The following is a 115,343-nucleotide window of genomic DNA, read 5'->3' on the forward strand; positions in this document are numbered from 1 at the left end:
CGTAAGCAACGGCACGAACCTTAGCAGGATCGGTATCCAACAGAGGAATATCGTCGGGATTAGGCATTGTGAATGGGTGGTGAGTAGCCATCAGGCGCTGTTCCTCATCGCTCCACTCAAAGAGTGGGAAGTCGACAATCCACAAGCACACGAACTTATCCTTATCGCGCAGTCCGAGACGGTCACCCATCTCCAGACGGAGTGTGCAGAGCTGTACACGAGTCTTATTGGCATTATCGCCGCTAAGAATCAGTACCAGGTCGCCATCCTTGGCACCACATGCCTCCTTAACCTGAGCCCAAACCTCAGGAGTATAGAACTTATCAATAGACGACTTAACAGTACCATCCTCGTTGAACTTAACATATACCAAGCCCTTAGCACCTACCTGAGGACGCTTTACAAACTCGGTGAGCTCATCGAGCTGCTTACGAGAATAGTTTGCGCAGCCTGGAACGCAGATACCACCGATATAAGTTGCCTCATTGAACACAGGGAAAGTACCTGTCCCCTTAAGCTGATCCATGAGCTCAACAAACTCCATGCCGAAACGCAAATCGGGCTTATCGCTACCGAAGCGACGCATAGCCTCGTGCCATGTCATACGCTGGAGTGCAGGCAGCTCGATACCACGAACCTCCTTGAACAGATGACGAGCAAGATCCTCGAAAATCTGGAGCACATCCTCCTGATCAACAAACGACATTTCACAGTCGATCTGAGTAAACTCAGGCTGACGATCAGCACGCAGGTCCTCATCACGGAAACACTTGGCAATCTGGAAGTAACGGTCGAAACCTGATACCATCAGCAACTGCTTCAGGGTCTGTGGTGACTGTGGCAGGGCATAGAACTGACCTGGATTCATACGTGAAGGAACCACGAAGTCGCGAGCACCCTCAGGTGTAGAACCAATCAGGATCGGTGTCTCAACCTCGATAAAGTTCTGAGCATCGAGGAAGTTACGAATCAGGATGGTCATGCGGTGACGCAGTTCGAGATTCTTACGAACAGCAGCACGGCGCAGATCAAGATAGCGATACTTCATACGGATATCATCACCACCGTCGGTGTTATCCTCGATGGTAAATGGAGGTGTGAGACTCTCGCTCAGCACGTTCAGTTCCTTTACCAGAATCTCAATATCACCAGTTGGCATCTTGGGATTCTTACTCTGGCGCTCGCTTACCTCGCCCTTAATCTGAATACAAAATTCACGACCAAGTTTGTTGGCACGCTCGCACAGTTCAGCATCGTCAGCCTCGTTGAAAACAAGCTGAGTCAAGCCATAACGATCGCGAAGATCAACGAAGGTCATACCACCCATCTTACGACTTCGCTGTACCCATCCGGCCAGTGTTACAACACTACCGGCATCCTGGAGCCTAAGCTCTCCACAAGTCTTACTTCTGTACATATTTAATTGCTATTTATTCATTTAAGGTGCAAAATTACATAAAAAATTGATAATAGACAAACATATTTCTTAATTCTTCGTGATTAATTCATATTTTTATAGTAACTTTGCACTGATTTAATCATTTAAACGACAAAAAGATGAAAAAGATTGCATTTATAGCATTGATGCTGGTTTGCGGATTAACAGCCGCATTGGCACAGAAACCTGCTGAAATCAAGTTCGATAAACTGACACATGATTTCGGAAGTTTCTCTGAGAAAAGTCCTGTTGTTACTTACACCTTCACCTATACCAACGTAGGCGAGCAGCCATTGGTTATCAATCAGGCTGTGGCCAGCTGTGGCTGCACCGTACCCGAGTACACCAAGGCTCCTATCAAGCCAGGCGAGAAAGGCGAAATTAAGGTAACCTATAACGGCGCAGGCAAGTTCCCCGGCCATTTCAAGAAGTCGATCACTATCCGCACCAATGGTGTAGTTGAGATGACCCGCCTCTATATTGAGGGAGAAATGACGGAAAACTAAAAGCCGTAAGAGAATCCGATAGAGCTATACTCTTTGAACTGGAGGTAACCCAGGTCGTCGTCCTTCGTACCTGTATCGTCGAAACGAGGGAAGAAGAACAGGTTAGCTGAGATATACTTTGATACACGCAGAGCGAAAGTGTTTTCCCACTCAATCTCTGTACGCTTATACGATGTGAATGCATAGAGGCGCGACTTCCATGTGATCACATCGTTTATTTTCCATGTCACATCAGCAGTGAGCTGCGAACCGAAATCAACCAGCGAATGACGACCTTCCTTCAAGCCATAGCTGGTGGCAAGGTCTAAACGATCAACATAACGGTAGTTGATAGCCAATGGCGACAGGTTGACGGTACCCGACCATTTCTTATCCTTGGTAGCCAGTTTATAATCCATACCAAGACCGAAGTTGAGGTTGAATGGCGACATAAAATCGGAATAGACATTACGATCGTTTGACTTCAAACCCTGTGTAAACTGGCTATAAGCCAGAACCTGCAAGGTATAATACCAATTTTTGGCAGCCTGCAAGCCGACCTTACTGGTGAGACGAATCAGGTCCTCATTCGACTTGAACTTATGAATCGAGTCAGTACGTGAACGCAGGAAACCTAGTTTCATCTCCAACTTATTATCCCACTTCCATTTGTTGCGGTTATCGTAGTTGGCCTCTAAGGTCAACGAACCCACCATCGAGTAGTTACTTTCACCACCCTTATACCAGTTACCACTTACATAGTTCTGCATAAACTGCAGATAGCCATCACCTTTCTTTGTCCAGAAATCGGGCTTCTGAACCAGAATGGTAGTAGGCACATCGTCGGGGGTATCGATAACTGGGCTTTCAACCTTTTCAACCAGTTTTACCTGGTTCTTAATGGGCTGATCCACATCCTTACGAATATTACCGGTTTGCTGAAGTTCCGACTCGGTGGTATTCACCAGATCAGGACGGTTCAGATAAATATGCAACAAGGCTTCGTCGATAGCATCAGCCACAGGGTCCTGACCAGCCGAATCGGGCTGGATTGAAAGTGATTTGTTAGCCACATTATGGTAGAAAGTGACTGGTGCAAACAAACGAAAATAGCGTCCGTCTAATGTATCTTTTGGTTGAGCAGCAGAGGCGCTAAGCGCCCAAAATGCTGCGAATAATAATGCAACTTTTCTCATATCTGGTGCAAAGATACAATTTTTTGCCTATAGTATGCATTCTTTTCGCATTTTTTTCGTAATTTTGCACCTTGATTTACGCGTACATTAATAAAAAAGCAAAATAGAAATGAATAAAGACACTATTATCGGCTTCGTCCTCATTGCGCTGGTGCTTATCGGCTTCAGCTGGTACAACCAGCCTTCGCAGGAGGAAATGGAAGCTGCGAGAAAACAAGACAGCATTGCTACAGTGATGCAACAGGATGCCGCCAAGAAGCAGAAAGCTGAAGAGGCTGCACGTAAAGCACAGGCTGCAGCAGCTGCTCAGGGTGACACAACAGCACAGTTCTATGCCGCACAGAACGGCAAGAACCAGCCCGTTGTTCTGAAGAACGACAAGGTTGAGCTGACCTTCAACACAAAAGGTGGTACACTTGCTAAAGCAGTGATTAAGAATTTTGAGAATCTGAACGACCAGATGGGTGTAACCCTGTTCGACGAGAACACCCAGCAGATGAACTTTATGTTGGCTGGTAAGTCGGAGAACATCATCACCAAGGACCTGTTCTTCACTCCATCAAACGTTACCGATTCTACCCTCACCATGACAGCTCTGGCTGGCAATGGTGGTAGCATCGAATTCAACTACGTTCTGGGTAAGGACTACATGCTGCACTTCAACATGAAGGCCAATGGCCTGCAGGGCATGTTTGCTCCTAACTATCAGGAGATGAGCATTGAGTGGACCGACCTGGCACGTCAGCAGGAGAAGGGTTTTACTTTTGAGAACCGTTACACTTCGGTTACCTATAAGGAGAAGAATGGTGGTACCGACTATCTGAGCGAAACTTCTGAAAAGATTGACGAGAATATTGATGAGGCTTTGGACTGGGTGGCTTTCAAGAACCAGTTTTTCTCAGCCGCACTGATTGCTAAGGATGAGTTTGCAGCCAATTCACTGCTTACCAGCATTCCTCAGCAGAAGGGTTCGGGCTATCTGAAGCAGTTTAATGCTAAACTGAAGACTGCCTTCGACCCCACAGGTGCTAAAGCTACTGAGTTCGAGATGTATATCGGTCCTAACGACTTCCGTCTGATTAAGGACGTGGAGCAGCAGAGTGCATTCGGTAAGGACCTCGACCTGGAGCAGTTAGTAAACCTGGGTTGGTGGCTGGTACGCTGGATTAACCGCTGGTTTACCATTTACGTATTCGACTGGCTCACCTCATGGGGCTTCTCAATGGGCATCGTGCTCATTCTGATTACCCTGTTGCTGAAGGTCATCACCTTCCCAATGGTGAAGAAGAGCTACATGTCATCTGCCAAGATGCGTGTGCTGAAGCCAAAACTCGACGAGGCTACCAAGCAGTACGATAAGCCTGAGGATCAGATGAAGAAACAGCAGGCTATGATGCAGTTGTACTCACAGTATGGCGTATCACCTCTGGGTGGATGTCTGCCTATGCTCATCCAGTTCCCAATCTGGATGGCTATGTTCTTCTTCGTACCTAACGCTATCCAGTTGCGTCGCGAGTCGTTCCTGTGGATCAGCGACCTTTCTACTTACGATCCAATCATCGAATGGGGCACTCAGATCTGGGGAATCGGCGATCACTTGTCGCTTACCTGTATCCTGTTCTGTGTAGCCAACGTGCTTTATAGCTATATGACTATGCGCCAGCAGCGCGACCAGATGGTTGGTCAGCAGGCTGAGCAGATGAAGATGATGCAGTGGATGATGTACTTGATGCCAGTAATGTTCTTCTTCATGTTCAACGATTACTCATCAGGTTTGAACTTCTACTACTTTATCTCACTGTTCTTCTCGGCTGCCATCATGTGGACACTCCGCAAGACTACCAACGACGAGAAACTGCTCGCCATCCTGGAGGCTAAGTACAAGGAGAACAAGAACAATCCTCAGAAGAAGACTTCTGGTTTGGCAGCCCGTCTGGAGGCTATGCAGAAGCAGGCAGAGGAACTGCAGAAACAGAGAATGAACCAACAAAAAAGATAAACTTTATGAAGAAATTTAGAATTCCAGTTTTACTATTGGGAATGATGCTTTTAGCTAATCCCGTTAAAGCAGCAGAAAACGTGAAGATAGGGAAACAGAATATCAAGCTTGCCAGCAACCTGATGACGCCCGAGGCACTTTGGGCCATGGGTCGTGTAGGTGCTGCCGAGGCTTCGGCCGATGGTAAGCAGATTGTTTACCAGATTGGCTACTACAGCGTAAAGGCTAATAAGAGTCAGCAGAAGATTGCCATCATCAACGCTGATGGTACAGGCAACACCACTCTAACCACAGGTAGCAAGAGCGAGACCGATCCTACCTGGTATAACGGAAAGATTGCTTTCCTTACCGGTGGACAGCTGTGGACTATGAACCCCGACGGTTCTGACCGCAAGCAGATTTCGAACACCTCGAAACCTATCGAGGGTTTCAAGTTCTCGCCTGATGGTAAGAAGGTGATTCTGCTCCACTCACTCGAGTTCAACGAGATTATCAAGAAGAATCCCGACGATCTGCCAAAGGCTACTGGCCGCTTGGTAACCGATCTGATGTATCGCCACTGGGATCACTATGTAGAGAGCATCCAGCACCCCTTTGTTGCTGATGTAACAGAGGATGGCATCAAGGATGGTATCGACATTCTGGAGGGCGAGCCCTACGAGTGCCCCATGGAGCCATTCGGTGGTATCGAGCAGTTAGACTGGGCACCCGACTCTAAGTCGATTGCCTATACCTGTCGTAAGAAGACCGGTCTGGAGTATTCTATCTCTACCGACTCAGATATCTATTTATATATAATAGGTACGCGCGAGACCAAGAACCTTTGCAAACCTGCAGATTACAAGGCACCAAAGGTTAATCCTACCAAGACCCTGAAGTATCAGAGTGTGAATGCCAAGGAGAACCTGAAGAATAACGTAGGTTACGATCAGAATCCTAAGTTCTCGCCTGATGGCAAGTATATTGCCTGGACTTCGATGGAGCGCGATGGTTATGAGGCTGATCGCCTGCGCCTGTGTGTTTACAACCTGGCTACTGGTGAGAAGAAATATGTAACCGAGAGCTTTGATTCAAGTGTTGAGGACTTTGTTTGGAGCGATTCTAAGGACGCGATGATTTACTTTATCGGTGTTTGGCACGCTACCATCAACCTCTACGCCGTAAACTGGAAGGGTGAACTGAAGCAGTTGACCAACACTTGGGACGACTTCGGACAGATTCACCTGATGAACAATGGAAAGCAGCTGCTGATGGAGCGTCATAACTACACATCACCTGCCGATCTGTATATTGTTACTCCAAACTTCAAGAAGCCTGAGAAGACACAGACCAAGCAGCTTACTTTCGAGAACAAGCACATCCTTGATCAGCTGGCTAAGCCAACCGTACAGCAGCGTTGGGTAAAGACCAGCGATGGCAAGCAGATGCTGGTTTGGGTAATTCTGCCACCAAACTTCGACGAGAATAAGAAGTACCCCACCCTGCTGTTCTGCGAGGGCGGTCCTCAGAGTCCTGTATCACAGTTCTGGAGCTACCGTTGGAACTTCATGATCATGGCATCACAGGGTTATGTAGTGGTAGCACCTAACCGTCGCGGTCTGCCCGGATTCGGTCAGGAGTGGCTCGAGGAGATCTCTGGCGACTGGACTGGTCAGTGCATGAAGGACTATCTGGCAGCTATCGACGACGCAGCCAACAATCTGCCATACGTAGATAAGGATAAACTGGGTGCCGTAGGAGCATCGTTCGGTGGATTCTCGGTTTACTATCTGGCAGGTCATCACGATAAGCGTTTCAAGGCCTTCATCTCTCACGATGGTGCCTTTAACCTGGAGGCCATGTACACTGAGACCGAGGAGAACTGGTTCTCTAACTTCGAGTACGACGATGCCTACTGGAACAAGGATCGTACCGCTAATGCCGACAAGACATACAAGAACTCACCTCATCAGTTTGTTGACAAGTGGGATACACCTATCCTTGTGATTCACGGCGAGATGGACTACCGTATCAACGCCACTCAGGGTATGTCGGCCTTTAATGCAGCACGCATGAAGGGTATTCCAGCCGAGCTACTCATCTTCCCCGATGAGAACCACTGGGTACTGAAACCACAGAACGGTGTACTGTGGCAGCGCACCTTCTTTAACTGGTTGGACCGCTGGTTGAAATAAGCAAGCAATATATTCCCACCTTGGGAACAATTCATTCCCAGTGTGGGAATAATATGTTCCCAGCGTGGGAATAAATACGAAAAGTAATTAAATAGAAACAAAATAATGACTCAAGCAATTCAAAAGACCCTTCGCGACAGCGCTGGAATGCGCTGGACTGCGCTTTTACTGCTGGCACTGGCCATGTTCTGTGCCTACATCTTTATGGACATCCTCTCACCTATCAAGGACCTGATGCAGGAGACCCGTGGTTGGGACTCAACCGCATTCGGAACCATGCAGGGTTCAGAGGTATTCCTTAACGTGTTCGTGTTCTTCCTCATCTTCGCAGGTATCATCCTCGACAAGATGGGCGTTCGTTTCACTGCTGTGCTTTCGGCTGCTGTAATGGTGGTTGGTGCCTGCGTAAAATGGTATGCCGTAAGCGAGAGCTTCATGGGAACCGGACTCGAGACTTGGTTTAACAACCATCTTAATTATATCCCCGTATTCGACGAACTGGGTGTATCACCATTCTATACTGGCATGCCTGCTTCAGCTAAGTTTGCTGCCTGCGGCTTCATGATCTTTGGTTGTGGCTGTGAGATGGCTGGTATCACCGTAAGTCGTGGTATTGTAAAATGGTTCAAGGGTCGTGAGATGGCTCTGGCTATGGGTTCAGAGATGGCACTTGCCCGTCTGGGTGTTGCCACCTGTATGATCTTCTCGCCTTTCTTTGCCCGTTTGGGTGGTGAGGTTTCAGTAAGCCGTTCAGTAGCCTTCGGTGTGGTACTGATGTGTATCGCTCTCATCATGACCATCGTATATTTCTTCATGGACCAGAAGCTGGATGCACAGACTGGCGAAGCTGAGGAGAAAGACGATCCATTTAAGATCAGCGACCTGGGTAAGATTCTTACCGATGCTGGTTTCTGGATTGTAGCTCTGCTTTGCGTGCTTTACTACTCAGCCATCTTCCCCTTCCAGAAGTATGCTGTAAACATGCTGCAGTGTAACCTGACTCTTACAGCCCCCGATGCTAACTCATTCTGGGCTCAGCCCGATGTTACCATCGTTCAGTACATCATCATGCTGATTGTGGCTGCTGCAGGTTTCGCCTCAAACTTCCAGAAGAAGGCCAACCTGAAGTACGGTCTGCTGGCTCTCTCAATCTTAGCACTCATTACCTACTGTTATATGGGCTTCATGCGTCAGTCAGCCGAGAGTATCTTTGCTGTATTCCCACTGCTGGCTGTACTCATCACACCTATCCTTGGTAGCTATCTCGATCACCACGGTAAGGCAGCCACCATGCTGGTACTGGGTTCAATCCTGCTGATTGCCTGTCACCTCACCTTCGCTTTCGTGTTGCCTATGTTCAAGGGCAATGCTGTTGGTGGTATCATCATCGCTTACACCACTATTCTGGTGCTGGGTGCTTCGTTCTCACTGGTACCTGCAAGCCTCTGGCCTTCAGTGCCCAAGCTGGTTGATGCTAAGGTAATCGGTTCGGCCTACGCTCTGATTTTCTGGATTCAGAACATCGGTTTGTGGTTGTTCCCACTGCTAATTGGTAAGGTACTCGACCAGACAAACCCTGGCGTAACCGATCCAACACAGTTCGATTACACAGCACCTCTGGTAATGCTGGCTTCGCTTGGTGTAGCAGCCCTCATCTTAGGCTTCGTGCTCAAAGTGGTAGATAAGAAGAAAGGTATTGGTCTTGAACTTCCAAACATCACAGAATAATTATGAAAATAGGTTTCGATAACGACAAGTATCTCAAGATTCAGTCTGAGCATATCAAGGAGCGCATCGCTCAGTTCGACGGCAAGCTCTACATGGAGTTAGGTGGCAAACTGTTCGACGACCACCATGCATCGCGTGTTCTGCCCGGTTTCAAACCCGACAGTAAGCTGCGCATGCTGGGCCAGCTGCGCGACAGCATCGAGATTGTCATCGTGGTTAGCGCCGAGGACATCGAGAAGAACAAGGTACGTGCCGACCTCGGCATTACCTACGACGAGGATGTACTGCGTTTGCGCGATGAGTTCATGGGCCGCAACTTCATGGTGGGCAGTGTGGTTATTACCCACTACAACGGTCAGCATGCTGCCGATCAGTTCCGTCATCGTCTGGAGCGCGAGGGCATCAAATCGTACATCCACTACCCCATCGACGGCTACCCACACAACGTGGAGCTGATTGCCAGCGACGAGGGCTTTGGAAAGAACGATTACGTAGAGACCTCACGTCCACTCGTTATCGTAACAGCTCCTGGTCCTGGTAGCGGTAAGATGGCTACCTGTCTGAGTCAGCTCTACAACGAGAACAAGCGTGGCATCCGTGCCGGATATGCTAAGTTCGAGACCTTCCCCGTATGGAACCTGCCTTTGAAGCATCCTGTAAACATCGCCTACGAAGCTGCAACTGCCGACCTGAACGATGTGAACATGATCGACCCCTTCCACCTGGAGGCATACAACAAGACTGCCGTGAACTACAATCGCGACATCGAAATCTTCCCCGTGCTTAATGCTCTCTTCGAGGGCATCTATGGCGAGAATCCTTACAAGTCGCCCACCGATATGGGTGTGAACATGATTGGTTTCTGCATCAGCGACGATGAGATTTGCTGCAAGGCTTCGAAGGATGAGATTATCCGCCGTTTCTACGATGCTACCAACAAGATGGCCGACGGTGCTGATAACGAGAGCGAGGTAAACAAGATACGTATGCTCTTTAATCAGGCCAAGATTACTACCGCCTTCCGTCCGGTTACCACAGCTGCCTACGAGAAGAAGATCGAGACAGGTCTGCAGGCTGCTGCTATCGAGCTTGAGGATGGTACCATAATCACCGCCAAGTCATCGCCATTGTTAGGTTGCAGTGCCGCTCTGCTAATCAATGCCATGAAACATCTGGCAGAAATAAATCACGAGGAGAAGCTGATTCCACAGAGTCTGATCGAGCCCGTACAGAAGACCAAGATTGAATACTTAGGTGGTAAGAACCCCCGCCTGCATACCGACGAGGTACTGGTAGCCCTAAGCGTACTCTCTAACGACGACGAGAAATGTCGCAAAGCCTTGGAGCAGCTGCCCAAGCTGCGTGGCTGTCAGGTACACACCACCGTTATGCTGAGCGAGGTTGACCGCAAGATCTTCAAGAAATTAGGTTGTGGATTGACATGCGACCCAGTAAAGAAAAAATAAATAACTCGCCTTTTGCGAGATGGACAGTGCTCATCATCGTGGCAACCGCCATGATGATGGGCTATTTCGTTAACGACGTTATGTCGCCACTCGAAACGCTCCTTGAACTGCCCAAGGAGCTGGGAGGCTTAGGTTGGACACCATCCGACTATGGTTTCTTCTCAGGCGCAGGCAGTTTTATCAATGTATTTCTGTTGATGCTCTTCTTCTCGGGATTGATTCTCGACAAGATGGGTATCCGTTTTACAGGCACGTTAGCCTGTTCGCTGATGGCCTTAGGCACACTGATAAAGTATTATGCCGTAACGGCCGAATTCGGTAACGAGCCCATAGCATTTCTCGATTATCAGCTGCCCGCCTCAGCCGTTTGGGCATCCTTGGGATTTGCTATATTCGGTGTAGGTTACGAGATGACAGGCATCAGCGTATCAAAAGCCATGGTACGATGGTTCACTGGTCACGAGTTAGCCTTGGCCATGGGCATCCAGTTAGCCATGGCCCGTTTGGGCACCGCTGCAGCCCTGAGCATCTCAGCCCCCATCGCCCGCCACTACACACTCTCCATGCCACTATTAATATCGCTGGCATTCTTAATCATCGGTCTGTTGGCATTCCTGGTATTCTGCGTAATGGACCGCAAGTTAGATGATAGTGGACAAACAACAGAGGATAGTGCTGATAACACGCAGTATGAGGAGCAATTCCATTTTTCTGATATCCTCGTCACCCTTCGTAATCCCGGTTTCTGGCTCATTACACTGTTCTGCGTATTGTTCTATTCGGCCGTATCGCCATTCCTCAAATTCTCAACAAAACTGATGGTGATGAAATATGGTGTTGATCCCGATATTGCAGGATTTTTCTCATCGATTGCACCCTTCGGTACCATCCTGATGACACCATTATTCGGACTGATTTACGACCGCTATGGCAAAGGCGTAACCTTGGTGATTACAGGTGCACTTATGCTTACAGCCGTTCATTTCGGTTTCTCACTGCCTATTCACAGCAGCACCATTGCCATCGCTTTGATGGTCACACTCAGCATTGGCTACTCGTTGGCACCTGCCGCCTTATGGCCTTGCGTACCAAAGATTATCCCACTGAAATGTTTAGGCACCGCTTACTCCATGGTTTTCTTTATCCAGAACTTCGGACGTGCTGTGATTCCCATGTGTGTAGGACGAGCTAATGAAACTGATCCTACCTACACTACCTCGATGCTGATTTTTGGATTTACGGCATTAGGCGCAGCTGTAACAGCGATTGCCATACTGGTAATCGACAAGAAAAAGAACTACGGGTTGCAACTGCCGAATATTAAAAAATAAGTCGTACAACTAATGGCAGGTGGTCGCTGAAACCACCCTGATAACGAGGACCGATATACGTTCTTCGTGGTCGATACCCGCCATATCTGGCATCCTCTTCTAATAAGAACTTCGGTGCGTGAATAAAAGCGGTATCCACCTTATTATTAATAGAGGAACTGCCTAATATATGATCGATACTCTCCCACTCGCCTTTGTAACGATAGGTGCCACGAACACCATTGGCACCCTTAGCATGTTTGGTCAGGTTCACCAAACCATGTTGCTCGTATTGTAACAGACTTGGACTAAGCGCACCATCATTAAAGTCGCCCGCAACCATCAATTTGGCATCAGGAGAGATGGCACGGATAGAATCTATCGATTGGCAAAGTCGATCTGCCACAGCCAGTCTGAATGGGCGACTATGTTTCTCGCCACCAAACTTACTGGGCTGATGCACCACAAACACATGGAGTGTATCACCAGAAACAGTTTCGCCACAGGCATACAGTATATCTCGTGTAACACGCATGCCCTCGACAGGATTCACACGAATAGCATAACTACGGATGGGTGCAAACGAAGCTGGCGCATAAAGTAGCGCCACATCAATGCCGCGCTCATCGGGCGAAGAAGTCATCAGATACTGATAGCCGGCATTACGCAACAGCGAGCGACGCGTGAAATCACGCATCACCGAATCGTTCTCAACCTCACATAATGCCACTAAATCAGGGATACCATTGCCTTCATCCGAACACGAAAGCAATTCCTGAGCCACCATATTCAGTTTATGCCAATAACGTTTCGACGTCCAATGTCTGTCCGATTCTGGAAGAAATTCAGTATCCTGCTTACCAGCATCGTGAGTATAGTCGAACAAGTTTTCGCAGTTCAACTCTACAAATGTCAAGAAGCCCGATAACAGCAGACTGAGTATCATTTACGCTTGATTTTCCAGCCAAGCCCTGCCACAAGGATACTCGTGATAGGCGACAGGATATTGAAGAAACAATAAGGCAGATAAGTGAGCGTAGCCACACCAAGCACAGTGCTCTGGGTAAGTCCGCAAGTGTTCCAAGGCACCAGTACCGAGGTTACCGTTGCACCATCCTCGCAACTGCGACTCAGCAAACGGGCCTCGTAGCCACCTTTCCTATATACATCCTTAAACATCGAACTGGCCAGCATAATCGACAGGTACTGATCGGCCATCGCGATATTGCAGAACAGCGAGGTGCCAACCGTCGAAGCTACCAACGAAGCTGTACCACGCACCCAGCGCAGCACCACCTTCATCAGGTCGGCCAGCTGTCCGGTTGCTGTCAGCGCACCACCGAAAGTCTGTGCGCAAATAATCAGCCAGATAGTCGGCATCATACCACCCATACCACTGGTCTGCACCAGATCGTTCAGCATCGGCACGCCCGTCTCAATATTCGTACTACCATAACATACCTGCATCATACCTTTGTAAGATGACAGGAAACCATCGTGACCCGAAATCTGTCGGATCAGGTCGGGCTGTACCAACAATCCTACCACAGCTGCCAACAGAATAGCCAGGAACAGTACCACCATCGATGGCCAACGGCGCGCAATCATCACACCCGTCAGTACAGGTACTATCAACAACCAAGGCGAAATCACAAACGTATGCTGCAAGCCGTCCATAAACTCCTGCACATTGCCATGACCCGATACGTTCATCATTAGTCCTGCAATCAGGAAGATAGAAAGCGATACCAAGAACGAAGGCACCGTGGTATAAAGCATATAACGGATATGCGTAAACAATGGCGTACCCGATACACTCGAAGCCAACACAGTAGTATCGCTCAATGGCGACAACTTATCACCAAAATAAGCACCTGTGATGATAGAACCGGCAATCCAGCCATCATCAAAACCATGTGCCTTACCGATACCCATCAGCGCTACACCGATGGTAGCAACGGTAGTCCACGACGAACCGATCATCAAGCTCACCAATGCACACAGCACACTACTGCTCACCAAGAACACCTCGGGGCGGATAATCTGCATGCCATAGTAGATCATCGTAGGCACAATGCCCGATACCATCCAGGTTCCACCGATGGCACCGATCAACAAAAGGATAATGATAGCCGGTGTACAACTGGCTATCTTATCCGTTATCTCTTTTTCCAGATTCTCCCATTCCAGTCGTTTGGAGAAATGGCCTATTAACACACTTACTGCCGATGCCGCCAACAACGACACCTGACTGGCACCATCTAAAGTTGCGTTGCCAAAAACGGCAACGCAACATGTAATGAGTACTATCAGTACTATGAATGGGATAAATGAAATCATTTAGCAAACTTTTTCGAGACGCTTCATCATAGCGAACATGAATACTGCTGCTACCAAGCAAACGCCCAGGAACACACTCCAGCAGATCCAGAGGGGTACTGCACCCCACAGCAATCCACCTACTACAACAAGCTGATTACCGATGGCAGTAGCAACAAACCAGCCCCCCATCATCATACCCTTGTACTTTGGAGGTGCAACCTTTGATACAAATGAGATACCCATAGGACTGAGCAGCAGCTCACCGAATGTCAACACCAGATAAACCATAATCAGCAGGTTTGGTGTAACATCAGCTACATGAACAGCAACAGGGTTACCATCAGCACCTACCTCGGTCTGAGGCATTGGCAGGCCGAATGATGAGAAGGCCATCAGTGCATAAGCGATAGCGGCCACAATCATACCATAAGCAATCTTACGGGGAGCAGATGGCTCCTTGCCCTTAGCTGCCAACGAACCGAAGATAGCCATCGATACTGGTGTGAGGGCTACTACATAGAAGGGGTTGAACTGCTGGAAGATAGGAGCTGATACAGTTACTGTACCCTCAGCATCATACTGAATAAACAGGAAAGCCAGTGCCAACACAATCACACCCAGTGAGATAGCCTTTGCTTTTGGAGTCTTCGACTGGAACAGTGAGAACGAAGCATACACAATGAATACGATGGCTACCAGGTTCCATACGTCGAAGCACATGGCCTGCAGGCCCTGAGCACTCTGAGCAGTAAACTCATCGGCAAAGTATGTGAGCGACAAACCGTTCTGGTGGAAGGCCATCCAGAAGAAAATTACCACAGCAAATACCAGGCACAGAGCCACAATACGCTGCTTGGTTTCCTCCTTGGTGAGCTCAGGCTCGGTGCTTGCAGCATCAGCCTTAGCAGCCTTCTTGGTTCCACCCTCAGTATGACGGAAGGTTGAACGGAACATGTAATAGATGGCTATCGAGAGTACCAGCGATGCGCATGCCACTGCAAACGAGAAGTGGTAAGCATCGTTAGATGAATAACCAAGCGCGGTCTCGGCATACTCCTTGATACGGATAGCAGCAGTAGGTGCAAACAGGGCACCGATGTTGATAGCCATGTAGAAGATAGAGAAACCGGCATCGCGCTTATCCTTATACTGCGGATCGTTATACAAGTCACCCACCATTACCTGCAGGTTACCCTTGAACAAACCGGTACCAAAACCAATCAGCAACAGGGCAGCCAGCATCACCACCAGCGCTACGGTATCGCCACCAAGGGGCACCGACAGCAACAGATAGCCGGCAAACATAATGATGATACCTGTGGTAACCATCTTTCCGAAACCGAACTTATCAGCCAGGATACCACCAATCAGGGGCAGGAAGTAAACCAGCATAAGGAACGAACTGTAGATTGTGCCTGCCATAGCTGGCGACAATCCGTAATTAGCTCTCAAGAAAAGAGCAAACACGGCAAGCATGGTATAATAACCGAAGCGCTCGCCTGTGTTGGCCAGGGCCAACGCAAATAAACCTTTGGGTTGATTTTCGAACATAATTAATTATTTATTTGATTTTAGAATTCTTTGTTCTGATGATGTCAAACAGATAAGTACACTTAATCACGATGTTACCGAAGTTAGATCGCGAAAAATAGTCGCGTTTTGTGTTGCCATATATGTTACCTAATCCGTAGTAGTAGCGGCCTTCTATCATGAAATGTCCAAAGTGGCGATTGCTGAATTCAAGTCCTGCACCAACAGCAATACCATAATCAAACTTATTCTCGATGGCCATGGTATCCTGTGCCACTACATGCGATGCACGCAGGTCACCATACATGTAGTCGGGACCGAATTTTCCATCTTTGATTGCTGGGTTAAAGGCAGGATCGTGCACATCAAAGTTGCTCTCCACCTTATCGTTCAGATAGAATCCAATCTGAGGACCCAAATGGATAAAGGCCTGCACGCCATTGCGCTCACGCCCCCAGCCCAGTCGGGCCAGCAGTGGTATCTGCACGTAGGTCATCTTACGTTTATACTCCAGATTCTGAGAAGGATCAGTATGCAGGGGCACGGGCTGATCGTTCATATCCCATATCTTTTCCTGCCAACCTATCTGTGCAAAGTTCAACTCAGCCGTTACAGCACAGATACTACTAAAATATTTCTCACAAGTGTAACGGGCCGTGATACCACCGGTAATGCCACCTAACATCGACTGTGGTACCTTCGACACAAACGATACATTACTCATTACATAACCGCCGTTCACACCAACAGCCAAGTCGTTACGATAGTCGCCTACCTGAGCAACTGCCGTTGCAATGAAAAAATGGAAAAATGAAAAAATTACAAATATACGCTTTATCATCCTTACATCCCTCATTCTTTAGAACTTAATCGTTTCCACGCGGCTATCGCGGGTGTAGTGAACAAACAACTGTGTATGGTTACGCAATCCGCCATTGCCATAACGCTCAAACTGTAATGGTGTCTGCACATAGTCGGGATTACTCTCTGCACCCAAGAACTTACGTCCCTCGCGGTGCAAGCCCATCAGGAAGAAGTAAGCATGGTCGAAACCGGTAAGTGCAAAGCGAGGCAGATTGTTCTGCATATCGGTATGGAAATTCCAACGGAACTTCTGCTGCAGACGCTTGGTTGATGCCGACAGCGGATTATAGTAGAACACCGACGGTATGTAGGTATTAAACTTATAGAAGTTCTCTAAGTGCGTACGTGTGTACATCAACCACTCGGTATAACCAAACATGGTAATAGCCAGATCCGGATCGGTTACCTTCAAACCATTCAGCTTTGAGAAAGCAACACCCAGTTCAGGCGAACGACCGGTATTCAGTATCACCACATTAGGCTTGGTACGACTGAATGCCTTTGAGAAATCGCTCTCGCCTGATTTCAGATTGGTAATGTTACATGTCATCTTCTGCTGCTCCAACTGGCGACGCAGGGCTGTGGTAAACTCACCCTTATTACTGGTAGAGTCGTTACAGTCAATAATCACCGTATGGTAGTTCTTGAATCCCTTCACAAAATGCTCGATAGTGGCCGAGTTCTGGGTGATATGACTCTGGTACACCTGATAGATGTACTTATTATCGGCCAACTGGGGCGCATTGATAGAGAATGGGATCAGCAGTTTAATCTTATGTTTCTCGACGAAAGCCGACAAGGCAGCCATCTGCTTAGAGTAGAGCGGACCGATAATCAGGTCGCACTTGGCAGCTGCCTCGTCATTCAGAATCTCGTTGATATTGCCGTCCTCAGCTGCATTCCAGGCATGGATGTCAACCGAAATGCCACGCTGCTTCAAGCTGTCGCAAGCCATCAGCACACCACGGTAGTACTCTACCATGCGCTTGCCGTCGCCATTCACATTGTGCAGCGGCAGCATCACACCCAGTCGGATGGCACGCTTACGTACATCATCGATAGCATCCATATCGGGCTCTTTGGCTACGGGGGCTGCTACCTGCAGGGTAGCAAACGGAATCTTCAGCACGGCGCCTTTCTTCAGTTCGTAGCCAGGCTCGTTCATCTCGGGGTTAGCCTTCATCAGCTGCTCGATGGTGAGATCATACATACGCGAAATGCCGAAGATGGTTTCCTTCTTCTTCACTTTATGCAATCCGCGTATCTGTTCACCCTCTTGAGCCGAGGCCACACCAACTGTCAGACAGAGGGCAGCTAAGAACAAAAAATATCTTAAAACTCGCGTCATATTTTCAAAATTTAGTCATTTCGCGTACAAAAGTACTAAATAATTATCAAATATCCGCTCGGTTTTACCGCTTTTTTTAAAAAAGAATTGCCAATTATCAATTTTTTAGTATCTTTGCACTTTAAATGAGTAAAAAATGATATTTCGACAGATAATTCCTACCGTTTTAGCCTTGTTTGCATCGCTTTCGGTCAGCGCACAGACCGATTCGGCTGCCATCGACTCGACTACCAATACAGGCGTCGAAAGCAAGCTCATTATGCCCAATACCTTTACCCCCAACGGCGATGGGCATAACGATATTTACAAGCCCAAGGAGTACCGGAACTTGTCCGAGTTTCGCGCGTACATATTTAATAGGTGGGGACAGAAACTCTACGAGTGGACCGATCCTGCCGAGGGATGGGATGGCAAATATCATGGAAACGATGTAAAACCCGGTGTTTACTTTGTGCTGGTAAAAGCCCGTGGCACCGATGATGTGATATACAACATACGCAAAGACGTAAACTTACTAAGAGGAGATGAACAGAGAAGATGAAAAGATAAATGTGTACGGTGCTCGCGTACACAACTTAAAGAATATTGATGTAGAGATTCCCCGTAACTCGCTCACGGTGATTACGGGATTGAGTGGCAGCGGCAAATCGTCGTTAGCCTTCGACACCATCTTTGCCGAAGGCCAGCGCCGCTATATCGAAACATTCTCGGCCTACGCCCGCAACTTTCTGGGTGGTATGGAGCGCCCCGATGTAGATAAGATTACCGGCCTGTCGCCAGTTATCAGCATCGAGCAGAAAACCACCAACAAGAACCCACGTTCAACAGTTGGCACCACTACCGAGATTTACGACTATCTGCGCCTGCTCTTTGCCCGAGCCGGTCGTGCCTATAGCTTTGCTACAGGCGAGGAGATGGTACGCTACACCGAAGAGCGTGTGCTGGATATGATTACGCACGACTATGCCGGTCATAAAATCTACATCCTGGCACCACTCGTTCGCAGTCGTAAAGGTCATTACCGCGAACTGTTCGAGAGTATGCGCCGCAAAGGCTATCTGCATATCCGTGTAGATGGTCAGATGCTCGATATCGTACAAGGCATGAAAGTGGATCGCTACAAGAATCACGATATCGAGGTAGTAATTGACAAACTCAAAGTACCCGAAACGCCCGATGTGGAGCGCTTGCAGAAGACAGTCACCCTCGCCATGAAACAGGGCGACGGACTGATTATGATTCTTGATCAGGACACGGGCTCTGTCAAGCATTTCTCAAAGCGCCTGATGTGCCCCACCACAGGCATCAGTTATAGCGACCCTGCCCCAAACAACTTCTCATTCAACTCGCCCCAAGGCGCCTGTCCGCATTGTAAGGGTTTGGGCGTTATCAACGAGATCGATCTCGACAAGGTAATTCCCAACAAGCAGGCCACCATCCGTGAGGGCGGTATCGTGCCTCTTGGCAAATATAAAAACCAGATGATATTCTGGCAGGTAGAGGCTATCCTGAAGAAATTTGATTGTGATCTAAATACCCCTATCGCCGACATCCCCGACGATGCGATGACCGAACTACTCTATGGTTCGCTAGAGGATGTACGTATCGATAAGGATCTGGTACGCACATCGAGCGACTATTTTGTATCGTTCGATGGTATCATTAAATACCTGCGTGGTGTGATGGAGAACGACGACTCGTCGGCTGGACAGAAATGGGCCGACCAATTCCTGGCCGAAATTACATGTCCTGAATGTCATGGTCAGCGACTCAATCGCGAGGCCCTCTCCTACACATTCGGTGGTCGCAATATCGCCGATTTGGCCAATATGGATCTGATTGATTTGCGTAAGTGGATCGACGAACTGGAAATCGGAAACAACCTATCAAAGCAAGAATATACCATCGCCAAGGAGATTCTGAAGGAGATCAAAACCCGTTTGGATTTCCTGCTCGATGTAGGTCTCGACTATCTGTCGCTCAACCGCCAGTCGGCAACCCTGTCGGGTGGTGAGAGTCAGCGCATCCGACTGGCCACACAGATTGGTTCGCAACTCGTTAATGTGCTCTACATTCTCGACGAGCCATCAATCGGATTGCACCAGCGCGACAACGAGCGACTCATCAACTCGCTCAAGGAACTACGCGATATCGGTAACACCGTGATTGTAGTAGAACACGACGAGGATATGATGCACAGTGCCGATTACATCGTGGATATCGGTCCCCGTGCCGGTCGTAAAGGTGGCGAGGTAGTGTTCCAAGGCACTCCAAGCGAGCTGTTAAAAACCAATACCCTCACAGCGCAATACCTCAACAAATCGCTCACCACTCACGTTGCACCGCTCACCCCGAGAAAGGGTTCTGGTCAGAGTCTGGTACTGTGCGGTTGTACAGGTAACAACCTCAAGCATATCGATGCCGAATTCCCATTGGGTAAGCTCATCGTAGTTACCGGTGTGAGCGGCTCAGGTAAGAGTACCCTCATCAACGAGACGTTGCAACCCATCCTGTCGCACCATTTCTATCGCTCGCTCAAACGCCCTATGCCCTACGAGAGCATCGAGGGTCTCGACCTGATAGATAAGGTGGTGAGTGTGGATCAGAGTCCTATCGGTCGCACACCGCGCTCTAACCCAGCCACTTATACAGGTGTATTCTCCGATATCCGCTCGCTGTTTGTAAACCTGCCTGAGGCTAAGATTCGTGGTTACAAACCTGGTCGTTTCTCGTTCAACGTCAAGGGTGGTCGTTGCGAAACCTGCGGCGGTAATGGATATAAGACCATCGAGATGAATTTCCTGCCCGATATCCAGGTGCCTTGCGAGGATTGTCATGGCAAACGTTATAACCGCGAAACCCTCGAGGTGCGCTACAAAGGTAAGTCGATTGCCGATGTGCTCGATATGACCATCAACCAGGCTGTGGAGTTCTTCGAGAACGTGCCCGACATCCTGCGAAAAATCAAGAGCATTCAGGATGTAGGTTTGGGTTATATCAAGTTAGGTCAGCCCTCTACCACCCTCTCTGGTGGTGAGAGTCAGCGCATCAAACTGGCCACCGAACTCTCCAAACGCGATACAGGCAAAACCATGTATATTCTCGACGAGCCCACCACGGGTCTGCACTTCGAGGATATCCGCATCCTGATGCAGGTACTTCAGCAACTGGTTGATCGTGACAACACAGTGATTATCATTGAGCACAACCTTGATGTAATCCGCCAGGCCGACTGGATTATCGATATCGGTCCCGAAGGCGGTCGCGGCGGTGGCGAAATCCTCTGCACCGGTACTCCCCAGCAAGTAGCAAAAAGTAAGCGAGGCTACACACCTCGCTTTATCAAGGAGGTATTAGACAAATAAGAATTGAAAAGCGGAAGGCAACTTCACCTCTACCCTAACACTAACCTTGTTCTACTATCAGGGTAAAGCATGGTTAGTATTAGGGTAAATTTGTAAGCAAATAGCAACTTTTGCTTACTTTTTTATTAAAAAGTTGGCAAAATGTTTGGCGGTTTGAAATTAAATATATACTTTTGCAGCCGAAATGTTATAAAGACAACATAGAATATGAACAGAATTCAGAACAACTATTGGTGGTGGCAGAGCTCGAGATTAACAAGTCGCGAGGTTTAATGCCGTATACCTATAGATATAGTATAAAAAGGCTCGTCGCGACAGCGACGGGCCTTTTTTAATTAAACATTGAAAATTGAAAATATAAATAGATATGGAGAATTATTTTGCTGACGAGAAAGGTTTTTACGGAGAGTTTGGCGGGGCGTATGTTCCCGAGATACTCTACAAGTGTGTGCACGACCTGCAGGAGGCTTACCTGCCCATCATTGAGAGTGAAGAGTTTAAGGCAGAATACCATGCCCTGCTGAAAGACTACGTTGGTCGCCCCAGTCCACTGTATTACGCTAAGCGTATGAGCGAGAAGTACGGCTGTCAGTTGTACCTGAAGCGCGAGGACCTGAACCATACTGGTGCCCACAAGATTAACAACACTATCGGTCAGATTCTGCTGGCCAAGAAGATGGGTAAAACCCGTATTACTTGCGAGACAGGTGCCGGACAACACGGTGTAGCCACCGCTACAGTATGTGCACTGATGAATATGAAGTGCGAAGTGTTTATGGGTGCAACAGATGTGGAGCGCCAGCACACCAACGTTGAACGCATGAAGATGCTGGGAGCCACTGTAAATCCTGTACGTACAGGTAACATGACCCTGAGTGATGCCTGCAGCGCTGCCATCCGCGACTGGTGCTGTCACCCACGCGACACCTACTATCTGGTAGGTAGCACCATGGGCCCACACCCCTACCCCGACCTGGTAGCCAAGATGCAGGCTGTGATCAGCGAAGAAATAAAATGGCAGCTAGAGGCCCAGATTGGTCGCGACTATCCCGACTATCTCATCGCCTGTATCGGTGGCGGTAGCAACGCAGCCGGCACCATCTACCACTACGTAAACGAGGAGCGCACCAAGATAGTACTGGCTGAGGCTGGCGGACACGGTTGGCAGACCGACCATACTGCGGCTACCATTCACAAAGGTACAACCGGTATTCTGCATGGCTCAAAAATGCTGGTGATGCAGGATGAGAACGGACAGATACAGGAGGCATTCACCATCTCGGCAGGTCTGGATTACCCAGGCGTAGGACCTATGCACTGCAACATGGCGAAGAAAGGGCGCACACAGGTACTGAGTATCAACGACGATGAGGCTATCCGTGGCGGTTACGAGCTGACCCGCATGGAGGGTATCATCCCCGCCATCGAAAGTGCCCACGCCATTGCAGCACTCTCGAAACTCACGTTCAAGAAGGACGATGTAGTAGTGCTGACGGTAAGCGGTCGCGGCGATAAGGACGTAGAGACCTATCTGAAGAATAAGGCTATGGCTGGTGAATACGGAAATTTTTGATTGAACATTGAACATTATGAGTACTTTCAATTATACAACTACAAGCAAAACCATTCTGGCGGATTTGTATACGCCAGTGGGGGTATATATGCGACTGAGAGATTTGTACCCACAGAGCGCCTTGATGGAGAGTTCTGACTATCACGAGAAGGACAACTCACGCTCGTTTATCGGTATCGAGCCCATGGCCAGCGTAGCTATCGGTCACGGCATGGCCACTATCACCTACCCTGATGGCACCACACTGCAGCACGAGGTAAACAAGGATTACCGCAGCGATAAGGCTATCCACGAACTGATAGACCGCATACACGTAGAGGGCGACGATGCCAAGCTTTGCGGACTGTTTGGCTATACCAGCTTCAATGCCGTACGCTACTTTGAAGATATCAACGTAAAGGACGAGACTCAGGCTAAGAACGATGCCCCTGACTTGCTTTATATATTATATAAGGTGGTGATCGTGTTCGACCACTTTAATAATACCATCAAGCTTGTTTCGCTGGAAGGCGAAACCAAGCTCGATGATGTAGTAAAGGCTATGAACAAGGCCAATGTAAAGGCATACGATTTCCACCCTGTAGGCGATGTGCGCTCTACCTTGACTGATGATGAACATCGTGAGAACATCCGTCGAGGCATTAAGCACTGTCTGCGTGGCGATGTGTTCCAGATTGTGCTGAGCCGCCGATTCATCCAGCAATACGAGGGCGACGATTTCAAACTGTATCGTGCCCTGCGTTCAATCAACCCAAGCCCCTATCTGTTCTACTTCGACTTTGGCGGTTTCCGTATCTTCGGTTCAAGTCCCGAAACCCACTGTCGTATCGAAGGCCATAAAGCCTATATCGATCCGATTGCCGGTACTACTAAACGTACAGGCGATGCCGAGGCCGACCGCAAGGGTGCAGAGTACCTGCGCAACGATCCTAAGGAGAATGCCGAGCACGTGATGCTGGTTGACCTGGCACGTAACGACCTGAGCCGCAACTGTCATGGTGTAAAGGTAGATTTCTATAAGGATTTGCAGTATTACAGTCATGTCATCCACTTGGTATCGCGTGTATCAGGCGAGCTCGACAACAACGCTGATCCTATCAAGGCTTTCATCGACACCTTCCCTGCAGGTACCCTTTCAGGTGCACCCAAGGTACGCGCCATGCAGCTTATCAGCGAGTACGAGCCACATAACCGCGGTGCATACGGCGGTTGCATTGGCTACATCGGACTGGATGGCAGTCTGAATCAGGCCATCACCATCCGCACCTTTGTATCGCGTAATGGTGAGTTGTGGTTCCAGGCAGGTGGTGGCATCGTTGCTAAGAGCGATGTAGAGTACGAACTGCAGGAGGTGAACAACAAGCTTGGCGCCCTGCGCAAGGCCATACTGATGGCGGAGAAAATGTAAGGCACGGATTACACGGATTAACACGGATTTATTATGAAAATAGTCATTATTGATAACTACGACTCGTTTACATACAACTTGAGTCATTTGGTAAAGGAACTGGGCGCAGAGGTAACGGTGCTGCGTAACGACCAGTTTAAGCTTGAGGATTTGGAACCATATAGCAAGATTATCCTGAGTCCGGGTCCTGGTATCCCCAGCGAGGCAGGTCTGCTGCTCGACGTGATTAAGACCTATGCCGATAAGAAGCCTATCCTGGGTGTGTGTCTGGGACATCAGGCCATCGGCGAGGCATTCGGTGGTAAGCTGGAAAACCTGAGCGACGTGTTCCACGGCGTAGCAACACCCTGTCATATTACCGTAGAAGACCCCATCTTCAGTGGCATCGAGCGAAATATCACCATCGGTCGCTACCACTCGTGGGTGGTATCAAAAGAGAACCTGCCCGACTGCTTAGAGGTAACCGCCGAGAGCGACGAAGGACAGATTATGGCCCTGCGCCACAAAACGATGAACATCCGCGGCATACAGTTCCACCCAGAGAGCGTACTGACACCCGACGGCAAGAAAATGCTGCAAAACTGGATGTTTCTTTAACATTGAACATTAAAGATTAAACATTAAAAGAGATATGGCACAGACAATGAAGGACATCCTGAACAGGATGCTGAACCACGAGGAACTGTCTCGTGAAGAAATGAAAGAAATTCTGATTGGTATCACCCAGAGCGAGTATCCCAACGAGCAGATTACTGCTCTGCTCACCGCGCTGCAGATGCGTGGCGTAACAGTCGACGAGTTGTTGGGTTTCCGCGATGGTATCTTGGAAACAGGCGTGCCAGCCATTCTGAATGCCGATCGCTACATCGACGTGGTAGGTACAGGTGGCGACCGCAAGAACACCTTTAATATCTCGACCACCAGCTGCTTTGTGATTGCTGGTGCTGGCTACAAGGTAGCTAAACATGGTAACTACGCAGCCACATCGGTATCGGGTGCATCGAACGTGATTCAGCACCACGGCATTAAGTTTACCGATGATATCGACAAACTGAACCGCAGCTTGAACGAGGCAGGCATCGTGTATCTGCACGCCCAGCTGTTTGCCAAGGCCATGAAGTTTGTAGGTCCCATCCGCAAGGCCCTACAGTTCCCTACCATCTTCAATCTATTAGGTCCGCTGGTTAACCCCTCACAGCCACAGTGCCAGTTATTGGGTGTAGCCAACCTCGACCAGATGCGCCTGTACAACCAGGTATATCAAAAGATTGGTATCGACTACGGTATCGTGAACTCTATCGATGGTTACGACGAGATCTCGCTGACAGGCGACTTCAAGGTAACCACCAAGCATTACGAGCGTATCTTTAAGCCCAGCGACCTTGGCTTTGAGATTGCCAAGCCCGAAGAATTGGTTGGCGGTGCTACCGAAGAGGAGGCAGCAGCCATCTTCGACAGCGTACTGGAGAACCGTGCCCTGCCCGCTCAGAAGAATATCGTACTGGCCAATGCCGCCTTCGGTATCCAGGTTCTGGAAAAGGGCGAGAAGAGCATCGAGGAGTGTGTAGAGATTGCCCGCGAGAGTATCGACAGCGGTGCCGCCCTCCGCACCTTCAAGAAGTTCGTTGAGTTGAACAGTTAATTTTGGGCAACGGACTACAGAACCTAAAGATTATGCACTACCTATTGTAAATATAAATAACAATGGATATATTAGAAGAGATAGTAGCGAACAAGCGCGTGGAAGTTGAAGCAGCCAAGTTGGCTGTAGAACCAGCAGTGCTGCACAAACAGGTGGAGGCGATTCTCGACTTTAGCGTGGCTTCGATGAAAAATGCCCTCACCGCATCCGACTCAGGCATCATCGCTGAGTTTAAGCGCAAGTCGCCATCAAAGGGTTGGATTAAGGAGGAGGGGCAGCCCGACATCATCCCATTGAGCTACCAAAAGAATGGCGCTGCTGCACTGAGCATACTTACCGACCAGAAGTATTTTGGCGGTTGCGACGACTTTATTCGCACGGCCCGTCACAGCGGTGTAAACATCCCCATCCTTTACAAGAACTTTGTGATAGATGAGTACCAGCTGTTCCAGGCACGCTTGTGCGGGGCTTCGGCTGTACTGCTGATTGCCGCCGACTTGTCGATAGCCGAGTGTAAAAGTCTGCTGAACACCGCCCACCAGTTAGGTCTGGAAGTTCTTTTAGAGATGCACTCCAACAAAGAATTGGAATACGCTGGGTTAGAACCAGATATGTATGGCATCAATAACCGTAATTTAGGTTCGTTTGTGACCGACGTAGAGAACTCATTCCGCTTGGCAGAGCTATTACCAAAGGATGCCGTAAAGGTGAGCGAGAGTGGTATTTCGAACCCTGATACGGTGAAGGCTTTACGTAAGGTTGGTTTCCGTGGTTTCCTGATTGGTGAGAACTTTATGAAGACAGCCGATCCAGGATCAGCATTACGTGAATTTATTGAGAAGCTATGATAATCAAGGTTTGTGGTATGAGAGAGGCGGAGAACATCCGCGAGGTTGAACAATGTTCCATGTTAAATGATCAATGTTCAATTGATTGGATGGGATTCATCTTCTGGCCTAAGTCGAGTAGGTTTGTGAGCCAAGTGCCAGCTTACTTGCCAGAGCACTGCAAGCGCGTAGGTGTGTTTGTTGATGCCAGCATCGGCGACATCATGTCGGCCGTAGATAGCTTTGCACTCAACTATATCCAATTGCATGGTCAGGAGTCGCCCAGCTACATCATTCAGTCGAAGCCACATCTACCCGCCGATGTAAAAATAATTAAAGCCTTCAACATCGCCACTACCGACGACCTGGCGCAGACCAAACCCTACGAAGGATTGGCAGATATCTTTCTCTTCGATACGAAAGGAAAGTGCGTGGGTGGCAACGGTGAGAAGTTCGACTGGACGGTACTCGACGCCTACACAGGCAACACACCTTTCTTGCTGAGTGGTGGTATCGGTCCCGATGATGCTGAGCGTGTTCGCAACTTCCAGCACGATAAGTGCATAGGTATCGACTTGAACTCACGCTTCGAATCAGCCCCTGCTCTCAAGGATGCCGAAAAACTCAAGGCATTCCTTCAGAATGTAAAAATGTAAAAATGAGATAATGTAAAAATGTAATAAAATGAATAAGATCAATCAACTTTTCGCAAACAGTCAGGACCAGAAACTCCTGTCGCTGTACTTTTGCGCAGGCTGCCCCACACTCGAGGGCACAGGCGATGTGATTCTCGCCATGCAGCGTCGTGGTATTGCCATGATTGAAGTTGGCATTCCGTTCAGCGATCCATTGGCCGACGGTCCTGTTATTCAGACTGCCGCCACCCAGGCCCTGAAAAACGGTATGAACCTGCATATCCTTTTCGATCAGCTGAAAGCCATCAAGGATCAGGTGCAGATTCCACTGGTACTGATGGGCTATCTGAACCCTATTCTGCACTACGGTATCGAGGCTTTCTGTCAGAGTTGTGTAGAGGCTGGCGTGAGTGGTGCCATCATCCCCGACCTGCCATTCAAGGATTATCAGGAAGTAATAAAACCCATTGCCGATAAGTACGACCTGCGCATCATCATGTTGATTACCCCCGAGACCAGCGAGGAGCGTATTCGCTTTATCGATGATAATACCGACGGCTTTGTATATATGGTATCGAGTGCTGCCATCACTGGTGCCCAGCAGAGTTTCGACGATGCCAAGCAGGAGTACTTCCGTCGTATCAACGCCATGAATCTGCGCAACCCACGCATGATTGGTTTCGGTATCAGCAACAAGCAGACGCTCGAAGCCGCCCAGCAGAATGCTGCAGGTGCCATTATCGGTTCAAAGTTCGTAACCTTGCTAAGCGAAAGCAAGAACGCCGACGAGGCCCTCGACAAACTGTTTGACGCCCTTGAAAGATAACGTTTACGTAGAATTTTACGTATTGATTAGTTTGTAGTTTTGCACTTTTGTTGTATATTTGCAGCAAAATTGCGAGACTGCAAACTAATAAACGTTACTAAATACAGATGATTAAAAGAATTTTTCAGATTGCGATGCTCTGTGTGCTGACACCCCTGTTAGCAGCAGCTCAGCAGTGGGACGAGGCTCAGTACCGACAGATTGAGCAGAGTATCCGCACACCGCATTTTGCCGACAAGGCTTATGTGATTACCCAGTATGGCGCAAAGACTACCAACACAGCCGCCAAGAACCAGAAGGCTATCCAGAAAGCCATCGACCTCTGCTCGAAGAAGGGCGGCGGCCGCGTAGTGATTCCTGCCAACCAGAAGTTTCTGACAGGTGCCATCCAACTGAAGAGTGGTGTGAACCTGGAAGTGCAGGAAGGTGCCGTACTCGAGTTTGCCTTCCAGCCCGAGCTCTACCCCATCGTAGAAACCTCATGGGAGGGTTTGGAGTGCTTCAACCTCTCGCCTTGTGTATATGCTTTCAAGGCTAAGGATATTGCCATTACCGGTAAGGGTACGATTGATGGTGGCGGCAGCAACGACACCTGGTGGCCTTGGAATGGCAATCCCCGTTTTGGTTGGAAAGAGGGCACCATCAGTCAGCGTGGCGGCTCACGTGCGCGCCTGCTTAAGAATGGTGAGGACGGTGTACCTATGTATAATGAGAAAGGTGAGCGTACCCCCGAGCGCGTGTTTACAGCTCAGGATGGTCTGCGCCCACAGCTGGTAAGCTTTAACAAGTGCGAAGGCATTCTGTTGGAGGATGTAACGCTGTTGCGTTCGCCTTTCTGGGTGATTCACCCCCTGCACTCTACTGATATCACTGTTCGTCGTGTAAAAATGATTAACGACGGACCTAACGGCGACGGCTGCGACCCAGAGTGCTGCGACCGCGTGCTGATTGAGGACTGTTTCTTTAACACCGGCGACGACTGTATCGCTATCAAGAGCGGACGTAATCGCGACGGCCGTGAGCGTAACATGCCATCAAAGAACATCATCATCCGCAACTGCGAGATGAAGAACGGACACGGTGGTGTGGTAGTAGGCTCAGAGATTTCAGGCGGTTGCCAGAATGTGTTTGCCCACGATTGTGTGATGGATTCGCCAGAGCTGGAGCGCGTGCTGCGTATCAAAACCAACAGCTGCCGTGGTGGTATCATCGAGAATATCAACATGCGTAACATTACCGTTGGCAAGTGTAAGGAGAGCGTCCTGAAGATTAATCTGGACTACGAGCACAACGAGATTTGCTGCCGTGGCTACTACCCCATTGTTCGCAACGTTTATATGGAGAATGTTACCAGTCAGCAGTCGCAGTATGGTGTGCAGATTATCGGACTGGACGAGGATACATTTGTTTACGACATCAACGTTAAGAACTGTCACTTCAACGGCGTAAAGAGTGGCAACTTTATGAGCGGCAAGACCCGCAACGTCAACTTCGACCGCTTGTTTATCAATGGTTCGCTGGCACTGCTCAAGACGCCTTACCAGAACTACTCGGAGTGGATGACCTACAGCGAGATGCAGCGCAACCCCAAGAGCTACCTGCTCGACTTCTCACAGAAACCCAAGTGGAGTTACGTGATGGGTATTGAACTGGAAGGTATGCTCGACACCTATCTTAAATATGGTGGTGAGGATATCCGCAAGTACTGTCAGGAATATACCGACACGATGATTAACGCCAAGGGCGGCATTCGCAACTATGACATCCTGGAGTACAACCTCGATAACGTGCGTACCGGTCATTTCGTAACCCGCATGTATCAGCAGTGGCCCGAGGCAAAGAACCTGGCTGCCATGAAGACCATGATGAAGCAGTTGCAGAACCAGCCCCGCACCATCGCCGACAAAGTATTCTGGCACAAGGCCATCTATGCTTACCAGGTATGGTTGGATGGCATTTTCATGGGTCTGCCCTTCCGCACCCTTACCGCACCTATCACCACCACCGCCAAGGAGGCTAAGAAAGGTGCCATCAACAAGATTTACGACGATGCTGTAAACCAGCTGAAGATAACCTACGAGCGCACACTCGACCCCAAGACAGGTTTGAACCGTCATGCCTACGACGAAACCCGCAACACCTTCTGGGCCGATAAGACTACAGGTCTCTCACAGCACTGCTGGGGCCGCGCGCAGGGTTGGTTCTCGATGGCACTCATCGAGGTGCTCGATGCCCTGCCAGAAAACTACGCCCGTCGCCAGGAGGTGATCGACCTGCTGAAAAAGGATCTGGACGCTGTTATCAAATGGCAAGACAAGAAGACTGGCGTTTGGTATCAGGTGATGGACCAGCCTGGTCGCGAAGGCAACTACTTAGAGTCAACCTGCTCGTCGATGTTTGCCTACGTGCTGCTCAAGGCTTACAACAAAGGTTACCTGGGCACCAAATATCGCGATGCCGGTATCAAAGCCTATAAAGGTATCATCAACAACTTTATCCGCGTAAACAAGGATAAGACCATCTCGCTTACTCAGTGTTGTTCGGTAGCAGGACTCGGTCCGGCAGCCACACCCGAGGTACAGGCGGCCTTGAAGAAGATAAACCCCAAGGCAACGGTAAATGAGAATACCCGACGTGATGGCGGTTTCAACTACTATCTTTCGGAACCTATTCGCGACAACGATGCCAAAGGTGTTGGCCCATTTATCTGGGCCTCGCTCGAAATGGAACAGTTAGGATACAATATCAACAACGTGACGGCCTCTATAGACCGTCACGCTGTTGTTAATCGCAATAACCCAATCATCACCCAAGCCGATGCCCTGTCGTCGTTATCAGTGGGCAACGGCCACTTTGTAACTACCGTGGATGTAACCGGTTTGCAGTCATATCCCGACGCGTATAAGACCGGTGTACCACTGTGCGCCATGAGTGATTGGGGGTGGCACCAGTTTCCGAACACCAAGGGATTGAAACCTTCGGAATCGGAAAAAGCCTACGACTTTGGGCATGGGCATCCTGAGGTATATGCCGTAGAATACAAAAAAGCAGAGGACGGTCGCCACAAAGAGGCAACCGATTTTTTTCGTATTAACCCCCACCGCTTAAACTTAGGCGCTCTGGGCCTGCACCTTACCGATGCCAACGGCACACCTATCGCCTTGAATCAGCTTACCAACATCCGTCAGGAACAGAAACTGCTGGATGGCGAGATTGAATCGGTGTTTACAGCCGATGGTCAAAAGGTTGAGGTGACAACAGGTGTTCATCCTACCAAGGATGCGGTGTATGCCCGTATCGTAAGCCAGTTGCTCAAAAAACAGCAAGCCACCATCCGCCTGCGCTTTCCCTACCCCACAGGTAAGCATGCCGATGATGCCAGCGACTGGAACCAGCCCGAAAAGCACCAGTCGGAGATTGTAGAGCAGAGCGCACAGAAAGCCCTGATTAAGCGCACCCTTGATGCCACCACCTATTACGTGCTGCTACAGTGGGAAGGTCAGGCTACACTCAGTCAGTGCGATAGTCATGAGTTTGAGCTGGCAGCCAACGAGGATGTGCTCACCGTATCAGCCGAATATCTGAACAGTCTGCCCACCAGTCAGGCTTTAGCTTTTGAGTACGACCAGTACCATAAAGCCACGTTGCGCCATTGGAATGCCTGGTGGAAGGCAGGTGCCATTGTGGATTTCTCGCAGTGTACCGATCAGCGCGCCAAGGAGTTGGAGCGCCGCGTGGTACTCTCGCAATACCTCACTCAGATTAACTGTGCCAACAACATGCCACCACAGGAAACCGGGCTTACTTACAACAGCTGGTTCGGTCGCCCACACTTAGAGATGACCTGGTGGCATGCCGTAGATTTTACTCTTTGGAACCGTCCGGAGGTGGTTGCACAGATGCTACAGTGGTACAATACGGTAGCCTATCCCGTGGCCCGACAGATTGCCGAGCGACAAGGCTTTAAGGGTGTGCGCTGGATGAAGATGACCGACCTATGGGCTAGCGAGGCTCCATCTAACACCGGCTCGTTCCTCATCTGGCAGCAGCCCCACTACATCTATCTGGCCGAGGAGATGTATCGCGCCAATCCTACTGCCGAGACACTGAAAACCTACGGTGAACAGGTAGAAGCCACCGCCGAGTTTATGGCCGATTACGTTACCTACGATGCCCAGCAGAAGCGTTACATCCTGAAAGGTGCCACCGCTATGCAGGAGTGCATGACCAAGGACATCTCGTACAATCAGCCCTTTGAGTTGGCCTACTGGCAGTACGGTTTGAAGGTGGCCCAGCAGTGGCGCGAACGCCAAGGCAAGGCACGTATCGCCAAATGGGATGATATCATTGTCAAGCTGTCGCCCCTGCCTGAGACCGATGGCATCTATACCGCCGGCATACAGATAGGTAGCGACAAGAACCACGAGGCATTCGACCCCTTTGATGCTACCAGCAAGAAAGTTGAGACCTTTGCCGATAAGTGCCGTAACGACCACCCTGCCGTGCTGGGTGCCTGCGGCATGCTGCCATACACCTCTTTATATAATAAGGAGCAGATGCAGCGCACACTCAACTGGGTGATGCAGAACTGGAACTGGCAAACCACCTGGGGATGGGATTATGGTATGATTGCCATGACCGCCGCCCGCTTAGGCGAACCCGAGACAGCCCTCAAGGCCCTGCTCATCGATACCCAGAAGAATACCTATCTGCCTAGCGGTCATAATTTCCAGACCGCCGACCGTCTGCGCATCTATCTGCCAGGTAATGGCGCCTTGCTTACAGCCGTGGCCATGATGTGCGCCGGATGGGATGGTTGCAGCCAGCCGCTGAACCCAGGATTCCCCCAAGATGGCCGTTGGAACGTACGTTGGGAAGGACTACAAAAAATGCAATAATTGCGTAATTTAACAGCGCCATTTTGCTGTGTGCGATAACACCCCTGCATAACGTAAACGTTTGCAGGGGATTTCTTATAAAAAAGTATACATTGTTTCACAATTAATAATACTTTTGCACCCGTATAGTTCTGCAAGGAGCTTAAAACGCTAAATATTTAACTCTATAAAAATAATATTAAGTACAACTAAAACTAACGTTCGTATGAATCATCAAATCAAAAGAGCCTCTATGGCTTTGCTTTTGTCTGTGTTCTGCTTCGTGGCCTATGCCCAGAAGACTATCACAGGTACAGTGAAGGATGCATCAGGTGAACCTATGATTGGTGTAAGCGTTGTTGTCGATGGTACCACTATCGGTGGTGTAACCGACTTCGACGGTAATTTCACCATTCAGAACGTATCTGAAAAGGCCGTCCTGAAGATTTCTTACATCGGTTTCAAGGAGCAGAAGATTTCTGTAGCCGGTAAGAACAGTTTTAACGTTACCATGCAGGAAGATGCTGCTGCACTCGACGAGGTGGTAGTAGTAGGTTATGGTACGATGAAGAAGAAGGACCTGACCGGTTCGGTTGCTTCGGTTAAGACCGAGGATCTGGCTAAGGTGGCAGGTGCCAACGCCCTTTCGGCTATGCAGGCCAAGGTGCCTGGAGTTGACCTCCAGCAGAGTGGCGGTGGTGAGGCCGGTGCCGGTGTGAGCATGACCCTGCGCGGTAACCGCTCACTGTTGGCAGGTAACGGACCACTGGTTATCGTGGATGGTGTAGAGTATGGTTCTACCCTCGACATTCCAGCTACCGATATCGAGTCGATGGATATCCTGAAGGATGCTGCCTCTACCGCTATCTATGGTACCAAGGGTGCTAACGGTGTTATCCTGATTACCACCAAGCGTGGTTCGGCCGGTAAGACCAAGGTTAGCTTCAATGGCTACCTCTCATTCAATGGTGCTACAGGTATTGTTAAGCCTATGTATGGCGACAAGGAAGTACAGCGCCTGATTGACAAGAAGAACTACGAGACAGCCGCTGCCAATGGCTGGGCCTTCAGCAACGCAGCTACTGCTGCCGACGTGCTGACCTTCAAACTGGATGATGGTACAGAGACCCTGTCTATCTACAATGACAAGTCATATACCGACTGGCTCGATATGATTCTCGACAACAGTGTATCTCAGAACTATGAAGTATCTGTTCAGGGTGGTAACGAGAAGACCAACTTCAATGTGTCGATGGCCGCTATGGATGATAAAGGTTTGATGAAGGGTGATGAGTTCAACCGCTACACCGGCCGCATCAACCTGGATCACAATATCAACCGCATCGTGAAGATTGGTGCCAGCCTCTCTTACGCTTACAAGAGCAACGACAAGCGTAACGGCGGTGTTTATAACCAGGCTCAGAAGATGACCACCATCACTCACGCCTATCTGAATGACGGTTCTATCAACGCTACTCCTAACCCATGGTATGCAGCTCACTGCTCACCTCTGCTCGACGAGGATGGCGCTTACCAGCGCAATATCGAGAGCAGCCGTTTCTTCGGCAGTGGTTATCTGCAGCTCAATCCTATCAAGGGTCTGATCATGAAGTCGCAGTTCACACTCGACCGCAGCACCTCGCGCACAGGTACCTATCAGGACTACCACAGCCAGGCACGCTATCAGTCGCCTACCACTACTTATATTGCCAACGACCGCAGCACTGGTACCAAGTATGTATGGCAGAACACTGCTAACTACAACAAGACCATTGCTAAGCACGATATGACCTTCCTGCTGGGTCATGAGATGTCGCAGTACGTATCTGAGAGCAGCAGCATCTCTGGTGTTGCCGGTTCTGAGAGCTACAAGAAGAGCGGCTTCTACGATGTCAGCAAGATTCAGTCACCTCTTGTAAGCACAGGCTACACCAAGAGCTCTATGCTTTCATTCTTTGCCCGTGCCAACTACTCATACGATGGCAAGTACCTGTTGCAGGCATCGGTTCGTGCCGATGGTTCTTCAGTACTCGCCGAAGGTCACAAGTGGGGTTACTTCCCATCAGTAAGTGCCGGTTGGCGTATCTCCGAGGAGAAGTTCATGCAGGGCACCAAGTCATGGCTCGACAACCTGAAGTTCCGCGTATCTTGGGGTCTCTCTGGCAACTCAGCCATCTCTGCCTACCAGACACTGGCCACCATCCAGAGCATCGTGCCAAACTCTACCGACAAGGCTCCTATGACCATGGCTAATCCTAACCTGACATGGGAGAAGACCGCCGCCCTCGACTTTGGTCTCGACTTCTCGTTCCTCAATGGTCGCATCTATGGAGGTATCGACTACTATAACAGTAAGACCTACGACCTGCTGTACTACAAGACCGCTCCTGCCTCATCAGTATTCACCAGCACTATCTCTAATGTTGGTAAGACCAAGGGCCACGGTCTCGAGATTTCACTCGGTGCAGTACCCGTTAAGACCGCCGACTTTACTTGGGATCTGAGCGCATCGGCTACCTTCGCCCGCGACGAGGTTTCTGAGCTGGCCGACGGTATCGAGCAGGTAGTATCAGGCACCAGCATCCTGAAGATTGGCGAGCCTGTATCAGCATTCTACAGCTACGATATGGACGGCTGCTGGGGCATTGGCGAGTTCGACAAGTATCTGGCTGCTCACCCCAACTTCGAGAAGCCACAGGCCGACTACGGTAATCCTGGTACACCAAAGGTGATTGACGTAAACGGCGACGACAAGATCGACGATAGCGATAAGATTATCTACAACCGCTCGCCCAAGGCTATTCTTGGTTTGAACACCACCTTCACTTACAAGGACTTCTCACTGAGCGTTCAGACCATGGCCCGCTTGGGTGGCTACCTGAACTACAGCGGTTACGGACTCTATCTGTACGACAACGCCAACTGGGGCGACCTGAGCTACTGGACACCAGAGAACCAGGGTGCCGACATTCCATCTCCAGGTGCCACAGGTGCTACTCCTACATTCTACAAGAGCGCCATTCAGATTCAGAAGGCCGACTACTTCAAGATTAAGGACATCACCCTGTCGTACAACCTTCCCAAGAACCTCATCAAGAAGGTTTACATGAGCAATGTTCGCATTTACGGTTCACTCAAGAACTACTTCACATTCAGTCACTTCGACAACTACGACCCAGAGCGTGGCGGTTCAGTCAACTTCCCACTGATGAAGCAGGTTGTAGTAGGTCTTAACGTAACTTTCTAAATCAAATAATTGATTATCGATATGAAAAAGATATATAGTATGTTATTTGCTGCCGCTGCCATCAGCTTCGGCGCAACCTCCTGCTCCGACTTCCTGGACGAGGACAACAAGACCGGTGAGACTGCCGACCTGGCCTACAACACCGTATCGGGTATCGACGGACTCATCCAGTCGGCTTATACCTACACACACGGTTGGTGGGGTAAGGAGCCATCACTGGGTCTTGCAGAAATGGGCTCAGACCTGTTCTACTTTGGCTACGACAACAAGCAGAAGTCGATGCTGAAATACGATATCTCTGCCGAGGCTCTTGGTAGCAACGTAGCCGACAACCCTTGTCTGGACGAGTATTGGGAGATGTTCTACGCTGGCGTAGATGTATGTAACAACGCCCTGAAATATGTCCCCGAGTGCAGCGTTATCGACGATAACAAGAAGGCCGCCTACCTGGGCGATGCTTACTTCCTGCGCGCTCTGTACTACTCTCAGATGGTAGCTATGTGGGGACCAATCCCTTACAATGCCGAGCCCATCAACGCGATTAACAACAACCCTGTTCGTGTGCCCGAGGCTGAGGTTTATGGTAACATCCTGAACGACCTGAAGCAGGCCATGGACAACTATAAGAAGGCAAACATCATGGATGGCAAGTCGGCCACTGCCGATGGTCGTGCCTACTACTATTCAGCCGAGGCCCTCTATGCCCGCGTAGCCCTCTACGCTGCATCTTGGTTGGGTGCCAATGCCGTTAGCGGTTATGGCAATCTCTATACCGAGGCTCTGAATGCTGCCAATGATGTGATCAACAACTCTGGCGCGAAGTTCTACAGCCGTTTCAGCGACACTTGGAATATGAACAATGAAGAGGCAACCACCAATACCGAGAACCTCTTTGCCGTTCACTACTCTAACGATCTGAACGCCGGTCGCGACAACTGCGTACCTTACCGTTTCTCAAGCGAGGGTACTGGCAATTTCAACTCACTCATCACCCGTACCGGTTATGGTCGTAACGGTGGTAGTGCCTCACTGCTGATGTTCGTATCACTCTGGAACAACGGTTGCGACGATATCGGTCCTAACGGACAGAAGAACAACTCTATCTTCTTCCGTATGGCAGCCGGTAAGACCACCATCAAGAGCAAGAGCACAGGTAAGGATGTTGAGGTTGGTAAGTACTACTCTCCTTACGGCCGTGGCTTCACCCGCTACCTGCCTTCACTCTATCTCTGGCAGATTCTGGATGAGATCAAGGGTACCGACCAGCGTTACAATGGCACCCTGCTCACCGAATATCGCGTACATCCCGACCTGGCTGGCAATGCTGCCAACTATCCTAAGATGGCCGATCAGACTTACAAGACCTACGACGAGGCTTACGCCGAGGATGGTAACTACTTCAACGGTGGTGTGATTGGTATCCAGTACGCCCTGATGGATGGTAACTCAGCCGAGGGTCAGGCTCTGCAGGCCGAGGCTAAGGACAAGTATCGCTTGCAGTTCGCATTCGGTGGCGACATTCCTGTTTACACCTCTGGCGATCCTGCTACAGCCCTGCCTACCGAGGGTGGAAAGGCTAAGAGCGATGTATATGGCGACGCCCGCTACAAGAGCGAGAAGATTGAGGGTCGCCGTTCGTTCCCTGGCATCAAGAAGTTCCTTGATGATCAGTACGAAGAGGATTATCCTACCTTCGATATCTCACACCGCGACATCATGGTACTGCGCTTAGCCGAGATGTACCTGATTAAGGCCGAGGCTGAGCTGGCAACAGGCGGCGATGCCCTGAAGACCATCAACCAGCTGCGCGCAGCCCGCGCCATCGCTGGCAAGGACAACAGCATCAGCGGTACCGTTACCATCGAGACTATCCTGAAAGAGCGCGCTATCGAGCTCTGCGGTGAGTACCAGCGCTGGTTCGACCTGAAGCGTACCCACACCCTCATCGACCACGTGAAGAAGTACAACGCCCAGGCCAGTGGCAACATTGCCCTGAAGCACTACTACCGTCCTATCCCACTCTCTGAGCTGGAGTCGGTTACCAACCGTGGCGACGCAGCTGTGACACAGGATGCAGGTGGTGTACTGCAGTACGCCTCTACTCAGGAAACCATGTGGCAGAACCCAGGCTATTAATCCAATAGCCTTGTATATAAAAAAGGAATGCGCCCCAACTGCGGAGCGCATTCTTTTTTTATCTATTGGAGTGTGATGGCCATCAGACCGATGACCACATCGTTGGATAGCGTTCGGATGGTGAGCGACTGCAAGCGTTTCTGCTGGTCGAGCGGCATCTCTAACATCTGACCAGCACCACCGGGGATTTCTCTACCGTACTCACCGCCAAGCTGGATGATGCTACCTAAGTTACGGCTCACATCGCCCGTGCTGAAGCAGACACGATACGGACGGGGCTGCGGCGCGTTAAACGCCATGCCGTCCACATAGTAGTCCTGCTCGATGGGGCACCAGTTATCTGGGTTGCGCAAGGCGAGCGTGTCGGCCGTACCATCGGTATAGGTCACAATCACCAAACCGTTGTCAATCCTGCTCTGCATGTGGTTAGTAGAACCAGCCATCAGCAGATAAGCCTTCTGGGCCTTACCCTTTAAGGGGACGGTAACGGCATCGGGGTAGTTATCCCACAAACTGGTGTAGATGATGTTCTCACCCTTTTGCGGGGTACTGAAGGGGATGCCAACCATGTTAAACACACCGTTCACGATTTTGGTACGGAACACCGAGTCGTTAATCTCAGCAGTCTTCTTAGGATGGCACCACTCACCAATGCCCTGCACGGGTATCTGCAACGTGGTGGTTTGTGGACGCGGACTGAGATATTGGTTCTTGAAGATATCAGTTACATTGGCATTGTAATACTTCGCAAGCTTAACGGGATTCAAGTCCACATCATATTCAAGAACCTGCGTTTTGGCTGTTGAACCAACCACATCCTTAAACGCGCCACCACCTAAATTCTGACGGAAGATAATTTGCAGAGGCTGACGGAAGTTCTGGGTGATTTCAACACGCACCTTGCCATTCTTTCGCGTGTACTTGTACGACAGGTAGGGCGTTTTTACGCTGGCACTATCCCACTCTGCGGGGAACCCCGGACGGATGATGCACTTGCCATCGAGTGCCTGGGGGATGATGCCAAACAAGCCTTGCAACAGCGTACGACTGCTGATGCCGATACAATCACCAAAATCGCGATAGCATTCGCCACGGGCTGCATCGTAATGACTAATCTGACCGAAGTTGGCCGGACTCTGTCCGTAGTACATCTGATCCATGATGTTGGCCTTCATCAGCTGGTAGCCCTCATCGGCACGCCCGGCCTCAAAGTAAGCCAACGCCGTGTGCATCACCTCGGCAGCAGCCAGATTATTGATGCTCCAGGCATAGGGCATCCAGTTGCTGGTTGAGATGGTTTGTAAACCCGACTGCTCCACGGGTATATGCGGAATGTTACGGGTTACCCAGTCGGTAGCCTGGTAAGCCTGTTCGATGGTGCAGGCACCACAGTCAATCGGGGTGTATATGCTCCACACGGCAGGATTATCGTGGGTGCGTTTCAAGCCCATGCCATCCTGATACTCGGCCCACACGCCTGCTTTCGACAGCCACAAACGCTGGTTCATGGCCTGCAGGATAGCTTCGGCCTCATCACGATAGGGCTGCGCATCCTCGCCAATGATTTCGGCGATACGGGCAGCCAACTTGTTGCCGCGATAGTTGTAGGCCGAACTATGAGTAACGGCACCACCACTGTAGTAGAGTGCATCGCTGGCCCAGATGCAGCAGTAGGCATCGTACAGATGGTCGCCATCGGCATCGTAGTTGCGTTTCTCCCATGCCAGATGCGACTTGAGTACAGGCCACATCTTGCGCATGTAAGCCGAGTCGGCATTGTATTGGAAATGCCACAGCAGCTCGTCGATGTAGTTCAGGTTCATATCGTAATGGTGCATCTGATCATTACGCTCTGGATTTCGACAGATGTAACCATCGCTGTACATCTGCGTGCCCCAACGCTTCTCGGCACGCGCCATGTTTAACGTTGAATCCTGCGAGGGATGCGGGATGGTGGCAGGCACATGGGTTACCTGACTCTTGGCGTAGGCATCGAAATGACTCACTGCCCTATCCTGCCAACCCAACACATCGCCCAAGTAACCGGCACGCCAACCAGCCAGCGGCATACGCCAACCGATACAACCGTGCAACCACGTTTGTCCGTCCCAATCGCCATCAGCAGCCAGCACCAGGGCACCACCTAAGGTATTGATGTAGGCATCGGGCGTAGTAAACTGTATGCGCGCAGCCAACTGCTCGTAATACTGCTGGGCAGCGGCAAACTGCTTGGCACCATCGGCAGCCGCCAGCGGTTTCATCACGTTCACATCCACCAGCATGTAAGCCGTGTTGCCATCCAGCGCCACTTCGGCGGTTTGCAGCACCTCGCCTTTGGGTTCCAGCACGCCTGGTTTATCGGCACCGATATCGCCATTGCGACTGAGCTTAGGCTGAGCAATCTCGCACACCAAAGCCTTAATACGAGCCTTGCCAGCCAATGCGGGCGACGAGAACTGCCAGATGGCCGCCTCGCTATCGGGCAAGGCGATGACACGGATGGTTAGCTGCGCCCCACCCCAGCCCGTAAGCTGATAGGTACGCTGGCCATCTACATAACTGGCCGTACAAGGACTCACCTGCTCTAGCGGATAGTCGATGCCATCCACCTCTGCCACCAGTCGGATGTTACGATGATAGCCTTTCTTTACCACGGCAAAGATGGGGCGGTCGCTGGTTTCCAGGCGCCAGTCGGTATGACTGCCGTAGAGAGCACGCGTGTAACGGTTGTTACCATCTGCACAAACAAAAGCGCCCCCCGCACCTGGCTGGTATTGCAAGGTGCGAGGAGCGGGTGTGCCATGGGGTTGGCACATAGCGGATAGCGGGACCATGCCCACTAGTCCGACTATAGCTATCTGTAGCTTATTCATTAGCAGGGGCGCTTCTTGGGCAGATTGAATGCGTCCTGCACTTCCTTCATCTGTGCGTCGGTCATGCCATCGGGCTCCGAACCCATCGACTTGGCACACATATAGATGTTGGCTGCCTTACAGAGCACGTCGGTCTGGTCGAAGGCATCCATGATATCGGTACCAACAGCCACGGTGCCATGCTTCTCCCACAGCACCACGTCGTGGGTCTTAATCTGCTCGAGTGTAGCCTCGGCCAGTGCTACCGACGATGGCATAGCGTAAGGTACGATACCGATGCCGAGTGGTGCGAATGCCAGTGTCTCGGGAATCATCGACCACAGCACGCGTGTCATCTCATCGCCCTTCAGGAAACGCTGGATATGACTCATAGCCACCAGCTCGATGGGGTGCGTATGCAGGGTAGCCTTGTAGGTAGAACCTGTCTCCAACAGATAGTTGTGCAGCGCCAGGTGTGTAGGCAGCTCCGATGTGGGTGCCACAGGCTCGTCGGCAATAATCTCGTAGCTGGCGCAGTCGTCGCAGATGCGGATAATACTACCGTTCTGCATGGGCTGCTTAGCCAGATCGCGCATACGCTTGCCTGTACCCTTGCAATAAAAATACTTTCCCTTAAGCTGAGGCAGCGTCATACCAATCTGCTTCACAGGGGCGATGGCAGGCATCTGCTTGCAGGCATCGTCCATATATTCGGTTACGTTCACGGTAATGTTACCACCGTTACGCTCAGCCCAACCTTTCTGCCAAAGATAGCCTGTTACCTCGGCTATCTGGTCAACAACCGCTTTCAAACCTTCGCGGCCGTCCAAAATGCTATTAAACTGTTTCTCCATATCTTTCTTTTGTTATTTGTTCCAATGATTTACCACGGGTGTTAGGCATGCCGATAAGACCTACCACGAGCGATGCCAGCAGCAGGGCCACCATGCAGAAGGCAGCCAGTGTAAAGCCCTCGCCATTGTCGCCATAGATAAAGGTGAACACCAGTCCCCATACAGCCGACAGGCCACGAACGATGAAGAACATCAGTCCCTGCGCACCGGCACGGAACTTGGCAGGGAACAGCTCCGAGCCCCACAAGGCGTAGAACACCTGTACCGAGCTACCGTTGTTAACACCCCACAGGATGGTGAACACCCAGATACCAGCGATGGTTGACACGCCACCACCAATGATAAGAATCCACGCGGTGAGCGCTGCTGCCAAACCGAACACATAGAAGAAGCGGTGTGCCACCTTATCAACCATAAACGAGATGATAAACGTGGTTACCACTACAAACACCCAACTAATGCAACTCAGCATGTTGGCTGCCTCGTTGCTCAGTCCGCCAGCGGTCTCGTAGATGTGTGGCATAAAGAATCCCATCACACTGGCCACCAGGTTCCAGGTAAGGTAGATGGCTGCCAGGAAAGCCACTGTCTTCACAGCAATCTTATTGGTAAAAAGCAGCTTGATGTTATCTACTATACTGCTCTGGTCCTTCTCCTTATTGGCGGTAAACTCGGCGCTCTCCTCCAGCTGGCGCTGCAGGTTCCAGGCAATGAAAGCCACCACAAACAGGGTAGCGAACACCACACGCGAAGAGAATACCTCGACAGCAGCCTGAGCCGCATCGGCACCGATGATATCGTGGGCGATAGCCTCGACCGGACCGTACAGATAACCGCCCGGCGCAAACAGCATACCGAACAGAAGGATGCACATCGGACCTACGCCCCACGACATCTGCGAGATACAGATGTTACGACCGCGGTTGTTCACCTCCGAACTCTCAGAGATATAGGTCCACGAGGCGGGCACACCGATACCTACCGAGATACCTGTTACCAGGAATCCAGCCAGCAGCATGGGGAAGTTCATCGACAGCATGATGATGAGCACACCCGTCATATACACCAGCAGGTTGTAGGTAAAGATGAACTTACGACCGAACTTATCGGCCAGGAAACCACCGATGATAGCACCGATGGCGGCACCCAGCGCATTGGCACTGAGTGCGTTCAGCCAACCTAAGTGCATCTCGCTCAAACCCAAGTAGTTCTGCCACAGCGTTACGCCACTGGCACCAGCAACGATGGCGCCTGCATCCAGGTAGTTATTGAGAGACACGGCCAGCGTGCTCTTCAGCGAACTCGACTTAGCCATCGTCTTAGCGTTTTGAAGTCACATCCTGCTCGTACTGCTGGATGGCAGCGATAAACTCCTCGCCTACAGGCACGTTGTTCTTCAGGTTGAAGTAGTCGAACACAGCACCGAAAGGCAGACTCTTAGCCTCTTCCATCAGGGCCAGACGCTCAAAGTTCTGTCCGTTGTCCTCGTACTTACGCAGCAGCTCCTTGGGCTCCAACAGGGCCTGCAGGATGCACTTCTGAGTGGCACGGGCACCGATGATATAAGCACCGATACGGTTGATTGAGGCATCGAAATAGTCGAGACCCACGTGGGCGCGATCGAGCGCATCGCTACGAACCAGCTCCTTGAACAGGTCGAGTGTCTGGTCGTTCATGATGGTTACGTGGTCAGAGTCCCAACGTACTGGGCGACTTACGTGCAGCATCAGCTCGGGCACATACATCAGCAGGGTTGATACAAAGTCGGATACGTTCTCGGTCTGCTCGTAGTGACCGGTATCGATGGTGTACATCTGCTTGCGGGTAGCACAGTAGGCGGTGTAGAAATCATGACTGCCCACGGTGTAGCTCTCCAGTCCGATACCAAACAGTTTGGCCTCGAAGCAGTTCTTTACGCCATCCAGCTTCTCCTCCATAATCTCATCGAGCGAGGCAGCCAAGATTTCGCGGTACTTCTTGCGCTGTACGGGCATGTCCTTGCTTCCATCGTGTACCCAGATGTTCATGATACAGGGATCGTTCTGCGCCTTACCCATGGCATCGGCGATACGACGGCAACGCTTGGTGTGCTCAATCCAGAAGTCGCGGATGGCCTTATCGGGGTTAGAAAGAGTGAGACTGCCGCTCTTGGGGTGCGAGAAGCTCGACGAGTTGAAGTCGAGTTTCATGTTCTGCTCCTTGGCCCAGTCGATCCAGCTCTGGAAGTGCTCCACGCCACACTGGTCGCGATCTACGAACTTTCCACCAAAGTCGCCATATATCTCGTGCAGGTTCAGGCGGTGGTTACCAGCCAGCAGGGTCTTTACAAATTCGATATCCTGGCGCACCTCGTCGATATTACGGGCACGTCCGGGGTAGTTACCAGTGGTTTGGATACCACCACTCAGGGCCTCGTTACGCTCAAAGCCCACTACATCGTCGGTCTGCCAGCAGTGCAGCGAAATCTGCTGTGCCTGCAGTTGGTTCAACACGGCGTCGGTATCAACGCCTACGGCAGCGTAGCGCTCTTTGGCTACGGCATACGCTTTTTCAATTAGTTCTGTTTTCATTGTTTTCTATTTATTATTAGTTATGTTCAGATATGTCTCGTAAGCCTTATCCCAAGCAGCCTGGTCGGTGGGTTCGTACTTCACCAGATCAAGACTGTTGGCAATGATGCGGCGCATCTCCCAGATATCTTTTACCAGTCCGGCAGCCTGGGCCTGCAGCATGATGTTGCCGATGGCGGTACCCTCTTGTGGACCGGCCAGTACGGTTGCACCGGTGGCGTTGGCGGTAAACTGGTTCAGATACTTGTTCAAACTGCCACCACCAATCACGTGCAGTGTCTTTAATTCGAATGGAGCAAACTCCTGCAGCCACTGGAACACCTGTTTGTAGCGCAAAGCCAGCGAGTCGAAGATACAACGACAGATTTCGGCCGGTGTTTCGGGCACAGGCTGATGGGTGTCGCGACAGTACTGCTGGATGGCACCAATCATGGATTTGGGCGATGCAAACAGCTGGTCGTCGGGGTTGATAATTGAGCGGAATGGCTCAACCTGCATGGCCGAACCCTGCAGCTCGGGATGCGACAACTTGCGCACCTCGTCGGGCCACTCCAGTCGGCAGCGCTCGTATAGCCACATACCACAGATATTCTTCAGGAAACGGGTGGTACCCTCTACACCGCCCTCGTTGGTAAAGTTGCGATCGTACGAGAGGTCGTTGATGATGGCATCCTTGGTCTCGATACCCATCAGGCTCCAGGTGCCACTGCTCAGGTAGGCAAACTGCTCGTTCTTGGCAGGCACGGCTGCCACAGCCGAACCGGTATCATGACCAGCCACAGCTATCACGGGCACAGCGCCCAGTCCGGTCAGCTGCTGCACCTCGTCGGTCAGCACACCAATCCGGGTGCCAGGCATCACCATCTTGCCAAACTTTGAACGATCGAGTCCAATCGATGCCAACAGGCGCTCGTCGAGCTGCTTGGTACGTGGGTCGAGCAACTGCGAGGTAGATGCGATGGTATATTCGCACACGGCCTCGCCCGTCAGCATCCAACTCAGTGCATCGGGCACAAACAGTATCTGCTTGGCGTGCTTCAGCGCGCTGTTATCCTCCTTGCGCATGGCGTAGAGCTGGAACAGCGAGTTAAAGAACATAAACTGTATGCCTGTTACATCATACACCTCTTTCTTAGTAACAACATTCTGCAGATAATCGTCCATCGCCTCGAAGGTGATGGGATCGCGGTAGGCACGCGGATTACGCAGGATGGCGTTATCCTCGCCTATCATCACAAAGTCCACACCCCAGGTATCGATACCAATGCTCACGATATCCAGTCCGCGGCGTGCCACCTCTTTCAGGCCCTTGATAATCTCGAAATACAGGGCGTAGATATCCCAGTAGTAATGACCGCCCTGCACAATCAGGTTATTGGGAAAGCGGGTCACCTCTTCCAGTTCGAATTTGTTATCGTTGATACGGCCGATGATGGTTCGACCGCTGGTAGCACCAAGGTCTACCGAAAAAAAGTATTTTTGATTATTCATATATCATATGTTGTAGTTGTTCTTTCGAAACGGGGTTCTTGGCAAAGGCCAATGGCTTGCCGTCGATGGTAAAATCTACCAGCTCGTACTTATCCGATGTCTTAACGTCGTAAGGCGTTGGGGTTTCCACCTGGATGTTACGCATCACGATGTTGTTACATCTCGACAGCGGCATGTCGTCGCGCTGCTCGGGCTTGAAGAATTGGGTCCAGGGGTGGATAAACAAAAAGCGCTTGCAGTGACCGGTGATGTTCTCAACCAGCACATACTCGTAGTGCTGCGGCGTGTCGGGACGCATTTTCAACCACAGCACACGGTCGGCACGCTCGGTGTAGCAGTTGCGCAGAATCACGTTGCGGTCGTGCAGCGACTCCGAACCCAGCGTCAGGCAGCCGTGTACCTTTCCGTAGTGACAGTTCTGAATCAGTATGCGCTCGCAATCGCCGTTGGTCTCGTCCTTGTCGGCCCAGGTTCCCTTACCGCCTTTCAGCACCACGGCATCGTCGTTCACGTGCATATAGCAGCCGTTGATGAGCACATCGGTGCAGGCGTCGATATCGATGGCATCGCTCGATGGCGCGCCACGTGTGGGGTCGGGCTCCCAGATATTCTCGGTGGGGGCATAGATGTAGCAATCCAGATAGCGCACGTGGTTGCTCTTGTACACATGGTTAGTCCAGAAGGGCGAGTTAACCAGATGCACATCCTGAATGGTGACGTTTGTTGAGTTCGACACATAGGTGAGTCGTGGGCGCTGCGCATCCTTGTTGGTACACTGGGGATTCCACTTGCGACGAATCCAGAACTCCTGCCAGTAGTTCAGTCCGTTACCATCGATGGTTCCCTTTCCACTGATGGTAAAACCGTCCAGTCTGTCGGCATTCACCAGGGCACAGAAGTAGGTGCAGGTTTCGCCCTCGATACGGGTCTTGATATAGGGGAAATCGATGATGCGATCGGAGCCCTTCAATCGTCCGATTACATGCAGGTGCGTACCCTGCTTAAAGAACAAGGCGCCTGTAAGGAAAGTGCCCTCGGGGATAACCACCACGCCACCACCCTCTTGGGCAGCACGGTCGATGACAGCCTGGATGGCCTTGGTCTGCACCACGGTAGAATCGCGACGCACACCAAAGTCGGTAATCACATACTGCTTACCCAGCTTAGCCACATCAACTTTAGTAGTATCCTTAAACCACGCGTCCATCACGGTCTGGTCGGGCCAAACCTCAACGGCGGTTTTCTTCTTGGGTTTTGCAACTCCCGTAGCAACCAGCGCCACGGCAAGCAACAAGAGCACTATTCTTCTCATTTTTCAGTTATTTGTTTTAATCGCCTACAAAATTACGGATTATTTCCGAATTAGCAGCGATACAAATTGTACTAATTGCTATCTTATCGTACGGATTTAGTTATTTTTGGCGTACAATACGCTTAATTTAACTTAGGTTTCAGCTCGTCGGGACTCTCTTTCGTAAACATATCCACTCTGGGTGCCTCGCGCTCAAACAGGTGCTGAATCACCTCGGGTGCCACACGGATGGCGGGTTTGAAATCGTCCGATGCCATGTAGCGCAGTATGCTGTAACGCAACTGTCGGGCCACGGGTCGGCGGTCCAGATTGCGGGTAATGTCCATCGTGGTCATCAGCAGGCGGCCGTTCAGTACGCGCGCCTCTAACAGCATACCCAGTTTACGACTTACGTGCCAGGTATCGATGGGCTGCACGATGGGCTGATAATCGGCGGGGAACTCGGCCATATTGATTACCTGCGCACGGTTGGTCAACTCCCACCAGTTCAGGTTCTGCCAATCGTCGGTTGGGAAATAGCCGAACACGGGATGGTTGCTCTGGATATAGGCGCCGGTGGTGTGCGGCGGGCGCATCTTAAACCACGACGTGTTCCAGAACACAGGCAGGAACGTGTGCTTTACATCGTTACCATAACGTATCTTGCCAGCGGCCGTCAGCAGCACATCGCCACCATCAGCCAGCACCTGCAGGGCCTTGGCATCGAGGGTATCAGCGAAAAACAAACTGTCACACTGTATTTTGTCACAATTCAGATCGTTGGGGTACACCCAGAAATCCCACTGGTTGCAGGCCTTACCGTTGATGGCCATCTGCAGCGTAAGTTTGGTGGGCTGCTGATAAGCGGCCAAATCCAGCTGCACCTTACCTAACTGGATGTTCTTACCAAGGGGGATGGTGGTTACAGGCAGCGTGCCAGTGTGGTCGGCTACGCGCCATGTTACCTGGGCACCACGCAACGCAGCAGCCGAGGCATTATACACCTCGATGGGCACCTCAAGGCGTTCGTTGTTGGTATATACAAACTTGGGGAACTTGGCCAGGGGCACTATGGGCGAACAGAACTGCGCCCAATCTTGCTGGTTGCAGTAGCCCTTCTCAAGCCAATGCACATTGAGCACACCCACCAGCGCGGTTCCCTGACCCGAATAGTCGTTCAGCCCCAACAACTGGAAACCGGCATAATCCTTGGTACGCAGGTTGCGCTCAATCTCGTATTTATAACACAGCGTCTGCAGTTGTCCACTAGCCTGCAGGAATTTCTCAGCCTGACTGGCCATGCCATTATCGGCCAGCAAATCGCGAAATATCTCAAAGTTCCTGGCTTTGTAGGCACCGGTGTATTGCGGTATCTCCTTGAAATCGGGGAAGGCGCACCACTGTCCCTGCTCGTGGGCAATGATGGGCGAGTTATTAGGTTCGCTTGACTTGTAATTGCGGGGGAATAGCAGCTGCTGATAATAATCATCATCGCTGCTGGGTGCATGCTTGTCCCAATCCAGTCCGCGGGCTCCAGCTTTTACGTGATACTCCGAACCATCGTCCCAAGCCCAGCCGCCACCTACCGATGCACCGCAGTACAGTCGGGTTGGGTCGTAGGCTTTCATCTGCTGCACCCACTCGTTGGTGTAAGGCACCCAGTTGCCAGCGGGCTCGTTGCCAGCCGCCATCATGCAGAACGAGGGATGATGACCGTACGCATCAATCATCCTCCGGCCCTCGTCCATCAGGTACTGATCGATGGCCATACCACTGCGCAGTTTTACGCCATGGTTGGGCCACGACGGACCCTCGGGTTGCAGATACAATCCCAGTCGATCGGCCACGGCAAAGGCGGCTTCGGGTGGACAATACGAGTGGAATCGGATGTGGTTGATGCCCCACGCCTTGCACTGCCCCAGCACACGCTCCCACGAGGCCTCGTCGGTTGGCGGATAACCCATTTCGGGGAAACAGCAGTTGCCCACCGTACCACGCAGGTACATGGGGCGATTATTAATCAGCATGCGGGCGCCGTCAATCTTCAACTCGCGCAGACCGAACGTTACGTTCACGGAGGTGCCCTGATAGTTTACGGTGCGGGTGTATAGCTGCGGATGGAACTCGTCCCAGCGCACGGTATCGCTACCCAACGGCAGGCGATAGGTAGTCTCGTTGATGGTGATGGCCACCATGCCGTTCTGCATATCGGGCACCACGCGTTTGCGCCAGATGTGCGGGCCCTGGCGCAGTTCAATCTTACCCACAATACCGTTCCAGTTGCCTTGCGTCTGGTCGGTTACGCTATGCGAATCCTGACCCACGCACACGTTCTCGATGCCATTGTACACCTGGATGGTAAGCTGGTTGGGCTTGCCGTATTTTATATAAGGTGTAACATCGTAAACATGCGGCACCGACAGCGACTGCTGATGCCCTACCCGCTGACCATTCACCATTACCGTGGTCTCGATATGCGGGCGCTCCAGGTACAGCATCACCGGCTGCCCTTTCCATTGTTTGGGCACCATCACCGTGCGCTCGTACCAGGCATTACCCACGTAATGCTTGTCGGGGGTTAGGAAGAACGGAAACTTCATCTGCCCTGCCTGGCGATAACGCGCCATGTAGGGGTTAAAATAGTAGGATGAGTCGTAGAGCGAGCTGGTCCACTTGGTGTTCACGGTTACCTCGTCGCCCTTGCCGTTTGTCAGCATCGAGCCGGGCAATCGCACCACTCCTGTTTCGCGTTCGCTACTGAACTGCCACTCGCCACTCAGGTCGATATGCTGCTGGGCCAGTGCGGGAAGCACCAGCATCAACAAGCAGCCCATTAACTTCAGTTTCATATCAATCGAGATGGAACACCTCCTGCAGAGGCTTGGTTACAGGCGAGTTGTCGGGGTTCACGTCCATAATGTCGGCCATCATGTCCCACCATTTCTGCGTGATGGGATCCACGTTGTCGGTATCCTGCGAGTTGCCCTCGCCCGAACACTCCTGATAGCCAAACAGTATGTTGGTTTCCTTGTCCCAGTAGATGCTGTAGTTGCTCACGCCGCCGTCCTTAATCATTTTTACTAATTCGGGCCAGATGGCAGCATGCCTACGCTCGTATTCCTTTTCGCAACCGGGTTTCAGCTGCATCTTAAATGCAAATCGTTTCATTTGGTTTTACGTTATTATTTATTCTTTAGGTACTTTGCTAATGCACTGTTGTTGGCGCGCAGACCCTTGGCCACGCACTGGGCGCTGGTTTTGGCACCCAGCAGCGATGTGTGGGTGTGGTCCTGCTTAAAGTATTTCTCGGCTTTGGCCTTGCTGCCACATTTCTGGTCGTAGAAGTCGGCAGCCAGATTGTGCAGATCCACAAACTCTACGCCCGTTTCCTTTACCACCTGACGGTACCAGGCACCATACGAGTCGTTGCGACGCTCTATCTTACCGTTCTCCCACTCGTTGCGCGGGGTGAGTGATACCAGAATAGGTGTAGCACCTTTTTCGCGTACGTCCTGAATAAACTTCTTCAGATACCAACCAAACGAATAAACCACCTCGTAAGAACCAACAATCGTATTCGATTTCAGCTTCTGGTCGATGATGTTCTGCTTGGCCAGATCTTCCTTAGCGGCCTTCATCTGATAAACGTGGCAGCTATCGTTGCCTGTGGCGATGGCTGCACGATATTTGGGCATATCGATGGCGCCCGTATCGTTATGACCAAACTGGATGAGCACGAAATCGCCGGGTTGCAAGCTGTTATACACCTGCTCCCAACGGCCCTCGTTCAGATAGGTACGACAGCTACGACCTGCCTTGGCGGCATTCACAATACTGATTTTGTTTTCATCAAACACCGTATTGGCCACGGCGCCCCAGCCCCACATGCCATCCTTATCCTTATCGGCATTCTTCACGGTGCTGTCGCCAGTGATAAACACCACGGGCTTACCATCGGTACGGTCCACCTGCCAGGTGTTCAGTTCCACGTTCTGCATCATCGCCTTCAGCGGGTTCAGCGCAGGGTTGCGGCTGGCCATCAGGCCCTCGGCAGCCGAACGGGCATTCATCATCGCACCAAAACGACTGGTATGAATCTTATCCAGAAAGAAGTGGTAATCGGTTTTCCAGGCACCATAGCTGTCCAGCTTTCGGCCCGATATCTCGTTCAGGTCGATAAAGGGCACGCCCTCTTCGGCAGCCACCTGCATCAGCCATTGAGTGTGGGGTTTGCGCACGATCTTGCCGTTCTCGTCGTAGGCATTACGCGGGGTGAGCGACATCAGGATGGGGTTGCCGCCCTGCGCACGTACATCATTAATATACTTACGCATGTAGCCGCCATAGGTATATACGGTTTCGTGTTCGCCCGTTTCCTTAATCACCACGTTCAGCGAGTCATCGCCCACGCCGGGGATACTGGCACGCGCACGGCCCTCGTCGTAGGGTCCGTTATCGTTATGGCCGATACTGATAATCACCCAGTCGCCCGGACGGATAGCCTGCTTGATGGGCTGCCACAACTTGTTGTAGAAGGTACGACTACTCATACCGCCAAGTGCCTGATTCTCAACGGTTATCTTATCGGCATTAAAGTATTCGTGTGCATAGTAGCCCCAGCCCCACTGACCGTTGTTACCATTACCCAAGGTACCCGTACGCATGGTTGAGTTACCTATCAGAAACAGCACTGGATTGTTACCTTTTCTACTCGAACCGGGCACGGGGCGTGCCGTCATCGCCTTGGCTATACTGTCGGGCGTGTTGTCCACCACCCCATTCACATCCTTTGGTGCCTCGGCCACCTGTGCCTGCGCGCCCAGCGCGCAAGCCATCATGCATAGTGCAAACAGTCGTTTCATCTTACAACACATCATCAAACGGAGCAGCACTTACACACTTCAGGTTCTTCTCTAACTGTGCGGTTGAGCTGGCACCTACCAATACCGATGTCACACCCTTCTGGTGCAGCACCCATGCCAGGGCCATCTCGGCCAATGTCTCATCGCGACTGGTAGCTATCTCGTTATATCTCTTCAGCTTGGCCAGCAGCTCGGGTGTCAGCATCTCCTGCTTCAGGAACTTACCCTTCGACATACGGCTGTCGGCAGGCACACCATTCAGGTAGCGGTCGGTGAGCAATCCCTGCGCCAATGGCGAGAAAGCGATAAAGCCCACACCCTTCTCGGCACAAAAATCCAGAATGCCCGTTTCCATCGGCTTACGGTCCAGCATGCTCAGTCGGCCCTGATAAATCAGCAGGGGCACGTCGTGTGCCTTCAGGTACTCGTAACCAAACTTCAGCGGCTCCAATGGCCAGTTCGAGATACCCACGTAGAGCGCCTTACCCTGGCGCACGATATCCACCAGCGCCTGCAGCGTTTCCTCGAGCGGTGTCTCAGGGTCGTAACGGTGACTGTAGAACAAATCCACGTAATCTATCTTCATGCGTTTCAGACTCTGGTCCAGGCTCGCCATCAGATATTTGCGGCTGCCCCAGTTGCCATAAGGTCCAGGCCACATATCGTAACCTGCCTTGCTCGAAATAAACAGCTCGTCGCGATAGGGTCGGAAGTCCTCGTCCATCAGTCGGCCCATGGTTTCCTCGGCCGAGCCATACACCGGTCCGTAATTGTTAGCCAGGTCGAAGTGGGTAATGCCGTGATCGAAGGCGTAGTGCGTAATCTCGCGACTGCGCTCGTAGGGGTCCACACTACCGAAGTTGTGCCAGAAGCCCAAACTCACCTTTGGCAGCAACACACCCGAGCGCCCGCAGCGCTCAAACTCCATCCCATTATCATAGCGGTTCTTATCCGCAAAGTAATTTTCCTTCATAGATAGTTAATGTTTTAGTAATTTTGCTGCAAAGATAGCGAATTTTGGCTATACCTAATAAGAATATCGTTCATTTTTGTACAAATTTGTATCTTTTCGGATAGTTTTCGAACTATACTACCATGTTTATATCTAAATTTGCAGCAGGATTATCACTCATACAAAGGAATATGAAGAGAATTATCATAACATTATGCCTACTAACGGTCATAACGACCATAGAAGCCCAGCGTAAATATGAGTTGGGCGAGCCCCATCAGGTGACATGGTTCGACGGACAACATCCGATAACGTATCAGATACCCAAGAAGGTAGAACCCGTGGTGAAGACAGCCCTCGATATGTGGATGGGCGACATGCAACAAGTAACGGGCATGCGCCCTCAGGCTTCGGCAAGCGGAATCATTAAAGTTTCCCATAACGCTTCGTTACCTCATGACGGTTTTCGAATTCAGGTAAAGAAAGGAAGGATTCTGATTGAAGGCGGCAATGGGCGCGGCATGGCCTATGGGCTATTGGAATTATCTCGACTGGCAGGCGTATCGCCTTGGATATGGTGGGGCGATGTGGTGCCAGAAAAGAAGAATCGACTGGTGATGAATGATGATTTCGAAACCGAACAACACCCTAGCGTAGCATATCGTGGTATTTTCTTAAACGACGAGGACTGGAGTCTGCGCCCTTGGAGCCACAAAACCTATGAGCCATCAGAAAAAAAGCAGATTGGCCCGAAAACCTATCGGAAAATATTCGAACTGATGCTACGCCTGCGCGCCAACACCATCTGGCCCGCCATGCATCCTGGCACAACAGCCTTCTTCAAGATTCCTGGCGCTAAAGCTATCGCCGACTCGTGTGGTATGGTGATTGGCACATCGCATTGCGAACCATTACTACGCAATAATGTTGATGAGTGGAATACTGCAGAACGTGGTGCCTTTAACTATCGCACCAATCGGCAACAAGTGCACCAATATTGGACAGAACGCCTACAAGAGGTTAAAAAGTCGAAAGACAATATGTTCACCATTGGTATGCGCGGCATACACGACAGCTCGATGGAAGGCTACAAAACCGAAGAAGAGAAATTCGAAGCCCTGCAGCAGGTTATCAACGACCAGCAGGAACTACTACGCAAACATATTGGCGACCCATCAAAACTCATGCAGGTATTCGTACCTTATAAAGAAGTATTACAGCTATACGAGAAGGGATTGCAAGTACCCGATAATGTGACACTAATGTGGTGCGACGATAACTATGGCTACATGACGCGCCTGTCGGATGCCAACGAGCAGCAGCGCCCAGGCGGTGCAGGTGTGTATTACCACCTGAGCTATTGGGGCCGCCCTCACGATTACCTGTGGCTAACCACTACGCAGCCAGGGCTCATCTATCACGAAATGTGCGAAGCCTACCATCACAACGTACGCAAACTTTGGATAGCCAACGTACACGATCCGAAGGTGGCTGCCTACGATTTGGAGTTGTTTCTCGATCTGGCCTGGAACATCAACTGTGTTGAAGGTCATACACTCACCAAACATCTGGAGTCTTGGCTATGCCGACAGTTTGGTCAAGAAGCCGGAAAGCGCCTCCTACCCGTGATGCACGAGTTTTACCGCCTTTGTGGTGAGCGCCGACCTGAGTTTATGGGCTACACACAAGTGGAACTCGACAAGAAGAAATACCCCCGCGGACTCTCTGCTGTTGGCGATATTCCCCTTTCAGCTATCGAGGCAGCCCAGCGTCTGTCAGCATTCCAACACCTCAAGGCCGAAATTATGGCCATTCGTATGCTCGTTCGTTCTGAATTAAACGATGCATTCTTTGCAGCTATCGAGTATCCCGTATTTGCCACAATAGCCATGAACACCAAGATTCTTGGCGACTCAACAGAGAGCCATCGCGCTTACGAAGAGATACAAGCACTTACCAAGCGATACAACGAGATGAACGGAGGAAAATGGCGCTATCTGATGGATGCCGCCCCACGCAAACTGCCGGTATTTGATAACGTACATGCCCAACTTACAGGAACCAATCCGCCATGCATCCTGATGCGTCAGGCCGCTGATTACCAATCAGCCTCTGAGGGCATACGTACCATTCAAATGCTAGGTCATTCCATGAATGCTGTGGCCTTACCTCAGAATGGTGCACTTAGCTATACCATAGATATTGCCTCTGAGGGCGATTACATTTTACAGACAGCCCTGATACCCACTCAACCTAACGACCATGGCGATTTGCGATTCAGCGTAAGCCTTGACAACGGGCAGTCAGTAGTTTATTCGCTCAAAGAACCTTTCCGCTCCGAACGCTGGAAACAGAATGTGCTCAGCGGACAGGCTATACGCGATACAAAACTGCATCTGCAGCAAGGTCGTCACACCATTACGGTGCGTGCCCTCGATAACCATATTGTTTTCGATCAACTACGTATATTCAAATCATTCTAACTTATGATAAAAAAGGAAACTATTGACTTGCACTCATGGCTGTTCGAAACATTTTTCCATGTCTATGAAACAAAAACCTATGGTAGTTCCAGGAATTTTGTTTAATTTTGCAGCAAAATGATACGATATGAGACAAATATTACTATCTTTGCTACTAATCGTCATGCCATTGATGGCGCATGGACAGGCAGGCCAATTCTTCCCGTCAGAACGTTTTTCAAGCGGTCTGATTAACGATGTGTGCCAGGACAAATATGGCTACATCTGGATTGCGACCGAGAACGGACTCAACAAGTTCGACGGCTATCGGTTCACCACCTATCTGTCGCTTCCCGACGATTCTACCACATTGAGCAGTAATATCGTTACCAGACTCTATTGCGACAAAAAGGGGCAGCTCTGGGTGGGGACAAGAACCGGCCTCTCGCGTTACGACTACGCCAGCAATCGTTTCATCCAATACACATTTCCTACGCCAAACAAACCACGCATCATATCCGTCCTTGAACGTAAGAACGGCGAATTTCTGTTTGGCACATCAGGAATGGGACTTTATGATCTGAAAGACAACACCCTGCACAAAGTGCCGGATGGGCATACCACCCAAAGTGGCAACTGGTATTTCAATCAGATGATGGAAGATAGTCACGGCCGTTTCTGGAAGTGTGGCTATGGCGAAGAAATCACGATGAAGGATCAGCATCAAGTACATCAGTTCTTTGTCCAACAAGGCATTGTAGTCAAGATGGTGGAGATCAATGGCGACATTCTCGTTATTTGTCAGCATGGCATCAATCGCTATCACCAAGGCCAAATGACTAAGGCTGATATCGACCTCACAGCCCTTGGAGGCGACAATGTGGGTATCAGTAGTGCATTCCAAAGTAGGAATGGCAACATATATATTGGTACGCGAGGCGACGGTCTGTTCATACTGAAGAAAGGCAGTAAGAAGCTGGAGCGCGTTGAATGCCAACTCAACGGTTTGGATCTGAACACGGCCAAGATCTGGTGTATCTACGAAGACCGCATTGGCAACATTTGGTTAGGCTGCCAGTCAAAAGGTCTGGTCATGATACCTCGCATCCAGCCCCAGTTCTCGTCATGGAGTTTTTCGTCGCAAGGCTATCGCATCAGTTCCACCATTACCTCCATCTGCAAAGGCGATCAGGACATGGTTTGGGCTGTTGTACAAGGCAACGGCGTGTATGGATTCGACAAGCGTGGCCATATTGTGTCACACCCTGCATCACCGCCATCGGCCGAATTAATCTACCGCGACCGCAAGAAACGCTACTGGATAGGCACTGATAAAGCGCTTTATTCGTACGACCCGCTGACAGGCAGATCGCAATATCAGGCATCCTTTGTTTGCGACAAGCTGAACGACATGACGGATTTAGGCGATGGGCGATTGTTTATTTCCCTATACTCGCGTGGTTTCTGTATTTACAACCCAGAAGACCACTCCGTACGCAAATTTCTGGCCACAGAGCACGATGCTGTAAGAGGACAACTTCATAACAACTGGATTATGGCGATGATGCCCGACAGGAATGGCTATATATGGATGGCCACATCTGCAGGTATCTCATGCTACGACCCACAAGACGACAATTTCCATCCTTACGGTTGGAATAGTCTACTTGAAGGCACCATGTGTTATTCGCTTTGTGAGACCCAAAACGGCGATATACTCATCGGCACCGACCAGGGGCTTTTCACCTACCATCTTGGCGACCAGCAAGTATCCCGATTCGGTTATGGCGATGGTCTGTCCAACAAAGTAGTGGGTTATATTGTAAAAGCCAACAATGGCGACATCTGGTGCGCCACCTCAATGGGTATCTGGCAATTCGATCAACAAAGAAAGAACTTCATTGGCCATGTTATCGGTAACGGACTTACCACCAAGGAATACATTAACTGCGTTGGCATGCATACCAGCGACGACATGATATACTTTGCCAACAACGACGGTTTAACGGTGTTCAACTCCACACGTGCAACCGGCTGCCACAAAGATCTGCCCCCCATCAAGCTAACAGGTTTCTTCGTTGCAGGCAACCCCATGACCAACGGCCCCGTGATTGAAACCGACGCCTATCAGGTATCGTATCTTGACAACAGCATTACACTCGAGTTCTCGCTGCTTGATTTCGTAAGTCCCTACAATATTATTTACGAATATCAAATCAACGGTTCGAAATGGATACAGAAAGCCGAGGGCGAGAACAGTATCCAGCTAAACCATCTGCAGCCAGGCATATACAAGATTGAAGTAAGAGCCCTCTCAGCGGGTGTTTACTCTGAGATAAAAACCATAACGGTTAAGGTAACCCCTCCCTGGTATCAGTCAACCTGGGCCCACATCTTCTATCTGTTAGTTGGTGTGTTATTATTGGTAGCCCTGGTGTTGAGCCTTCGCCGCAAGGCCCATCAGCGAATGGACGAGGAGAAGATGAAGTTCCTGATGAATGCCACTCACGACATCCGCTCGCCGCTCACACTGATTATGGGTCCTCTGGCCAAGTTAAAAAGCATTGCCACAAACAGCGAAGAGCAGGTTTATATCGACACGATCGACCGGAATGCCCAGCGCCTGATGGTACTGGTGAACCAGATACTGGACGAGCGACGTATCGACAAGAACCAGATGCAGCTGCACTGCAGGGAGACTAATCTCGTGGAGTTTATCAGCGGCATCTGTAAGCTATACCAATACAACGCCAACCAGCGTAACATCACCTTCCTGTTCGAACACGAGAAAAACCATGTATTGGCATGGGTAGATCGCATCAACTTCGACAAGGTTATCTCTAACCTACTCTCAAACGCCTTCAAATACACCTTCGACGGCGGCGAGGTAAAAGTGGTTCTGCGCGAAACGGAGAAAGAAATCGAGATACAGGTGATCGACTCTGGTGTGGGCATCAAAGAAGAAGAGGCCGAAAGACTGTTCGACCGCTTCTATCAGGGACGTAATGCCGACGACCTTGGCATGCAGGGCACAGGAATTGGACTGAATCTCAGTCGCTCCATCACCCAAATGCACGGCGGAAAGATAAAAGCCACCAATCGTAAGGATGGCGAGCGAGGTGCCTGCTTCACGGTAACCATTCCAAAGGGATATGGCCATCTGAAACCTGAACAGATTATCACCGACGCCCCTGCCCGCGAGATTCTGTCTAGAGGTGCAAGCGCCCGACAAGCATTCCACCAGTTCCATATCCTTGTGGTTGACGACGATCAGGAGATTGCCGACTACATCAACAACGAACTGGGCAACCACTACAAATTCGACCATGCCCCGAATGGAAAAGAGGCGCTTAAAATCCTTCTCACCCAACAGTACGACCTGGTTATCAGCGATGTGATGATGCCCGAGATGGACGGACTCACCTTACTGAAACGTATCAAAGATAATCCTCAGATTTCGCAGATTCCAGTAATCATGCTCACCTCGAAAGCCGAAGTAGAGCACAAGCTCGAAGGTCTGAAGTCGGGTGCCGACGCCTATATTGCCAAGCCGTTCAGTATGGAGGAGCTTCATATCCAGATTGACAATCTGATTGACAACGTCCGCCGCCTGCGTGGTAAATTCAGCGGAGCCATGCAACAGGAGGAGCGCGTGGAGAAAATTCAGGTTAAAGGCAACGACGATGCGCTGATGGAACGTGTGATGCACTCAATCAATGCCAACCTGTCGGATCCCGAATTCAATATCGACACGCTGGCTGCCGACGTGGGTATCAGTCGTGCACAACTGCATCGCAAGATGAAGGAGATTACCGGCATCTCCAGTGGTAAGTTCCTGCGCAACCTGCGCATGGAGCAAGCCGCCCGCCTGCTGCGCGAAAGCAAGGTAAACGTTTCACAGGTTGCCTTCAAGGTAGGTTATGCCGATCAGGCCCATTTCTCTACCGCCTTTAAGACACATTTCGGCATGTCGCCCTCGGAATACATCGAGACACATAAGGAGTAGCATCCTGCAAGAACAGGGACATTTGTATCGGTATTTTGCGATTTTGTTGCAAAATACCGATATATTATATATTGCACAATAATCGCAGGGCTATGCAACAAATTCCTTGCAACAAAAACATATTTTTGCCTTACCTTTGCGGCAGATTTACCCAATTATTACTAATAATTAAAATCATTTGTGTATGAAAGAAAAAACAATGAGAAGAATCTTAATGATGCTCACGCTGCTGGCAGCTCCTATGCTGCTTTCGGCACAAAGCATCATTAAAGGTGTTGTGAAAGACGATGCGGGCGAGCCCGTTATCGGTGCCACTGTAAGAGAAGTTGGTACATCGAATGGTACCGTGACCGACTTCGACGGAAAATTTGAACTGAAAAACATCACAAAAGGTGAGATTCAGATTTCTTTTGTAGGCTTTCTTACTCAGAAAGTATCGGTAAAAGGCAAGAGCTTTTTGGAGATTAAGATGGAGAACGACCAGAAGCTGCTCGACGAGGTTGTTGTAGTAGGTTATGGTACCATGCGAAAGAGCGATGTTACCGGTGCAGTGAGCCGTGCCAACATCCAGGCATTCGAAAAGAGTCCTAACACTAACCTTCTGCAGTCGTTACAGGGAACAGTACCTGGCTTGAATGTAGGTCAGGCCAGTTCTGCCGGTTCAAGTCCCGAGCTTTCTATCCGTGGTGCCAATACCATCTCGGGTAACACCAGCGTACTGATCATCCTCGATGGTATCATCTTCACAGGTAATCTGTCGAGCATCAACCCTGCCGATATCGAAAGCGTAGACGTACTGAAGGACGCTTCGGCTACAGCCGTTTACGGTGCACAGGCAGCCAATGGTGTACTGCTCATCACCAGTAAGAAGGGTGCCAAGGGCAAGGCCAAGGTATCGTTCTCGAGCAGTTACAGCTTCCAGACACCTACCAAAAAGATGCACACCATGAACCGCAGCGAAATGCTGAACTTCGACAATGAGTGTTTGTGGCAGTACTCTAAGACGGCAGAGTCGGGCTACACCCAGCAGAATCCCAACTTCAAGCTCTCTGAGCGCATGCCGGATGCCTGGATGACCGACGACCAGGGCAACATTGTTCCTGGCGACTACGATTGGTGGAGCGACTTTACCCGCAATGGTTCTATCTGGGAGAACAAGATGAATATTTCGGGTGGTAGCGATGCCATGTCGTACCTGATCTCACTGGGTAATACCAAGCAGAAGAACTATCTGCTTAACGACGACTACAGCCGTAACTCAATCCGCGTTAACTTAGACATCCAGCCAGTAAAATGGCTGAAGGCAGGTGTACAGGCATTCGGTTCGTTCGAGAACCGCGATGGCCAGGAAACCTATCTGCCATTCCTCATCGAGTGCAGCCCACTTACCAAGCCTTACGATGAGAACGGCGATATGATTCACTATCCCGCTCACGATGCCCGCGAGAATCCATACCATGGCTCGCTGGTTGACGACTACGATCGTTCTAACTCATTCTTTGCCAACCTCTACACCGAGGTGCAGCTGCCTCTGAAGGGCCTCACCTATCGCCTTAACTTCGGTAACAACTACCGCATTGGCGAGCATAACTATGCCAGCGAGTTTGCCGAGAACAACAATGGTCAGGCTTACAAGCACCACACTACCTATTATGATTATACGCTTGATAACATTCTGAATTATATGAACGACTTTGGCAAGCACAGTGTTGGTGCCACATTGGTTTACGGTGCTTCACGCCGCAAGTACAGCTACACTGGTGCCGATGCCAAGCTGTTCCCACGTATGACGCTGGGTTACAACTCACTGGAGCTGGCTTCTACTCAGAATACAAATTCGGATGCCTGGCTGGAGACATTGCTCTACCAGATGGCTCGCGTAAACTACTCTTACGACGGCCGTTATCTGCTGACCGCCACCGTACGTCGCGATGGTTACTCAGGCTTCTCGGCCAACAACAAGAGTGCCGTATTCCCATCAGTAGCTCTGGGTTGGGTTCTCACCAACGAGGAGTGGTTCAAGGTGCCACAGCTGGATTACCTGAAACTGCGCGCCGGTTGGGGTATGAGCGGAAACCAGACCTCACGCTACTCTTCACTGGCCCGTGTTAACTCTTCTATCGGCTACATCTTTGGCGATGGCGTTAGCGGATCTATGCGCCAGGAGCTGGCTTCGATGGAGAATGCCAACCTGAAATGGGAGAAGACTGCAGGTTTCAACTTTGGTATCGACTTTGCCCTGCTGAACAACCGCATTTCGGGTAATATCGAGTACTACACCACCAAGACCAAGGATCTGCTCTATGCTGTACAGATTCCTTCAATCACCGGTTTCACATCTATCATGTCGAATGTAGGTGAGATTCAGAACAACGGTTTCGAGATTACCATCAACTCTCGCAACATTGTAACCAAGGACTTTGAGTGGACATCAATGTTCAACCTCTCAACCAACAGCAACAAAATCAACAAGCTGGCAGGTCTTGACACCAACGGCGACGGTAAGGAAGACGACCTCACCTCATCATCACTGTTCATCGGCGAGTCGCTCTCGGCTATCTACGACTACACCATCGATGGCATCTGGCAGGTAGGCGACAATATCCCCGAGGGCTATCACCCAGGTAACTACCGCATTGTAGATATCAACGATGATGGCGAGATTAACGAGAAGGACCGCAGCATCATCGGTAAGACCGATCCATCGGTACGCATGGGCTTGCTCAACTCGTTCAAGTACAAGGACCTTACACTGAGCTTCTTCCTCAACGCCGTTCTGGGTGGCAGCAAGAGCTTTATGGGTAAGAACTCGTTTGCCGAGCTCGTCAACGATAACACACTGCGTCACAACCGCTTGACCCAACAGGTGGACAATTTCTGGACACCAAGCAATCCTGGTGGTATCTACGCGCTCTACAATGCCAACCCTGCCATCAATCCTTATCGCTACGAGAACCGCTCGTTCTTGCGCCTGCAGGATATCACCCTCTCTTACGACCTGCCCAAGCAGTGGATGCGCACCATCGGTATCGACGGCATCAATGTTTACATGAGCTGCAAGAACCTGCTCACCATCACCGGCTGGCATGGTTGGGATCCCGAGCCTAACATGACCTATCAGGACATCAACGGCCAGAACCGTACAACCGGTAGCTGCTACGACAACCGTCCGGTTATGAAGAGTGTGACATTTGGTCTCAATATCAATCTTTAATTGCCATTACACATGAAAAAGATATTATTATTCACCGTTATCTCAGCTTTGACGCTGACAGGATGCAACGAAGACAAGTTCCTGGAGGAGAAAGCCCTTGACTTTAATTCGGCATCCAACTCATACAATACGAAAGCAGACTTTGATGCTGCTACCACCGAACTCTATTACCTTACACGTGAGGAGTTCTACACCACATACGACCGCACCACCGACCTTTCGAAGTTTGCAGATATGTGGATTACTGCCGACCCGCTCAAGTCGAACATAACTGCCGACCTCTCTCCCTCGGGCGCCATTGCCAAGTTCTACTGGGACGAGAACTACAAACTGATTGCCCAGGCCAACACCGTTATCAGCCGTGTGCCTAACGCAACCGCTCTGACCGGCGATCAGAAGAAAGAGTTCGAAGCCAAAGGCCGTTTCTTCCGCGCATTAGGTTATCGCACGCTGGTTCTGCTCTATGGCAATGTGCCCCTACAGATTGAGGAGGTAACAGCCCCCAAGACCGATTTTACACGCGAGTCGAAAGACAAGGTATGGGCTCAGGTGATCGAAGACCTGGAGTATGCCGCAGCCAATCTGCCCGAGATCAACGCCGTAAAGGATGGTGAGATCAGCAAACCAGCCGCCAACATGCTGCTGGCCGAGGCCTACCTGGCAACAGGCGCTAACGACAAGGCTGTGAATGCCGCTTCGGCTGTTATCAACAACACCAACCTGGCCCTGATGACCCAGCGTTTCGGTTCGCAGGCCAAGGAGGATGGCGACGTGTTCTACGATCTGTTCCGCCCCAACAATCAGAACCGTTCGGCAGGTAATACCGAGGGTATCTGGGTGATTCAGTTCGAGACCAACGTTGATGGTGGTGGTAACAACACCAGTCATTTCTTCTGGAATCCCGGTAGCTTCTGGGGCGAGCGTTTCTTTGCTCCTCAGGTCGACAAGTTCCAGCTCATTGCCCCCGACGGCACCAACGTGCAGCTGTTCAACTGGCCTATCGGCGATATGACCGGTGGCCGTGGTATCGGTACACACTATGCTGTAGATCATCTGTATAACGGCATCTGGGCCGACGACTTCAACGATATGCGTAACTCAGAGTTCAACTGGCCTCGCCGTTTCAAGATTCATCGCACCAACGTGCTGGCCGACCGTCCTGAGCTGGCAGCTGCCATGCCTGATGGCTATTTCGACCTTGAGCACACCGTACTGCCCGCTGGCTACTCGATGACCACAGGTTTCGACGGCGGTGTAAATGCCACCAACCAGCTGCCTAACCGCTTTATGTGCGGCTACTCTACCAAGATGACCACACCATTCCACTATCCCGATGCCCAGTATCAGGACAAGGCCACCTACCAGCTGGCAGGAACCGGTGGTAAGACTTTCACCGATCAGTATTTCTTCCGTCTGGCCGAAGCCTATCTGCTGCGTGCCGAGGCATATGTAAATCTGGGTAAGAAGGCCGAGGCTGCAGCCGACATCAACGTGCTGCGCACCCGTGCCAAGGCCAAGGCTGTAACTGCCGACCAGATGGACATCGACTTCATTCTGGATGAGCGTCTCCGCGAGCTGGTTTGCGAGGAGAAGCGCCGCCTTACCCTGTCGCGTGTAGGCAAGCTGGCCGAGCGCATCAAGAAATACAATCCTTACTTCAACGCAGCCAACAGCGCCGACAAGAAGGATTACGATGCCCACTTCGACCTGTTCCCCATCCCACTGTCGGCCATCCAAGCCAACAAGGACGCTGTACTCGAACAGAATCCTGGCTATTAATTTGAATAATTAATAAAAATTAGTTAGTAATTGATAAAAAAAGCCTAGGCTTGTGAAAGTCTGGGCTTTATTTTTAATTTTTTTCTATCTTTGCACTCAAATACTAGATTTGTTATGAAAAGATTTTTATGGTTATTACTACTTGTTCCGCTCTGCATGCAAGGCAGAACATTCAAAGTTGCAAACGCAACTGTAAGTTACGACAAGACTGAATCACCACAGGTAATACGTGCCATCGGCGACCTGAAGCACGATATAGCCATGGTTACAGGTTCTGCCGGTAGCGGAGCGTCGCAAATCATCGTAGGCACCTATGGCAGTAAGACCATCAAGCAGCTTATTGCCAAGGGCGTACTGAAGGATAAGGACCTGAGAGGCAGATGGGAAAGCTACGTTATCAGCATCACAAACGAGAAACAGCCGCGCCTGGTGATAGCAGGCAGCGATAAGCGTGGCACCATCTACGGCATCTACGACGTGTCGCAACGCATCGGCGTATCGCCCTGGTACTGGTGGGCCGATGTGCCTGTAGCCCAGAACCCCGATGCTGCCGTAGAATGCGATTACTATGCCTCGGGCGAGCCTTCGGTGAAATACCGTGGTATCTTTATTAACGACGAAGACTGGGGCCTGAAGCCCTGGGCCGCCAAAACTTTCGAGAAGGAGCTGGGCGATATAGGTCCCAAGACCTATGCCAAGGTTTGCGAGCTGCTGCTGCGCCTCAAGGCCAACATGCTGGCCCCGGCCATGCACTCATGCACGGGTGCCTTCTACAGCCATCCCGAGAGTCAGCAGGTGGCCGATGCCTACGGCATTATGATCACCACCAGCCACTGCGAGCCCCTGCTGTTCAACAACGCCGCGGAATCGGAGTGGAACAAGCAGCGCGATGGCGAGTGGAACTACGAAACCAACAGTGCCACTATCCTGAAGAAACTCGACGACCGCATTCGCGATACCAAGGCCTTCGACAACATCTACACCATGGGCTTGCGCGGATTGCACGACGAGGCGATGAAAGGCAGTACCAATCCCAAGGATCGCGCCCGCACGCTCGAGCAGGTGTTTGCCAAGCAGCGCGAGATACTCGAGAAATATAAGGAAAAGAAAGCCACACAGCTACCGCAGATATTCGTGCCCTACAAGGAAACGCTCGACATCTACGATGCCGGACTGCGCGTACCCGACGACATCACCCTGGTATGGCCCGACGACAACTACGGCTATATGAAACGCGTGAGCAACAGCCGCGAACAGCAGCGCAGCGGTGGCAGCGGCGTGTACTACCACCTGAGCTACTGCGGTGTGCCCCACGACAATCTGTGGATTTTCTCAACAGCCCCCATGCTGATGTACGAAGAGCTGCTGAAGGCCTATACCGCTGGTGCCGACCGCTACTGGCTGCTGAACGTGGGCGATATCAAGCCCATGGAGATCGAGACACAGATGTTTATGGACATGGCCTACAACTTCAAGCAGTTCAGCTACGATAACGCCAACGCCTATCAGGCCGAGTGGCTGGCCAAAGTGTTCGGACAGCAGCATCAGGAGGCGTTCCAGTACATCCTCGACAACTACTACCGCCTGGCGTGGGACCGCAAGCCTGAGTTTATGGGCTATGAGATGGAATGGGACACCCCCGAGTATGCCCGACTCTACGATACCGACTTCAGTTTCGAAACCGGTACAGCCCAGAAACGATTGGTCGACTATCAGAACATCTGCTTTGCCTACGATGCCATCGAGCAGGCGCTCGCACCCGAGCAACGCCCTGTCCTGTTCGAGATGCTGGGCTATGCCGTACATTCGGCCTACCAGATGAACCGTAAGTTCCTGTACGCACAGGCCAACCACGAAACAGGCAACGTGCTGTATGCCGAGCAATGCAGGGATGCCAACCGCCAGATAAACCTGCTGTTGGAGCGCTACAACACACAATTAGGCGGCAAGTGGAACCAGATGATGTCGGAGGTTACACCTGGCTATACCGCACTCTACCATCAGATGCCCACACTTACCAACCGCCCCACCACGGCCTATCGCCTGCCCGACAACCAGCGCCATCCCGAGTTCGAGCATCAAATCAACTTGGGCGGTCTCGATGTCAAAGCACCCTTCAGGTTGCTCACCGGTATGGGTACCGACTGGCAGGTGCTGCAGATGGGACAGCCGCTCGACCAGAAAGCATCGGGCAGCATCAATATCCCTATCCCATCGCTGCCAGCCAGTGCCGACTCCATCCAGCTGTGCATCTCGGTGGTACCCATGTGGCCCGTTTCTACCGATCGCAGCAACCGTTTGGCCGTGAGCATCGACCAGGGTAAGGCCGCCACCTTAGAGAATAAATTCAAGGAATGGGGGCGCGAATGGAAGATACAGATTCTTGAGAACCGCAAGGATTTCGTACTTACGTTGCCGCTTGATAAGGCCCGAGGGCAGCATGTCATCACGCTCTCGATAGTAGATCCAGGACAGATAGTACAGAAGATTACCTATCAACCTGTGCTGAAACAGTAAAAAAATAACAGAGGCTTGCAATCACTGCAGGCCTCTGTTGCTGTTTTATCCTAACTGCGTGTTTTTTAGGCAGGTACTTTAAAAAAAACACGAAAAAATTTGGATTTTCACAAAGTACTTTGTATATTTGCAGCATTATTACTAACGACGGAACAAGAACGATATGAAAAAAAAATTATTATGGGTGTTGGTCATCCTTATTTGCGGACTTGCAACCTTTATGTTAACATCGGGTGCAAACTAAGACTTGCCTGCAGTAAGTAGTGATACTAAGTTGCACACTCTTCCTGGAAATGTATCAGGCTGGTCTGGTAATATAGGATCTAACTGGACCGTCGTTGGCAACTATTAATAGAAAAAAGAAACGGAAGTCACTCGGCTTCCGTTATTTTTGCTACGCTTGGATGAAGGCTACTTTGTGGCGGTTCTTGGACGAGGGGGTGCTGGGGCGGACGGCGAAGTGCAGCCACACGGCACCGTAGCGATTGCGCTCGATTAGCAACTCATCGAAATCCTGACGGCTCTCATCAGCGTAATCCAGCAGGATGGTGGCATAGCGTACCAGCTGTTCCATCCCCAGCACGCGGATATCCACCGCGCATCCAGTGAGGTGGTTGCTCCCCGCCGCGCCACCAATCTTCTTATTTAATTGCGGGCTGCGATACCCAGAGTTAATACGGATGGGTTCCTCACCCACTCCATATTTATCATTATAACGCTTGCGCAGCGCTTCCAGCCATGTGCATAGGCGTTTTAGATTTGCAATCGCCTCATGGCTAGGGATGTTATACACTTCGGGATGACTACTACTCTTTGTCATCTCACCTAGAGTGAAGTGCTCGGAGAGGTTTGCATTACTGTTTAACTGAACTATGGATTCCATAATGTTTAATGTTTAATGTTTAATCTTTAATGTTTAATTTACCTTTCTCTTCTTGCTCACGTTCAGTGGTGTACTATGGGGGAAGGCCTGGCTGTAGGCGGCATCGAGGGCTTTCAGATTTATTTTCCAAAAGCTGATGCCTGTACGTACAGCTACAATAGCGCGCAGCAGTTCGCGATGCTTGCGCGGATAGAGACTGGGCAGAGGCAACTCGTTCCAACCTTCCTGCTCGCACAGGTGACATACCTCCCAAATCAGGTTATCGGTGGCCTGTGGACCGAACCACGCTTTCAGTATGTTACGTATGCAGTAGCGTTTGCACTGCATGCCAAGCAGGCGCCTTGTGCGCTCCAGCCGTAGCCAGAGCTGCACAAAGCATTCGCGGGTATTATCTACTTGTATCATAGGTTGGCGTATTTTTGTTTAAACTGTTCGGTTTTACAATAGCGACGACTCACCTCGTCGTACACCAGATGACCGCGGGTTTGCCATTGGCGCAGGGCACTATCGCCGTCGCCTTGCCTACCCTGCTGTTGGCGCATCAGCATATACTGCTCGCGGGTAAACTCATCGGGCAGCAGGCGCAACAGGTTCTTGGGGCCCGAGCGGCGCTGTATCTCAACTTCCTCGCGCAACTCCTTCTCCAGCTGGTCGCCAAAGTACAGCATCTTACACCACAGGTTGTACTGCTCGCTCCAACGCACAAAGTCGGCTATCGTCTTGTCCCATCTATAGCCGTGGGCCACATACAGCAGCATGCCTTTTAGCCACGAGATGACGTTGGCACGATACGACAGCACGCGATAGGCCTCACTCTCGAACAGCTTGGCAGCCTCCTTGTTTTCTATACGGATATCGAGCGAGAGTTTCTTGGCCTGCGGGCACTCTATCAGTCCGTTGGCAGCCTCCAACCGGTCGATATAAGGCTTCAGTTCGGCAGCAAACTGCTCGTCGTAGATGCCCTGTATGGGCGGCTCGTCGTCGTCGTCATCATTACGGATGATGGTGGCCACATCCAGTCGGCCCACGGTACCATCGTTCACCATCTTATAGAAGAACTTACGGGCGTTTGGCGGCGTGGTGCTGGCATTGAAGTTCCATCTGAGCGGAGCAATACCACTCACGCTATCGGCACCCACACGCTCCTGACCAGCCAGCGAATTATCAAAGGCCTTACGTATCAGCAATCCCACCTCATCAACCGAGTTTTTAGATGTCACCTTCTTCAGCGCCTCAACCTCGTCAACGATGGTAAAAATGTAGCGCTGCCCGTTGTTGTGGGCATCCACTATGCGCTGGTTAAACACGGCATCGGTCAGGTTATCAATCAGCATCTGTATGCAGATATCAGCGGGGCGCGGGTCCTTTTTCTGCTTGCCGGTGGGGTTCTTGCGTTTCCACTCGGCCTCGCGCTCGCGGTTGGGCTGGTCGCGCTGGCGGATGTCCTCCATAATGTAATCGATGGGCTTTTTGATCGAGCCCTTACCGATGGATTGGCGACCCACCAGCAGATTCATAAACGTGGCCTCGTGCTCCACGTTGTCCCAATAGCGGAATTTCACACCGTGCAGATGCGCACCCAGCGCAGGGAACACGGCACTGGCCACGGCCGGCTTGTAATACCACGGCACATTTTTGGTTAGCAGCTTTATCAGCGGTGGCAGCTTTTTGGGCATGGGTGGCGGTGCGGTCATGGTGCCACCACAGGCCTTGATGCCAGCCTGCGATTTAAGTGCTTGCAACACCTGTTTCAGTCGATACGGCATACCCTTACGCGGCTCTTTCAGGGCGTTCTCGATGGTTTTCTGATACTCGTCCATATCGTCCTGGGTGCAGGTGCCATCAGGTGCAGCCCAGTAGTTGGGTATCACCTGCATCAGCTGCTCCAGATCGTAACCGCAGATGCTGCGGATGGTAACGGCCAGCTCGAAGGTAAGCGCATTCCTATCGCCCACCGTAGGCACCTTGCCGCCGTTAAACAGCTCCCAGTACTTGGCAATAATCTCGCCAAACGCCATGCCGTTGTAATTTTTTTGCAACGGAATACAGGACTTTAGGATTTTTCCTTCGTGCGTTGTCGTGACTGGGGACTGGTACCTGTCACAGAATGTGACTGGTCCCTGTCCCCTGTCGCGAATGTCGCGAGAGGTAACCGATGTTTTCGAACTGTCACACTGTATCACTGTATCAACCTGTTCGGCCTCCTCAAATATCGCATCATCCAGGTAGATAAGCTGCTCGGTGCCGGTGGTGAAGAATACGCGGGTGATGTCCTTGGCCTGGGCATCGTAGTCCACACCTAGCAGCTGGGCGGCCCATTTCAGGTTCTCCTCCTGACTCAGTTCGGGCCGTCGCGCAAACACCAGATGGTAGCCACCGCCACGGGCACTCTCCTCCATCATCTTCAATCCCAGCTCATCTTTCTTAGCTAAGATGCGCTCACGAACGGCAGGCATCTCATCGGCTGATAGGTGGTCGATATCCATACCCACAGTGGTGCTCGTACGGGTGCTGCCTTTCAGGCTGCCATCGGCATTAGGCAGACAGCTGTAGTTCATCTGTAGCAGCTTGTGTTTCAAGCCCTCCTCGCCATTGCGGATACGCTGCACCAGTTGCTGTTGCTCGCCACCGTTACGCAAACTCAAATACTCCTCTCTCGTTAGGACGGGCCGCATCATCTTCGCCCCATCCTTATAATAAATCATATGTACACTCATAGTTTTTCATTTTTTTGCAACGGATAACAGGACTTTACGATTTTTCTAATCAATCTTGTCAGTCCTGTAGTCCGTTGCTAAATTTATTTATCAGAAATTGGGGTATCCCAGTTTTGCGTTCAGGAATCTCACGCCATCAAGGGTCCAGGTCATGTAAACCTTTACCTTCTTCTGGCCCTTTAAACTATAGGATACGTGCGTGCGCAGGCGTGTAAGGTTGCGGTCGGCCAGATCGTCGCTGATGTTCCAGTGGCCATCGCGGCGGTACTGTATGCCCATGTCGCGCAGTATGGCGTTAAAGTCGTAGGTAGTCATGTTGAACGTTTTGGCCACCTGCGTAGCGGTCAGTGTATCTTCGGCCTCCTCGTTCAGTATGCGCAGGGTGCGGCCAACGATGGCATCGGCCCGGTGCAGGATTTCAACGGCTGAGAGGTCGCGGCCATCAGCAGCGTGGGTAGGAATGTAACCGCCCGTACGGCGAATCTGTGGCAGCACCTCGCTGGTAACCCAGTGCTTAAAGGCCTTGGCTTGTGGTAACTTAGATGAGAGGATGAGTGCGTAAAGTCCGCTCTCGTTGATGATGATGACGCTTCGAACTTGACCTGACAGAACGAATCGTTCGGTCAGCTTATCGTCGTCGTCAATATGGTCGCGAATAGCTTTCGGGGTATTTGTATACCCCAATGCTGTGGCAACATCCTTAGCCACAAACATGATTTGATTATTAACTTGGCAAGTACGAATCTCGCCGAAAACTTCGCTTGTAAAAATCTGTATTTCTGTTTTCATAATTCTGAGTTGTTTAAGCGAGAAGAAGTTTCGGATTCCTTGGCCATTTACTCGAGAATATCCTCCTCAGCTCCAACTCAATGTTTAATGTTTAATGTTTAATCTTCACAACGTCTGTCGCTAAGATTTCCTGGAACGTTTGTCCCTGATACTCATGTGTAGAGAAACGAAGTGTGGCTGCCACCACATCACCTTCGTAGAACCTGCACGCCGCCAGATTGCCCAGCATGGCGCACACATACTCGTTTTCGAACTTCCCGCCACCCATCTCGCGCAGCACAATGTTGCACTTCTGGATGGTACCACTGTCACTCTTCGATGACTGCACGCCAAAGGCCTCGCCCTGGCGCACCACTTTTAAAATCTTTGTTTCCATAATGTTTGTATCAATAAGTCAAAGAACGTGCAAACCGAATACAAAGCGAAAGCTTGCTTTCAGGCTTTGTTGAGGTGCAGCCGTTTTTCGAGGCGCAGCCTCAATGAGCACCGTCAATCAATGTTTGACGCTGCAAAGATAGGCACAAAAAAGAGGTGCATGAAACAATGCCATGCACCTCTGTAGGTAATTCTGTAAGTTCTGTAACTTATTCTGTAAGAGTTTGTAGTTTTAGCCGCTTGCTTACCTCGTTTTTATAGGCATCAACCAGCCGCAACACACGCTGCTTTGCCCCCTGCTGCTCCCATTTACCAACGGCCAGTCGCATGTAGGGATTATGCCGAAAGGTGTTAGATATCAGTCCCTCTACACAACCGAAGTCGCGCTCAAACTGACTCATATTGTCAGCATACTGAAAGCAATCGCGGCACACCCCGAAGATAACAGCCATCGAGCTATCACCCCAAAAGAAATCGCGAACCTCGTCCACACTCTCCACTAGCATCTTCACCTCGGGCACATCACTCTGCTGCGACAACACCTGTTGGTCGCCCACGCGCACCTGCGCCTTATCAACCGAAAGATTCACCACCTCGTTGTCGTGAATGTCGACATACGATCCTTGTACATAAATATTATTTCCTGCCATAGTTTTTTATAGTTTTATATACGGGTTACACTACTGTTATCGTGGATGTCGTTATAGTTGCCAGCCACGTTCACCACCTTGGGTTCCAACTGCTCGTCGTCCAGGCTGTCGATAGCCGTTGCCAGGTCTTCGGGCAATAGCACACCGTTGGCATTCGCCATCTCCAGCACCATCTCCTTAATGGCGATGCGCTTCTCAACCTTCTTGCGTTTCGACTTGTTGACGAATACACGCAGCGCCTGCAACACCTCATCCTGCGAAGCCTTCTTGGCCATGCCTGCCGACAGCTTGCTCATCTCGCCCAGCTGTATCTCAGCCTTGGTGCGCAAGTCCTTCTCCATCTGCAGTTGCGTTCGCAAGCTCTCCAGCTCCGTTTTCAAACTTTTGTTCTCGGTTAGAATCTCGTCAACGGCCTGCATAGCCTGCGAAAGACCGTCGATCAGTTCCACTCGTTCCATCATCTTTTCGCGCTCCCTGTCGAGCGTACGCCTGGCGCCATCGCTCCAGTCCATTAAATCGTTAAAGTTTTGATTCATTTCTTCTTTCTTTTTTTAAAAATTGGTTTATTAATTATTTTCGCCCCCGGCATAGCATCCTGCCAGAAGCATTTCAGGGCGCAAAACTAAAACAAGGGTGTCCCAAAACTCAGGACACCCCTCTAACTTTTAATGTATTTTAAGTAAAATCACCCCAAATTTCACAAAAAGCAACAAAAAAAAGCGCCCCTGCGTCAGGAACCTCCACTGGCAGGTTCAAAAAAATCCCTCCGCATGAACTTTGCGAAGGGAGTATCTTATGGTTTCATTTCATTGAACATTGCTATATCGTTGCAGCTTCTTTCTTTTTTCGCTGTCGTTCTATATATTTAGCCTGAGCCTCTTTCAGTCGCTTTGCTTTGATTTGACGACCTCGCTCCAACAGTGCAAGAAAATCCTCTCGCGTCCATTTTGGTTTATCTGTATTGTTTGCTGTCATAATACTTAAGTTTTAATATCCGCGGCAAAGATACGAATAAGTGAGCAAAATTCCAAATTTTATTTAAGAATTCTCGTAATCGCGAAGCGCTTGCTACTGTAAGGACGCAAGAACGTGAGTATCTAAGAACGTTGTTCAAAGATACGATGATTATTTGAAATTTGCAAATGTTTTGAAAAAAAGCGCCCCTCGCCGGGGCGAAGGGCGCTTGAACTTAAATTCTATCGAATTGTGCACAGTGATACAGTGTGACAGTTAGAAAAACAAGGGTGTGATGGTACAAAAACATATCTATATATTTATATATATAAATATATATAAATATATAGCAGTATATACAGCAAGGGGAGGGCGAGAATTTTAACTGTCACACTGTATTTTTGTGCGGATGATTCGTGAACCGCAATCAAAATATCGTACCTTTGCAGTGTTGAAATGAATGAGACAGATGGCGGCCGCGCGCGGCAAAATAATTTCCCACGTGCACTAAGAAATTCTCCCACACGAGGGCGCAAGAAGCTCATTAAACATGAAACATGAAACATTAAACATTATCCATTAAAATTATTTTTACAAACTTAAAATTTAGCATTATGGCACTGAAAGTTAAAGCACAGGAAAAGTTGCAGAAGATTGGCAAGTATGAGGGCACTTATCGCTACATCATGATGCCGGAGTTGTACACCTCACTCTCTCAGGACAAGGTGATTAAGGAGGCTGCCCTGCGCAGCGGAGTAAGCAAGGGTATTATGCAGGCCTGCTGGGATGCGGCTGGCGAGGTGATTAAGGCTTGGGCCACAGAGGGTCACTCGGTTGCGCTGCCAGGTTTGGGAACCATGCGATTCGGTATCCGCGCCAAGAGTGTAGCCAAGGTGGACGAGGTGAAAGCCGGACTGGTAACCAGTCGCCGCATTATCTTCACCCCTGCGGTGGATCTGAAGGAGGAGCTGGCAGGCACGGCCATCCAGATTACCTGCTACGACCGCGATGGCAAGGAGATTAAGCGTGTGACCAGCACCGACCCAGGTACGGTTGAGGATCCCGATCAGCCATCGAATGGCGGAAATACCAGCGGCGGTGGTAATACCGGTGGCAACGGTGGAAACCACAACGAACCGATCGGAGACTAAGGGCTGGGGCTTAGGCCCCACCCTATCCATTGACCATTGACCATTGACCATTGACCATTAAACATTAAACATTAAAACATTATGAGTAAGAGAGAAACCATCAAGTTCATCGTACAGATGATTGCAAGTATCGCAACTGCGATAGTAACGGCGCTGGGCGCGACATCGTGCATGGGCGCCATGTAGAATAGCCGAGGACCTGCACTTGCGCGGCCCGCCACGCATACTGCAGCAGGCTCTATTACCCCCAGGTTTCAAATCGAAGCCTGGGGGGATTTTAGTACTGCTCCTCGTGATCGTAGGTAGATGGGATGTGGCGGATAAGCTTATGGGCTGCGGCCTGGGCCATGGCCTCGTAGGCGCGCTCGCTGGGGTGCAGATGGTCGCCACTATCAAAACCGTCGGCAAAGGCCTTGGGGTTAGTGGCACAGCGCACGGCGGCATCGAAATCGATACAGCCATCGAACACAGGCGAGGTGCGCAGCCACTCGTTAAACTCGCTGCGCATGGCGTCGCGCTTCTCGTTATAGGTACGCCAGCCATAGATGGGCAGCAGGGTACCGCTCCACACCTTGAGGCCCATGGCCTTGGCGGGCTTTACGTAGATATCCTCTACGCCACGTTGCATCTCCTCGACGGTAGGCAGGTCGCTCCAGGGGCGGAAAGGATTCACATCCTCGCCCACAGGGTGGATGATATCGTTGATGCCGTGCTGGATAATTACATCGGTGGCACCGGCCACACGCATCTCGATGGGGAAACGGGTGGCGCCCTTCAAGCCATAAGCCTGATAGGTAATACAATCGTACTGGCGCAGAATGCGGGTACCGCTAACGGCGCGGCGGATGATGGACACGTTGGTGCCAAAGGCGAGCTGTGCCAGATAATCGGGCCACGACTGGGCGGTGATAGAGTCGCCATAGCACACTACAGCGTGGTTATCGGGCGATGTAAGTACATCGATGGTGTTGAGGAAATAGAACCAGTTGGTATGGCGGGTAAGGTCGAGAGGCAGCTCGTCGGCCTCGGCAAAATCGCCATAGGCATAGAAACCTTTCGACAGCGGACCGGTGATGAGTGTGCCGCTATTCATCTGGGTGAAATCGGCCAGATACATGCTTACATCCACGGTATCGCCACGATGAACGGCGTAGCTGATGGCATCGCTCTCAACCTCGTTACCAGGCTGCAGCGTAACGCTGATGGCACCACCAAAGGTAATGGGGGTGTGACCTACAAACACCTTCGAAAGGGTTACGGGTTCGGTGCCTGTGAGATTGGAGAAACGGAAACGCAAGGCGCTACCTGCAAACGGCATGCGTACAGGGTAACGCAAGGTGAGATTCTTGGCATATACGGCCTCGCGACGGTCGGTAATCGAGGTGGCATTACCCCAACAGGCCACCCACTTTAAATCGGTATTATTCATATCAGTATGATTTGTAATCACTTAACCAAGTTTCGACATAAAACGCTCGCGATCCACCACGAATCGCAGATGACTACCCTCGCCTATCAGCACATCGCCCTGATAGGCCGAAACCTTAAACTCAATCTTCTTGCCATCCACCTTCACCACTTCGGCAGTAGCGGTAACTGTGTCGCCCACCTTAGAGGGTTTGAGGTGCGACGAGGCGATATGGCCGCCAACGGTGGTACTACCCTCGGGCAGGGCATCGGCCACAGCCAGCATGGCCGCATTCTCCATCAACGCCATCATAGCGGGGGTGGCCAGCACAGCCATATCGCCCGAACCAATCTTAACGGCGGTAACATCATCGGTTACCACCAGAGTGCTTGTATGTTTTAATCCTACTTCGATCATTACAACTAAACTTTTGTTAATCTTTGGTGCAAAAGTAGTAAAATTACATTAGAATAATGTATCTTTGCAGTCCATTTTAATAAGAATTGTGAATTAGACTTAGAAGGAAACTACAAACATGAGTAAAATTGAAAGAGAAAAGCAGACCGTAAGAAAGATGATTGAACTTTATTGTCGCCATCATCTGCATCAGGAAACAATGACAGAAGAATACCAGCATCTGGCTGACTATGCGTGCCAACGACTGGACCACTGCCGATTTGGCGAGAAGAAAACGGTTTGCAAGCGATGCCCGATACACTGCTATGCCCCACAGGAGCGCGAAGCCATACGTAAGGTGATGCGCTGGACGGGCCCCAGAATGATGATATATGCACCGAAAGCTGCTATCATACATACTTATTATATGTTGAAAAGAAATTAAGAGCGGTACGACGGAGCCACATCGGCTATGATGCCACCCACCACCAGGTTCTGGATAGTGTGGCAGTCGGGGCATGATACGGCCGTAATTTCCTGACGGAAGAGTCCGCGCCCCTCGTACACCTCGGCCTCGTAGCCGCATTGCTTACAGCGATATTTCAGTTTCCAAGCCATAATTAATACCCGAGGGTTTCGCCTACCAATACTACTACATGGCGGCCTTGGGGTGAGTTACGCAGAAAGTGAACATAGTTGCAGATACACTCCGGCGAGTTGCAGTTATGGCACACGCCATCCGTATGGCAAGGCGTATGAATATCGAAACGGGCTGCATTGATGGGCGATGCCGTGCTACGCGCCCTTGCGAGGGCAGCATCTACATTCTGAGCCACTTTATTCAGACCGATAACGAAGATTACCTTCTTAGGTCCCCAGGTGATGGCAGCCACACGGTTTCCGTTGCCATCGATATTCACGATAACACCGTCTTCCGAGATAGCGTTGGCACTCGACAGGTAAACATCGGCCGAAAAAGCCTTGAGATAAACGGATTGTTTCTCTTCAGGCGTTTCTGCCAGGTCGCGATCCAGAACCTCCAGTGTGCCACGATCTTTCAGATATTGCGGGATACCCAGGTCGCGTACGGTCATCGTACCGCCCCAAGTCACACTGCTGCCGTCGGCGATAAGGTCAGAAACTCTCTTCACGGCCTCTTCTGCCGTCGCACAATAGAAACCCTCTATGTGGCGACGCTTCAGATTCTTGATAATCGTCTGAGCCAGGAGCTCATTTCTTTGCTTTTGTGGTGTCATAACTTAAATCTTTATTTCACAAAACATACTGATTTCATTGCAAAGATACATTTTTCTCCACGTTTTTTCGTACTTTTGCACCCAAGTTTACGATACTTTAAGATAAGAATATGGTACAGCAAATTGAGATAACTCTGAATCCAAAACGTCGTGGATTCCATTTGGTAACGAGCGAGATAGTAAGTCAGCTGCCCAAATTGCCAAAGACGGGCATTGTGAACATCTTTACCAAGCATACCAGCTGCGGACTGAGCATCAACGAGAACTGCGATCCTGATGTTCGTGTGGATATGGAAACCATCTTCAATCGCTTAGTTCCAGAGAACCGTCCTGAGTATGAGCATACATTGGAGGGCGCCGATGATATGCCTGCCCACGCTAAGTCGACACTGAGCGGCGTCAGCATCACCATTCCCATCACCGATGGTCGCTTGAACCTCGGTACCTGGCAGGGCATCTACTTCTGCGAGTACAGAAACTACGGTGGTGCAAGAGATTTGGTAGTAACAATTATCGGAGAGTGACTAGTTAGATGAATAAGATAAAACTGATTATATTCGACTTTGATGGGACTCTGGGCGACACCCGTCGTAACATCACAACAACTATGCGGATGGCTATCAAGGAGATTGGATTGCCTGATCGTAGCGAAGCTGAGTGTGCATCTACGATAGGATTACCCCTGGCAGGATGCATCAGGACATTGTTCCCTGATATTCAGGAAGAACTCGTGCCTCGTTTCGCTGAGACGTACAGACGGATCTTCAACGAGAATCTGCAGCGCATCAAACCCACAGCCTTCCCTGGTGTCATCGATACCTTATCTACCTTGCATCAAAAAGGCTATACACTCACAATCGCATCATCGCGTTCACGCAATTCTCTCACAGAGCTTACTCGTGATATGGGCATTGCCGATTACATATCTTATATGATTGGTGCCGACGATGTAAAGGAAGCAAAGCCCAAACCAGAGCCCGTACTGAAAACGCTTGACGCCTTGAACTTCGAAGCCAACGAAGCGCTTGTTGTAGGCGACATGGCTGTAGATATCCTGATGGGAGCTAATGCCGGCACCAAAACCTGTGGTGTAACATGGGGCAACGGCAGCAAAAAAGAACTCCAGGAAGCCGGAGCTGACTACATCATAGAGCGTATGGAGGAACTTGTTGATATAATATGTTTGGAAATACAATGAAACAATTAGAACCGATACTGCATAAGAAAACGTTTCAGGAGCTGACCACGGATGAGCTGTACGCATTACTTAGAGTGCGTAGCGAAGTATTCGTGGTTGAACAGAACTGCGTTTATCAGGATTTGGACGGAGATGACCAGAAATCCATTCACTTGTGGCTGACAGTAGCCGACAAGATTGTAGCTTTGGCTCGTGTATGCCCCGCCGGTACTCACATGAAGGAGATATCTATTGGCAGAGTGATCACCACCGAGCGAGGCAAAGGGTATGGCAAACAAATCATGCTTCATGCCATCGAAGCAGCTGTAAACCATTTCGGCGCAACACTTATCGACATAGAGGCACAAGAATATGCCAAGGGATTCTACGAAAACGTAGGATTCGAGCAGTCGTCCAACACCTTCATGCTCGACGGCATTCCTCACATCAAAATGACTTGGACTAAAGATCTGGCCTTAGATCAACTATTCTTCTTATAGCTCTGCACAGCCCAACAGCCCATCAGTGTGCCGATGCCCGCAAGGGCTAAGACCTGGTGGGCTGTTTCGTGCAGTCCACCTCCACGGATAAAGACGGTGCGGATGGCATCGATGAAATAGTGCATGGGGTTGATATAGGTGGTAAGATAGGCCCACTGGGGCATGGAGCGCGTGGGGGTGAAAAGTCCTGAGAGCAACATGATGCTCACTACAAAGAACCACATCACGAACATGGCCTGCTGCATAGTGTCGGAGTAGTTGGACACGATGAGTCCGAACGACGAGAAGAACAGCGCCAGCAACATGGCAAGCACGTAGATGAGCCACACGGGACCAGCAGGCGTGATGCCATAGACAAGCCACGCCAACAGCAGGCACACGGTGATGACAAACAGCGCAATGAGCCAGTAAGGAATGAGTTTGGCGAGGATGAACGCCCACTTGGAAACGGGCGTAACGTTGATCTGTTCGATGGTGCCAGCCTCTTTCTCGCCAACGATGTTGAGTGTGGGCAGAAAGCCCGTCATCAGCATCATCACAATGGCAAAGAGGGCCGGAATCATGAAGAGTTTGTAGTTCTGTTGTTTATTATAGAGGGTAAGCACGGAAGCGGCAGAGAGCGTTGAGACAGGAGCACTGACTATCTGCGAGAGATAGGCGCTGCCCATTGACCCCTTGGTGCCGTTGACGGCATTGGCTGCGATGAGATACTGGCCATCGCGAATCTCTAGAATAACATCAGCCCTACCCTTCTCTATATCCTTTATCGCCTCAGCGTATGTAGCCTTCTGTCCACCGAAGATAAAGTAGTTGGAGGCAGCAATCTGCTGTACCAATCGCTGAGACTGCACAGTGTGGTCGATGTCAACCACATCTACCACGATGTTCTTCACCTCCATCTGCATCACCCACGGCATCACGCACATGATCACGATGGGGAACATGACAATGAGTCTGGGAAGAAACGCATTACGACGTATCTGCAGGAACTCTTTTTGTATGAGATATTTCAGTGTCATATCAGTTACTCCAATCTTACATTAAACTTCTTCAGCGCTATGGCCAGCAGCACCACCGTCATAACTGCCAGCACAGCTACCTCGCGCGCCACATCTTCTATACCAACACCCATAATCATCAGCCTGCGCATGACCTGGATATAATAGCGAGGCGGCACAATGGCCGATATCCATTGCAGGATAGTTGGCATCGATTCAACAGGAAACAGCATGCCCGACAGCATCACCACAGGCATCAACAGCACCATAGCTGACAGCAGCAGGGCCACAAGTTGTGTTTGTGCCACGTTGGAAATGAGCAGTCCCAGCGAGAGCGCCAGCAGAATATAGAGGGTACTCACAGCCAGAATCCAGAACAGCGAACCAGCCAGCGGTACTCCCAACACGAAACGTGCCATCAACAAGATGGTGATGAGGATGCCAAAGGCCAGTATCAGATAAGGCACTGCCTTAGCGATGATCACCATCAAGGGGCGCACGGGTGATACCAACAGCACCTCCATCGTACCTTTCTCTTTCTCACGGACAATCGAAATCGAGGTCATCATGGCACAGATGAGCATCAACAACATACCCATGATGGCAGGCACGAAATTATAAGCCGACTTCATCTGAGGGTTGTAGAGAAGTGAAGTGTGAATAGTGATAGGTGAATCATTCTTCGCAGCGTGAAGCGTCGCAGGTGCCGAGCGGTCTGCCGCTATGGTTTGCAGAGCATAGGTAGTCCATTGCTGTGCCATATTAGGATCGCTACCATCAACCATGATCTGCATGCCACGATTCTGTACAAACACCAGCGCCATATCGGCCTTCTGACTGCGGATGAGTTGTTCGGCTTCCCGTGGGGTATTCACAGTCTGCGTGATGACAAAATATTCCGATTGTGCCAGTCGTTCTACGGCCTGCTGCGTACGGGGCGACATCTCTGACGTGACTACCACCGTGCGCACATTCTTCACATCAGTGGTGATGGCAAAGCCGAAAAGCAGCATCATCACCACAGGCATGCCGAAGAGTATCAGCATCGTACGCTTGTCGCGCAGAATATGCTTGGTTTCCTTGATTACAAATGCTATAAACTGTTTCATTTCATTGAACATTGACCATTGAACATTGACCATTAATCAGAAGATCGTGTGGCCTGGCGGGCCAGATAGGTAAACACGTGATCCATATCGGGTTGGTGGAAACGTTGTTTCAGTTCGTCTGGTGTACCCAGTGCACTGATCTTGCCGTCCACCATGATTGAGATGCGGTCACAATACTCCGCCTCGTCCATATAATGGGTGGTTACAAAGACGGTGATGCCACGACGGGCTGCGTCGTAGATAAGTTCCCAGAACTGACGACGCGTAGCGGGATCTACGCCACCCGTAGGTTCGTCGAGGAACACCACACCTGGGTCGTGGAATATCGAGACTGAGAAGGCCAGCTTCTGCTTCCAACCTAAGGGCAACGAACCCACCAAATCGTCCTTGTGGTCTTCAAACTTCAACTGCCGCAGCACCTCGTCCATCTTACGCTTCACCTCGTCGGGTTTCATGCCGTAGATACCAGCAAAGAGACGAATATTCTCGGCAACAGTCAAGTCTTCGTAGAGCGAGAACCGCTGCGACATATAACCGATATGCTTCTTTATCTGCTCATATTCCGTGCGGATGTCAAAGCCTACCACCCTACCCGTTCCGCTGGTGGGCTGGTTCAGGCCTGTCAGCATATGCATAGCCGTCGTCTTGCCGGCACCGTTGGCACCCAGGAATCCGAATATCTCGCCCCTCTTTACGCTGAACGAGATGTCGTCAACAGCATGGAACGAGCCAAAAGCTTTAACCAGATGTTCTACTTCGATGACGTTATCTTCTTTCACTTCTGCAATCTTCTCGTGATCAATTCCTGGCGGGTTAAAGATACTGGCAAACTGGGTGAGAATATCATCGGGAGTGCCGATGCCGCGCACCTTTCCTTGGTCAAGAAAAGCGACGCGCTCACAACAGCGTACCTCATCGAGATAAGGCGTTGAAGCCACAATGGTGATACCACTTTCCTTCAGCGACAGTAGCATCTCCCACAACTCCTTACGACTCACGGGATCAACACCCGTAGTGGGCTCGTCAAGGAAGAGCACGCTGGGTTGGTGGACCAATGCACACGAAAGGGCCAGTTTCTGCTTCATGCCGCCAGAGAGGGCACCTGCCTTGCGGTCTTTAAAGCGTTCTATCTGCGAGTAGATGGCCTTGATAGTATCATAGCCTTCATCAACGGTAGTGCCAAAAAGGGTAGCAAAGAAATGTAGGTTCTCCTCGATGGTAAGGTCTTGATAGAGCGAGAACTTGCCCGGCATATAGCCTACCCTGCTGCGCACCTCGCGCATCTGCTTTACCACATCGTAGCCATCTACTGTCGCCGTGCCTGCATCGGGCAACAACAGCGAACAGAGGATGCGAAACATCGATGTCTTGCCAGCACCATCGGGGCCTATCAGTCCGAAGACCTCACCCTTGCTGACAGAAAACGACACATCGCTGAGTGCCTGTACCCGTCCGTACGACTTACTGATATTCTTTACCTCTATTGCGTTCATAGCTTCAACTCGCCGTACATACCAATCTTCACGAATCCGTCGTTTTTGATAGCCACCTTGACGGCATACACCAGATCGGCACGCTCATCGTCAGTGAGGATAGTTTTGGGTGTAAACTCCGAACGAGAGGATATCCAACTGATGGTGCCTGCATACTCTTTGCGTTGACCATCACCGTAGTCGGCAAATACCTTTACCTGTTGACCAATCTTGATGTTCTGCAACTGGGCAGAAGTGACGTAGGCACGCAGGTGCATGGACTCAGTATCGGCTATCTTAAACAACGGTTTACCCACACTCACAAATTCACCACGCTCCACATATTTCTCGAGCACAGTACCCTTTATGGGAGATAGGATGTGACACTTTCGTAACATATCCTGCAACTGTGCCTTCTGCACATCGGCAGCAGCAGTCTGCTTGTCGAGGGCTTGCGTGCTGGTGTTCAGCGATGATATCTGCGCATCCAGTTGTTTCTGCAGCACCTTCACCTGACTCGTGGCATCGTCGAGCATCTTCGAGGGAGCTGCCCCGTCAGCCACCAACTCACGGTAGCGCTGCTCGTCTTGCTGAGCCTTAGCCAACTGCTGGCGCGTAGCTGCTATCTGGCGTTCCATATCGGGCTTCTGACTCTGATAAACCGCCTTCGTGGCATCCGTCTGCTGGATCTTCAGCCACGTCTGTGTGGTGTCAATAAGCCCTACCTGACGAGCTGCCTCAATCATGTCACCTTCGTTCACATCAAACGACAGCAATGCCCCACTCTGTTCTGCGAACACGGTCGTCTCAGTAGCCTCGAACGTACCTGTTGCATCATACTCCTTCTCGTTTCCTCCGCAGGCTGCCATTATCAGTGCTGCACTTGCCAATACATATATCTTTTTCATATGCTTAATTATTTGTCGTGTATTTGTTATCGTATATCTCTTTCAGCATTTCAATCTCGTGTACCGACTGTTGTACGCAAGCCGCATGCTCCTGATTGATCTCGCGCACCAGATCGTTCACGTCGATGATGCCATGAGCCAGTTTCGATTCTGCCGCTTTTCTTACAGCAGAACGCAACGAGATAATCTCCCCATCGTGGGCCATCAGTTTCTGGTAGCGCTCTATATTCTCGTTCTGCTGAATCTGTTCCAGGTTATTATTGAAGAGGAACACCTCACGACTGTTCTCCGTCATATCACGCTGCAACTGCAGTTTTGCCTTGTCGTTCTTGCGGGTATAGAGGGCACCGATATTCCATGAAATACGTGCACCGATGATGCCGTTCCAGCTCCATTTATGGCGCATCATGTCCTCAAACATATTCAGACCTGGATAACCATAGAATCCCTGAGCAAACACACCCACCTTCGGCATCAGTGCTGCGTTGAGTGCCTTCTCCTGAGCATTCAGCACACTTATCTGTGCATCCAGCACCTTCAGTTCTGGTCTCTGGTTTCCTGTCGCCAGATTTCTGCCATCAGCCTTCACTTGTGGTTTTTGTATGTTATTTATCTCTATGCCGCAGAATGTACTCAGCATGCGCTGTAACATCTGCTTCTGCGATGCCAGTTCGGTGGCTTTCTGCACCGCATTCAGTCGCTCTGCCTTCACACTCTGCAGGTCGCTCTCGGCTGCCGTTCCGCGCTTGGTCATCGACTCCAGTTTGCGTTCGTTGCCTGCCAACAATGTCTGCAGGTCAGTGTTCAACTTGATTTGTTCGTCAATCAGCAACAGCCCGAAATACATCTCATTCACACGCTTGCGAACATTATAAATATTGACTTCGTTCTGTGCCGCCTGCACCTTGCCCTGTTCACGGGCTATACGCTTCTGACTGCCTATGACGCCACCATCGTAGATTGTCTGCTGCACATCGATACCCACTCGGTACTGATCCTTCGTCAGTCCTCTCATATCGATGCCCATACCGCTCATCATCGCTTTCATCTCACTGGGCCACGCCGTCACATCACTCTGATACGTGGCCTGTGCCTGAGCCGACACTTGCGGTAGCCACCCCTTCTGGATGTTGGCCACCGTCAGCTGGGTGGTCTTCTCGATGAGACCATACTGCTGTATCAACGGGTAATTCTTCTCTGCAGCCTGCTGACAATCGTCCAACGTCTGTCCTATCGCCAACATTGGTAGCATCGTCAAACTTAAAACTAATTTCTTCATATCTTTTTTATCATTGAATTCCGGGTGCAAAAGTACGATGTTTTTTTCATCGTGGCGTTATCCGCAGGAATGCAAAAATGTTCTTTTTGTTCGATTTGCACAAAAATAGAGCATTTTTTCGCGGAAAATGATTATCTTTGCCAGCAAAAAGGACTGATTATGAACAGACAACCGCAACTGATGGACCGTTCGCAGATGCAGAGCATATTAGCTCCTGATCTGCAGAAGTTACGCCAACAAGTGTATTTAGATAATGAGCTTGGCATCGTGCATGGAGATTCGACGGTGTTCAAACTCATTATGAAGCAGAAGCCACCATTCATTATCAACGACCACCGACTGGGTGTTATTCTGAATGGCGAGGCCTGCATCAACTTTAACCTGCAAGACCGCCACCTCACTGCAGGTACATTGGCCTATCTGGGGCCTGGCACAATCATCATTCCTCATCAGTTCTCGAACAACTTTGAAATTCGTGGCGTGATACTTTTCAACCAGTTTTCTATGCCTTTTGCCCCAGGACAGATGCCGTCGGCCTTCAACGGACAGGTGCGCGACTTCCAAATACCCTCCAGCGAGAGCGACCAGCAGACGGCACTCGACATCATCGAAACGCTTTGGAAGATGGTGCATCAGCCCGAATACCATCATCCCACAGCCAGCGCACTTGTGGCTGCATTAATGCAACATTACGACGGATGCTATCGCAGACAAGCTGACCGGGCTATTCACTCACAATCGCGCGAGCAGACTATCTTCGACCGTTTCCTCCAACTGGTCACCCAGCATTGTGCCGAGCATCACCAAATAGGCTACTATGCCGAACGTATGTGCCTCACCGAGCGCTACCTGACCACCGTCATCCGTCAAACCAGTGGCACAACCGCCAAGGACTGGATAGACCGTGCCCTCATCACCCGCATCAAAATAGAACTGCGCCACACGGACAAATCCTCGGCGCAGATAGCTGAGGAGATGCACTTTGCCAACCCCTCGTTCTTCTCCAAGTATTTCCGCCGTCTCACGGGGATGACACCTGGAGAGTATAAAAACTACAGTTGATTTTTCCCTAAGAACTCGCTGGGAGTAAGCCCCGTGATGCGCTTGAAGAGACGAGTAAAATGGTGGGGGAAATCGAATCCGAGCAGGCGGGAGGTCTCGCTGATGTTGTGACCCTGCATCAACAGACTTTTCGCCTGATTGATTATATAATTATGTATGTAACCGATAGCCGTGCCACCAGTGGCCTTGTGGACGATGTCGCCAAAATAACGAGGCGAATAGGCCAGTTCGGAAGCGCACCAAGCGACGGTAGGCAAACCCTGCATCAGCTGACGGTTCTCACGAAAATAGGTTTGAAGCAAGTTGTGAAAGCGCTTCAGCAGGTCAGCCTCTCCCCTGTCCTCTTCGAAAAGCTGGCGCTGATAGATACGATTACAGTATTCCAGTATCAGGCGCAGATAAGCCAGCAGCACGCTTCGGAGTGAAGGTGAATCCTCGTGCGTCTGCAACTCTTGTCGCATCTGTGCCACCAACTGCGTGATGCTGAGCCATTCGTCGGGCTCCATGCGCAGCGAACCATCAAAGAAATACGAGAAGAACTGATAGCGGTCTATCTGGCGTTCCAGTTCAGTGCCGTGCAACAGTTCAGGCGACCACAGCAATACCCAACCACACAACGAGATACGTTCGCCGTTGTCTTCCAATCCGCCTATCTGTCCTGGTTCTACAGCTATGATGGAGGCATCGCTTACCTGCAGCGTCTTCATACCGTAAGAGAGCGTATTGGGAAACTGTCGCTGGATAAACAGTCCATACACGCCATAGTTGTTCAGGCTATGACGGAAGGGTGCCAGCTCGTCGTAATGGATGATGCTAATTAATGGGTGCAACACTGGTGCATCCACAAAACGAGCATAGTCGTTAGGACAATCAACCTTCAAAATATTCCTCATATCGGGAACAAAGATACACAAAATAATCTAATAATGGTAGAAATTTAATGGTTTTTTAGCACTTTCTGCGAAATTGGTATATAATCAGCCAATTTGTGTAATAGCTATATAATATATAATGTGTACCTTTGCACCCAGAAACTTAAAACAGTTATCCTATGAACATCAACAAACCTATCAGTCGAAGAAAAGCACTCAAGGTCATGGGCCTTGGAATGCTTGCAGCCTGCGTTCCGACGCTTCCGTCGTTTGGAAAGTCCCCAAAGGAAAATGAGAAGAAGACCAAACGTCTGATCTTCTATTTCTCTGCAACCGGCAATAGCCTTTATATAGCCAGGCAGTTGGGCGGAGATGAAGCGACCTTGCTGAGCATCTCACAGGAAATTCACAACGAGCATCCTGATTATGAGGCAGAAGAAATAGGATTCGTGTGTCCCGTCTACTGTTTCATTCCTCCTGCCATTGTCCAGGATTTCATTGCTCGTTCATCTTTCAAGGCCGATTATTTCTTTACAGTGGGCACTTATGGAGCCCATAGCACGATATTCCCAGAGTTCGTTGATGACCTTGCCAAGAAGCACGGTTTTCAGATGAATTATATCTCCACCATCCAGATGGTCGATACTTACCTGCCGTATTTCAACATGGAAAGGGAATTGGCCGACCCCAAGCTTCAGCGTATTCCCGAAAGAGTTGCCACAGTTCTTGCTTCTATCAACAATCGCGAAAACTATATTCAGGAGGTTACAGAGCAGGACAGGATGATATGTGACGGATATTACCGCATGTCGGGACGCGACCGCCAGCGCCCGACTGTGACAAGATCGGAGAAGATTGTCTTTGCCACGGATGACTGCATCGGATGTGGAGTTTGTACTTCGGTTTGTCCGCATGGCTCCTGGAAAGTGATTGATGGTCATTCGGTTGCCAATGGGGAATGCGAAAATTGTCTGGCATGTGTTCACAACTGCCCGAAGAAAGCAATTTCAATCATTCCCACGCCTCCTGAACCCGAAGAGGCAAACAGGAATGCACGATATCGTAATCCGAATGTCAGCTTAGCTGATCTCATCAAGGCAAATAGTCAAAAATAATATGAAAGTAATTTCTATAAAGAGAATCTGAAATGAAGAGATTGAAGATAACGATTATCTCAATGACTTTAGCTACAACAGCAATTGCTCAGGGTGTGATTGTCCGCATTGCTGAGATTGAGGTCTATCCGCAGTATTTGCAGGAATACTTAGCTTTTGCCAACGAGGTGGATCGCCTGAGTATAGAGCGCGAGCCTGGTGTCATCTGCCTGTATCCCATGCAGAGTGCCGAAGACTCATGCCAGATTCGCATCCTCGAAATCTATGCCTCCGATGAAGCCTATCAGCAGCATCTCAAGACCGACCACTTCCAGAAGTACAAGCAGGGCACACTCCACATGGTGAAAGACTTGAAACTGCCTACCATGAAGCCGCTCGACCCAGAGACGATGAAACTGATATTCAAAAAGCAGAGATAACGATGCATAAGTATTTATTATTTTTAGCCGCCATGCTATTCTGCAGCTGTTCTGCAGACAACGAAGCGAAAGCAGAAACACCTACTATGAATAAAATTTATATCACTATCGATGGACAAACGCAAAGCGCGACACTTGTGGACAATGATGCCACACGCGAGTTGGTTGCTGCTCTGCAGGATGCGCCCATAACAGTGACTCTCAACGACAACGATTTTGAGATATGGGGTTCTTTAGGCAAATCGCTGACAACGAAAAACGAGCAGATGACAGCCCTACCCGGAGACATCGTTCTTTATAACGGCAGCAACATATGCATCTTCTACGAGTCAAACTCTTGGAGCTATACTCGTTTAGGACATATCGACGGACTGTCAGAAAATGAGCTTCGCACATTCCTCAAAGCAGGCGAAAGCAACATCAGTGTTACCCTGTCGCTTGCACAGTCCACAGGCATCAATACAGTTAAGAGTGAAAAGTTAAAAGATAAAAAATGCTATACTCTGCAAGGCACATTAGCTCAGGCTGGACATAAAGGAATCATAATTCAAAACGGTAAAAAGATAATTAGAAAACAATGAAAAAAGTTATAGTTATTTCCACAAGTCTGCGTCACGGCTCAAACAGCGACATGTTAGCAGACAAGTTCGTTGAAGGAGCAAAGGCTGCCGGAAACAAAGTAGAGAAGATTTCTCTTGTAGGTAAGAATATACAGTTTTGCAAAGGCTGCTTCGGTTGCCAAAAGCTGGGCCGCTGTGTCATCAACGACGATGTGAACGGCATCATGGCAAAGGTACTGGAGGCCGATGTAGTATGTTGGGCTACACCTATTTACTATTATGAGATGAGCGGTCAGATGAAGACCCTCATAGACCGCATGAACGGTATGTACGAACAGGATTATCAGTTCCGCGATGTCTATATGCTGTCAACGGCAGCAGAAGACGAGGACGATACTTCGACGAGAGCAGAAGCAGGCCTGAAAGGATGGGTGGATTGCTATCCTAAGTCACGCATGGCTGGCACACTATTCTGTGGAGGCGTGAACGAAGCTCGTGAGATAATGGGTAATCCCAAACTTCAAGAGGCATTTGAATTAGGAGAAAAAGTATAACATAGAAAGTAGAGAAAAATGAAAAGGTCTTTTTTCGCCACGATACTGATATGCAGTATCCTCGTAGCATGTAACAACAAACAAACTATTAATAACGATATGGAACAGAAGTTAGAATTGACGCAGGAGTGGGACAAGGTGTTCCCGCTGAGCGAGAAAGTGAACCACCGCAAGGTGACGTTTAAAACACAGTATGGCCTAACACTTGCAGCAGACCTCTATACGCCAAAGGATGCCAAGGGCAAGATGTCCGCCATTGCCGTGAGTGGTCCTTTCGGAGCCGTGAAGGAGCAGTGCAGCGGACTCTATGCCATGAAGATGGCAGAGCGTGGTTTCGTAGCACTCGCTTTCGACCCTTCATATACGGGTGAGAGCAGCGGTGAACCGCGCCGCACGGCTTCGCCCGACATCAATACCGAGGACTTTATGGCTGCTGTCGATTTTCTGTCGAAACAGGACAATGTGGATGCCGAACGTATTGGCATTATCGGTATCTGCGGTTGGGGTGGCATCGCACTGAATGCTGCCGCCGCTGACACTCGCATCAAGGCAACTGTAGCCTCTACGATGTATGATATGACTCGTGTCAGTGGCAACGACTATAACGATGCTTTCGACAACGAGCAGTGGCGTCACAGAAACCGCGAAAACCTTTCAAAGCAACGCCTCACCGACCCCAACGCGATGGCTGGAGGTGTGCTGGACACCGTTCCCCCACAAGCGCCTAACTTCGTGCACGACTACTACGACTATTACAAGACCCCACGCGGCTACCACAAGCGCTCCGGCAACTCTAACGACGGCTGGCGCGTCATCGGTACACAGGCCTACGCCAACAGCCGTTTCCTCTACTACATCAACGAGATCCGCTCTGCTGTTCTCGTGATGCATGGTGCTGATGCCCATTCACGCTACTTTGGCGAGGCTGCCTATCACTATATGATGGATGGCAAAGCTGAAGGTTATAAATTTGTTGGCGAGCCAAATCCCAACCCCGAGAACAAGCAACTGCTCATCATACCAGATGCCTCTCACTGCGACCTCTACGATGGCGGCTACGAGGAAAAGGCAGGTCAGGGCCAACCCAAGAATATGATTCCTTGGGATAAGCTGGCAGAGTTTTTCAAAACGTATTTGAGATAGGCTTAGGCACAAGCCACACCAATAAGCATCTCCCAAATCGAAAAGATTTGGGAGATGTTTCGATAAATCTCATTGCCACAAAATAACATAATGATAACATACGCTTAACCAATCTTTTTCTTGAGAGTACCTATCTTTGCACCATCAAATAAACAACTAATAAAAGACATAAGCAGAATATAACATGTACGACATATTGAGGCTATATGGGGGACTTAGAATCAGATGCCTGTGGCGGATGATTAGGGAGCTGAAACTCGCGGCCATTTCCGCCCTGTTGCTCCTTATGTTATTGGGAGTGATAACATGGAAAGAATTGGGGACGGCTCCCGTCTATTATAGCGTGTTGGTTGATGTAACCCTGCTATTGGCCTGGCACCTCACGCGCAGCGATAGCGTGTTTCTCTGCTCCATCTTTTGCGAAAGACGTACGAAGATGTTGTTCTTCGCGGAATACACACTTCTGTCCGCCCCTTTCCTGTGTTTCTTCCTCTATCGTAGCGCACCTTGGGCTGTAGCCATCGTTCTACTGGCATTGGTGATCGTGTGCTTCTTGCCTTGCGGAGGCATCTCCTTGCGCCTGCCCACATGCCCGTGTCTGGCCTCCGGCAGTTACGAATATCATCGGGCAGCGCGCCTCACGCTCCCCCTACTCTTGCCACTCATGGCGGCAGGAGCCATTGGTGCCTACATCGGCAACCGCCATCTGGTCATCGGTGTCAGTATGATAGCCGTTTCTGTCTTCAGCCTGTTGATGATGCGCGAGTGGCATATGGAGTATCTGTTTCATTACAAGAGTGCTGCGAGGTTTCTCCGGCTGAAATTGCTGTTTGCCCTGAGAAATGCGTGCATCATCTTTCTGCCTTTTATCGTATGTCTGCTACTTGTTGCCCCCAGTTGGTCGCAGTTGCTTTTAGGCGAATCCTACTACCTTGGTGCAAGTCTTCTGCTGTTTCAAGTAGAGATACTTTGCTTCGTAAGCGGCGGAACCAACAGTGGTAACGACCTCATATCAACCCTTGTGTATGTGGCCTTGAATGTCATTTTCTGCGTGTCGGCACTGGTGCCACAGGCCTTAGTGCTCTCCGTCATCGTGTCCGTCATACTGGCTTATCATGCCTATTTAGTAATCAAGAAATATAAATGATGATTGAAATCAGGAACTTAACAAAGAAATATCGTGAGCTCACGGTCATCGACAACTTCTGCCACTCGTTTGATGGCGGCAAGGTGTATGGCATCATGGGCGAGAACGGCGCAGGCAAGAGCACGCTGTTCAGATGTATTGCCGGAATCGAATCGTACGACGGTTCAGTCGTCGTCAACGAGAACAAGCAGATTGGTTACATGAACGATACGCCCTTCTACTACTCTTACGTCACAGGCATGGAACACATCGAGTTCTGTCTGCGTGCCAAGGGTAAGACCATCAGCCGAGACGAGATTGAGCAGTTGAATGAGAAGTTCGCCCTGCCGCTCCAGAGATACGCCAGCAGATACTCCTTAGGCATGAAAAAACGCCTGATGCTTCTGACGTTGATGCTGCAGGACAACGACATCGTCATCATGGACGAACCCTTCAACGGCATCGATCTTGCCGGAACAATCATCCTAAGACAGTGGCTCAAGGACCTAAAGGCCCAGGGCCGTTGCGTCATCCTTTCCTCACATATCGTTGCTGCCATCGCTGACATCTGCGACGAGATGACCTACATCCATCAGGGAAAGGCCGTCTGCGACTTCTCAGGTATGTCTGCAGCATCTATCGAGCAATATATCATGGAAGAATTCCTATCATCGCATGCACCAGGTCAGGTTTGATTATAAAACTATCATAAATATCGGCACAAATATAGCAAAAAGTCAGCAACAATTCGTATTTTTGCCAGCAGTTTTAAATGTATTTAGGCATTATGTGTATAATAGACCAGATTATTGATTTCAATAAGGAGTTTGTGGCTCAAAAAGGCTACGAAAAGTATCTGACAGACAAGTACCCAGATAAGAAACTGGCGGTACTGTCGTGTATGGATACCCGACTGACTGAATTGCTCCCTGCGGCTCTCGGTCTGAAGAACGGTGATGCAAAGATTATCAAGAATGCAGGTGGCCTGGTTATCTCGGCTTTCGACTCAGCCATGCGTAGCCTGATTGTCGCCATCTATGAGCTTGGTGTGCAGGAAATCATGGTGGTTGCACACTCTCACTGTGGAGCCTGCCATATGAGCTATGACCATTTCCATCACGAGATGATTGCCCGTGGTGTGACAGACGACACACTCGACACCATCCGTAAGTGTGGGATCGACCTCAATCAGTGGTTGGAAGGTTTTAAAGACACACCTACCTCTGTTCGTAAGACCGTTGAGACCATCAAAACTCATCCGCTTGTACCGAAGGACATTATGGTTCGTGGTTTTATCATTGACTCAGAAACAGGAGCATTGGAGGAAATACAATGAAGAAACGAAAAATCAAGTTTTCTGCGTTGTTGGTGCTGTAACATTTTTGTGGATTTGGAAGAAACTGTTTGATTGAGTATGATAACCATCGATACGATAAACATGTGCTCGCACCTGCAACGCAAGCTATTCGAAAAGGATGGCCAATATCATTCTCTATGGATAGCCATACAGGATGATTCAGAACTGACTGCCGTAATCCGTTCTCGTCAGCTACATATTTATCGCAATGGCAAGAAAGTGCTTGTACTGGCAGGAAAGTCTGCACCAAAGATTATCAGAGAGGACCCGATTTGCAAGCTATTACAAATTGAGCGAATAAAGTGGATGGAGCAACGTTTTAATTATGCCTTGGCTGCCATCAAGAATGGGACTGTAGATTCGCAGAAGGCTATCAAAGATGATATTGCCGAACTCAGCAAATACTATGGTAGTGAGTTGTGGAAATTGGACTTTGCTGCTGATGAAGCAGGAAAACTTCCCCCAGACCTCAAACGCGGAGTTCTATCAGAAGACGGCATTTGGAACCTGCTCGCAGACTATCGTGATATTCAAAAGAAAATCGTAAAGCCGTACAGTCAGCCGTAGTGCTCATCATTTTACTAATACTTATTGCTCTAATGATATGGGCTTTGGCAAGTTTTGGTAGTTACTTACATTCACTAATCGCCTAATAGTCAAGCATTTATAATTAAATTAAAATTTTACTCAGTGGTGTGAGTAATTTTACTCAGTGCAAATAAACTACACTTTTCAATGAGTTTTAGCACCCAAAAACTACACTTTTCAATAAAAATCCCCATACAAAATTACAAACAACCGAGCCAAACTTTCACAAACGACCGAACAAAATCACCACAAACAACCGAAAAATCAAAAAAAGTTTGGACAATTTCAGGGCTTGAGTGCGACACCGTGCTACATCGCCGTAATGGAACATATGGACTAATAGAGGTAAAACTTGGCGGCGAAAAGCTGATAAACGATGGTGCTGATGCATTGAATACGCTTGCAAACACCATTGATACAACGAAAATGAAAAAGCCTTCATTTAAGATGGTTCTTACAGCAGTTGGGCCTTATGCATACCAAAGGCCAGACGGCATATTTGTGGTTCCCATTGGTTGTTTAAAAGATTAATATAAACAAGACAAACAAAAAATCCCCGCCAAGGTAAAACTTGACGGGGTTCTTTTTTATAGTGATTGAAGGGATTACTCTTCAACAGCAGCCTGGGCGGCGGCGAGGCGGGCGATGGGCACGCGGAATGGAGAACAAGATGCGTAGTTCATGCCAATCTTAGCGCAGAACTTCACAGAGCTGGGCTCACCACCATGCTCACCACAGATACCGCAACGCAGGTCAGGACGAACCTCACGACCCTCATTAACAGCAAACTTGATGAGACGGCCAACACCCTTCTGGTCGAGTACCTGGAATGGGTCAACCTTCAGAATCTTCTTATCGAGGTAAACAGGCAGGAACGATGCGATATCGTCGCGGCTGTAACCGAAGGTCATCTGAGTCAGGTCGTTAGTACCGAATGAGAAGTACTGAGCCTCTGAAGCAATCAGATCGGCTGTGAGGGCAGCACGTGGAATCTCAATCATTGTACCAATCTCGAACTCAACCTCGATACCATACTCAGCGAATACCTCCTTAGCGGCATACTGGATAACCTCCTTCTGCTGCTTGAGCTCGTTGATAGTACCAATCAGAGGAACCATGATCTCAGGCATTGGGTTCTTACCCTCCTTCTTCAGCTCACAAGCTGCAGAGAGGATAGCCTTGGTCTGCATAGCGGTAATCTCAGGGAATGTGATACCCAGACGGCAACCACGGTGACCCAGCATTGGGTTGTTCTCAGCGAGTGAGTCGACACGGCGCTGGATTTCCTCCAAGCTTACGCCCATCTCCTTAGCCATGGTCTGCTGACCAGCCAGATCGTGGGGAACGAACTCGTGGAGAGGGGGATCGAGCAGACGGATGTTAACGGGCAGTCCGTCCATAGCCTCGAGGATACCCTTGAAGTCGGCCTTCTGATAAGGCAGCAGCTTAGCAAGAGCCTTCTCACGTCCGGCAACGCTGTCGGCCAGAATCATCTCACGCATAGCAACAATCTTCTGATCCTCGAAGAACATGTGCTCGGTACGTGTAAGACCGATACCCTTAGCACCGAAAGCGCGAGCTACCTGTGCATCGTGTGGAGTATCAGCATTGGTACGAACCTGCAGCTTGGTGTACTTGTCGCAGAGGTCCATCAGCTCCTTGAAGTCGCCCGAAAGCTCGGCAGCCTTGGTTGGAACCTCACCAGCATATACCTGACCAGTTGTACCGTTCAGAGAGATGAAGTCGCCCTCCTTATATGTTACACCGTCAATCTCAACAGTCTTATCCTTATAGCTTACATTCAGAGCACCTACACCTGATACGCAGCACTTACCCATACCACGAGCCACAACAGCAGCGTGAGATGTCATACCACCACGAGCGGTGAGGATACCCTCGGCAGCAGCCATACCAGCCAGATCCTCAGGAGAGGTCTCGATACGTACGAGTACTACCTTGTGGCCATTCTCGTGCCACTCCTTAGCATCGTCGGCATGGAAGACAATCTGACCGCAAGCAGCACCTGGAGAAGCGGGCAGACCCTGTGCAATAACCTTAGCAGCAGAGAGAGCCTTCTTATCGAATACAGGGTGCAACAGCTCGTCGAGCTTCTGAGGCTCGCAGCGCTGGATGGCAGTCTTCTCGTCGATCATACCCTCGTGCAGCAGGTCGATAGCAATCTTAACCATAGCAGCACCAGTACGCTTACCGTTACGTGTCTGGAGGAACCAGAGCTTGCCCTCCTGTACGGTGAACTCCATATCCTGCATATCGTGATAGTGGTGCTCCAGCTTGTCCTGGATACCATTCAGCTCGGCATAGATCTCAGGCATAGCCTCCTCCATTGAAGGATACTTGGCAACGCGCTCCTCCTCAGAGATACCAGCGCGCTCAGCCCAACGCTGAGAACCAATCTTGGTAATCTGCTGTGGTGTGCGGATACCGGCAACAACGTCCTCACCCTGAGCGTTAACCAGATACTCACCGTTGAACAGGTTTTCACCGTTAGCAGCATCGCGGCTGAAGCATACACCAGTAGCTGATGTATCGCCCATGTTACCGAATACCATGGCCATTACTGATACGGCTGTACCCCACTCGTCGGGGATTCCCTCCATCTTACGATACAGGATAGCGCGCTCGTTCATCCAAGAACGGAACACAGCGCAGATAGCACCCCAGAGCTGCTCGATAGGATCGTTGGGGAAGTCCTTACCAGTGCGCTCCTTGATGGCAGCCTTGAACAGCTTAACCAACTTCTTCAGGTCCTCAACAGAGAGGTCCTTATCCAGAACAACACCGCTCTCCTTCTTAACCTTCTCGATAATCTCCTCGAATGGATCGATATCAGTTTTATTTACGGGCTTCATCTCGAGTACAACATCGCCGTACATCTGTACGAAACGACGATAAGAGTCGTACACGAAGTGAGGATTATTTGTCTTCTTAGCCATACCCTCGGCCACCTCGTCGTTCAAACCAAGGTTCAGGATGGTGTCCATCATACCAGGCATTGAGGCGCGGGCACCAGAACGAACAGATACCAACAGAGGATTCTGGGCATCGCCGAACTTACAGTTCATCAAATTTTCAATGTGCTTCACGGCAGCCATCACGTCATCGTTCAGCAATTCCATAATCTTCTGCTGACCAACCTGATAGTACTCATTACAACAATCTGTGGTGATTGTAAAACCTGGAGGAACAGGCACACCAATGTGGTTCATTTCAGCAAGGTTAGCACCCTTACCGCCAAGCTCCTCACGCATCTTTGCGTTTCCTTCGGCCTTTCCATTTCCGAAGAGATAAACTCTTTTCTGACTCATACGTAATATTTATTATTTGTTGATGATAAATTATTTTTGATTAGATTCTGCAAAGATATTAAAATTCCATCAAATACACAAGAAAAAAAAGCAAAAATTGCAAACTCCACCTTACATTTTTGTTTTTTTGACCTTTAAGGCATTAATAAATTTGGTTTTTCGCTCGATTTGCACTACCTTTGCACCCGAAAAAGAGAATATTATGGCAAGAAACAAGAAACCATTACCGCTCCTTGAGGGCGTGGTGATTGAAGCTGTGGCTGCCGAGGGCAAATGTTTGTTCCACTGGAACGATCTGGTGGTGTTTGTGCCTTTCTGTGTGCCTGGCGACGTGTGCGATGTACAGATTCGCCGCAAAAAACACTCCTTTGCCGAGGGCGAGGTTGTTAGATTTATAGAATTAAGTAAGGTACGCGCGACCCCCTTCTGCGCCCACTTCGGTGTGTGCGGTGGTTGCAAATGGCAAAACCTGCCTTACGAAGAGCAGCTTAAGTTTAAGCAGCAGCAGGTGTACGACCAGCTGCACCGCATTGGCAAGATAGAATTACCCGAGTTTATGCCTATCCTTGGTAGCGTTCATACTCAGGAGTATCGCAACAAACTTGATTTCGGATGCGCCAACAAGCGCTATCTCACCAAGGAGCAGATACAGACACTGCCCAACGACCAGAGCCAGAGCTTGAAGGACGTACCAGCTATCGGATTCCATATCACAGGTGCTTTCGATAAGATTCTGCCTATCGAGAAGTGCTGGCTGATGGACAACCTGCAGAACGAGATTCGCAACGAGGCCCGTGAGTATGCAATGGCCAACGGCTTATCGTTCTTCGACCTGCGTGCCCAGGTAGGACTGCTGCGCGATATCATCATCCGCAACAGCGCCAGTGGCGAGTGGATGGTTATCTTCCAGTTCCACTACGATCGCACATCGGCCGAGGCACTGGCCCAGAGCGAGGAACAGGCCAAGGGACTGCTGCAGCACATCGCCGACAAATTCCCACAGATTACCTCGCTGATGTATCTCGACAATCAGAAGTGCAACGATACCATCGGCGACCAGGAGATATTGGTATTCAAGGGTATCGACCACATCTACGAGTTGATGGAGGACCTGAAGTTTAAGGTTGGTCCCAAGAGTTTCTACCAGACCAACACCGAGCAGGCCTACCACCTGTACTCGGTAGCCCGCAACTTTGCCGGACTTACTGGCAACGAACTGGTTTACGACCTTTACACAGGTACAGGAACCATTGCCAACTTTGTAGCCAAGAAGGCACGCAAGGTGATTGGTATCGAGTATGTACCCGAAGCTATCGAGGATGCCAAGATCAACTCTGAAGTAAACAAGATTGGCAACACCCTGTTCTATGCAGGCGATATGAAGGATATTCTGACAGAAGAATTCATTGCCGAGCACGGACGTCCGGATGTAATCATTACCGACCCACCACGTGCCGGTATGCACCCCGATGTGGTAAAAACCATTCTTGGAGCAGCACCAAAGCGCATTGTTTACGTAAGTTGCAACCCAGCCACTCAGGCTCGCGATTTGCATGATCTCGACGTAGATTATCGCGTGGCAGCTGTTCAACCCGTTGATATGTTCCCCCACACACCACACGTAGAGAACGTGGTGCTGCTGGAGCGCAGATAAAATAATTTGGGGCAAATACTTGGGAGTTTCAATAATTTTTCATATATTTGCCCCAAGTTTAACTAAAAACATTTTTGACGAGCAACTACATTACTAATTTTTAAACTCATATTACAATGAAAAAGGTATTTTGGATGATGGCGCTTATGGCGTCGATGACAATCACAGCTAACGCCGAAAATCTGGTTGAAGCAAGTGATAATCTGGAGCCCTTATCAGATGCTGACGTAGCACTTCTCAACTCTATGGAGGCTACACAGCAGAAGGCTACCATCGAGGTACCCGCCTGGGTAAACAACATCAAATTCAGCGGCTACGGCATGCTGCAGTATCAGGCCGAGGACAAGGATAATGCGCACAGCAATACATTTAATCTGCGTCTGGCCCGTTTCATCTTAGATGGTAAGATTGGTGATTTCGACTGGCGTGCCCAGATTCAGGGCACCAACGCTACCGGTCCTGGTCAGCCTACCGTGCAGTTGGTCGACCTCTATGCTGAGTGGCGTAAGTATCCCGAGTTCAAGATTCGTGCAGGTCAGTTCAAGCGTGCCTTCACTTACGAGAACCCCACCCACCCCATCACACAGGGATGGCGTAGCTATGCCGACGTAATCAACAAGCTCTCTGCTTTTGGTGACCGTACAGGTGAGAAGTCGTCAGGTGGTCGTGATATCGGTATCCAGTTCTCGGGTGATCTGTTCCCCAACGCCAATGGTCGCCGTGTGTTCCACTATCAGCTGGGTATCTACAACGGTGAGGGTGTGAACCAGAAGGATATGGACAACCGTAAGGATATCATCGGTGGTGCATGGATTATGCCTATCAAGGGCTTGCGCATCGGTGCCTTCGGATGGACAGGTAGCCGTGGTGGCATGCTGGATCCTAATACTGGCAAAACCATCAGTATTAAGAAGAACCGTTATGCCCTGTCAGCCGAGTACGACCTGAACGATTACACCTTCCGCGCTGAGTATATCCACAGCCAGGGTTGGGGTGCTAAGTCGCCTGGTAACAACGTACGTGAGATCGACTACAGCAAGGGCGACAAGGCCGATGGTTGGTACGTATTTGGTATCGTGCCTCTGGTTAAGAGCAAGCTCTACGCAAAGGCTCGTTATCAGACCTACCGTAATCAGAAGGAATGGGCTACATCAGTTAATCAGGTTGAGTGCGGTTTGAACTATCGCTTTACTAAGAATCTCGAGCTGCATGCTGAGTATTCACGCGTAAACGATCGCTCGCTTGCTAAGCACAACTACAACTTGTTCGACATGGAGCTCGACTTCAGATTCTGAAGCGCATAAAGAGCACTCGCCACGATAGCCACCAGCTCTACCAACCAGTAGACGATGCCATCCAAGAATATGGTGCAGGCATAGGCGAGAAATCCAAACAAAAGCAATACGATTGCATATCGATATACGGCTGCCGACATACGGTAGCCGTATTTTTTATAAGCATAACCGTTAATCATCAGGCACTCGAACACATGCGCCAATGTGATGGCAATACCAGTACCCAGCAAGCCCCAATACTGATAGCCCACTACCATCAGCAGCACAAACGCCACATAATACGCAGCCTCTAACATCAGATAGGTCATCGAATAGCCTCGTGCCAACGTGATGTAAGCCACAGGCATTGTGAGCACCTTGAAAAACATGGCCAATGCAGCCACCTGCGCCATAGGCACTACGGGCACAAACTCGCTGGTAAAAAGATAAGGAATAAGTATTGGCAACAAGGCGATGAGGGCTGTAAGCATGGGGGCCACTATCAGCAGCGACACCTCCATCTGTCGATTCACCATCAGGTTGGTTGCTGCCACATCATGGTTAACAGCCGAGAGGCGCGGATAATAATCGGTTTCCATAGCCGAGAACACCATACCGGCATAGGTAATGGTAAGCATATAGCCTGCATTATAAAGGCCCAGCACTTCAAGATCGCCCATCACATTCAGGTACGAGCGCACAAACATCTCGGCCCCGCTCCCCACAATGCCTGCCAACGTAAATGCCACACCCAGACGAACCATTTCCATACCCTCGCCCAGAATGCCTCGCGTGCCTCGCAACTGCAACGGAAATATGCGCCACGAGAACCATAATGTGGCACTCATGGTAGCAAACGCCATCAGCACAATAACAGGCACGATACCTGCCTGACCGAACATATAATAAATAGGTATGGCGATAACCAACGACGCCAAGGCAGCTACAATTTGTACCAAAGCCAAGGCCCCCAGCTTTCGCACGCCTTTCAGGATAGCCGTTTCGCCTCCCGTAATAGCCAGCATACCAATGGCAGGCGCCAACAACACAAAATGCAGGGTGTGATTGCCCCACGAGAAGGTGGCATTACTGAAAAACGGACCTAAAACCACGCATACCAGCATACCCAGCAAAGCAGTAAGTAAGCACCAGCCACGCACCACTTTTACATAGTGGGCAGTATGCTCGGTATCGCCGGCATCGTAGCATTCCGATATATGGCGAACCGCACTCATGGCAATACCTAAGTTGGTGGCCTGTGATATCAGCTGCACCGTGGTATTAAAGAGCGACACCAAACCCATACCACCAGGACCCAGCAGCATGGCCACGAATTTATTGCGCACAAGACCTATCAACACATTCAGGCCTTGCACCCCGCCAAATACACCCGTGTACTTCAGCACGTGGCTATAACTCTCGTTGCGCTCTTCGTTCATAATTCCTTAAAAACAAACGCAAAAGTAAGCAAATTATTACGATTATCCAAATAAATTTGTAACTTTGTGCCCATGAAACTGAGTATCATCATCCCTGTTTATCGCACAGAAGCCACGCTCCACAGATGTGTTGAGAGCGTGCTCAACCAGAATCTCGACGATTTTGAGGTGATACTCGTTGACGACGGATCGCCCGACAACAGCCCGCAGATATGCGACGACTGGGCAGCGAAAGATGCACATATCCGGGTTATCCACAAGCCGAACGGAGGCTTGAGCAATGCACGTAATGCAGGGTTGGATAAGGCCCAGGGTGATTATATCACCTTTGTAGATTCTGATGATTACATCGCAGCCAACACCTATGCCCCTTTACTTCAGTGTATGGAGGATGCCGACCTGTTGGAATACTCTATTGCCAACCGCCTGTCGCTCCCCGACTGCATTTATACAGATGCTCAGAAATACTGGCTCCAAAGTCAAGCCTATCGTCACACCTACGCTTGTAACAAAATCTATAAGAAATCGCTTTTCTGCAATATAAGATATCCTGAAGATAAGGTATTCGAGGATGTTTACACGCTCCCCCATCTGCTCGAGGCTGCAAAGACAATCAGAACCTGCAGCCAAGGATACTATCACTATTGTTATAATCCGCAGAGCATTACAGCAAATGCCAATGGCAAACAATTGGAGATGCTATTGGATGCACACTTGAATAGCGGAATGCCAATAGACGACAGCTACTACCTATACCTGCTGAATATCCAGATCGACGTATGGGAACGACTTGGAGGCGACATCAAACTACCTTTCAGGAACGTCCATCACCAAGCATTCAGAGGTACCCAAAAGCTAAAAGCGATAACTAACAATATTTTGGGAATAAAAATAATATGCATCATCAGCAAATTCCTACACCAGTTCAGGCAGCCCAGCCGTTGGTAACCTTCATTGTTACCTATTACAATCTGCCAGTTCAGATGTTGTGCGAGTGTGTCGACAGCATCTTGGCATTATCGTTGTCTGAAAGCGAACGTGAGATCATCATCATCGACGACGGCTCAGAAGTCAGTCCTATGAATGCACTGATGAAGTATGGCGACGATATCGTCTATATCCGCCAGCATCATCAAGGTGTAAGTGTGGCCCGTAACACAGCCCTGCATATGGCTAAAGGAGCGTTTATCCAGATTGTTGATGGCGACGATGTTCTGATAAAAGAACCCTATGAGCAATGTTTAGATATTGCCAGGAGCCATCCCGACGCAGAAATCATCGTGTTCGACTTCAGCACCACGCCCACTATGGCCACTGTTTCCAAAGATGATGTCAAGCAGCTTTCGGGAGTCGCCTATCTTAGCAACCACAACATTCAAGGTTCCATCTGGTGTAAGCTTTTCCGGCAATCGGTACGAAGTCAGTTAGAGTTTACGCCTGGCATCTGTTATGGCGAAGACGAGGAATTCACTCCCCAGTTGATATTAAGGGCCGAGGTGGTTTATCTCACACCTTACAAGGCTTACTACTACCGCCAGCATAAGGATTCTGCCATCCAGCAACACGACGAGAGCAGCAAGGAAAAGCGTCTGAACGATAATCTTCAAGTAATACGTCATCTGCAGTTGCTGGCCGACCGCATGCCTTACAACGATCGTCTTGCCATGAATCGCCGTGTGGCCCAACTCACGATGGATTATATCTATAACGTCATCATGTTATACCATTCACCAAAGGTACTCAACACTACTGTCAATACCCTGCACCAATACGGGCTCTTCCCCTTACCCGATCACGACTACACCACCAAATACACTTGGTTCCGCAGGATCACCAGCACCAGTATTGGGCGCACTTTGCTATTGCACACCCTGCCTTTAATCAATAAAGAACGATGAAGATACTACTGGTTGGCGAATATAGCAATGTTCACGCCACGCTGGCCGAAGCACTGCGGCAGTTGGGGCATCAGGTCACCGTTATATCCAATGGCGACTTCTTCAAGGATTACCCACGCGATATAGATGTGGCACGCAAACCTGGCAAACTCGGAGGCATTCAGTTGATGCTAAAACTCTACGCCCTGCTCCCCCAATTGCAAGGCTACGATGTGGTGCAGCTCATCAACCCGATGTTCTTCGAACTGAAGGCCGAACGCCTCTTCTGGTTCTACCGCTATCTGCGCAAGCACAACAAGCGTCTGTTCCTTGGTGCCTTTGGTATGGATTATTATTGGGTTCACACATGTACATACGAAAAGCCGCTACGCTATAGTGACTTCAATATCGGCGACAAGGTGCGTACCGATGCCGAGGCCACTTACTATCAGCACGATTGGCTTGGCACAACCAAAGAGCGGCTCAACAAGATGATAGCCCAAGATTGCGACGGCATCATTGCCGGTCTCTACGAATATTGGGCCTGCTACCAGCCCCAGTTTGCCCATAAAACATGCTTTATCCCCTTCCCTATCCGCATGCCTGCGGAGAGTTGCACGGTCAGATGTAATACATCAAAAACCATCATCTTTATCGGCATTAATCGCCAGCGCTCCGCCTATAAGGGCACCGACATCATGCTCCAGGCAGCTATCGATGTCGCAACGAAACATCCCGATAAGATGCAATTGGTAAAGGTAGAATCGGTTCCATTTGCACAATACAAGAAACTGATGGAAAGCAGCGATGCCATACTCGACCAGCTCTATGCTTACACCCCATCCATGAACCCCTTATTGGCCATGTCGAAGGGCATTATCTGCATTGGTGGTGGTGAGCCCGAGAACTACGGGATTATCCACGAAAACGAACTACGTCCTATCATCAACGTAGCCCCTACTTACGATAGTGTTTTTCACGAGCTTGAACAATTGGTACTTAACCCCGATCGCATTCCCGAACTGAAACGCCAAAGCGTGGAATACGTGCGTAAGCACCACGATTACCTGAAAGTAGCCCGCCAATACCTTGATTTCTGGACAAAATAAAAAAGCTCCACATTTCTGTGGAGCTCATTTTTTGTCTTCTGCTATTATCAAGCTTATGCCTCAGCAGGAGCCTCCTCAGTAGCGGGAGCCTCAGCAGCGGCAGCAGCAGCCTCGGCCTCAGCCTTAGCAGCAGCCTCAGCAGCCTTCTTGTCAGCTACCTTCTTAGCAATTGCCTCGTTAACGGCCTTCTCAGCCTTCAGGGCATTAGCAGCAGCGTCCTTCTTAGCCTTAGCCTCAGCCTCAGCAATCTTGTTCAGACCGTTCTGCTTGTCAGCCTTCCAGGCGTCGAACTTCTTCTGTGCAGCAGCCTCATCGAAAGCGCCCTTCTTTACGCCACCCTTCAGGTGCTTCATCAGGTAAACGCCCTCACGGCTCAGGATGTTACGTACAGTGTCAGTGGGCTGAGCACCTGTCTCTACCCAGTACAGTGCACGCTCGAAATTCAGGTCAACTGTGGCAGGATTGGTGTTAGGGTTGTAAGTACCAATCTTTTCAGTGAAACGACCATCACGTGGTGCACGAGCGTCGGCGATTACGATGCTGTAGAAAGCATAACCTTTGCGACCACCGCGCTGCAATCTGATTTTTGTTGCCATTTTTTAAATCTTTAATTTTTTGTTAATAATTTGAATTTCATGCTCTTAACTCGTAAAAGCGGGTGCAAAATTACAACTTTTCCGTCAATCCACAAAATATTTTCATCTTTTTTTGTATTTTTGCACTCTGAAATGTCACAACGTAACGAAAAACAGTTATCCATTCTGATTCCAGTGTACAATCAGGTATGCGTGGAACTGGTAAACCGATTGCATGAGCAAGCGGTAAATCTTGGCATTGATTTTGAGATACTTGTGGCCGATGACGGGTCGACAGATCCAAGTTGTATCGAGGCTAACAGTGCGATAGATAATCTGAGTAATTGCAGATTCCTAAGGCAGCCCGAAAACATGGGGCGTGCTACCATCCGTAATTATCTGGCTCGCGAGTCATCCCTCGCGTACCTATTATATATAGATAGCGATATGAGTATCATCAGCCCCGATTTTCTTTCGCGCTATTTATCATGCTTACCAGCTACAGTGGTTGATGGTGGTGTGGTAATCAAAGCCACAAACGATAACCAGAAACAATTGCTACGCTATCGTTATGAGAAATCCGAGGAACTGAACCACATAGCAACAGAACGCCAGAAGCGCCCCTACCAGCATCTGCACACTGCCAATCTGCTGATAGAACGCCAACTGATGTTGCAACACCCTTTCTGCGAACGCATCAGGCATTATGGCTACGAAGATGTGTTGTTAGGCAAAACGCTGCAGCGCCATCATGTGCCCATTGTTCATATCAATAATCCAGTTGGGTTCTGCACCTTCGAATCGAATGCCGATTTTGTGGCAAAAACCGAAGAAGGTCTGCGCACACTCTGCGAATTCCGCAACGAACTGAGAGGCTATTCGCGTTTGCTCAAGTTTGTGCAGGGTATCCATATCCCCGCCATTCTGTGGCTCATCCGCCTGTGGCACCGATTGTTTGGAGCAACAGAAAAGCGGAACCTTTGTGGATCCCGCCCTCTACTCTCTCTTTATCAATTATACCGCTTGGGGTATTTCCTTACTCTACTCAAGCACCGAGAAGGTTAGTTTCTCGTAACCTTCAAAGTCGTCGAACTGAATCTGGAAGTTGGCATACTGGTAGTAGTTACCGCCAGTATTATGCGTATCCTTCAGTGAGTTACTCTTAGCCAGTGTGTTCAGAATCTGATTGTAAACCACCTTGTCGTTGTTATCATCAGCAATCTGAATGGCCATAGATGTAACAATTCCACCTACTACCTTATAGGTGTAATCACCTGCAGCATAGAGCTGGAACTCATCAGTTTCCAGGATTGTCTCCAGTTCACCAACCTTCTCTACGAGTTCGTCGTATGTCAAGTTTACATGTGTAATGGGCACGCGATTCTCGTCGAGCTTAATATAAGTGGTGTCACACTCACTGGTGACCTGAGCATCCTCTGCATAGCTTACGATCGGACCCATCATCAGGGCGATCAGTAAAATTGTAACTTTTTCTCTCATCTTCATATCAATCCATCTTTGTTTCACGTTGCAAAGGTAATAATTTATAAGGTACCCTCCAAGCGTTTTTGGCTAAAAATTCATAAAATAACCGCCTGCGGGCTACTTTTTGACCGAAATCAAGCCGCAGGCGGTTACACTTTGCTATTTAAACGCTTAAAATGCGCTCATTTTATTTTTTCACTGGTCGGATAGCGAATGTAAAGTCATAATTCTGATACTCCATCATATACTCTTTTCTGGGCCAAGCACCCCATGAGTTTACGCATCCCAGTCCCATCTGGCGCTGCTGAATGTGCACCTGAGTCTGTGGGCGCTCAACCAGGTCGCCAGAGTGGCGTCCAATCTTCTTGTCCTTCACAGCACCGTCGTCCAGATCCTCTGTCAGGAACTTCAGCGCGCTGGCCTCCATAGGCGCATTGCTGTAGAACTCCAGTCCGTTGCCCTCAGCATTCACTACGCGGAACCAACGTACATCGGTGTGGTTACCAGACTCCTGTGGACGGATGTATGGGAAGTACTCGTTCGAAACCTTATTTTCGTACACGCCGATAAACTCGCTCGAATTACGATCGATATAGTTCTCAACAGGACCACGACCATAGTAGCAGATAGCATCAAACTCCTGAGGCATCTGCAGCTGCATGCCATAACGGAACATCGGAGCCACCTTGGCCTCCTTATCAGCAGCCAACTGCTGGCGAACAATCACCTCACCCTCGGCAGTCAGTGTGTAGGTCATGGTCAGAGTAGCCTTCACATCAGGCATATCAAATACCGATGTCACGGTGTTGCCATCAACCTTGCAGTCCTTCAGTTTCATCTGTGGGTTCTTCCAAACACCAAAGCGGTTCTGCAGTCCAGCACCGTAGTCGTTATCTGTTGGTGCACGCCAGAACTCAGGAACGATGCTCTCGCGATCCACCAGCATGGCCTTACCATCCACATCCAGATAGTCAATCCAACCACTCCACTTACCAATGGTCAGTGTCGTACCGGCAGCCTCCATCTTTACATAGCTCTCAGTTTCTTCAGTGTTTATTGTTTCATTTTTAATGTTTAATGTTTCATGTTTAATGTTTAATGTAGGATACTGATAGTTGCTCAGTGCAAACTGCTGGCGTGCCATCACCTGTCCCTTCTCTACCAGTGGCTCAGCCTCCTTGGTTTTGAACTGGAAGATCACAAAAATCTCCTGATCGCCATGGTGACCCAGCACACGCTCGATGGTCTTTTTCAGTGTCTCATCAGTAATCACCTTGCACTGCTGTGGAGCAATACCGCTCACATCAATCTTACCACCGTGTCCGAAGGTCATACCCTCAGGACGGTTGCCATCGTGATGATGTGCACCTGCACCACCAACAAACCACTCCAGCTCCAGGTCATCAAGTGTCTTAAAGAAGTTCTCGTTGTAAACCTCAAAGCGTCCTTCTTTCAATCCCTTATCAGCAATCCATGCGTTCTGATAGTAGTAACGCACCTCATAGGCATGAGGGTTCAGTCGGCGATCGGGTGCAATGATACCATTACAGTTAAAGTTGTAGTCGCTGGCAGGATAGCGGCCATAGTCGCCACCGTAAGTAAATATCTCCTTACCAGTAACCTTACTCTTATCGCGCATACCCTGGTCCACGAAGTCCCAGATATAACCACCCTGGTAGTGAGGCTCCTTGCGAATCAGGTCCCAGTACTCTTTGAATCCACCCATCGAGTTACCCATGGCATGAGCATACTCACACTGAATCAGTGGCTTCTCAACCTTACCGCCAGTCACTTCGCCCTTCGAGTATTTCTCGCTCCAGTTATAGTCGGCATACATGGGGCAGTAGATATCTGTAGCACCCTCGATGCCTGCACGCTCATACTGGCATGGACGTGTCTTATCGTATGCCTTCACCCAAGCGTAAGCCTTCTCAAAGTTGGCACCGTAGCCAGCCTCGTTACCCAAGCTCCACACAATAATACTGGGGTGGTTCTTATAGGTAATCATGTTACCCTCCTGACGCTCAATGTGGGCCTTCTCAAAATCAGGACGGATAGCCAGTGTCTTCTCATTGTAACCCATACCATGGCTCTCCAGGTTGCTCTCGGCAGTCAGGTAGATACCATACTCATCGCACAGGTCATACCAACGTGGATCGTCGGGATAGTGACAGGTACGCACAGCATTGATGTTCAGCAGCTTCATTATCTTAATATCCTGAATCATGCGCTCCACGCTCACGATGTAGCCACCATCAGGATCCAGTTCGTGGCGGTCGGCACCCTTAATCAGGATAGCCTTGCCGTTAACCAGCAGCTGTCCGCCCTTAATCTCAATATGGCGGAAACCAATCTTCTTCTTGATAACCTCAAGTGTCTTATTGCCCTGCTTCAGATATATAAATAAGGTGTACAGGTTAGGCGTCTCAGCAGTCCAAGCCTTGGCATTAGGTACATTAAACATTAAAGATGAAACATTAAATTTCAGTCCTTCAGCCACTGCATTTCCCGCAGCATCGTATAGGCTTGCTTCAAGGATAGCCTTACCAGCCAGTTTCACATCCACGTTCAGCACACCGTTGCCCTGCACGTAGTCCTGACCAATGGTAATATCCTTGATGTGTACCTTTGGTGTAGCATACAGATACACCTCGCGGGCAATACCTGTAAAGCGCCAGAAGTCCTGGTCCTCCAGATAGCTACCGTCGCACCAGCGCATAATCTGCATCGCAATCAGGTTCTTACCCGGCTTCAGATACTTGGTGATATTAAACTCAGCAGCCACCTTCGAATCCTCCGAGTAGCCCACGTACTTACCGTTCACCCAAACAGCCAGGTTACTGGTAGCTGAGCCTACATGGAAGAAAACCTCCTGCCCTTTCCAGTTTGCAGGCAGGTCGAAAGTGCGACGATACGAACCCGTGTAGTTGTTCGTCTCGCCAATGTATGGAGGATCGTTCTTAAAGGTTGTGCACCAAGCATATCCCATGTTCTTATAGGTCTTGTCGCCATAGCCCTCAATCTCAAACAAACCGGGAACAGGAAAATCCACCCATTTAGAGTCGTCGTACTTCAGGGCATAGAATCCCTTAGGCGCATCCTGATGGTTCTTTACAAAGTTGAACTTCCACTTACCCTCCATCGACAGGTAGCGGTCGCTCTGCTTTTTGTCGCCCTTAGCTTTGTCCTCATTCTCGAAGGCAAAGAAGTGTGCCCTACGCGCTTCGCGGTTCTGCTGGTTCACACTGGCGTCCCTCCACACGGGTGTTTTCTGTGCACTCGCCATTGTGAATGCACCACACACACATAATAATACAAGTTTCCTAATCATATTGGTTGTTCATTAATGAATTTTTTGATAATCCGTGCAAAGATAGCAAGAATTCATCAAAACACCAAGCAAACTCCCTATTTTTTAACATCCTCTTACAGGTTCTGTATCACGCCCCTGCCTATCCCCGTTAGTTTTTCAAGTTGTCGTATCGATGCCCCTTTCTTTCTCAAATCCGCCAGCGTCTTCAGTTGTTCCGCCCTTGTAAGCCCTAAAAACTCTATCATACTGGCAGTTTTAGTCATATCGTAAAGCATCACCAATACCTGTTCGTCCTTAGGTCGTCGCATCTCGTCCGTCAGCGGACCTATGCATGCCGCCTGTCTGGGTACTGGTGCCGATAGCATCCGCACCATATCCTCTTGGGATAGTTGCTGATAGTTAGCAGGAATCTCACAAATACGCGGCAGTTCACTCTCCTCCCCTACGTACTCATGCCAACTGCTATACGGATAGTGCTCGGCATCCCACACCTTCATGCGCTCCGGTGCCTGACTGATATGCCTCAGCACCGTGTTCCATCGCTCCTCATTCTCCACAGGTTCGCTTACAAACCTCGCCCTGTAGATGGCGCCGTCGCGGTCGTATTTATCATTAAAGTAGTGTGCATAGGCCGCCGCTATGCGTCCCATCGTCACACTCACCGTGTCCGCCTCCTCTTTCAGCATCAGGTGGAAGTGGTCTGGCAGCAAACAATACGCATACACCGTAAAGTAACGCTCCTCACCATCCTTCGACTTTTGCAACCTCTCCAGTATCTCCACAAACGTCCGGTAGTCCTCATCATCTATGTAGATGTCACGGTGCCTCACACCCTGCATCAGCACATGATACACCCCCGAACGTGCCCTCACTCTCGGTTTCCTAGCCATAAAAAATACTATTTTCAACTCTCGAGTGTAACGAGTGTAATGAGAAAATCAAACTTTCACTAAGGAAATACATTTGGTTCGAGGTGAATATATTTATATAGAGAAAGTTGCAAAAACTCGCTACACTCGTTACACTATACTTCCTCTCATCAACTCATATATCTTATAAAAATACCTCAGACTCAAAAGAAAAGCATTCGAATAGATACCATTCTTTTTAAACCCATGAAGATGTTCCTTCATAATGGTAATACGGCTATTAAGACCTGCTGTAGAAGCGCCACCAGTTCGCATAGTCACAAAATCTTTTTTGATATACTTTGTTTTTATACGTCCCTTAAATATCAAGCGCAAAAGATTCTCAAAATCAGCAGCTATCTTATAAGATGTGTCAAAATAGCCATATTTCTCATAACAAGCTTTCTTGCAATAAAAGCTTGGATGCGCGGGCATAAAGCCCAACCGCATATACTTTCTTTTAAAATGGGCTGACGAATAGTAACGCACCTGTTTATCAAGAGCTCCATCCTTTACAAAGTGAACATCCCCATATACAGCATCAACGTCGTTCTTTAAGAAATTGTCAGCTATTGTCTGGAGAACATCATTAGATGTATAGAAGTCATCAGAATTCAGTAAACCTACAACATCACCTGTGGCCGCCTCAATGCCAATATTCATTGCATCATAGATCCCCTTATCAGGAGCAGAAATAATCTTCATCCTCCCCTCAAAGCGAGATTCATACTCCTTGCAAATATTTAGTGTATCGTCTTTCGAACCACCATCTTTAATAATGTACTCATAGTCCGTATATGTCTGTTGCAGCACGCTCTCTATCGTGTCCCGTACTGTCGCCGCACTGTTATAGGTTACGGTTATAACTGATATCTTCATTCTCTAGGAATCTAAACTATATGCTTATGTTATAATTATCTTTAATATATATTTTTATCTTTTCTTTATCACTCCCACATGCTTTTTTTATCTCATAAACTTTAGCATCAACCAAGGTTCTATACCACCAACCTTGAATAAATGTCCAAAGGAATCCCTCCTTTCCTTCAAGACACGCGCCCTTTAAGAGATAGCGATAACAGAAATAAGCAAATGAGCGCCAGAATAAAGGTTGCTTGGCATAACGATGCTTCCTCAATCGTTTTTTCTCGGCCTGCTTACTGATTTGTTTACCTTCGTCTGTTGCCGCTGCTCCAGTTAAATTCAGCTCTATGTCTAACAAATCTACTGCCTCGCGAATGGCATAGTCCACATGTTTATGACAAAACCAAGAAATATTATTGAGATTATGATCGCAAAAGTCATTCTCAAACTCAATTGCACGACCTTCTAACAATTGAATGTGCTCGTCCATCAATCTCTGTTCACAGATAGCCTTCCCTGCACGGAAAATTCGAAGCAACTTCACTGGATAGGTACCTCGCTTCATCCATTTTCCTAAAAAGATATGGCGTCTGTTCATTACTATACCAGCAATGTCCTCATCCGTTATTTTGGGGAGTTTGTCACATAACTCTTGCTTTAGTTCTGGCAGTAAATATTCATCTGCATCAAGACGAAGCACCCACTTTGTTTTGATGTTTGCATTCTGTAATGCCCAATTAAACTGACCAGCATATTTAGTAGGAGGCCATGCGTGTTCAAGTACCGTTACATTTTCAAAATCCTTTGCAATAGTCACAGTTTTATCTGTCGAATGACAGTCAATGATAAAAACTTCTTTTACCACAGGGCATATCATATCCAAGCAACGTCTGATATGCAACTCCTCATTGTAGGTGAGGATGATGGTTGTTAAATCTAACATATTTGGTTTGATTATTTATTTTTAAAGGTTTTGTTTTGTTCTCCCGTTGCAGACACACAGACAAGATACCCGTACAAACGAAATAACCAATTGTACATCCAAGAGTGTTGTATATCAGGTCATCCACTTCGAAGGTACCGGTCTTACTGATCAGTTGGAGAGTCTCTATTGAGAGGGAGGTCAAGAAACCAAAGAGGATTACTTTCCTAATACAGACATCGTTCTTGAGCCAAGTCGAGAGAAAACCCAATATAAAACCCACCGGCATCAATAGCCCAATATTCAAAAGAACCTGGCGAAGAATATACTGTCCATGACTATCATAGTCAACATGTAGTATATCGACTATTGTTTTTAATGGCATGAGTTCCATTTTATATTCATCAGATAATTCTCGAGAAATAACGGTGAAATAGAATACAACCGAAAGATATACTAACTGTATTATCCACAAAGCGACAGTCACCATCTTTTTCTCCATGCCTTTCTTTGTATTCCTCAAAGCCTTTTGTAAACCGTGCTCGTCATTTTCGAAAGCGAGATAGCGACCAATAGAGTCATAACAATCCATACGGCGGTCATCATAATCCGATTTAGAAATAGCAGATTGCAAACCTCCAATAATGGTTGGTGAACCAGATAGATTTCATAACTGATAGCAGAGAACCACACAACACATGACAGTGTCTTTCCTTCTGGATATCTTTGCAACCATACAGACAATGCAAGAAAAGTCAAGAAACCGGCTACAATAAATGACCACACCTCCATTGCTTTATGGCTATCATGCCACCCCAAATGATAGATATATTGCGATATACCCACCATTGCAATGACGCGAATATAGTCTAAGCTATAATAATGCTTCATATTGCCACTAAGCCTTTATTAAATCTAACAGTTCAGTCAAACAGTCGTGTATGGTAAGTTCACTCTTTTTCGAATGCCCTAACTCATATTGTTTTACAGCTTCCGCAATACTATGTGGATTATGCGGATCAAAAACCTCTGAAGGGTTACAGATTGCATATACAAAAGGGAGATCGGAGGCAATGATATCACAACCTGCATTTAATCCCTCTACAATACCGAGACCTAAGCTCTCGTTAAATGAAGGATATACTACGCATTTTGCCTGCTGATATATCCTAGCCATTTCGGCAAAGGGAACAAAACCATGATTTACGATGTTAATACCATCTGATATTGCAGTATTTAGACGTTCTAAAAAGAGAGTTTGTTCGCTGCAAGTTAAATGAAGAGGAATATTGATTCCCTCAGCATGAAGCAATTTCCATGCCTCAAGTAGCTCGTCATGTCCCTTAGCCATAGTATATTCACCAACAAACAGATAGTCTTTTTTAGGAATATTTGGATTAGGGCAGAACTCTTTAGGTATATTATAGATGGGATATCTGAAAAACTCTTTGCCCTTCCAGGGAAGAGTTTCCTTTATCAGATTCTCTGTGTTAGAAGTCTGAACTATCCATGTGTCGGTATTTTTTGCAAAAAAACGTATTATCTGCTTCTTTGTCCAATTCTTAAGTCTACGCGAACGTGTCATCGTATTCTGGTTTATCAACACGCTCAGATTATGGAAATAGGTATGTACCTTGCATGGCAATTTTATAGTAGGAGGCACATTCCCCATACAAAGGACCGTCTGAAAATCATTTCTATGCTCCTTATAGAAATTGTGACGAGCTTTGAGAGAAGGTGACAATACGACAATATTCTTCACCCCATTTTCAGATTTCAATTTTGGACATCTTGAATCTTTTATGAGGACAAAGTTAAGACGTGCTTCCACACAACCATCTATGAGGCGGTTGAGCACCGTCAATGCGCCACCCATATTAATGTATAATGCGTCTATGAGTACTGGTCTCATTATCTATTTTTATCTGCCTCCGACACAAACAGAATATGTTTTAGGTAATATTTTCTTAAATGTCATACCAATGAGAATAGCTATCATTATCATGAATATGGGGTTGAGTAGGTATAGTATTATCAGAGACATATCGCTACATCCCAACACTTGCAATGATAGTTTTTTGATTACATTAAAAGCCGGTTCATGGAATAAATATACGAAGAAAGTATATGATGTTGCAGAAGTGAACCAAGATGGAAATTTATAATCGACACTCAACACAAGTTCATACCCCCTCCATATTGAAATTATACCAAATAGACTCATCACCTGCTGATAATATGGATTCATTGAACTTACCGGGAATGGCAAGATATTAGCTGCTATAAAACACCCCATTAAATATATGCAAGCACAACACATAACTACAGGTTCGGAAATCCACGATTGCAGTTGCTCCAAACTATATTTTTGCGAAATTATTCCACCAAGCGCAAAATACGTGATACCACATCCGAGATACTGACCGAAAACAACAAGCAAGACCACATATGTTATCCATGATGTTCTTTTAATACTCCAGTACAGCAACGGACTAGTAAATACATAAATAGTTAGATCACGCAAGAACCAAAG

90 protein-coding genes and 3 pseudogenes (2 of these 93 cut by a window edge) are annotated in these 115,343 nt (G+C 49.6%); 47 read left to right on the top strand and 46 right to left on the bottom strand.

Going from position 1 to position 115,343, the window contains the following annotated elements; translation table 11 throughout:
* Window positions 1-1,417: the 5' portion of an aspartate--tRNA ligase gene (gene aspS, locus BLR73_RS04020; RefSeq protein WP_033149919.1), read on the bottom strand. Its footprint begins 365 nt before the window's first position; only the first 1,417 of its 1,782 coding nucleotides appear in the window; its start codon is at window positions 1,415-1,417; the stop codon falls past the left edge of the window.
* Window positions 1,418-1,557: 140 nt separating this feature from the next.
* Between aspS and BLR73_RS04025 the strand changes: the two genes are divergently transcribed.
* Entirely contained in the window at window positions 1,558-1,944 is a 387-nt protein-coding gene (locus BLR73_RS04025) for a DUF1573 domain-containing protein (protein ID WP_073044179.1), read from the top strand.
* Here BLR73_RS04025 and BLR73_RS04030 read toward each other — a convergent pair.
* On the bottom strand, window positions 1,941-3,119 hold the full coding sequence (locus BLR73_RS04030) for a DUF3078 domain-containing protein (RefSeq protein WP_091859202.1): 1,179 nt from the start codon (window positions 3,117-3,119) through the stop codon (window positions 1,941-1,943). The genes BLR73_RS04025 and BLR73_RS04030 overlap by 4 nt on opposite strands.
* Window positions 3,120-3,228: 109 nt before the next feature.
* Here BLR73_RS04030 and yidC point away from each other — a divergent pair, with 109 nt between their 5' ends.
* The 5 genes from yidC to BLR73_RS04055 all read left to right on the top strand — a co-directional run bounded on the left by yidC (window position 3,229) and on the right by BLR73_RS04055 (window position 11,817).
* Window positions 3,229-5,118: a membrane protein insertase YidC gene (gene yidC / locus BLR73_RS04035; protein ID WP_091859205.1), complete on the top strand. Its 1,890-nt coding sequence runs from the start codon at window positions 3,229-3,231 to the stop codon at window positions 5,116-5,118.
* 5 nt (window positions 5,119-5,123) lie between these two features.
* Window positions 5,124-7,292: a dipeptidyl-peptidase Dpp5 gene (locus tag BLR73_RS04040; protein WP_013065720.1), complete on the top strand. Its 2,169-nt coding sequence runs from the start codon at window positions 5,124-5,126 to the stop codon at window positions 7,290-7,292.
* Window positions 7,293-7,397: 105 nt separating this feature from the next.
* Window positions 7,398-9,020, top strand: a complete 1,623-nt coding sequence (locus tag BLR73_RS04045; RefSeq protein ID WP_091859207.1) for an MFS transporter — start codon at window positions 7,398-7,400, stop codon at window positions 9,018-9,020.
* A gap of 2 nt (window positions 9,021-9,022) precedes the next feature.
* Window positions 9,023-10,486 carry a DUF1846 domain-containing protein gene (locus tag BLR73_RS04050; RefSeq protein WP_033149916.1) on the top strand — a complete coding sequence of 488 codons (1,464 nt, stop codon included), beginning with the start codon at window positions 9,023-9,025 and terminating at the stop codon, window positions 10,484-10,486.
* The gene (locus BLR73_RS04055; RefSeq protein WP_091859211.1) at window positions 10,462-11,817 is read left to right on the top strand and encodes an MFS transporter; all 1,356 of its coding nucleotides are present in this window, start codon (window positions 10,462-10,464) and stop codon (window positions 11,815-11,817) included. The genes BLR73_RS04050 and BLR73_RS04055 overlap by 25 nt, the downstream gene beginning before the upstream one ends.
* Here BLR73_RS04055 and BLR73_RS04060 read toward each other — a convergent pair.
* From BLR73_RS04060 to BLR73_RS04080, 5 genes are read right to left on the bottom strand one after another with little or no spacing between them, the layout of a single operon-like run.
* Window positions 11,807-12,742 carry an endonuclease/exonuclease/phosphatase family protein gene (locus BLR73_RS04060; protein WP_091859215.1) on the bottom strand — a complete coding sequence of 312 codons (936 nt, stop codon included), beginning with the start codon at window positions 12,740-12,742 and terminating at the stop codon, window positions 11,807-11,809. The genes BLR73_RS04055 and BLR73_RS04060 overlap by 11 nt on opposite strands.
* Window positions 12,739-14,136 carry a Na+/H+ antiporter NhaC family protein gene (locus BLR73_RS04065; protein ID WP_028907628.1) on the bottom strand — a complete coding sequence of 466 codons (1,398 nt, stop codon included), beginning with the start codon at window positions 14,134-14,136 and terminating at the stop codon, window positions 12,739-12,741. The genes BLR73_RS04060 and BLR73_RS04065 overlap by 4 nt, the downstream gene beginning before the upstream one ends.
* Window positions 14,137-15,669, bottom strand: a complete 1,533-nt coding sequence (locus tag BLR73_RS04070) for a peptide MFS transporter (RefSeq protein WP_033149912.1) — start codon at window positions 15,667-15,669, stop codon at window positions 14,137-14,139. It abuts the gene before it with no gap.
* 10 nt (window positions 15,670-15,679) lie between these two features.
* Window positions 15,680-16,489, bottom strand: a complete 810-nt coding sequence (locus tag BLR73_RS04075) for a porin family protein (RefSeq protein WP_028907630.1) — start codon at window positions 16,487-16,489, stop codon at window positions 15,680-15,682.
* Between the two features lie 18 nt (window positions 16,490-16,507).
* Window positions 16,508-17,860, bottom strand: a complete 1,353-nt coding sequence (locus BLR73_RS04080) for a PBP1 and LysM peptidoglycan-binding domain-containing protein (RefSeq protein ID WP_091859218.1) — start codon at window positions 17,858-17,860, stop codon at window positions 16,508-16,510.
* A 244-nt stretch (window positions 17,861-18,104) separates the two neighbouring features.
* Here BLR73_RS04080 and BLR73_RS04085 point away from each other — a divergent pair.
* From BLR73_RS04085 to BLR73_RS04145, 12 genes and pseudogenes are all read left to right on the top strand, one after another.
* Window positions 18,105-18,401 (top strand): annotated as a pseudogene (locus BLR73_RS04085) (gliding motility-associated C-terminal domain-containing protein); the annotation flags it as partial.
* On the top strand, window positions 18,385-21,225 hold the full coding sequence (uvrA, locus tag BLR73_RS04090) for an excinuclease ABC subunit UvrA (protein WP_091859221.1): 2,841 nt from the start codon (window positions 18,385-18,387) through the stop codon (window positions 21,223-21,225). The pseudogene BLR73_RS04085 and the gene uvrA, both read left to right, overlap by 17 nt.
* A gap of 367 nt (window positions 21,226-21,592) precedes the next feature.
* Entirely contained in the window at window positions 21,593-22,798 is a 1,206-nt protein-coding gene (gene trpB, locus BLR73_RS04100) for a tryptophan synthase subunit beta (RefSeq protein WP_091859228.1), read from the top strand.
* Between the two features lie 16 nt (window positions 22,799-22,814).
* The gene (locus BLR73_RS04105; protein WP_073044144.1) at window positions 22,815-24,206 is read left to right on the top strand and encodes an anthranilate synthase component I family protein; all 1,392 of its coding nucleotides are present in this window, start codon (window positions 22,815-22,817) and stop codon (window positions 24,204-24,206) included.
* A 33-nt stretch (window positions 24,207-24,239) separates the two neighbouring features.
* A complete protein-coding gene (locus BLR73_RS04110) occupies window positions 24,240-24,803 on the top strand; it encodes an anthranilate synthase component II (protein ID WP_091859231.1) in 564 nt (187 codons plus the stop codon).
* 46 nt (window positions 24,804-24,849) lie between these two features.
* On the top strand, window positions 24,850-25,848 hold the full coding sequence (gene trpD / locus BLR73_RS04115) for an anthranilate phosphoribosyltransferase (RefSeq protein WP_073044293.1): 999 nt from the start codon (window positions 24,850-24,852) through the stop codon (window positions 25,846-25,848).
* Window positions 25,849-25,910: 62 nt separating this feature from the next.
* Window positions 25,911-26,696: an indole-3-glycerol phosphate synthase TrpC gene (gene trpC / locus BLR73_RS04120; protein WP_091859234.1), complete on the top strand. Its 786-nt coding sequence runs from the start codon at window positions 25,911-25,913 to the stop codon at window positions 26,694-26,696.
* Window positions 26,693-27,331, top strand: a complete 639-nt coding sequence (locus BLR73_RS04125) for a phosphoribosylanthranilate isomerase (RefSeq protein ID WP_091859236.1) — start codon at window positions 26,693-26,695, stop codon at window positions 27,329-27,331. Before trpC ends, BLR73_RS04125 begins: the two co-directional genes overlap by 4 nt.
* A gap of 28 nt (window positions 27,332-27,359) precedes the next feature.
* Window positions 27,360-28,136, top strand: coding sequence for a tryptophan synthase subunit alpha (trpA, locus tag BLR73_RS04130; RefSeq protein WP_091859238.1), 777 nt, complete (start codon window positions 27,360-27,362; stop codon window positions 28,134-28,136).
* Between the two features lie 107 nt (window positions 28,137-28,243).
* The gene (locus tag BLR73_RS14710; RefSeq protein ID WP_176763605.1) at window positions 28,244-33,034 is read left to right on the top strand and encodes a glycoside hydrolase family 88 protein; all 4,791 of its coding nucleotides are present in this window, start codon (window positions 28,244-28,246) and stop codon (window positions 33,032-33,034) included.
* A 205-nt stretch (window positions 33,035-33,239) separates the two neighbouring features.
* The gene (locus BLR73_RS04140; protein WP_091859244.1) at window positions 33,240-36,260 is read left to right on the top strand and encodes a SusC/RagA family TonB-linked outer membrane protein; all 3,021 of its coding nucleotides are present in this window, start codon (window positions 33,240-33,242) and stop codon (window positions 36,258-36,260) included.
* 21 nt (window positions 36,261-36,281) lie between these two features.
* Window positions 36,282-38,396 carry a RagB/SusD family nutrient uptake outer membrane protein gene (locus BLR73_RS04145; RefSeq protein WP_033150214.1) on the top strand — a complete coding sequence of 705 codons (2,115 nt, stop codon included), beginning with the start codon at window positions 36,282-36,284 and terminating at the stop codon, window positions 38,394-38,396.
* 62 nt (window positions 38,397-38,458) lie between these two features.
* Here the strand turns inward: BLR73_RS04145 and BLR73_RS04150 are convergent, their stop codons facing one another.
* From BLR73_RS04150 to BLR73_RS04195, 10 genes are all read right to left on the bottom strand, one after another.
* Entirely contained in the window at window positions 38,459-41,269 is a 2,811-nt protein-coding gene (locus BLR73_RS04150) for a DUF4450 domain-containing protein (protein WP_091859246.1), read from the bottom strand.
* Window positions 41,269-42,102 carry a rhamnulose-1-phosphate aldolase gene (rhaD, locus tag BLR73_RS04155; RefSeq protein WP_036908833.1) on the bottom strand — a complete coding sequence of 278 codons (834 nt, stop codon included), beginning with the start codon at window positions 42,100-42,102 and terminating at the stop codon, window positions 41,269-41,271. Before rhaD ends, BLR73_RS04150 begins: the two co-directional genes overlap by 1 nt.
* Window positions 42,086-43,417 (bottom strand): MFS transporter, encoded by a 1,332-nt coding sequence (locus BLR73_RS04160; RefSeq protein ID WP_091859248.1) that lies wholly within the window; start codon window positions 43,415-43,417, stop codon window positions 42,086-42,088. Before BLR73_RS04160 ends, rhaD begins: the two co-directional genes overlap by 17 nt.
* A 4-nt stretch (window positions 43,418-43,421) precedes the next feature.
* Window positions 43,422-44,672 carry an L-rhamnose isomerase gene (locus BLR73_RS04165; RefSeq protein ID WP_074832959.1) on the bottom strand — a complete coding sequence of 417 codons (1,251 nt, stop codon included), beginning with the start codon at window positions 44,670-44,672 and terminating at the stop codon, window positions 43,422-43,424.
* A gap of 6 nt (window positions 44,673-44,678) precedes the next feature.
* Complete coding sequence (locus BLR73_RS04170; RefSeq protein WP_091859251.1) at window positions 44,679-46,163, bottom strand: rhamnulokinase; 1,485 nt, start codon at window positions 46,161-46,163, stop codon at window positions 44,679-44,681.
* Entirely contained in the window at window positions 46,156-47,475 is a 1,320-nt protein-coding gene (locus tag BLR73_RS04175) for a glycoside hydrolase family 28 protein (RefSeq protein WP_233456418.1), read from the bottom strand. The genes BLR73_RS04170 and BLR73_RS04175 overlap by 8 nt, the downstream gene beginning before the upstream one ends.
* Before the next feature lie 122 nt (window positions 47,476-47,597).
* Window positions 47,598-50,303, bottom strand: a complete 2,706-nt coding sequence (locus BLR73_RS04180; RefSeq protein WP_091859253.1) for a sugar-binding domain-containing protein — start codon at window positions 50,301-50,303, stop codon at window positions 47,598-47,600.
* Between the two features lies 1 nt (window position 50,304).
* On the bottom strand, window positions 50,305-50,622 hold the full coding sequence (gene rhaM, locus BLR73_RS04185; RefSeq protein WP_033149893.1) for an L-rhamnose mutarotase: 318 nt from the start codon (window positions 50,620-50,622) through the stop codon (window positions 50,305-50,307).
* Between the two features lie 14 nt (window positions 50,623-50,636).
* Window positions 50,637-52,316, bottom strand: coding sequence for a rhamnogalacturonan acetylesterase (locus BLR73_RS04190; protein ID WP_369821130.1), 1,680 nt, complete (start codon window positions 52,314-52,316; stop codon window positions 50,637-50,639).
* 1 nt (window position 52,317) lies between these two features.
* A complete protein-coding gene (locus tag BLR73_RS04195) occupies window positions 52,318-53,289 on the bottom strand; it encodes an aldo/keto reductase (protein ID WP_033149891.1) in 972 nt (323 codons plus the stop codon).
* A gap of 170 nt (window positions 53,290-53,459) precedes the next feature.
* On the opposite strand from BLR73_RS04195, the gene BLR73_RS04200 reads away from it, so the two are divergent.
* The 5 genes from BLR73_RS04200 to BLR73_RS04220 all read left to right on the top strand — a co-directional run bounded on the left by BLR73_RS04200 (window position 53,460) and on the right by BLR73_RS04220 (window position 67,246).
* Window positions 53,460-55,751, top strand: a complete 2,292-nt coding sequence (locus tag BLR73_RS04200; protein ID WP_091859259.1) for a glycosyl hydrolase 115 family protein — start codon at window positions 53,460-53,462, stop codon at window positions 55,749-55,751.
* Between the two features lie 127 nt (window positions 55,752-55,878).
* A complete protein-coding gene (locus BLR73_RS04205; protein ID WP_091859262.1) occupies window positions 55,879-59,736 on the top strand; it encodes a hybrid sensor histidine kinase/response regulator transcription factor in 3,858 nt (1,285 codons plus the stop codon).
* A gap of 199 nt (window positions 59,737-59,935) precedes the next feature.
* A complete protein-coding gene (locus tag BLR73_RS04210) occupies window positions 59,936-62,950 on the top strand; it encodes a SusC/RagA family TonB-linked outer membrane protein (RefSeq protein ID WP_052173395.1) in 3,015 nt (1,004 codons plus the stop codon).
* Window positions 62,951-62,962: 12 nt separating this feature from the next.
* Entirely contained in the window at window positions 62,963-64,729 is a 1,767-nt protein-coding gene (locus tag BLR73_RS04215) for a RagB/SusD family nutrient uptake outer membrane protein (RefSeq protein ID WP_091859265.1), read from the top strand.
* Between the two features lie 114 nt (window positions 64,730-64,843).
* Window positions 64,844-67,246, top strand: a complete 2,403-nt coding sequence (locus tag BLR73_RS04220; RefSeq protein ID WP_091859268.1) for a glycosyl hydrolase 115 family protein — start codon at window positions 64,844-64,846, stop codon at window positions 67,244-67,246.
* A 394-nt stretch (window positions 67,247-67,640) separates the two neighbouring features.
* On the opposite strand, the gene BLR73_RS04225 is transcribed toward BLR73_RS04220, so the two are convergent.
* From BLR73_RS04225 to BLR73_RS14310, 8 genes are all read right to left on the bottom strand, one after another.
* Complete coding sequence (locus BLR73_RS04225) at window positions 67,641-68,129, bottom strand: D-Ala-D-Ala carboxypeptidase family metallohydrolase (RefSeq protein ID WP_091859271.1); 489 nt, start codon at window positions 68,127-68,129, stop codon at window positions 67,641-67,643.
* Window positions 68,130-68,162: 33 nt separating this feature from the next.
* The gene (locus tag BLR73_RS04230) at window positions 68,163-68,534 is read right to left on the bottom strand and encodes a hypothetical protein (RefSeq protein WP_233456417.1); all 372 of its coding nucleotides are present in this window, start codon (window positions 68,532-68,534) and stop codon (window positions 68,163-68,165) included.
* The gene (locus BLR73_RS04235) at window positions 68,531-70,846 is read right to left on the bottom strand and encodes a hypothetical protein (RefSeq protein ID WP_233456416.1); all 2,316 of its coding nucleotides are present in this window, start codon (window positions 70,844-70,846) and stop codon (window positions 68,531-68,533) included. Before BLR73_RS04235 ends, BLR73_RS04230 begins: the two co-directional genes overlap by 4 nt.
* Window positions 70,847-70,936: 90 nt before the next feature.
* Complete coding sequence (locus BLR73_RS14535) at window positions 70,937-71,635, bottom strand: BRO family protein (protein ID WP_233456415.1); 699 nt, start codon at window positions 71,633-71,635, stop codon at window positions 70,937-70,939.
* Window positions 71,636-71,726: 91 nt separating this feature from the next.
* Window positions 71,727-72,011, bottom strand: a complete 285-nt coding sequence (locus BLR73_RS04250) for a hypothetical protein (RefSeq protein WP_091859274.1) — start codon at window positions 72,009-72,011, stop codon at window positions 71,727-71,729.
* A 208-nt stretch (window positions 72,012-72,219) separates the two neighbouring features.
* Window positions 72,220-72,660: a hypothetical protein gene (locus tag BLR73_RS04255; RefSeq protein ID WP_091859277.1), complete on the bottom strand. Its 441-nt coding sequence runs from the start codon at window positions 72,658-72,660 to the stop codon at window positions 72,220-72,222.
* A 14-nt stretch (window positions 72,661-72,674) separates the two neighbouring features.
* A complete protein-coding gene (locus BLR73_RS04260; RefSeq protein ID WP_036908848.1) occupies window positions 72,675-73,196 on the bottom strand; it encodes a hypothetical protein in 522 nt (173 codons plus the stop codon).
* A 283-nt stretch (window positions 73,197-73,479) separates the two neighbouring features.
* A complete protein-coding gene (locus BLR73_RS14310; RefSeq protein ID WP_176763606.1) occupies window positions 73,480-73,635 on the bottom strand; it encodes a hypothetical protein in 156 nt (51 codons plus the stop codon).
* 593 nt (window positions 73,636-74,228) lie between these two features.
* On the opposite strand from BLR73_RS14310, the gene BLR73_RS04265 reads away from it, so the two are divergent.
* Complete coding sequence (locus BLR73_RS04265) at window positions 74,229-74,765, top strand: HU family DNA-binding protein (RefSeq protein ID WP_013063914.1); 537 nt, start codon at window positions 74,229-74,231, stop codon at window positions 74,763-74,765.
* Between the two features lie 81 nt (window positions 74,766-74,846).
* Window positions 74,847-74,951, top strand: a complete 105-nt coding sequence (locus BLR73_RS14315; protein WP_176763607.1) for a smalltalk protein — start codon at window positions 74,847-74,849, stop codon at window positions 74,949-74,951.
* Window positions 74,952-75,042: 91 nt separating this feature from the next.
* Here the strand turns inward: BLR73_RS14315 and BLR73_RS04270 are convergent, their stop codons facing one another.
* Together BLR73_RS04270 and BLR73_RS04275 are read right to left on the bottom strand one after the other, a co-directional pair.
* Window positions 75,043-76,194: a GDSL-type esterase/lipase family protein gene (locus BLR73_RS04270; protein ID WP_013064498.1), complete on the bottom strand. Its 1,152-nt coding sequence runs from the start codon at window positions 76,192-76,194 to the stop codon at window positions 75,043-75,045.
* Between the two features lie 21 nt (window positions 76,195-76,215).
* Window positions 76,216-76,590, bottom strand: a complete 375-nt coding sequence (locus BLR73_RS04275) for a thioesterase family protein (protein WP_013063810.1) — start codon at window positions 76,588-76,590, stop codon at window positions 76,216-76,218.
* Window positions 76,591-76,708: 118 nt separating this feature from the next.
* Here BLR73_RS04275 and BLR73_RS04280 point away from each other — a divergent pair, with 118 nt between their 5' ends.
* A complete protein-coding gene (locus BLR73_RS04280; RefSeq protein ID WP_073044089.1) occupies window positions 76,709-77,014 on the top strand; it encodes a nitrous oxide-stimulated promoter family protein in 306 nt (101 codons plus the stop codon).
* On the opposite strand, the gene BLR73_RS14320 is transcribed toward BLR73_RS04280, so the two are convergent.
* Window positions 77,011-77,187, bottom strand: coding sequence for a hypothetical protein (locus BLR73_RS14320; RefSeq protein ID WP_176763568.1), 177 nt, complete (start codon window positions 77,185-77,187; stop codon window positions 77,011-77,013). The genes BLR73_RS04280 and BLR73_RS14320 overlap by 4 nt on opposite strands.
* Window positions 77,188-77,189: 2 nt before the next feature.
* A complete protein-coding gene (locus BLR73_RS04285; protein WP_091859280.1) occupies window positions 77,190-77,825 on the bottom strand; it encodes a lactate utilization protein in 636 nt (211 codons plus the stop codon).
* 110 nt (window positions 77,826-77,935) lie between these two features.
* Here BLR73_RS04285 and BLR73_RS04290 point away from each other — a divergent pair, with 110 nt between their 5' ends.
* The 3 genes from BLR73_RS04290 to BLR73_RS04300 are packed head-to-tail and all read left to right on the top strand — an operon-like array spanning window position 77,936 to window position 79,502.
* Window positions 77,936-78,349, top strand: a complete 414-nt coding sequence (locus BLR73_RS04290) for a secondary thiamine-phosphate synthase enzyme YjbQ (RefSeq protein WP_073044086.1) — start codon at window positions 77,936-77,938, stop codon at window positions 78,347-78,349.
* An 8-nt stretch (window positions 78,350-78,357) separates the two neighbouring features.
* Window positions 78,358-79,023: an HAD family hydrolase gene (locus tag BLR73_RS04295; RefSeq protein ID WP_091859283.1), complete on the top strand. Its 666-nt coding sequence runs from the start codon at window positions 78,358-78,360 to the stop codon at window positions 79,021-79,023.
* Window positions 79,020-79,502 (top strand): GNAT family N-acetyltransferase, encoded by a 483-nt coding sequence (locus BLR73_RS04300; protein WP_091859286.1) that lies wholly within the window; start codon window positions 79,020-79,022, stop codon window positions 79,500-79,502. The genes BLR73_RS04295 and BLR73_RS04300 overlap by 4 nt, the downstream gene beginning before the upstream one ends.
* On the opposite strand, the gene BLR73_RS04305 is transcribed toward BLR73_RS04300, so the two are convergent.
* The 5 genes from BLR73_RS04305 to BLR73_RS04325 are packed head-to-tail and all read right to left on the bottom strand — an operon-like array spanning window position 79,484 to window position 85,268.
* Entirely contained in the window at window positions 79,484-80,521 is a 1,038-nt protein-coding gene (locus BLR73_RS04305; RefSeq protein ID WP_091859289.1) for an ABC transporter permease, read from the bottom strand. The genes BLR73_RS04300 and BLR73_RS04305 overlap by 19 nt on opposite strands.
* Before the next feature lie 5 nt (window positions 80,522-80,526).
* On the bottom strand, window positions 80,527-81,609 hold the full coding sequence (locus BLR73_RS04310) for an ABC transporter permease (RefSeq protein WP_091860114.1): 1,083 nt from the start codon (window positions 81,607-81,609) through the stop codon (window positions 80,527-80,529).
* Window positions 81,610-81,641: 32 nt separating this feature from the next.
* The gene (locus tag BLR73_RS04315; protein WP_091859291.1) at window positions 81,642-83,102 is read right to left on the bottom strand and encodes an ATP-binding cassette domain-containing protein; all 1,461 of its coding nucleotides are present in this window, start codon (window positions 83,100-83,102) and stop codon (window positions 81,642-81,644) included.
* Entirely contained in the window at window positions 83,099-83,989 is an 891-nt protein-coding gene (locus BLR73_RS04320) for an HlyD family secretion protein (protein WP_091859294.1), read from the bottom strand. Before BLR73_RS04320 ends, BLR73_RS04315 begins: the two co-directional genes overlap by 4 nt.
* 4 nt (window positions 83,990-83,993) lie before the next feature.
* The gene (locus BLR73_RS04325) at window positions 83,994-85,268 is read right to left on the bottom strand and encodes a TolC family protein (RefSeq protein ID WP_091859297.1); all 1,275 of its coding nucleotides are present in this window, start codon (window positions 85,266-85,268) and stop codon (window positions 83,994-83,996) included.
* 159 nt (window positions 85,269-85,427) lie between these two features.
* On the opposite strand from BLR73_RS04325, the gene BLR73_RS04330 reads away from it, so the two are divergent.
* Window positions 85,428-86,330 (top strand): helix-turn-helix domain-containing protein, encoded by a 903-nt coding sequence (locus BLR73_RS04330; protein WP_176763608.1) that lies wholly within the window; start codon window positions 85,428-85,430, stop codon window positions 86,328-86,330.
* Here the strand turns inward: BLR73_RS04330 and BLR73_RS04335 are convergent.
* Window positions 86,321-87,223 carry a helix-turn-helix transcriptional regulator gene (locus tag BLR73_RS04335; protein ID WP_013064225.1) on the bottom strand — a complete coding sequence of 301 codons (903 nt, stop codon included), beginning with the start codon at window positions 87,221-87,223 and terminating at the stop codon, window positions 86,321-86,323. The two genes, BLR73_RS04330 and BLR73_RS04335, sit on opposite strands and share 10 nt — an antisense overlap.
* 158 nt (window positions 87,224-87,381) lie before the next feature.
* Between BLR73_RS04335 and BLR73_RS04340 the strand changes: the two genes are divergently transcribed.
* The 11 genes and pseudogenes from BLR73_RS04340 to BLR73_RS14550 form a co-directional block, all read left to right on the top strand.
* A complete protein-coding gene (locus BLR73_RS04340; protein WP_091859302.1) occupies window positions 87,382-88,317 on the top strand; it encodes an EFR1 family ferrodoxin in 936 nt (311 codons plus the stop codon).
* A gap of 32 nt (window positions 88,318-88,349) precedes the next feature.
* Window positions 88,350-88,736 carry a putative quinol monooxygenase gene (locus BLR73_RS04345; protein ID WP_233456414.1) on the top strand — a complete coding sequence of 129 codons (387 nt, stop codon included), beginning with the start codon at window positions 88,350-88,352 and terminating at the stop codon, window positions 88,734-88,736.
* Window positions 88,737-88,738: 2 nt separating this feature from the next.
* Entirely contained in the window at window positions 88,739-89,317 is a 579-nt protein-coding gene (locus tag BLR73_RS04350) for a cyclophilin-like fold protein (protein ID WP_091859305.1), read from the top strand.
* The gene (locus BLR73_RS04355) at window positions 89,314-89,850 is read left to right on the top strand and encodes a flavodoxin family protein (RefSeq protein WP_091859308.1); all 537 of its coding nucleotides are present in this window, start codon (window positions 89,314-89,316) and stop codon (window positions 89,848-89,850) included. The genes BLR73_RS04350 and BLR73_RS04355 overlap by 4 nt, the downstream gene beginning before the upstream one ends.
* 18 nt (window positions 89,851-89,868) lie before the next feature.
* Entirely contained in the window at window positions 89,869-90,993 is a 1,125-nt protein-coding gene (locus tag BLR73_RS04360) for an alpha/beta hydrolase (protein WP_176763609.1), read from the top strand.
* Between the two features lie 664 nt (window positions 90,994-91,657).
* On the top strand, window positions 91,658-92,140 hold the full coding sequence (locus BLR73_RS14130; RefSeq protein WP_143010878.1) for a hypothetical protein: 483 nt from the start codon (window positions 91,658-91,660) through the stop codon (window positions 92,138-92,140).
* The gene (locus tag BLR73_RS04370) at window positions 92,140-92,814 is read left to right on the top strand and encodes an ABC transporter ATP-binding protein (protein WP_255397352.1); all 675 of its coding nucleotides are present in this window, start codon (window positions 92,140-92,142) and stop codon (window positions 92,812-92,814) included. The genes BLR73_RS14130 and BLR73_RS04370 overlap by 1 nt, the downstream gene beginning before the upstream one ends.
* Window positions 92,815-92,912: 98 nt before the next feature.
* Window positions 92,913-93,455, top strand: a complete 543-nt coding sequence (locus tag BLR73_RS04375; protein ID WP_091860122.1) for a beta-class carbonic anhydrase — start codon at window positions 92,913-92,915, stop codon at window positions 93,453-93,455.
* An 81-nt stretch (window positions 93,456-93,536) separates the two neighbouring features.
* A pseudogene (locus tag BLR73_RS14540) lies at window positions 93,537-93,761 on the top strand (hypothetical protein); the annotation flags it as partial.
* A gap of 21 nt (window positions 93,762-93,782) precedes the next feature.
* The gene (locus BLR73_RS14545; protein ID WP_233456497.1) at window positions 93,783-94,043 is read left to right on the top strand and encodes a DUF4298 domain-containing protein; all 261 of its coding nucleotides are present in this window, start codon (window positions 93,783-93,785) and stop codon (window positions 94,041-94,043) included.
* A gap of 306 nt (window positions 94,044-94,349) precedes the next feature.
* A pseudogene (locus BLR73_RS14550) lies at window positions 94,350-94,595 on the top strand (AAA family ATPase); the annotation flags it as partial.
* A 74-nt stretch (window positions 94,596-94,669) separates the two neighbouring features.
* Here the strand turns inward: BLR73_RS14550 and ppdK are convergent.
* Window positions 94,670-97,390, bottom strand: coding sequence for a pyruvate, phosphate dikinase (ppdK, locus tag BLR73_RS04390; protein ID WP_091859319.1), 2,721 nt, complete (start codon window positions 97,388-97,390; stop codon window positions 94,670-94,672).
* A gap of 202 nt (window positions 97,391-97,592) precedes the next feature.
* On the opposite strand from ppdK, the gene rlmD reads away from it, so the two are divergent.
* Both rlmD and BLR73_RS04400 read left to right on the top strand, forming a co-directional pair.
* Entirely contained in the window at window positions 97,593-99,044 is a 1,452-nt protein-coding gene (rlmD, locus tag BLR73_RS04395) for a 23S rRNA (uracil(1939)-C(5))-methyltransferase RlmD (protein WP_091859322.1), read from the top strand.
* Window positions 99,045-99,160: 116 nt separating this feature from the next.
* A complete protein-coding gene (locus BLR73_RS04400) occupies window positions 99,161-100,339 on the top strand; it encodes a porin (protein ID WP_013063537.1) in 1,179 nt (392 codons plus the stop codon).
* Here the strand turns inward: BLR73_RS04400 and BLR73_RS04405 are convergent.
* Window positions 100,300-101,757: an oligosaccharide flippase family protein gene (locus BLR73_RS04405; RefSeq protein WP_091859324.1), complete on the bottom strand. Its 1,458-nt coding sequence runs from the start codon at window positions 101,755-101,757 to the stop codon at window positions 100,300-100,302. The two genes, BLR73_RS04400 and BLR73_RS04405, sit on opposite strands and share 40 nt — an antisense overlap.
* Before the next feature lie 72 nt (window positions 101,758-101,829).
* Here BLR73_RS04405 and BLR73_RS04410 point away from each other — a divergent pair, with 72 nt between their 5' ends.
* Genes BLR73_RS04410 through BLR73_RS04420 form a run of 3 tightly spaced genes read left to right on the top strand, consistent with a single transcriptional unit; the run spans window position 101,830 to window position 104,743 of the window.
* Window positions 101,830-102,705 (top strand): glycosyltransferase family 2 protein, encoded by an 876-nt coding sequence (locus BLR73_RS04410; RefSeq protein WP_091859328.1) that lies wholly within the window; start codon window positions 101,830-101,832, stop codon window positions 102,703-102,705.
* Complete coding sequence (locus BLR73_RS04415) at window positions 102,654-103,655, top strand: glycosyltransferase family 2 protein (protein ID WP_091859331.1); 1,002 nt, start codon at window positions 102,654-102,656, stop codon at window positions 103,653-103,655. The genes BLR73_RS04410 and BLR73_RS04415 overlap by 52 nt, the downstream gene beginning before the upstream one ends.
* Window positions 103,652-104,743, top strand: coding sequence for a glycosyltransferase family protein (locus tag BLR73_RS04420; protein WP_091859334.1), 1,092 nt, complete (start codon window positions 103,652-103,654; stop codon window positions 104,741-104,743). The genes BLR73_RS04415 and BLR73_RS04420 overlap by 4 nt, the downstream gene beginning before the upstream one ends.
* Before the next feature lie 53 nt (window positions 104,744-104,796).
* Here BLR73_RS04420 and BLR73_RS04425 read toward each other — a convergent pair whose 3' ends face one another.
* Complete coding sequence (locus BLR73_RS04425; protein WP_013063861.1) at window positions 104,797-105,339, bottom strand: 30S ribosomal protein S16; 543 nt, start codon at window positions 105,337-105,339, stop codon at window positions 104,797-104,799.
* A gap of 132 nt (window positions 105,340-105,471) precedes the next feature.
* On the opposite strand from BLR73_RS04425, the gene BLR73_RS04430 reads away from it, so the two are divergent.
* On the top strand, window positions 105,472-106,383 hold the full coding sequence (locus BLR73_RS04430) for a glycosyltransferase family 2 protein (RefSeq protein ID WP_176763610.1): 912 nt from the start codon (window positions 105,472-105,474) through the stop codon (window positions 106,381-106,383).
* Here BLR73_RS04430 and BLR73_RS04435 read toward each other — a convergent pair.
* The 8 genes from BLR73_RS04435 to BLR73_RS04470 all read right to left on the bottom strand — a co-directional run.
* Complete coding sequence (locus BLR73_RS04435) at window positions 106,360-106,824, bottom strand: hypothetical protein (RefSeq protein ID WP_091859341.1); 465 nt, start codon at window positions 106,822-106,824, stop codon at window positions 106,360-106,362. The two genes, BLR73_RS04430 and BLR73_RS04435, sit on opposite strands and share 24 nt — an antisense overlap.
* Before the next feature lie 166 nt (window positions 106,825-106,990).
* A complete protein-coding gene (locus BLR73_RS04440; protein WP_091859344.1) occupies window positions 106,991-110,134 on the bottom strand; it encodes a glycoside hydrolase family 2 TIM barrel-domain containing protein in 3,144 nt (1,047 codons plus the stop codon).
* Window positions 110,135-110,229: 95 nt separating this feature from the next.
* Entirely contained in the window at window positions 110,230-110,988 is a 759-nt protein-coding gene (locus BLR73_RS04445) for a transposase (RefSeq protein WP_255397353.1), read from the bottom strand.
* Window positions 110,989-111,135: 147 nt separating this feature from the next.
* On the bottom strand, window positions 111,136-111,903 hold the full coding sequence (locus tag BLR73_RS04450) for a glycosyltransferase family 2 protein (protein WP_091859348.1): 768 nt from the start codon (window positions 111,901-111,903) through the stop codon (window positions 111,136-111,138).
* Between the two features lie 16 nt (window positions 111,904-111,919).
* Window positions 111,920-112,831 (bottom strand): glycosyltransferase family 2 protein, encoded by a 912-nt coding sequence (locus tag BLR73_RS04455; RefSeq protein WP_091859351.1) that lies wholly within the window; start codon window positions 112,829-112,831, stop codon window positions 111,920-111,922.
* The gene (locus BLR73_RS04460; RefSeq protein ID WP_091859355.1) at window positions 112,794-113,402 is read right to left on the bottom strand and encodes a VanZ family protein; all 609 of its coding nucleotides are present in this window, start codon (window positions 113,400-113,402) and stop codon (window positions 112,794-112,796) included. Before BLR73_RS04460 ends, BLR73_RS04455 begins: the two co-directional genes overlap by 38 nt.
* Window positions 113,403-113,708: 306 nt before the next feature.
* Window positions 113,709-114,722 carry a glycosyltransferase gene (locus BLR73_RS04465; RefSeq protein ID WP_091859358.1) on the bottom strand — a complete coding sequence of 338 codons (1,014 nt, stop codon included), beginning with the start codon at window positions 114,720-114,722 and terminating at the stop codon, window positions 113,709-113,711.
* A 9-nt stretch (window positions 114,723-114,731) separates the two neighbouring features.
* Window positions 114,732-115,343, bottom strand: the 3' portion of a protein-coding gene (locus BLR73_RS04470) for an acyltransferase family protein (protein ID WP_091859361.1). 429 nt of this gene lie beyond the right edge of the window; 612 of the gene's 1,041 nt are visible here — the last part of the coding sequence; its start codon lies beyond the right edge, outside the window; the stop codon is at window positions 114,732-114,734.

This window comes from Prevotella sp. khp1 (assembly GCF_900102205.1).
Lineage (GTDB): Bacteria > Bacteroidota > Bacteroidia > Bacteroidales > Bacteroidaceae > Prevotella > Prevotella ruminicola.

Bases quoted from the DNA above. Each gene is read 5' to 3' on its own strand.
- BLR73_RS04285 (WP_091859280.1), bottom strand. From the start codon at position 77,825: ATGACACCACAAAAGCAAAGAAATGAGCTCCTGGCTCAGACGATTATC.
- BLR73_RS04330 (WP_176763608.1), top strand. From the start codon at position 85,428: ATGAACAGACAACCGCAACTGATGGACCGTTCGCAGATGCAGAGCATA.
- BLR73_RS04280 (WP_073044089.1), top strand. From the start codon at position 76,709: ATGAGTAAAATTGAAAGAGAAAAGCAGACCGTAAGAAAGATGATTGAA.
- BLR73_RS04030 (WP_091859202.1), bottom strand. From the start codon at position 3,119: ATGAGAAAAGTTGCATTATTATTCGCAGCATTTTGGGCGCTTAGCGCC.
- BLR73_RS04225 (WP_091859271.1), bottom strand. From the start codon at position 68,129: ATGGAATCCATAGTTCAGTTAAACAGTAATGCAAACCTCTCCGAGCAC.
- BLR73_RS04450 (WP_091859348.1), bottom strand. From the start codon at position 111,903: ATGAAGATATCAGTTATAACCGTAACCTATAACAGTGCGGCGACAGTA.
- BLR73_RS04055 (WP_091859211.1), top strand. From the start codon at position 10,462: ATGCGACCCAGTAAAGAAAAAATAAATAACTCGCCTTTTGCGAGATGG.
- trpD (WP_073044293.1), top strand. From the start codon at position 24,850: ATGAAGGACATCCTGAACAGGATGCTGAACCACGAGGAACTGTCTCGT.
- BLR73_RS04310 (WP_091860114.1), bottom strand. From the start codon at position 81,609: ATGAAACAGTTTATAGCATTTGTAATCAAGGAAACCAAGCATATTCTG.
- BLR73_RS04305 (WP_091859289.1), bottom strand. From the start codon at position 80,521: ATGACACTGAAATATCTCATACAAAAAGAGTTCCTGCAGATACGTCGT.
- ppdK (WP_091859319.1), bottom strand. From the start codon at position 97,390: ATGAGTCAGAAAAGAGTTTATCTCTTCGGAAATGGAAAGGCCGAAGGA.
- BLR73_RS04415 (WP_091859331.1), top strand. From the start codon at position 102,654: ATGCATCATCAGCAAATTCCTACACCAGTTCAGGCAGCCCAGCCGTTG.
- BLR73_RS04400 (WP_013063537.1), top strand. From the start codon at position 99,161: ATGAAAAAGGTATTTTGGATGATGGCGCTTATGGCGTCGATGACAATC.
- BLR73_RS14310 (WP_176763606.1), bottom strand. From the start codon at position 73,635: ATGACAGCAAACAATACAGATAAACCAAAATGGACGCGAGAGGATTTT.
- BLR73_RS04070 (WP_033149912.1), bottom strand. From the start codon at position 15,669: ATGTTCGAAAATCAACCCAAAGGTTTATTTGCGTTGGCCCTGGCCAAC.
- BLR73_RS04440 (WP_091859344.1), bottom strand. From the start codon at position 110,134: ATGATTAGGAAACTTGTATTATTATGTGTGTGTGGTGCATTCACAATG.
- rlmD (WP_091859322.1), top strand. From the start codon at position 97,593: ATGGCAAGAAACAAGAAACCATTACCGCTCCTTGAGGGCGTGGTGATT.
- BLR73_RS04300 (WP_091859286.1), top strand. From the start codon at position 79,020: ATGAAACAATTAGAACCGATACTGCATAAGAAAACGTTTCAGGAGCTG.
- BLR73_RS04275 (WP_013063810.1), bottom strand. From the start codon at position 76,590: ATGATCGAAGTAGGATTAAAACATACAAGCACTCTGGTGGTAACCGAT.
- BLR73_RS04405 (WP_091859324.1), bottom strand. From the start codon at position 101,757: ATGAACGAAGAGCGCAACGAGAGTTATAGCCACGTGCTGAAGTACACG.
- BLR73_RS04075 (WP_028907630.1), bottom strand. From the start codon at position 16,489: ATGATAAAGCGTATATTTGTAATTTTTTCATTTTTCCATTTTTTCATT.
- BLR73_RS14320 (WP_176763568.1), bottom strand. From the start codon at position 77,187: ATGGCTTGGAAACTGAAATATCGCTGTAAGCAATGCGGCTACGAGGCC.
- BLR73_RS04435 (WP_091859341.1), bottom strand. From the start codon at position 106,824: ATGAAGATGAGAGAAAAAGTTACAATTTTACTGATCGCCCTGATGATG.
- BLR73_RS04325 (WP_091859297.1), bottom strand. From the start codon at position 85,268: ATGAAGAAATTAGTTTTAAGTTTGACGATGCTACCAATGTTGGCGATA.
- BLR73_RS04175 (WP_233456418.1), bottom strand. From the start codon at position 47,475: ATGAGAAGAATAGTGCTCTTGTTGCTTGCCGTGGCGCTGGTTGCTACG.
- trpB (WP_091859228.1), top strand. From the start codon at position 21,593: ATGGAGAATTATTTTGCTGACGAGAAAGGTTTTTACGGAGAGTTTGGC.
- BLR73_RS04190 (WP_369821130.1), bottom strand. From the start codon at position 52,316: ATGAAACGACTGTTTGCACTATGCATGATGGCTTGCGCGCTGGGCGCG.
- BLR73_RS04260 (WP_036908848.1), bottom strand. From the start codon at position 73,196: ATGAATCAAAACTTTAACGATTTAATGGACTGGAGCGATGGCGCCAGG.
- BLR73_RS04430 (WP_176763610.1), top strand. From the start codon at position 105,472: ATGTCACAACGTAACGAAAAACAGTTATCCATTCTGATTCCAGTGTAC.
- yidC (WP_091859205.1), top strand. From the start codon at position 3,229: ATGAATAAAGACACTATTATCGGCTTCGTCCTCATTGCGCTGGTGCTT.
- BLR73_RS04425 (WP_013063861.1), bottom strand. From the start codon at position 105,339: ATGGCAACAAAAATCAGATTGCAGCGCGGTGGTCGCAAAGGTTATGCT.
- BLR73_RS04165 (WP_074832959.1), bottom strand. From the start codon at position 44,672: ATGAAAACAGAACTAATTGAAAAAGCGTATGCCGTAGCCAAAGAGCGC.
- BLR73_RS14535 (WP_233456415.1), bottom strand. From the start codon at position 71,635: ATGAAAACAGAAATACAGATTTTTACAAGCGAAGTTTTCGGCGAGATT.
- BLR73_RS04265 (WP_013063914.1), top strand. From the start codon at position 74,229: ATGGCACTGAAAGTTAAAGCACAGGAAAAGTTGCAGAAGATTGGCAAG.
- BLR73_RS04110 (WP_091859231.1), top strand. From the start codon at position 24,240: ATGAAAATAGTCATTATTGATAACTACGACTCGTTTACATACAACTTG.
- BLR73_RS04345 (WP_233456414.1), top strand. From the start codon at position 88,350: ATGAAGAGATTGAAGATAACGATTATCTCAATGACTTTAGCTACAACA.
- BLR73_RS04290 (WP_073044086.1), top strand. From the start codon at position 77,936: ATGGTACAGCAAATTGAGATAACTCTGAATCCAAAACGTCGTGGATTC.
- BLR73_RS04355 (WP_091859308.1), top strand. From the start codon at position 89,314: ATGAAAAAAGTTATAGTTATTTCCACAAGTCTGCGTCACGGCTCAAAC.
- BLR73_RS04320 (WP_091859294.1), bottom strand. From the start codon at position 83,989: ATGAAAAAGATATATGTATTGGCAAGTGCAGCACTGATAATGGCAGCC.
- BLR73_RS04235 (WP_233456416.1), bottom strand. From the start codon at position 70,846: ATGAGTGTACATATGATTTATTATAAGGATGGGGCGAAGATGATGCGG.
- BLR73_RS04350 (WP_091859305.1), top strand. From the start codon at position 88,739: ATGCATAAGTATTTATTATTTTTAGCCGCCATGCTATTCTGCAGCTGT.
- BLR73_RS04295 (WP_091859283.1), top strand. From the start codon at position 78,358: ATGAATAAGATAAAACTGATTATATTCGACTTTGATGGGACTCTGGGC.
- BLR73_RS04105 (WP_073044144.1), top strand. From the start codon at position 22,815: ATGAGTACTTTCAATTATACAACTACAAGCAAAACCATTCTGGCGGAT.
- BLR73_RS04025 (WP_073044179.1), top strand. From the start codon at position 1,558: ATGAAAAAGATTGCATTTATAGCATTGATGCTGGTTTGCGGATTAACA.
- BLR73_RS04460 (WP_091859355.1), bottom strand. From the start codon at position 113,402: ATGGATTGTTATGACTCTATTGGTCGCTATCTCGCTTTCGAAAATGAC.
- BLR73_RS04050 (WP_033149916.1), top strand. From the start codon at position 9,023: ATGAAAATAGGTTTCGATAACGACAAGTATCTCAAGATTCAGTCTGAG.
- BLR73_RS04270 (WP_013064498.1), bottom strand. From the start codon at position 76,194: ATGAATAATACCGATTTAAAGTGGGTGGCCTGTTGGGGTAATGCCACC.
- rhaM (WP_033149893.1), bottom strand. From the start codon at position 50,622: ATGAAACGATTTGCATTTAAGATGCAGCTGAAACCCGGTTGCGAAAAG.
- BLR73_RS04230 (WP_233456417.1), bottom strand. From the start codon at position 68,534: ATGATACAAGTAGATAATACCCGCGAATGCTTTGTGCAGCTCTGGCTA.
- BLR73_RS04150 (WP_091859246.1), bottom strand. From the start codon at position 41,269: ATGAATAAGCTACAGATAGCTATAGTCGGACTAGTGGGCATGGTCCCG.
- BLR73_RS04465 (WP_091859358.1), bottom strand. From the start codon at position 114,722: ATGAGACCAGTACTCATAGACGCATTATACATTAATATGGGTGGCGCA.
- BLR73_RS04195 (WP_033149891.1), bottom strand. From the start codon at position 53,289: ATGAAGGAAAATTACTTTGCGGATAAGAACCGCTATGATAATGGGATG.
- BLR73_RS04210 (WP_052173395.1), top strand. From the start codon at position 59,936: ATGAGAAGAATCTTAATGATGCTCACGCTGCTGGCAGCTCCTATGCTG.
- BLR73_RS04255 (WP_091859277.1), bottom strand. From the start codon at position 72,660: ATGGCAGGAAATAATATTTATGTACAAGGATCGTATGTCGACATTCAC.
- BLR73_RS04250 (WP_091859274.1), bottom strand. From the start codon at position 72,011: ATGGAAACAAAGATTTTAAAAGTGGTGCGCCAGGGCGAGGCCTTTGGC.
- BLR73_RS04420 (WP_091859334.1), top strand. From the start codon at position 103,652: ATGAAGATACTACTGGTTGGCGAATATAGCAATGTTCACGCCACGCTG.
- BLR73_RS04410 (WP_091859328.1), top strand. From the start codon at position 101,830: ATGAAACTGAGTATCATCATCCCTGTTTATCGCACAGAAGCCACGCTC.
- trpA (WP_091859238.1), top strand. From the start codon at position 27,360: ATGAATAAGATCAATCAACTTTTCGCAAACAGTCAGGACCAGAAACTC.
- rhaD (WP_036908833.1), bottom strand. From the start codon at position 42,102: ATGGAGAAACAGTTTAATAGCATTTTGGACGGCCGCGAAGGTTTGAAA.
- BLR73_RS04170 (WP_091859251.1), bottom strand. From the start codon at position 46,163: ATGAATAATCAAAAATACTTTTTTTCGGTAGACCTTGGTGCTACCAGC.
- BLR73_RS04340 (WP_091859302.1), top strand. From the start codon at position 87,382: ATGAACATCAACAAACCTATCAGTCGAAGAAAAGCACTCAAGGTCATG.
- BLR73_RS04065 (WP_028907628.1), bottom strand. From the start codon at position 14,136: ATGATTTCATTTATCCCATTCATAGTACTGATAGTACTCATTACATGT.
- trpC (WP_091859234.1), top strand. From the start codon at position 25,911: ATGGATATATTAGAAGAGATAGTAGCGAACAAGCGCGTGGAAGTTGAA.
- BLR73_RS04200 (WP_091859259.1), top strand. From the start codon at position 53,460: ATGAAGAGAATTATCATAACATTATGCCTACTAACGGTCATAACGACC.
- BLR73_RS04060 (WP_091859215.1), bottom strand. From the start codon at position 12,742: ATGATACTCAGTCTGCTGTTATCGGGCTTCTTGACATTTGTAGAGTTG.
- BLR73_RS04125 (WP_091859236.1), top strand. From the start codon at position 26,693: ATGATAATCAAGGTTTGTGGTATGAGAGAGGCGGAGAACATCCGCGAG.
- BLR73_RS04140 (WP_091859244.1), top strand. From the start codon at position 33,240: ATGAATCATCAAATCAAAAGAGCCTCTATGGCTTTGCTTTTGTCTGTG.
- BLR73_RS14130 (WP_143010878.1), top strand. From the start codon at position 91,658: ATGGCGGCAGGAGCCATTGGTGCCTACATCGGCAACCGCCATCTGGTC.
- BLR73_RS14710 (WP_176763605.1), top strand. From the start codon at position 28,244: ATGATTAAAAGAATTTTTCAGATTGCGATGCTCTGTGTGCTGACACCC.
- BLR73_RS04215 (WP_091859265.1), top strand. From the start codon at position 62,963: ATGAAAAAGATATTATTATTCACCGTTATCTCAGCTTTGACGCTGACA.
- BLR73_RS04205 (WP_091859262.1), top strand. From the start codon at position 55,879: ATGAGACAAATATTACTATCTTTGCTACTAATCGTCATGCCATTGATG.
- BLR73_RS14545 (WP_233456497.1), top strand. From the start codon at position 93,783: ATGGAGCAACGTTTTAATTATGCCTTGGCTGCCATCAAGAATGGGACT.
- BLR73_RS04145 (WP_033150214.1), top strand. From the start codon at position 36,282: ATGAAAAAGATATATAGTATGTTATTTGCTGCCGCTGCCATCAGCTTC.
- BLR73_RS04360 (WP_176763609.1), top strand. From the start codon at position 89,869: ATGAAAAGGTCTTTTTTCGCCACGATACTGATATGCAGTATCCTCGTA.
- BLR73_RS04160 (WP_091859248.1), bottom strand. From the start codon at position 43,417: ATGGCTAAGTCGAGTTCGCTGAAGAGCACGCTGGCCGTGTCTCTCAAT.
- BLR73_RS04180 (WP_091859253.1), bottom strand. From the start codon at position 50,303: ATGAAACTGAAGTTAATGGGCTGCTTGTTGATGCTGGTGCTTCCCGCA.
- BLR73_RS04040 (WP_013065720.1), top strand. From the start codon at position 5,124: ATGAAGAAATTTAGAATTCCAGTTTTACTATTGGGAATGATGCTTTTA.
- uvrA (WP_091859221.1), top strand. From the start codon at position 18,385: ATGAACAGAGAAGATGAAAAGATAAATGTGTACGGTGCTCGCGTACAC.
- BLR73_RS04455 (WP_091859351.1), bottom strand. From the start codon at position 112,831: ATGTTAGATTTAACAACCATCATCCTCACCTACAATGAGGAGTTGCAT.
- BLR73_RS04220 (WP_091859268.1), top strand. From the start codon at position 64,844: ATGAAAAGATTTTTATGGTTATTACTACTTGTTCCGCTCTGCATGCAA.
- BLR73_RS04315 (WP_091859291.1), bottom strand. From the start codon at position 83,102: ATGAACGCAATAGAGGTAAAGAATATCAGTAAGTCGTACGGACGGGTA.
- BLR73_RS14315 (WP_176763607.1), top strand. From the start codon at position 74,847: ATGAGTAAGAGAGAAACCATCAAGTTCATCGTACAGATGATTGCAAGT.
- BLR73_RS04045 (WP_091859207.1), top strand. From the start codon at position 7,398: ATGACTCAAGCAATTCAAAAGACCCTTCGCGACAGCGCTGGAATGCGC.
- BLR73_RS04080 (WP_091859218.1), bottom strand. From the start codon at position 17,860: ATGACGCGAGTTTTAAGATATTTTTTGTTCTTAGCTGCCCTCTGTCTG.
- BLR73_RS04370 (WP_255397352.1), top strand. From the start codon at position 92,140: ATGATTGAAATCAGGAACTTAACAAAGAAATATCGTGAGCTCACGGTC.
- BLR73_RS04335 (WP_013064225.1), bottom strand. From the start codon at position 87,223: ATGAGGAATATTTTGAAGGTTGATTGTCCTAACGACTATGCTCGTTTT.